The following is a 115,343-nucleotide window of genomic DNA, read 5'->3' as shown; positions in this document are numbered from 1 at the left end:
ATTTGTCTGAAGAAGGAATAACTTGGAATGCTTCTTCTGTTCCGATAGAAAGAGCGATAGAATCTTCTTTTCCGTGGAATAGATAAACCGGGAAGTTGATCCGTGCTGCTTTTTCCAAAGCTTTTTCTTTGGAGTTCAAAAGGAAGTCTCCTAAGTAAGCTCCAACTGAACCATGAACTAAAGGATCTTTTTTGTAGGCCTCTACAACTGACTTGTCTCTAGAGAGAGCGTTTACATCCAATCCGGTTGGAACTGTAAGAGTGGGAAATGCTCCAGCGAGTAAACTTCCTGCGCCTTTTTTAATATTCATAACTAAGTCAGTCTTTACTGCAATTGGTAATCCACTCAGTACGAGTCTGTCTAAACTTGCTTGGTGAGAAGGTTCTCCTGCGTAGAATAATGAGATCAACGCCCCCATGGAATGTCCCATCAAAGTGACTTGTTTCACTCCTTCTTTCTGCTTTGCAATGCTGATTAGCCTATCCAAATCCGCTAAAAATTGGTTAAAATGAGTGACTACACCTCTGCTTCCTCCGGATTTTCCGTGGCCGCGGGCATCTATTAGATAAACATTATATCCTTTTCCGGAAAGTGCTTCGAGTAAGTTGTCGTATCTTTTTCCGTGTTCTCCAATCCCATGGTGGACCACTAAGGTTCTTGGATTGTTTGCGTCTTTTGCGCGGTAGGCTCTATAATAGATGGATACGTCGCCGGCTCCTACAAAGGTTCCGTCTTCCAGATGGTAGTTTTGTTCCCAATTCATTCGGTAAATATCCGATCTGTCTGAAAAATGGGGAAGGAAATTTCTATCTAATCCGCTTCTTTCTTTCTACTATTTCGAACAAACGTAATGGCTGTGGCTTATGTTACAGTCATTACTCCGGAAAAAGCCCTGGTAGGAATTCCTCTTGTTTTTTCTTTTTCAGAAGATAGCGAGAAGGAACAGCAAATAAGTCCTTTCTCAATTCTCTTCTTTTTGTGAGTACGAACCTTCTGATGCAGATAGAAAATCTTTTTTGGAGAAGTTCCGCATAATTCCCTTCTCCTTTCATTCTTTCTCTCCAATTGGCTTTGTATAATTTGCCTCCTCTTGCTTCCGAAATAACTTTTAAAACCTTTTCTTTTTTGAGCGGGAAATGTCTGGTGAGCCAGTCTTCGAATAAAGGTGCCACTTCAAAGGGAAGTCTTACGAATACCATTCCAGCTGCTTCTGCACCTGATAAAGATGCTTGTTCCAGTAGATGTTCCATTTCGAAATCATTGATAAATGGAATTACGGGAGCAAATAATACCCCTGTCGGAATTCCAGCATCCGTAAGTTTTCGAAGAGTTTCCATTCTTCTCGAAGGAGCAGGAGCTCTAGGTTCTAATTTGGACCAAAGTTCCTTGTCTAAAGTGGTGATTGAAAGAAACACTTTCAAAATTCCTAATTTTCCCATTTCGGAAAGAATATCTATATCTCTTTGTATGAGTGAAGACTTTGTGATAATTGCGATAGGTTGTTTGAACTCCAACATCACTTCTAATAATGACCTTGTGTTTTTATAAATCCTTTCTCCCGGTTGGTAAGGATCCGTGGCAGTACCTATCGTGATTGGCTCGAGTGCTTGTTTTTTCTTTCTTAATTCTTCCGCTAAAAGTTTGGCAGGTTCTTTTTTAACAAATATCTTTGTTTCGAAATCCAGTCCCGGTGAAAGATCCACATAAGAATGATTCGGTCTTGCAAAACAATAAATACATCCATGCTCACAACCCCTATAAGGATTGATACTTGCATCGAATGGAATATCCGGAGATTTGTTTCGAGTTAGGACTGATTTGGAATTTTCCCAAAAGAATTGGGTAGAAGGAGAGGGTTCCTCTCCTAAATCTATCCTATCTTCTAACCAAACTTCCCTTTGGGTCTTATCAAATCGACTGGGAGGAAGTTCTTCTGTGCCTCTTTTCTTGGAATTCATAAGTTTGAATTTTAAGAAATACTAAACAAAAAACAAGCAAAAATATGTTTGTATCTCGTTGGAAGTCCTACAAAAATGATCCTGCTTAGTTAATCTCTAATTTGGCTCCTTCTCCCCAAGATTTGTAAGAAGGTAAATTGGAGATAGTTTGCACATACTCAGTCGCTTTAGGTCCTAGTTTTACTCCATATGTTATGAATCTGGAAACTACTGGGGCATAGAATGCATCTGCTATGGAGAAGTTTTGGCCGAACAAGAATGCCCCACCATAGGAATTCAAACATTCTTCCCAAAGAGTTTGTATCCTATCTATGTCCTTCTTCGCATCTTCCGGAACGGAGAAGTCGGACTTTCTACCATGAAAATTCATACTTAGATTAGATCTTAGGCCTGTGAATCCAGAATGCATTTCTGCGGTTATGGATCGTGCTTTGGCTCTTGCGATCTGATCTTTTGGCCAGAGTCCCTTCTCCGCATATTTTTCTGCCAAATATTCCGCTATGCTAAGGCTGTCCCAAACTCTTAGGTCCCCGTCGTTTAGGACAGGGACTTTTTTAGAAGGGGAATACTTATCGATTATGGCTGCGTATTCAGGTGTGAATAGTTTTAAGGAAATCTCTTCAAAAGGAATTCCAAATTGAGTGAGTAGGATCCATGGACGGAAAGACCAGGAGGAGATGTTTTTATTTCCTATTACAAGTTTGAGATCGCTCATAACTTTAAGATCTCCTAAGGCAGGATGATTCTGCAAGAAAGTAATCCTTTCGAGTTAGAAACTTTGGAGAGGTTGTTTTTGTAGAGATTGATACAGACGCCTTCAACTAGTTTGCCTTTCTTTTGCAACAATTGGCTTCGGGAATTTAGATGATCAAGTGCACATAATCTTACTAAGATTTAGGGCTCTTCATTTAACAGCGAGGCGACTTCTTAGTATTCTAGGAATGCTTTGTAGGATTTTTTTAAAAATCCATGTCTTAAGTTATTAATAAGAGAGAAATCTTTTCGAAAAGAATCGAGAGGTTTCTTAGGTACAAAACAAATCGGATGGATCTAAGCTTGGAAAACGTTAAAGAAATTATTCAAACACAAGAAAGTATGCCCGATATTTTGTTAATTTGCGATTCGAGTGGAAGGATCCTTCATATTAACGAGAATGGAAGGAAGATGCTTAGTATCGCTTCTATTGAATCGGCTAAGACTATGAGTATTACCGATCTTCTTTCAGAGACGGATCAAAAATATTTCGAATCAGTTATACTACCGAATGTAAGCAAATCTGGAGAGTATGAGGGAAGAGGACTTCATCTAATGAAGAAAGATGGAAGTTTCCTTCAAACAAAACAACATGCCTATCTAATGCCGGAGAAATCTTACCTATTCGTATTCACGGAAGATAAAGAATCAGAAGCGGGGAAGAAGGATGCTTTATACAAAGCATTTCTACAATCCCAGAACGGAATGTTCTTAACCGATAAGGAAGGAGTGATCCTTGCGGTGAATAAACAGTTCGAAAAAATTTCCGGCTTAAAAGAGAATGAACTCATTGGAAAAACTCCTAAAGCGTTCCAATCCGGAGCGGGAGCATCCAAAACTTTTTACGACGAGTTTTGGGAATCTGTTCTGCAAGGTTCTGTTTCTATCTCTAACTCGAATGTTAAAACAGGTTTCGTAAAGGATTGGAAACAAAATGTTCTTCCTATCAAAGATCGTAATGGAGAAGTTTCCAGCTTCTTAAGTACTATACTTGCGAATCCTGAAATTTCAGAATCCGGAGAAGCAAAAAATAACTCGGATTTTGCAAAATCTCCATCTGATACTTTCAGAAAATATGAAGGTATGGATAGAGAAGCTCTGATCGGAATTTTAAGAGATAAAACTAAACTTACTAAAAAGGAAACGGAGATTTGTGCGGGAATCGCTTCCGGTAAGGATAAGAGCCGAATCAGCGAAGACTTAGGTATCCATCCTGGGACTATGAAGAACCATCTCAAATCGATTTATAGAAAGACTATTGATCTAGAAAAAGAGATCCCAGGTCCTGAGAGAGATAAATTGCAAAGACTTACAATTTATCTCTTCCGTTTACTTGGCGAGTAAAACGCAGAGCCGTTGAGGTTTGTTCTTAATCCGATTTGGTTCCCCAAACTTCTTTCACATAATCCTCTCTTCCGGAACCCTTTCTGTATTGTTTATAATGCGTAGGGTTCTTTTTATAATAATCCTGATGATATTCTTCTGCAGGATAAAATTCTGATGCAGGCAATATTTCTACTGCGATAGGAGAGGAGAATTTTTTAGAAGCACCTATCTTATCCTTAAACTCTTGGGCCAACTTTCTTTCAGCCTCATTCTTATAATATATAGCTGCTCTGTATTGATTTCCTCTGTCTGCAAATTGTCCTCCTGAATCAGTCGGATCTATTTGTCTCCAATACGTATCCAGAAGTTTTGTATAATCGATTTTTTTAGGATCGTAAGTGATAAGGACCGATTCTCTATGCCCTGTTCTTCCGTAACCTACATCTTCGTAAGTTGGATTTTTCTCTTTTCCGCCTGTATATCCTGATACTACGGATATAACACCGGGGAGTTTTTCAAAAGGTCCTTCCATACACCAAAAACATCCACCTGCAAAAATGGCGGTCTCCGTTTTTGGGTTCTCCTTCGAATGAAGTATATTCGAAAAACTAAATATTATGAATATTATAAGTATGGATTCTAATCTTATAAGTTTGAACAAATTCGTTCTCATATGGTTCCTCATGGGTTCATTTTTTTATGAATTTTTAATCTAACTATTCTTACCGATCAGTTGTTCGTATTTTGATTTTTTTCAAAAAATCCTGGTAAGCACAAGCTGGATCAATTTCAGTAGTTATGGATACTTTCGACTGACGTCGGAAAAAGTTACGGACTTATCAACCGTTTCCAATTCTGGGTTTTGTTCTTTATATAGAATACAGCCCGCCCGTGCGAGTATCGATGAATTTAAAAACAAAACAATTTTTTTCCAACCTTCCTTACGATCTTTCCTCAAGTATCGCAGTTTTTCTCGTAGCTATTCCTCTTTGTTTGGGGATTGCTCATGCGTCCGGTGCTCCCTTGTTTTCAGGGATTATCTCCGGTTTTGTAGGTGGGATTGTAGTCGGAACTTTTAGTAAATCCGCCTTAAGTGTCTCAGGGCCCACGGCAAGTTTGACTGCGATTGTTCTCTCAGGCATCAAAGATCTGGGGAATTTCGAGGCATTTCTTCTCGCACTTCTTATTGCGGGAATGATACAAACTCTGCTGGGGATTTTAAGAACAGGCGCTTTATCAGCTTATCTTCCTTCTGCAACAGTAGTCGGAATGTCCGTCGCGATCGGTTTACTTCTAGTTATCAAACAATTGCCTCACTTGATCGGTTACGACGTAGAGGAATTCGGGGTAGAAGAATTCGATATCACTCAAGAAGACGTGAACGAATCCTATCACGATCCCCATGAAGTAAAAGAAACAAACTCTCTCATGTTGCTCGTACATGCTTTCCGAAATTTGCAAAGTAATGTATTAATGATCGGGGTTATTTCCCTTTTATCCTTTTGGATTTGGGACAAATATTTTGCTAAAAAATTCAAATATGTCCCTGCTTCTTTAGTAGCGATCATTATCGGAACCGGCTCAAATTTACTTTTAGGTCATCTTCTTCCTGGAGGAGCTTTAAGCCAGGATCACTTAGTTACTCTTCCGATTTTTAAAAATCCTTCTGAACTATTTGCTCATTTAGATTTTCCAAATTTTTCCTATTGGGATCAGGGTCCAGTATGGACTTTAGCATTGACGATTGCGTTTGCTTCTTCTTTAGAATCTTTACTCTCTGTTGAAGTGGTAGATAAGCTGGATGAAGAGAATCGTAAAACTCCTATGTCTCAGGAATTGATCGCACAAGGTTTAGGGAATATGGCCTGCGGACTTGCAGGCGGGATCCCGATCACAAGTGTGGTCGTCAGAGGTACGGTAAATGCCTCTTCCGGCGCAAAAACCAAGTTTTCTGCCATTTTTCATGGGGCATGGATAGGGATCAGTGTATTACTTTTCCCTAAATTTATGAATACCATCCCTCTTGCGTCCTTAGCTGCGATCTTAACTTTTACGGGTCTTAAACTCGCGAAACCTGCGATGTTTAAGCTGATGTTCCAAAAAGGATATTCTCAGTTCCTTCCTTTTTTAGTAACCGTAGTAGTCACATTCTTCACTAATGTTCTGATCGGAACGTTCTGCGGTATCTTGGTGGCTTTAGTTTTCGTTCTATATGAAGACCACAGGACAGCGATCTACAGAGAAGAGCGTCATGGTAAGTTTAGAAGGATCGTTTTAGGAGAAAACTTAGGGTTCTTCCATAAGGCAAAGATCAAAGCGATCTTAGAAAATCAACCTTCCGGGATCACTTTAGAAATAGACGGAACTAGAACACTTCATATGGATCAGGATATTAAAGAACTAATCCACGAATTTAGAAAAAATTCCCACCGTAAAGGGATTACGGTGATCCTGGGAGGGATACCGAATATGGAAAATGATATCGAATCCTTGAAAAAAGAAATGAGCGAGTCTTACCAAAAATTATTAAAAAATAACCAAGAATGGGTAGAAGAGAGGACTGCGGAAGATCCTGAATTTTTTGCCAGAAATGCGGAGGGTCAATCACCTCAAACGCTATTCATTGGATGTAGCGATTCCAGGGTTCCGGTAAATGTGATCACTAAAACAAATCCCGGGGAAATTTTCGTAACTAGGAATATTGCTAATGTGGTTTCTGTGGATGATATGTCCCTATTTAGTGTGGTTCAGTATGCCATAGACGCATTGAACGTAAAACATATCATTGTTTGCGGTCATATCGGCTGCGGAGGGGTTAGGGCTGCTCTACATGGAAAGGCTACGGGTCTCATCGACAACTGGATCACCCATATTAAGGATGTGTATCTAAAACATAGAGATGAATTGGATGCTCTTCCTGAAGATAAAAGAGAGGAAAGACTTATCCACCTGAATGTCGCGGAACAAGTGGTGAACTTATACAAGACGGGAATGATACAGAATGCTTTGGCTAAGTATGGATTTCCGGAGATACATGGTTGGGTTTACGATATCCGAAACGGTCAGATCAGCGAGGTGGATTATAAGGACATTCTCTCCAAGGAGCTTGGAGGATTGTACGGTTATCCTAAATAGCAGCCGGTTGGTAGAGTAGTTCTTGGACTCTAAGGTATTTATCCATTCCGTTGATCTCCCAACGAACTACTTCTCCCACTCTGGCGCCTAATACCGCGGAGCCATGAGCGGAAAATAAGGATAATTTGCCGTTAGCAGGGGCATTTTCAGTATAATCGTCAGGATATACTAAGGTGAATTGGAATGCTTCTGCGTTACCCAGATCTTTGAGCACGAATTTAGAATTCATAGTGATCAGATCTTGGGGAACTTGGTTCTGATCTATTTTTTTGGCTTTAGATAACGTCTTACGTATAATTTCTAAGATACTTGGTTGAACTGCTGCTGCCTGGGCGGAAACCTCAAGGGTGGAAAGAATCCTTTGATGATCGTTCTTAGAAAGAAATCTTTTACCACTCATAACGCAGTAACCTCCCCGATAAATCAAATCCGAAACTTACATATCCGCATAATGTACTCAAGCGTTTTTCCTTTTCTTGAATTTTACGAAAATTGCATTCGTTTATGCGACATAGAAATTCTTCTTTCTAATAAATTATACTAAACGAAAGATAAGTTTGGTTCGACATAAGAAGAAGACATGTTCCTGACTTTGTTCCAGCCGACTAGAAATAAATCCTTCGCATTAGTTAAGTACCTGTTTCGTTTGGTCCGCAAAGACGTTCGACCTATACTCATCCTGCCTAAAGGAAGTTTGGGTCTTGAAGATGGACTCAGTTTTGGAAGAATGATCTCCAGAATTTCCAACCATCACTCATCTGCGGTATTGGGCTTCGCGGAAAATTTTTCCCAAGCCGTTCACTTCTGTAAAGAGATCCAATCCGGTACTCTTGGTCATGCCGGGAGAGAGCTTCCTATCTTCGTGGATGTTACTCGACTTACTTTCGGTTCAAGCTCGGAAGATTTAGAAGAGGCAGTCCTAGCTTTGGGGGAAAATTGGAGCAGGATTTTTCCTCTGACTTGTTTTCTAGAAATAGGAAGGGACAGTTCCAGACTGGAAGAGGCAAGCGGCCGTACATCTTTATTCAAGATTTCTTCTTTAGTCATGGAAAGAAAGGGAAAGGACTGGAGGTCTCTCAAGAGTGAGAAGAAAGATGAGGATCCGTACGGGGACTGGACCTACGAACTGATCTCGGATCTTCTTCCTGATCGAGGCGTTTGAAATTTTTTTCCAATTATGAATAAGACCCGTCAGGATCGGTCTTTCTTTTTTAGGGGCCGAGCTAGGGGGTATTTCATATTTTTAATTGAAGTTTTTTCGATCTCGGTCTTGACTGATAAAAATTTTGCCCCTAATGGGGAAGAGCAGGTTGATCTTGCATGATCGAAAGACGCACGAACAAGTTCGGGGAAAACGGAATCTTCGCCTCTCAACCAATCGCTAAGGGAACTTTACTGTTCAGCTATAGCGAGTGGATCGAAGATGAGGAATTCGGATGGAAAGTACTCTCCGTCTCGGAAGCCGATGAACTTCCGGAAGAGGAAAAGGAAATCTTCATGAAATACGGCTATGATGTAGACTTCGGCCTAGTCACTGGCCCATCCGGACCTGAATTTGTTATCAATCACTCCAACTTTATGAACCATTCCTGCGATCCGAACATGTGGTACGATCAAATGGATAATATTATCGCCAAAAGGGATATAGAAGTTGGAGAAGAGCTGAACATCGACTACGGTAACTTCGTAGTGAACTTTGACCAGACTTTTGAATGCGCTTGCGGGTCTTCTAACTGCCGCAAATTCATCCGCAAGGATGATTGGAAAGTTTTACTACCTCAGTACAATCTTAACTTTCCGACGTTCATGCATAAGGAAATTAAGAAGATCCTAGTAAAAGTCCCCGCATAAGGGACTTTTTTGTTTCTAAATCCAGGATCATTTCCTGATCCTGGATTGCCTTCTCCATAGGATGCGGGCAAAACTCTCTCCTTCCTGTCCGGAAGTCTTCCAAAGTTCCGGGTCACTTGTCTTACGAGCATTCTCAATCGTATAAAAGGCACCGGGCGCAGTGTTCTTTAGTATTCCAAGCACAATGGATATATCCTTCCTTCTCAATAAGGATAGAATAACTTTAACTGGTCCTCTGGCTCCTTGCGCTTCCAGTGTGGTGGTGCGATAGCCTGCTTGGGCCAGGTTTTGGACGATCTCTTCTCCCTTTTCCGGAACTATAATACGGATGAGTGAGTGTCCTAGGGCGAGTTTTTCTTCTACCACCATTCCTAAGAAAGTACCAGTAGCAAATCCGCCTGCATAAGCGATATAGCAGAATACATTGCTTAGATTTCTCATGATCTGAGTGATTACGATTAACCAGAGAAGCACTTCTACAAAGCCAAGCATAGCTGCGAGGATCTTTCTTTCTCTGGAGATTAGGATAATACGGACTGTGCCTATGCTTACGTCCGTCATTCTGGCTAAATAAATTCCAAGGGGTAAAAGGATATAATCGAAGGCCCAGTTAGGCATTCGATTATTCTGGAGGATACTAGGCGCTTGGCCAGCAATTTACGGTTTGCAGTAAACTTCTACGGTTTTGGTAGTATAGAAGGGGCCGATCAGCGTATGAATGACTAGGTCGACAAAGCCGGTTTTCATGATCACTTCAGGATGGTTCCTATCACAGCTTGCTTCCATAGGTGCGCTTGTAGGATATATCCCGAAAACCGTACTTCCTTGTTTTACTTTTTTATCAGGGCCTGGAGTTTCCTTTGCCAATGCATAAGGAGTTTCTACACCTTTATGGACCACAGTGGTAGTATGGCAGTCCGCGAAAAATCCGAGGATTAGAATTAAGATTAGAATTTTGACTATTTGTAACATTCTATCTCCACTGTTTGAGGGGAATAGATCGCAAGAGTTATCTGCTCCCAAAATCCATTCCAAAAACTTGTGTATTGATGAACTGATTTCGGTCCATCTGCACAATACTTAGAAGTGTCCAATACAAGATTTCCAGGATAAAGTCCGAAGAAGTAGTAAGTATGTTGGACCTTATGAACTTCTCCGCCTTGTTCCGCCTGAGCGGATCTTAAGTCCAAAGCACGTTTACATTCTCTGGAAGTAGGATAGATCCTGCATGCTTCCGGAGGACTTTGCGGATAACGCACCATTGCATGTCTGCAAGATTCTCCGAATCCCAAACTTAAGAATGTGATGGCGAGTATGGGTAGAATTTTATCTGCGCGCAACTTCTTCCTCCCAAATTACCGAGGCATATCCCGGGCCATGCACTGCGGCGAATATTCTGTAAGAAAGAACTTCCGATGGATCGGAAGATTGATGGTTTAATACCAAGGAATAATCTCCTTTTTCAGGATTGTTTATTTCAAGTTTGCAAGGAGAAAGTTGGCTGATCTTTTCTCCGCATTTGATCTTAGAATCGAATAAGATCCCTTTTCTAGATAAGGATACTCCCAGATCGGGTTTATCTGTTAAAACTTCGATGATTAGGGATACTCTATCAGCCTGTTTAATCCTAAATCTATATTCCCAAGAACCTTCTAGGATTGTCCCATCCACTTGTGCTTGGAAAGCGGAGGCTTCTGCTTTGGTGATTTTTTCAAAGCGTAATGGCTCGTATCTCTGATCTTCCCTACAATTAAAAAGAAAGATCAGAGAAAATATACTGAATACAAAACAGAGGCTTATATTCTTTTTCATAAGTTCTGCTGTCTATATACTCTCACAGGAGTATTGTTTTTTCCAACACTCACATAGAGATAATAGACTCCGCCGGTGCTTACGGATACGGCCGAGAAGATCTGTTGCACATTACTTGAATCTGTGAGTCCATTACCTGCAATTTGAGTCCATACGTTAGAAGCGGATCCAGGGTTTGCCGTATTCGTACGATAGATCCTGATCCCGTTCGGGTTATCGAATCCTACATAGAGGTACGATCCGTTCTTAGCTACCATGGTAATTGTTTTGTTTGTAGAATCTCCGAAATTGGTGATACCGTTTCCATCGTCTCCCACTACACTCCAATCTCCCGCATCACATTCAGTGCTGCCTCCTGTTGCTGTAGGATCACATTTCCATAATTGAGCTCTACGGTTCGTCTCAGTTCCATCAGTACAACCTGCTACAGTTCCTGCAGTCTGTCGAACCGCACTTGCTTGAGTGCCTTGGATACAAATTGTACGAGTGACGTATAACTTATCGTTAAATTCCGCGAATTGGGCGAATGCTCTATCCGCAGGGATCAAATCGTAGAACTTGGCAAGTTCCAGCGAGAACCAATTGTTTGTGGTGCTATTATGCCATTTCGAATTAGTTCTTGGTCCAACCTCTGTCCAATCAGCACAAGTATTCACTCCGCTACATGCAGTAGTCGGATTTGAGGAGTTCGAGCGAATGATCGAACCATTATGGCCAACCGCATGTAAACCTCCATTCGCTGCGTAGATTCTGTTTTTGAATACGATGGAAGAATCAACTCCGATATAATATCCCCAGTTCGGACTGCTATTTGAAGAACCACCACTAGAAAGTCCGCCGAAATATGGCATATAATCGATACGGATCCTTCTGCCGTTTGTTCCATCCGTTGCGTCACAATTGGAACCTGCAGTACAGAATCCTGTAGTTCCGGATCCGGTATCACTTGTATTGAAAGAAATGTATCCGAAGTCAGGTGCGTTCAAGCCGGAGCCGCTTGTATTACTTGGTTTTGCAAACCCAGGGAAAACTCTATTATTCATAACGGTAATAGAAGAAGTTCCCGCAGTTACTGTTCCGGTAATCGTCCCCATATCAATGTATTTGTAGTTCAGGTTTGTGGAAGTATCGTTCGAATAGTAGATATAATCGAATAGATAGTTCCCGCTTCCATCCGGAGTAGTCCTTGCAGCAGCGATAAAGATATACGGGTTACTTACCAAACTTCCGGTGGTGAAAATTCCCCGTCCACTTTCGTTATCTGGCCCGCAACCATTTGCAAGTGTTGCATCATTCAATGTACACCCTGAGTGTCCCAAGGTTACGTAAGGAGGGACTACAATGCCATTCTCTCTCGTAGTAGCTGTGCTTGAACTTGTGTAGGTCGAATCTTGTCCGCTAAGCTGAGTGGTATCCTTAGTAAAAGAGAACTGAACAGATTCAGGATTCGCTCCATCGTAAGCGAAACGTAAGGCTCCATTACCCGCGTTATTCGGTCCTGTGTAGATCTTACTATTGAAATCTGCCAGATAACCGAATGTAGAACCATTCGGATCGATAGAGATCGGACCGTCTCCAAAGTTTACAGGAGAAGTCCCACAACCTAAGAAGGAAGCTCTATCTCTCGGAGAAGATTGGATATTTTCGGAATCTCCTGAATCACGGATGGATCCCCAAGAAGTATTATCGAATCCGTCTCCGTTCACATTATTCGCAGCCATGATCGTATATTGCGCACCGGTTTGTAGTAAGCTGTGAGTCACACAAACTTTTGCAGAATCTGCAGTTGCTCCACCGCAGACCACACCATCCAATATTTTAGCAGAGCTGATCGTGCCTAGATCGGTTGTTCCAACAAACGCGTAACGACTTGCACATTCGGATGTACTGCTACATTCCGCCGAACCGCTCACATTGTTTCCGGATTTAATAGGTTTGGAGAAGTTGATGATTACAGTTCCAGTGCTTGCGCATGAAGCGGAGCTAACTTTCAACTGTTCTTGTCCTACGAAGTCTCCGTAGTTTGCACAACCTAAATTGTTCGGAACTCCGGAAAGATCTTGGACACCGCTCTTATTCACGATCACTGTGTAGTTGTTTCCGGAAGTTTGAGAAGACCCTAAAGTCAGAGTATAGATCGCACCACTACCACTTACAGAAGAAATGGAAATGTTAGAAGCAGAGGAGAAATTACTATTATCCGAACAAGAGCCGCTTACCGCAGATGTCAGGGCCAATTTATAATTCGACGCAGTCGTTGCCTGAGTTGTATTCACAGATTCTGAGAATGTTACCCTTACTGTAGTCGGGCTCAAAGAAACCACGTTAGATATAGTCGGAGGGGTAGTATCCAGAAATACTACAGTCAGCTGAGTGTTTCCACTCACAGACCCGCTGGTTGCAGAAATAGTGATTGTTCCTGCTGCAACACCGGTAGCTTTACCTTCTGTTCCGACAGCATTACTAATTGTAGCCTTACTTGTATCAGAAGAAGCCCAGGTAACGGACGTGGTCAAGTTCTGAGTTGTTGAGTCGGAGTAAGTTCCGGTTGCAGTGAAGTCCTTGGTTTGGGTTGTATACACGTTACTGTTTGTAGGAGATACCGCGATAGAAACCAAAACTGCAGCTGTAACAGTAAAGTTAGTGGAAGCGGATACAGAGCCTAAGGTAGCGGAAATCGTGCTTGTTCCTACTGCAACTGCAGTTGCCACACCTTGGTTTCCATTTGCATTACTGATGGTAGAAGAAGATGTATTGGAAGAAGCCCAGGTTACTTGAGCTGTAATGTCCAACGTAGTAGCATCTGAATACACACCGTTTGCAGTAAATGGAGTAGTATAACCTTTTGCCAAACTTGAGTTAGTTGGAGTAATCGAGATACTATCCAGCACCGCAGCCGTAACAGTAACCACAGTATCTGTACTGGTTATCGAGTTATAACTTGCTGAAATCTGAGTGCTTCCTTCTTGAAGAGCAGTCAATTTACCATTTGTTCCGGAAGTATTGCTAATACTTGCCTTAGTTTGATCGAATGAACTCCAAGTTGCCTGGGTAGTTAGATCCGAAGTGGAACTGTCAGTATAATGTCCTGTTGCAGTGAAGTTCTGAGTGCGTCCCTTCGCAATACTTAAAGTAGGAGAAGGAGCGATCGTAATACTTGTAAGCGCTGCAGCGGTCACAGTCAATACACTTGCAGGAGAAGTCACCGATCCCAAAGTTGCAGTAATATTCGTAGTTCCGGTCGCAAGAGTAGTTGCAAGTCCCTTGCTTCCTGCGGCATTGCTGATCGTAGCTTTGCTTGTATTGGAGCTTGCCCAAGTGACTGAAGTAGTCAGATCCTGAGTGCTTGCATCCGTATAAGTTCCAGTCGCAGTAAAATTCTGATTAAGTCCTTTAGCAACGCTTGGATTTGTAGGATCTACTTGGATAGAGACCAACGTAGCTGCGGTCACAGACAGGTCGGCGTTTCCGCTGATACTTCCCAAAGTAGCGGAAATATTAGATGTTCCTAAAGAACCACTATTAGGAGAAGTTAATGTCTTTTTAGGTGCAGCAGTCAACGCTCCCAATTGGATGATAGAAGTTTGAGAACTTCCCCAAACCACTTGGTCAGTAATATCCGCAGTGGTTCCATCGGAATAAGTTCCTGTAGCTTCTGCAAGGGTAGAAGTTCCCTTGGCGATAGAGGAAGCCGAAATATGGACCTCGATCGAATCCAACACAGCAGAAGTTACTGTAAATGTGATGGAGTTGGACACAGAGCCAAGGGTTGCAGTGATTGTTGCAGTTCCAACAGAGACACCTGTTGCTTTTCCTTTGGTTCCATTTGCATTACTTACACCTACAGTGGAGTTACTGGAGCTTGACCAAGTAACTGAAGTTGTAAGATCTTGAGTGGAATTATCAGAGTAAGTTCCCGTTGCACTTAAATTTTCAGATCTTCCCTTGGCTACACTTGGACTTGCAGGAGTGATCGTAATCGATTGTAAAACCGCAGCGGTCACAGTCAATGTGGTAGAAGGAGAAGTGATTGTTCCTAATGTCGCTGTGATATTTGTAGTTCCAATCGCTGCAGCAGTAGCTTTACCTTCAGTCCCTGCGGCATTGCTGATTGTAGCCTTACTTGTATCCGAAGAAGCCCAAGTAACGGATGTTGTCAAGTTCTGAGTAGAACTATCTGTATAAGTTCCTGTCGCGGTAAAATCTTTGGTTAATCCTTTCGCTACGCTTGGATTAGTAGGAGTTACTGCTATAGAAACCAATTTTGCAGCGGTAACTGCAATATCCACAGTTCCGCTGATACTTCCTGAAGTAGCAGTGATGGTTGCAGTTCCAAGTGATCCGTTATTCGGAGAATTCACCTGTTTTTTAGGAGTAGCAGTTAAAGTTCCCAATTGAAGAATGGAAGTCGAAGAGCTGGTCCAAGAAACGGAACCGGTGATATTTTGAGAGGTTCCGTCAGAATAAACTCCTGTCGCTAATATGGCAGTGCTTGTTCCTTTTGCGATAGAGGAATCGTCCGCAGTTAACTGAATGGACTCTAATACTGCAGCAGTTACTGAGAAGGATACTGTTTCTTCTATCCCACCTATTTCAGCAGTGATGTCTACTGTTCCGACTGCGATCCCTGAGGCTCTACCTTCAAATCCTGAACCGTTATCCACAGTTGCGATAGAAGTGTCTTCACTGGACCAAGTAACTTGGTCTGTGATGTTTTCATTATGACCATCGGAGAAAATACCTGTAGCGACTAAATTTAAGGTTCTTCCTTTAGGAGTGCTCGGGTTAGAAGGAGTGATAGAGATACTTTCTAAGGCCGCAGCCGTAACAGTAACATTAGTGTTTCCTCCGATTGAATTCAGAGTAGCTGTAATGGTAGAAGTTCCCATATCTTCTGTGGATAAAAATCCTTTGGATCCTGCAGTATTGCTGATAGTGGCAACCGCGGTATCGGAAGAATTCCAAGTTACAGAGTTTGTAATGTCTTGGTTAGAATTGTCAGTGTAAGTTCCTGTAGCAATGTACTGCTGGTTTTTTCCCAATGCCAAAGACTTATTAGTAGGGGTAACTGCAATAGAAACTAAAGCAGCGGAACTAACGGTTAAAGATAAATTACTAGCATTTAATGAATTATAAGAAGCTCGGATGGAAGTGGTTCCTGCATCTACTGCAGTCACAAGTCCTGCAGAATCAATTGTAGCAATTGCAGAACTTCCTATGCTCCATGTAGTGTTCGGATCATTTGTTAGGTTTTGATTGGAGCCGTCTGCAAAATTACCTGTTAAAGTACACTGTCTTGTGATTCCTTTAGGTAAACTGTCCGTTTGATTTACGCAAGAAATAGAAATAGTGCTTAAAGGAGCGGAAGTAACTGAAAGAGAAATTTGTGCAGTTTTGTTTTCATAAGTGATGCTGATATCTGCGGCTCCAACTCCTGTTCCTGTAGCTTGCCCACCCGCAGCCATAGAAATAATATTGGAATCGCTGGTGCTCCATACAGCGTCCGCAGTAATATCTTTATGAGTTCCGTTAGAATACGCAGCGGTCGCCACCAAAGACATGCTTGTAGTTTTTGCGAAACTAGAATTAGGAGAAGAGATCTCTACTCTACTTAATGTAGGAGTTCCTCCGCCAGGAAGGAAGAATAATCCACCACCTCCTTTTTTTCCTGCCGCGAGCCCGACAGCTCCCGTTAATAAAGGCCAAGCAACGCATCCTTGGAAAAGAAGGAAGGAACACGCCAGTGCAGCGTAGAATTTTTTGGTGGGGTTGATTCCGGAGCTCATATATATCTCTTTCGGTTCGACAGTCGCTATTAATCTACTATCGACCTAATTCTATCGGACGATACATACCTAACGACTATTTCAAGAAAAAATAAATATTACGGATTAGTTTTGTAAGTAAATGCTTACTTCGTCCCGAAGAGCGGGCGGAGGAGTTCGGCCAATTGCAGAATCTGTTTTAATTTATAAAAACATCACTTGAGTGGTGAGATTTCTATCAGGAGCGAGATACTGCTATTTGCTTCTAAGAATATTTACTCTTAAAAGTCGGAAAATACGACGAACCTGAAAAATTATAATCTGAAAATAAGCATGTAATCGAATGATTACAATACGAGTTTCATAATTCGAACGAATTACGTTTTTTTAAAGTATTATTTTGTCCATAAATTGACACATATGAATCTGAAATGTTTTTCCAGAATTTGAGGAATAAAAAAGATCCCGTTCTATTAATAGGAGACTAACGTGTTTTTTTTGAAATTGTTTAGTTATGTCCCTATTGACCGAAATTATTTCCGTCAAGGACGCGCAAAGGCCTGCAATACACGATCACAGTCTTAGTGTTGTAAAATGGGCCGATAAAAAAATGCATTAGAGAATCTCCGGTAGTGGTTACTAACTTCACTTCTGCCGGAATATTATTTTTACAAATAGCTTCTTCTTTGGAAGAAAGAAAGTAAGTCCCGAATAACGTACTACTTTGTTTCAGGTTTTTTTCGGGAAGGGGTGGTTTTTCCTGTTGGGTAAGTGGTAATACGTCTGATTTATGCACTAAAACGGTGGAATGGCAATAGATCCCGACTAGGATCAGGTAACAAAAGAAACATATTTTTCTTATATAGGATAACATTCTATCTCCAGAGTCCTAGGTGAATAGATTAAAAGTGTGATTTGTTCCCAAAAAGCATCTGAAAACGATTGGAATTGGTGGGCCGATTTAGGGCCGTGTGGGCAGTATTTTTCCAAATTTACCACTATTTCGGAAGGGTAGAGTCCGAATAAATAATAGGTTTGATTGAGCGAATGGACCGGTCCTGTTTGGGTCGGATAATTCGATCTTTCTTCCAGGGCTAATTTACATTCTTTAGAGCCTTGGTACAATCTACATGCTTCCGGCACCCTTTGAGGATAATTTACCCAGGCATGCCTACATCCTAGGATGAAACAAAAAAATAATAAAATCTTTATGTATGTCTTAACGGCGTACAATTTCTTCCTCCCATGAGACAGAAGCGAATCCCAAACCATAAACAGCCGCAAAAATCCTGTAAGCTACGGGACCGGAGTTTTCTTTTCCGGTTATATCCAAGACCAGGGTATATTCTCCTTCTTCCGGATTAGAGATCTCTAATTTACAAAATTTTTCTTTTTCAGAAGAACGGGGACAATGATAGATTTTAGGGAATAAAAAACGATTTCGTACTAGTTTAATCGAGAGTCCTTCTTTGGCGGAATAAATATCCAATACCAAATTGACCCTCTCTGCTTGTTTCAGCCTAAACTTGTATTCCCAACTTCCTGAGACCAAAGAACTGTCCACCTGAGCTTGAAAAACGGAAGATCCATCCTTTTGGATCCTTTCAAATCTTAAGGGTTCGGATCTCCCCGTATTGCTGCAAGCTGCTTGCCCGAGGACGAGTAAGTATATAAGAAAAATCAGATACTTCTTCATTAGTTTTGCTGCCTATACACTCTTACTGGAACGTTATTTTTACCCACACTCACATAGAGATAGTTGATACTTCCGGCTGGAACCGAGATCGCTGAGAATATCTGTTGCACGTTGGTTGAGTCGGTCAGTCCAGCTCCACCTACTTGTGTCCAAACATTAGATGCTGATGCAGGATCCACAGTGTTGGTTCTATAGATACGGACTCCACTTGGATGATCGAAACCTACATATAGATAAGGTCCATTTTTAATGATCATGGACATGGTCCTGTTGGTACTATCGCCGAAGTTTGTGATACCGGAGTTATCATCTCCAACCACGCTCCAATCACCGGAATCACAATCACCCGAGCCTCCGGTCAGACTAGGATCACATTTCCAAAGTTGAGCCCTTCTATTCGTATCACTTCCATTCGTACAACCTGTGACTGTTCCAGCAGCAGTTCGTATCGAAGTAGCTTGGGTGCTTTGGATACAAATGGTCCGAGTTACATAAAGTTTTCCGTTAAACTCCGCAAATTGAGAGAATGCCCTATCGCCAGGAGTTAAATCGTAAAGTTTTGATAACTCCAAGGAGAAGTAGTTGTTCGTAGGACTATTATGCCATTTTTGATTGCTTCTTGGTCCTACTTCTACCCAGTCAGCACAAGTGTTAGGAGAGCTGCATGCAGTTGTCGGGTTCAGTGTGTTGGTCCTAATAATAGAACCGTTATGGTCTACAGCATGTAATCCACCGTTCGCGGCGTAGATCCTGTTATTGAATATGAACAAAGAGTCGACGCCGATATAATAACCCCAGTTCGGAGAAGAGTTATTATTTACTAATCCGCCTGCTCCCGGTCCACCGAAGTAAGGCATATGGTTGATCAAGAACCTTCTTCCATTACTTCCGTCATACGCGTCACAATTAGAGCCGGCTGTACAGTTGCCTGTAGTGCCTGAATCGGAACTATTGAATGTGATAAATCCTAGATCCGGAGCGTTCAGGCCGCCTAACAGTCCACCTACGACAGGGCCTCCTTGGTTACTCGCTTTCGCAAATCCAGGATAGATCCTATTATTTTGTACCACCATTGCGGAAGCAGCCGCAGTTACTGTTCCTGTGATCGTGGACATATCTATATATTTATAGTTCAAGTTCGTAGATGTATCCGCAGAATAATATAGATAATCGAATAGGTAGTTTCCGGAACCATCTGGGGTTGTCCTAGCCCCGCCGATAAATACATATGGGGTTGTGCCCAGAATACCTGTAGTGAATATACCTCTACTATTCTCATTATCCGGACCGCAACCGCTTGCAAGAGTTGCATTATTCGTAGTGCAAGAAGTGTGTCCTAAAGTAACGTAAGGAGGAACTGCAATAGAATTTTCTCTTGTGGTTGCGGTGTTGGAACTAACGTTAGTAGCGTCGCTGTTCTGAGCATTAGTGTCCTTAGTGAAACTGAACTGCACGTTTTCAGGAGTATTTCCGTCGTAGCCGAAACGTAAAGCCCCACTTCCCGCATTATTCGGACCATTATAGATCTTGCTATTAAAGTCTATCAGATAGCCGAAAGAAGAACCGTTCGGATCAATAGAGATCGGACCGTCCGAGAAATTAACCGGAGAAGTTCCGCAACCTATGAATGAGGCCCTGTCCCTAGGAGAAGACTGAACATTCTCCGTAGAACTTGAGTCTCTGATCGATCCCCAAGAAGTATTGTCGAACCCGTCTCCGTCTGCGTTATTCGCTGTTATAACCGTGTATTGTGCTCCAGTTTGTATCAGGTTATGGGTCACACAAACCTTGGAAGAATTCGCAGGAGCTCCATTACAAACTATACCGTCCAGGATCTTGGCTGAGTTCACTGTTCCTAAGCTGTTTGTTCCAATGAAAGAATAACGTTTTCCACATTCGGTGGTCGTACTACATTCTGCGGATCCTGTCGTATTATTTCCGGATTTAATCGGTTTGGAGAAACTTACAATTACGGAAGTCACGTTGGAACAGGATGCTGCAGTTACCTTGAGTTGTTCTTGTCCCAAGAAGTCCGCATAATTCGGGCAAGCTAACGCATTTGGAATAGGAGATAGATCAACGATAGCTGACTTATTCGCAACTAATGTGTATCCTACTCCACTTGTTTGAGAAGATCCTAAGGTTAGAATATACACCGCTCCATTTCCGGATACGGAAGAAACCGTAAGAGCAGAACTACTGGAAGTGAAGTTAGAATTATCAGAACAGGTTCCGGCCAATGCGGATGTGGAGACTATCTTATAATTTGCCGCTGTTGTTGCGGGGCCACTTGCCACAGATTCTGAATAAGTGACTTGAATCGTAGTAGGAGTAAGGGACACAACGTTTGTGACTATAGGAGGAGTTAAATCCACGGCCTCTACAGTAAGAGTAGTATTTCCATTCAATACACCACTTGTCGCAATGATCGTGCTTGTCCCTGCATTTACGCCCGTTGCCTTACCTTCCGTACCCGAAGAATTGCTAATTGTAGCTTTGCTTGTATCAGAAGAACTCCATACCACTGATGTAGTGATGTTTTGAGTGCTCGCATCCGTATAAGTTCCGGTCGCGGTAAAGTTTTGTGTCTGGGTCTGATAGATAGTAGGAGTCGTAGGCGACACTGAGATCGAAACAAGCTGGGCTGCTGTCACTGTAAGATTAGAAGAACCAGTAACGGAACCCAAGGTCGCAGAGATACTAGTCGTTCCATTATTCACCGCAGTCAATAAACCGTTATTGCCGGAAGCATTACTGATTACCGCTCTGCTTGTGTTAGATGATGCCCAAGTAACCTGAGATGTTAAATCCAATGTGGTTCCATCTGAGTAGGTTCCATTCGCCGTATAATTTACTGTATTTCCTTTCGGAAGACTGTAATTCACAGGAGCGATCTGGATAGAATTCAGAACGGCGGATGTGACAGTTACATCCGTAGGAGTACTTTGGATAGAGTTGTACGTTGCGACTATTTGAGCACTTCCTGTATTGATCCCAGTAATGAGTCCGCTGGTTCCTCCTGAATTTCCTACAGTGACCTTACTTGTATCTGTGCTCGTCCAAGTGGCTTGGATTGTTAAGTCTTGAGTAGTTCCATCAGTATAAATTCCGGTAGCAGTAAAGTTTTGTGTTCTACCTTTTGCAATACTAAGACTCGGAGCCGGCGCAATCGTGATCGAAGACAGGATAGGAGAAGTGATAGTCAATATGCTTGCCGGAGACGTTACACCACTATAAGAAGCGGTAATATTTGTACTTCCGGTATTAACCGTAGTGGCCTTTCCTTGGGAACCATTCGCATTACTAATCGTAGCCTTGTTTGTATCGGAAGAAGTCCAGGTAACTAAATTAGTAAGACTTAATGTAGATCCGTCGGTATAAGTTCCTGTTGCCGTGAAGTTTTGAGGAAGACCCAAAGCTACGCTCGGATTTGTAGGATCGATCTGAATGGATACCAAGGTCGCCGCAGTTACGGTCAAAGTTGAAGATCCTGTTTGAGAACCAAGAGTAGCAGAGATTATGGAAGATCCTTGGCTTCCTCCGGACGGAGAATTCATGAGCTTAGAAGGACCTGCGACTAGGTTACCAACTTGAACGACTGTTGCTTGAGAACTATTCCAAGAGACTTGATCAGTAATATTTAATGTAGTATCGTCGGAATAAGTTCCTATCGCTTGTGCTTGGGTAGAAGTTCCTAACGCAATTGTGGATTGGTTCAAGAAAACCTCGATCGAAGTCAAGACTGCATTCGTAACTTTGAATGTTGCTATACCTGAAATTCCACCCAAGGTAGCAGTGACATTCGTTTGTCCCACATTTACACCTGTGGCTTTTCCTTGTTTACCTATTGCATTATCCACAGTTACTACGGATGTATTATTGCTTGCCCAGGTGACCTGAGTAGTCAGATCCATCCAGCTTCCGTCGGAATAAGTTCCGGTAGCGACTAGATCCAAACTTCTTCCTCTCGGAACAGAAGGAAGAGAAGGAGTGATTGTAATTGTTTCCAGAATTGCTGCAGTCACAGTCAGAGTAGTGGATGCGCTAGGACCTCCACTAAACGTTGCGGTAATATTAGCAGTTCCCGTCGAGAATGTGGACGCAAGACCTCTGGTTCCTGCAGAGTTACTGATCGTTGCAACACTCGTATTTGCTGAACTCCAAACTACTTGGTCGGTCAGGTCTTGTGTAGTTCCATCCGTATAAGTTCCGGTTGCCATAAAACTTTGAGTAAGTCCCGAAGCTACGCTAGGATTTGTAGGAGTGACTTGGATAGAGACTAACGCAGCAGCAATAACAGTAATATCAGAAGAACCAGTAACCGCTCCCAAAGTCGCACTTACTGCCGAAGTGCCGAGGTTTCCTCCTGTGGCCATGATATTCTTCTTAGGTACTGAATTGATAGTTCCTAATTGGATCACAGAAGAATCGGAAGTATTCCAAGTCACTTGATCACTTATATTTAAGGTGCTTCCATCGGAATATACGCCGGTAGCCAGCACAAAAGTAGAGGTTCCTTGGTGCAGAGGATTTTCGTCGGAAGTCACTTGAATTGAGGAAAGAATTGCAGAAGTTACTCTGAAAGGAGAAGTTCCAGTGACACTTCCTAATGTTGCAGATACAGTAGTGTTTCCAGTATTTACACCGGTTGCTCTACCTTCTGTTCCAAGCCAATTATCAATACTTACAATAGAGTTAGAATCGCTTGCCCAAGTAACCTGAGTAGTGATGTCTTGAGAAGAACCGTCAGTAAAGATACCTGTGGCAACAAGATTAATACTTCTACCCTTAGGAGTGCTTGGATTACCTGGCGTGATCGTGATAGATTGTAGAGTCGCGTTTGTAACAGTCAATACGCTTGCCGGAGAAGAGGTTACTCCTAATGTTGCAGTTATATTCGCACTTCCTAATGATAGACTGGTCGCGTTGCCTCTTGCTCCGGAGCTATTACTTATTGTCGCTACACTTGTATTGGAAGAATCCCAAGTAACCTGATCTGTGAGATCCTTAGTAGTATCATCGGTATATGTTCCTACGGCAGTGAAATTTTGTCCTACACCTAATGCTACACTTGGATTAGTAGGATTGACTTGGATCGACAAGAGAGTCGCGTTAGTCACTTCTATATTCGAAGTTCCGCTAGTACCGTTTACTGAAGCAGTGATTGTTGAAGTTCCGATATTCCCGCTGTTCTGAGAGAACACTTTCATTTTAGGATCCGAATTTAAGGTTCCAATCTGTACGATGTTAGTATCAGAACTAGTCCAGATCACTTGGTCGCTGATATTTTGAGAAGTTCCGTCCGAGTATACACCCTTTGCTTCCACGTAGGTAAATGTTCCTTTCGGAATGGATACATTTTCAGGAATCACTTGGATGGAAGTAAGAGTGGCAGAAGTAACTCTGAAAGAAACAGTTGCCGTTTTTCCGGAAAGAAGTGCGGACACATTCGTGGTTCCGGTATTTACACCTGTTGCTTTGCCTTCTTGTCCTACAGTATTGTCCACGGTTACAATTGAAGGAGTCGAGCTACTCCAAGTGACCTGGGTGGTGATATTTGAACTTGTTCCGTCCGTATAAATTCCAGTTGCAGTTAAACCCAAAGATGTACCTTTCGGAACACTTGGATTACCCGGAGTGATCGTGATCGAATCCAAAGTGGCATTCGTAACAGTTAATGTACTATCGGGAGAAACAATGCTACTTAAGGTAGCGCTAATATTCGTACTACCTGTAGTTACGGTAGTCGCTTGCCCATTCGTTCCTGTAGCATTGCTGATCGTAGCTATATTCGTATCGGAAGAATTCCAGACGACCGAGTGAGTGATATCTTGGGTAGAATTATCCGAGTATGTACCGATTGCAGTAAATGCCTGCATTAATCCGTTCGCAACCGTAGGATTTGTAGGGGTTACTTGGATAGTTTGCAAGCTAGCTGCAGTCACAGTGATATCTGTAGTTCCGTTAATTGCTCCCGAAGTTGCGGTCACAGTCACGGTCCCTAATGATCCCGAATCAGGAGATTGCACTTTCTGTTTTGGAATAGAATTCAAATTGCCTAGTAACAATACGTTAGTACCAGAGATAGACCAGGAGACCTGATCACTTATGTTTCTAGAAGAACCATCTGAATAAATGCCGGTCGCTAATACGAATGTGATTGTTCCTTTATGAATGGAAGACTCGTCCGCGATCACTTGGATGGAACTTAATGTTGCAGCAGTGACTTCGAAAGAGATAGTTTGGCTGACTCCTCCGATAGCGGCAGTGATATTCGTAGTACCTACACTATTACCGGTAACTCTACCTTGTAAACCTGCTCCATTAGATACCTTCGCTATATTCGTGTCTTGGCTAGACCAAGTTGTTTGTGCGGAGATATCGGAAGAAGAACCGTCGGAAAAAATTCCCGTAGCAGTCATGCTTAAATAATTCCCGTTAGCTACCTTCGGATTTGCTGGAGTGATGATGATCTTTGTAAGAACAGCGGAAGTTACCGTTGCTTGTGTGTTTGCACTAACCGCTCCTAAGCTCGCAGTGATTGTTGTAGTTCCGATTGCCTCGGTATCTAAAAGACCCTTATTCGTACTATTATCTATGATTGCAACTGAAGTATCGGAAGAAGACCAAGCAACTTGGGTAGTAATGTTTTGAGTTGTATTATCGCTATAAGTTCCGACTGCAGAATATTGTTGAGTGCTTCCTAAAGGATAAGAACTATTACTAGGAGTAACTGAAATAGAAACTAAAGTCGCGTTACTTACTGTAATCGTAATGTTTGCGGATAAGGATTCGAAATCCGCAGTGATTTGTACGGGCCCACCTACCGAAGCACCATATACTAAACCTTGGCTATCAACTGTTGCGATCGAACTATCATCAGAATCCCATAACACATCCGGATCATTCGTAAGATCCTGATGTGTTCCATCTGCAAAATCTCCCATCAATTTACATTGCCTAGTTGTTCCTTGAGGAAGATCCGTATGAGAATTATCGCATACGATAGAAATACCGGTTAACGGAGAAGAAGTCACGGTTAAAGCAATTGCATCGGTTTTACCAAGGTAATCAATGGAGACATCAGTGGTCCCGTTATTTACTCCTTTCGCTTGGCCTGTGATCAAAGCGGTCATTTGAATAACGGATGAATCTACAGTGGACCAACTCGCATCGTTAGTGATATCCACGTTCGTGTTATTCGAATAGATGGCAGTGGCTTTTAATTGGATACTAGTAGCTTTTGCAAAACTATTCGTAGGAGAAGAAATTTCGATCCGATCTAAAACAGGCGGTCCACTTGGAGTGGAAAGGTTAGGGAAGAATAAAAGACCCCCGCTTTTTTTACGTGCAGCTAGACCTGCAGCGCCAATGAGTACCGGCCAAGCAGAACAAGCTCCAAAAGAAAGCAAAAGCACTGAGGATATGATTGCCCGGAGAATATATCTTTTAATCGAAATTCCCATGTAATCGCGCGACCTAAATTAAGAATATCTAATCCTTTTAGATTTTATCTGCACCGATCCAGATAAGCAGAAATGTATATGTAAGCAAGCGTGTATAACGCGTTTGTGTTATTTCTGCAACAATAAAAGTGCTTTTCGGCGTCATTTGGCGGAAAAAATTTATTTATAACACGTTTGATGTTAAGCAGACGTTCGTTTGAAAAAGAGAATCGCTGAAATGAGACATTATAGGATAGATCCGGCCGGCATTATGTCTCATTAGGAGAGGCATAAAATTCCTAGATCAAGGAATTAGAATATTCTAATAATAGATTTATTTAAAGTCGGGAAGGATCCAATCTTTATGTAAAAAGTCGTCCTTCACCTTCATTAGATCACGATTCGGATCAATGAATGGGAGACTTTTTTTACCGTTTAGGGAAACTCTTACTTCCGCATACACTGCGATATCGTCTCCGGTTCTTTTCTTTTCCTTATCTCCCAAAAAATGAGCGAATTGAAGGATTAGATCCGGTTGAGTACTCATCATTGTTTTTTGAACTTCGTTTAGATAAGATTCAGGCAAAACGTATTGGATCTCACCAGTCCGTAAGTTTACTACTTGGAAACTTGCGATCCCATTTTTTTGGATGAGCATGATATGCCAGGCAAATCTAAAACCTTGCTCCGTCCATAAATGGTTCCCTGGATATAAAAAATGCCTAAGAGGGAAGAACACCTGGATCAAAATATAGATGGATACTGCCCAAATTCCGAATCTGGAAACAAAACGAGAGGTAAACTCTCCTAGTTTGCTTTCAAAACTTCTGCCCCATATATTTGGTTTTTCTAAAGCACGTAAAAAAATAAGCAGAAATTTTGCAGAAAGAAAACGGAAGGTGACTGGAAGTTTACTCCAAACAGTTTTGAATAAGTTTCTCAATTCACCATATGGGAAAATCCCTCTTCTTTTAAAAAAGCCTCTAACTTTAATCGGCCAAGTCGGAGGAAAAAATAATAAAGTGGAGAAGATCATGATCCAAGGAAACATTCCGATTGGAAAAAGTCTCCAAGTGAGAATATGAAAAATTAGAACAAAGCTGTAAGCCCAGGGTCTTAAATTTTTTTTCAAAAGACAGAATGGAACAAATAGATCGAAAAATAATCCGGCATAGCTGAAAACATAACCTGCAATTGGATAAGAGAAAAATCCACCGATCACTGGAAAATCAGTATTTCGAACTAACCAAATTCTGAGCGGTTGAGCAGAGAACAACCAATCCGGAACTAACTTTGCTAAACCCCCGAAAAAATAAACACAACCGATTTGGAATTTTAATATCCATAAAGACCAATTCGGGATTTTAGGAATGCTCCACCTTCCGTTTCGATAAGCTTCCAGAAAATGAGATAAAGAAAAACAACGATCTGCAGGGATCCAGAATAGAAGAAAGAGTAATAAAAAAATTAAATAATAGTGATTCAGGTAAGTGGAAACATCTAAAAGATTAAAATAAGAAAACCCCAACCAATAAATAAGAATTGATGTTCTGTAAAGGACTCCAAGAGAAATGAGGACTGCGGTAATACATAATATTATAAAAATAGAATATAAAATTATCCCAGGAGCTACTCCCATCCAGGAGAAACCGAAATGTTTAAAATGAAAACCGGGCTCTAAGAAATATTTTTGCACCCAACCGTAATAAATATAACGTGCTGAGGTAAAAAATAAAAGAATACCGAATCCGAATCTGAAAAATCCTAAGGACCAAGCCGGAGATTGTTCGAATAGTTCGGATTTATACCGATTCCAAAGAGACAAATTTGATTCCTTTTTATATTTATTGAATGGATCGAATGAAACCGTTTCCTAGATCGATCCAATTACCATTCAATTTGTTTTTTCCCAATTGAGCAAGCATTCCGGGAACTTCTTCGAAGTTGGATGGAAGAATTTCTTCCACATGAAAAATTCTCTCTCCATACTTTTGACAATTATCAAACGAAGCAGGATTAGCTCCTTCGGATAGTAATTTTTTCCCGCCTTGATTTTGTGTCTGTAACGGATGATCAAAAACAAAAACGTCTCTATCTTGAGAGATTGCATTAGATGCGGAGGACAATGCTCCACTTTTAGAAGGAGCTTCCATTACTAAAAGAGAAGGTGAGATCCCTGTGATAATTCTGTTTCTTTTTGGGAATGCATATTTTCTGACTTCGAAACCTGGCGGACATTCGGTGATCACTAAACCATTAACAGAAGATTTCATTCTTTTATATAAATTTCTGTTTTCGTGAGGATATTCTTTTTCCGGCCCGGTGCCCATTACTCCTATCACAGGAATTTCTTTGTCTAAGGCTTGTAACATTGCTGCTTTGTCCACCCCTAGAGCCAAGCCTGAAATAATACCATCTAGTCCAAGAGAGTTTACAAAATCCGGAATTAGTTTAGAATAATTTAATGTAATTGGAGAAACTTTTCTTGTCCCGACCACCGCCAAATAAGAAAGTTTTAAAAGAGAAACGTTTCCGAAGCAGAATAAATTAGGTGGAGGATCGTAAATTTCTTTGAGGAGAGAAGGATATTCCGGATCAAAATAAGAAACAATCTTTGCTCCTAGCTTATTCAAAGAAGAAGAGTAATATTTAGAATCGAAATCTACCTTCTCTATTAGATCCTTTGGAAGTATTTCTTTTAATTTTTCCAGAACCTCTGATTCAGAGAGGCTCTGGGATAAAAATCTGGATCTGCTAAGGATTTTATATAAGCTTGGAGAAGAAAGAGCAAGAAAATCCATATAGGATCTAGTTATTAATTCTCGGAAGATTCCATTTTATTTAGATTATTAATTACGTTTTTATAAGATTCGTTCTCGTTCAGATCTTCTTTTATAAATCCGTCTTTTTTGAGGCCTTCTATCGTATTTTTTAGATGTAGATAGATATCTTTTGCTTCTTGGGCTTTGCCGAATCTATATAAAAAATTTCCTTTTGCGAATAAAACGGGAACATTTCGAGGTTCTTTTTTTAAGATAGAATCCAGAAGAGTGAACGCCTTCTCTTGGTCTTGAAAACCTGCATTGATCCCTTCCCAAGAAGAATCTGCCATAGATGAATCAAAATAGATCAGAGCTAATTGATATGGAAATCTAGAATCTCTTGTATCCTGTCTGGAAAGTGATTGGAAGATCTCGATAGCAATCTGCCTTCTTTTGGGTTCCCAACCTCTGTCTTTTGAAGCGTTTGCATAAGACAATGCAGTTTCAAAAAGAAGCTGTTGGTCCACAGGCATTAAAAGTTGCGCTTTGTCGAAATAGGGTAGAGAAGACTCGAAAAAATGAACGTCTGCACCGATCACTTCCGTTTTTCCGGAACCTTGTTCTTGGATTGCTTTATTATAATATTTGGATGCTAGATCATAATCACCGATCTTCATATATCCTTGAGCGATCTTCCAGCTAAGAGCTCCTGCGGATCTGGTTTTAGCGGCCATTTCTCGGATCTTCTTCTCTAATTCGATGATCTCGGATTCGTCCATATTCAAACGGCGCTTCCAAGCTTCCAGATCCTCTACTGTAGGAGGTTTTGTATTCTTTCCTGAAAATTTACTTAGGTTCTTACAATCGGAAATTAGAAATACAAAAAGAAGAAGGAGTATAATCCTCATTTGATTCCACCTCGGGAAGAAATCGTATTTGAAATACCATGTCCGAGAATTGTACGGATGGTCCACGGAAAATCCTGAAAACTGAATTTTTTTGAAAGGAAAAAAGGAAGATTGAAGAGGTAGGGAGAAGGTATAGATCCTTCTCCCTTTGTAAATTAAGCGTTGTCTCTGGAAATTCCAGCGATTACTAAAGCTCCACCTAAAAGACCCAGATCTTTCAAGGTATTAATAGTGGAAGACATATCTCCTTTGATTGCTCCCGGCAAGTGTAGAAGGACAATATAAATTCCTAAAAGTACAGCCAATAGGATCATCGCTAGTTTGGTTTTTTTATTTATAAAAATGCTGACCGAAGCTGCAACCATAGCTGCTCCCGTTACATAGATCCAAATAACTCCGCCTGGTACAGGAACCATTCCAGCCATTTGGCTTCCGGCTACAAAGTGGTTCAGTCCAAAAAGTAGGAACGGGACAGCATACACATATTTCCCGATTGTTTGCATAAAAATTTTCTCCTCGAGTTTGATCGAAAATTGCTTTCGCAAAGCGACCGCTAATTAGTATGGAAGATCCCGCCTCACGCAAGGAGAAAATGGATTGGATCTGGGAAAAAAAATGATCTACCCCAAGGTTGGAGAATGGTCCGACCGGAAGATTTACAAATTCTGATCCAAATGGAAAAAACAGTTTTTGGAAATTCGTCCTGGTCCAATTATTCCATCCAAAGTCATATTGAAAATCATCCGGCTTGGATCAAAGAAAATACTGGTTTTGTATTTTACATGGATCTTGTTGATTTTTCGGAATTATTACGAATAGGAATCCTTCCAGAAAAACGTAAAAAAGGAGAAGCGGGTTCCATTTTAAAAACGCTTTGTGATCTATTCCCTAAGACTATTTTAGAAGTTTCTAATTTGAATTCTTCTGCTATTTCTCTATATGTTAAATTAGGCTTTATGGAATCGGGAAGAAGGAAATCTTATTATGGTCCGGGAAAAGATGCGATCTTAATGGAGAAGGTTCGCTAAAATGGAAAAGACTTTTTGATCACTCGGATTTGTACTAATTGTTGGTTCGAAAATAGAAAGTATAATCTGACTCTCAATGGAAAAGGTTTTTTCCAAAATCTGAATTCATTCAAATTTACATACATTCCTAAATTAACTTCAGTATAGCTACTTTCAGTTTGAATCCAATGAAATGCATTTGATTGGACTGTTCCTTTTTTGGTGAATACCATAATGTCAGAAACATATTCAGGATCATCAGGAAATTGTCCCTGATGAAAACCTACCAGATCCATATTTTTTCTTTTGATATAATCCATTACCTTTCGTTTAGAGCTGCCAAGCGGCAAATCTTCCATTACTTCTCTCCTTAATAAATAAGAAGAAGTTTCTAAATACGGATCTTTCAGAATATATAAAAATATCGTAATGGATACGAATAAAATTGCGGTCCATTTGATCGCGATTTTATGAGAAGGTTTTAGTTTTTCCGCAAAAGTACCACGCAACTTGCGCCCAATCCTTCGGTTCTGCCCAAGGCTCCCATTTTTTCGGTAGTAGTCGCTTTCACTGAAACACAATCTTCCGGAATTCCTAATAGATTGGATAGAGAAGATTGTATCTTGATTCTATGAGGAGAAATTTTAGGTCTTTCTCCGATTAAAGTACAGTCAATATTGACCAGGCTGAAATTTTTCTCTTTAGCAAGGTCTAAAGTTTTTTGTAAGATCAATTTTGAATCCATATTTTTGAGAGAAGGATCAGTATCCGGAAAATATTGCCCAATGTCTCCCAATCCCATTGCCCCTAAAATTGCGTCGGCTAACGCGTGTATTACTATATCCGCGTCCGAATGACCGATAAGCGCATATTCAGAATCTATGATTGCTCCGCCCAAAATTAATGGGCGAGAGTCATTTGTTTCCAACCTATGAAAGTCTAATCCTTGTCCTACTCTGTACATTAAGTTACTTATAACTCACTTCCAGCATTCTTTGGACTGCCATTCTTCCTTTTTCTACAATTTCCGGATCTAGTTTGATCTCGAATTGTTCGTATAGGAGCGCATCTTTAATTTTTTCTAATGTAATTCGTTTCATATGAGGGCAGGTCCTACAAGAAGAAACAAATTGTCTATCGGGGAACTCTGATCTTAGATTATCCCCCATAGAGCATTCTGTAACTAAGAACACATCCTTAGCGCCTGAATCACGGATATATTTGGACATTTGAGAAGTAGATCCCGCGAAATCGGAAACTTCTACAACATCTGTATTACATTCTGGGTGGGAGATTACTGTGACCCCAGGCCATTGTCTCCTAACAGAAAGAATGTCCTCTGCAGTGTACATTTCATGTACCATACAACGTCCAGGGAAAGAGATGATCTTTTTATTGGTTTGTTTTTGCACATTCCCCGCAAGGTATTCGTCTGGAAGAAAGATCACCGTATCGCTATCCAAAGAATTTACGATTTGAACTGCGTTTGCAGAAGTGCAACAAATATCAGTTTCAGCTTTTACTTCTGCAGTGCAATTGACATATGTCACTACTGGAACTCCAGGATACTGGCTTTTCAGTTTTTTAACATCTTCTCTAGTGATACTTTCTGCGAGAGAACAACCGGCTTTTAGATCAGCGATGAGTACCTTCTTCTCCGGAGACATAAGCTTTGCAGTCTCCGCCATAAAATGGACTCCATTAAAAAGAATAATATCAGCATCCGTTTCGGCGGCCGCCTTACTCAGATAAAGTGAATCCCCGAGTATGTCTGAAACTCCGTGAAAAACATCCGGGGTCATATAATTATGCCCTAAAAGAACTGCGTTTTTTTCTTTTTTGAGACGGTTGATCTCCTGGATGAGAGGAAGTTTTTCCTCTATCTCATGTTCCATGTAAGTGGATTCCAGGGATTTTCGAATATCCTCTATGGTTTTCATGGGCTCCCCCGGCCAGTTTTAGGCGGTTCTATCTCTTTTCTAATTTCGACTCCTAAATTTTGGAGTCCGGCAACCTAAATGTAAAATTGCCGAGGGAACTAGGTTTTGCAAGTGTTTATAATCCGTTTAAGGGCCAAAACCTGTCAGTAGTTCTTTGGACCCCAGGTTTTTTGCCTCTGACCGACCGTATCTTAAAATAAATTGACAGAAAAAGAAATACCGAGACAAATACGAAGTTACTCCTAAAAATCATCCATAAAGGATTGGTATTAACCCAATGAAAAAAATTTCTGCTCTGCTCCTTGCAGGAGCTATTGCATTTTCGGTTTCCAACTGCGGCGAAAGAGTTGAAGTCGAATACCCTGTTTTTCCTAAATCAAAAGAGGGACGCCAGCTTCAAAAATTCCTAGGCTCTATCCGCAACGTTGGATTAGCAGTCGAAAAACCCCAAAAAAGTCTTTGGGAAACCGTTTTCGGAGCAGGTTCCAGCTTTATCGATCAAATGCCTTCTAAAGTTTTCGAAGCTTTCGACAAGGAAACTTATTACAAACTGATCGACCTTAGCAAAAGAGCTGACTCTATCAATGAGGCTTATTTAACTCTTACCGGAATTACTAAAAGCCGTGTTAAACTCGGAAACCAATTAGGTGCTGAGGCAATTCTTCATATCGGTTATCAAAAACCTTACACTGAGTGCGGAAGCGAGATGATGGTAGATTATGGCGCTGCTGCATTAAAAGTTGGTGGAGCAATCGCTTCTATGGCAACTGGAAAACAAGTTGATACTGGAAGTGGACCTGTTAGTAAACAAACCGGTATCCGTTATATGCTCATTCCTCTAGATGCTACTTTAATCAAAGTAGAAACTGGAGAAGTTAAAAAGGCTGTAGTTTCTAACCCTGCAAAAGTTGATGCGGGAGTTGGTAACTTAGATTGCCCTTCCGTTCTTGACTCTTTCGGAAAAGCTTTAGACGAAGCTGCTCTTTACATCAAAGACAGACTTTCTCCAAAAGTTAAAACTGAAAAAATCAAAGTATTCAAAGACGACGAAGATCCTGAAGTTGCAGGATACCTTGAGGACGGATACCAAGAGATTACCGGTGAAACTCCTAGCTTCAAAAAAGCAAAAGAGAACTGGGAAAAAGCAGATAAAAAAGCTGGTGGAAAGTCTTGGGGAGCAAAAGCAAACCTAGGAACTTATTACTTCCAAGCTGGTGACTTTGAAAAAGCAATCAAACTTTACGAAGAAGCAATGAAACTTACTGGAGCTGACAAGAACTACGTAAGAGAACTTCGTAAACGTGTAGAAGCGGCTGCTGCCGTTGATGACACTGAAAAATAAGAAAGTAAAACTTTCTTTCGGTTTCGAGAAAAGCGGGCGGATAACGTCCGCTTTTCTTTTATGTAGTGCATTCTTCTTGTCGGATTGCAGCAGAACGAAACCAAATCTGGAAGAATGTTCAGATGCCCAGATCCATATCTCCAAACTGATCGCGAACGATGAAACTATGGAGAAGAGTGTTCAAGCTTTGATGCTTAGGTCCATTCTGAAACCGGAAACCAGCGAAGCGATTATCAGAAGTTGTGTGGAGAATAAAAGTTTACTCCAAGTTCAATGTGAACTTTCCAAGGAAAAGTTTTCAGATCTTCAGGAATGTAAAAAGCACGCTCCTAAAAGAGCAGAGACCGAAGGTTAAGATCTAACTTTTCGCTTCTATTTCCGGATTGTAGAAACCGGAGAAGTCTAAAGTTTTGTAAGTAAGACTTCTTATGGCAAAGTTAAAACTAGTACAATTGCCTGTTCCCCCTCCGACTGCCTTTGCTGCTACTGGAAATGTCCCCTTGGCTGCGGGTTGCTTAGCTGTTTCTGCTCGGGAGAACGGCCTAGAAAAAAAAGGATTAGAACTAGAAGTTCTCGACCCTGATATCACCGATAAAGAAGGGGATAGCCAACTTGCAGATAGGATCGCAAAAGATGAGCCTGAATTTTTGGGCTTCTCACTTTATCTTTGGAATACGGAAAGAAGTCTCCATCTCGCAAAAGAAGTAAAACGTAGATCTCCGTCCACTAAGATACTCATCGGTGGACCTGAAGTAAATCCTGATAATCCGTTCGTTCTCTCCGAAACAGGTTATGATATAGCGGTATCGGGAGAAGCAGAGCATACATTCTTTGCTCTTATGGACACTCTTCTTAAAAAAGAAGATCCTAGGAAATTACCGAATATCGCAGTCAGAGAACTAGATGGAAAGATGGGAATGTTTTCTAAAGAAGAGAATGCTTCCTTTCCACTGACTAGTTATCCTTCTCCATATTTGCAAGGGTTTGTGCCAGTAGATCCTGCCAGATCTACTTATTTGGAAACCGTAAGAGGATGCAGATCCCAATGTACTTATTGTTTTTATCCTAAGAGTAGTAATGTATTAAGAACTTTAGATATACCTGAAACGATCAAACTTCTGTCTAGTTTGAAAGATAAAGGCGCCAAAGAGTTAGTATTCTTAGATCCGACATTCAATCATAGGCCAGGTTTCGAAGAATTTTTAGATGCAATCATCGATGTGAACTCGGACAGATCCATGACTATGTTCGGAGAATTAAGATCCGAAGGAATTACGGAAAAAATCGCAGACAAACTTGCTTTGGCAGGTTTTAATAGAATAGAACTTGGAATGCAATCCATTAATAAGGAAACCTTAAAGCGTGTAAAACGTTTTGGAAGTCCTGAAAAAGTAGCCGAAGCCGCGAGGATGTTGGCTGATAGAGGGATCGAACTCTTATTAGATCTGATCATAGGACTCCCGGGAGATACTCCTGAAGATGTGATGGAAGGGATCGAATTCTTTTACGGACATGGATTGGGAGAATGGGTCCAGGTATTTCCATTATCCATTCTGCCTGGAACTGCCATGAGAAAAGATGCAGAGTCAGAAGGTTTGGTATATCTTCCCAAACCTCCTTATAGAGTGATCCGAACTCCTAATTTTAGTGCAGAAGCACTTAGCTCCACATTATTCCGATCCGAAGATAGATTGGATAGACGGTTGGATGAAACTCCTCGAAGTCTATTATCCGATCCTGATCCTTCAGTTTCAGATATATTCTCCTTTTCTCCTGGGTTATCCGAGAAGTTTGCGTTAGAGGATTTTTCAATTTCAGGCGCAAGGCATGTTTCTATCTGGTGGAGGGGTGATAATTTAGAAAAATCTAAAAAAGAATTTTTTGATAGATTGAATTATAGGTTCATCAAAGATCCTTTTGCAGTCACAGACATTGTTTTATATCCTAGATCCTCTTTTGATCCTGAATTGATCACGGAGATTATGGAAGAATTTTCCAAGGTTCCAGCTTCTTATCTTTCCCGTACTCTCGCCCATAGAGGAGAGAATATGCTGCATAGGATCGTTCTTGTTCTTCCTCATGGAATTTCTTTTCCATTAGAATGGGTCTCCGAGATCAGAGAGTATATTCCTGTTTTCCAAGAAATGGAATGGGAAGAAGCAGCCCAAAAATCGGAAGAACTTGGAGGAGAATTCCCGGGTGCGAGGATCATTTCTAAAAATGAGAATACTTCTGCATGGAAAGTTCTAAAAGAAAATGCTGATCCTGAATCCGTAACATTTGCAGATAGAGTTTTAGAAAAACGCTGGTGTTGGGAAGTTTTAGGTTATTCGGAAAAATGATCGACTGAGTATTTCGAGCCTTCGCAAATTTTTTCGAAAGATCGATTTCTGACGATTTTATACAATTTTTCTCCCAAGTTTACGGTTAGGATCTCTCCATTACTGGAGAATGAAATGTTGAACAACCGTAAGAAAGTATATGATTTCCCGCACAAAGCGATCCGTTATGGAATTTCAAAATTAGTACAGGAGGCGGGAAGGACTGATTACTCCGATCCAAAAGATGTACTCCAACTTTTAGAATTAGCAAAAGAAGTTTTTCGAATGTTAAAGATACATGCAAGAGACGAAGAAGGGGTCAGTCTTAAACATTTAGAAAAAAAAGATCCTCAAACTTCTCTAAGAGATAAGGAAGAGCATAAATATCTGGAAGAAAAAATAGAAGAACTGGAATCTCTTTTAGATCGCATTAAAGAAGAAGGTGAACAGGCTCCGGCTATTTCCGAAGAATTTTATGTAAAACTAATTCGTTTCCAAACAGATTACTTCTCCCATATGACAAGAGAAGAAGAGGAAACTCAAATTAGATTATATTTGTATTTTTCAGATACTGAATTAGAGGAACACCAAAAAGAGATCATGGGTTCTCTGGGTGGAGATGAACTCAAAATTTGGGCGAAATATCTAATCCCAAATGTTCCAACCCCGATCAAAAATAGATTCGAAGAAATGTTAAAAACCTTCTACTGAACTACGGTATTGGCCTATAATAAACCAAGTAACTCACTTGATTTTTGGGCCGACTTACTATAAATTCTTTCTATGAAGTCGGATAAATCCGAGGTATTAAAGGAATTTCGCACTCTTCCCGGAGTGGGCAAGGTAATCGCAGAAGATCTCTGGAATTTGGGAGTTCGTAGTAAATCAGAACTCGCAAAATTAGATCCTGAAAAATTATACGACGAAATTTGCGAATACCAAGGCACTAAAGTAGATCCATGTATGCTGTACGTATTTCGTTGTGCGGTATACGTTTCAGCGACTCCCGATCCTGAACCGGAAAAAATGAAATGGTGGTTCTGGAAGGACAAACAGCTTGTCTGATTTGATCCGAATTTCCTGGAGTCATAAAGAATCTCCTGAAATTTATTCGGTTCTTCCGGGAGAAGAATGTGTAATTGGAGTCCAAACCAAAGGTAGAATTTCCTTAGGCTCGGGCAAACAATCTCAAACTCTCGCAAAGGCGGGAATCACCGGAATATTAAGAGGACCAAGAACATTCATCTCTGAAAAAAATACCAAATCACTTTTAGTTTATATTTCTCCCTTGGTTCTTTCCAGAATGATCTCTGTTCCGATGAACCAGATCAGTGATTCAAGTTTGTCTCTAGAGGATCTGTTTTCCAAAGAGGCAGTCTCTGACTTGATTGCGGGCTGTGAAGAAGCAGATTGGAAAGGGCAAGAGGCATCTCTAACCTTGGAAAAGTTTCGGAATCTTCTTCCTATAAAAGAAGAAAAAGAAAAATTCTTACAAGAAGCGGTTTTAAGGATCAAATCCTCGTTCGGAGAAATTGGGATCAAAGGTTTGGCAGAAGATCTAGGCGTAAGTCAAAGCAGTTTGGAAAGAGGCTTCAGGTCCCGAGTGGGTCTAAGCCCAAAAGAATACGCGGGGCTTGTGCGATTCCGAAATATATTCAGATTTTATAATTCTTCTTCCAGTCTGACTGAATTGGCTTTAGAAGCCGGTTATTATGATCAGGCACATTTTATTCGCGAATTTAAGAAGAAGACAGGGTTTAGTCCGAAACAATGGTTTCGCCAAAATGCGAACCTAATATTAGATCTTACTTTTTAGAGAAGAATTCTCTTTTGACAGCGGGATGTTTTCGTATTAGATCCAAGGATTTTGCGATCAGTATCTTAGCTTCCGGAGAATGATTCCAAACATTTAATCCGGATGGATGTGGTAAAGGGATCCAATCCAGTTCCACTCCGTAATAGTTTTTTTTAAACTTCTTACCAATAACATCGTCTAGTTTGTATTTTTGATTCTCCACCAATTGATCTATCGCCAATTTGCCTATCGGAATGATAAGTTCAGGTTGATTGAATTCCACTTCGAAACGAATGTATCTGGAACAATTTTTTACTTCGGAAGGATTCGGTTTTCTATCTCCGCTTTTTGCTTTGCCAGGAAAACATCTACAAACTGCAGCCATATTCACTTTGGATCTGTAGATCTCTTCTTCTATTCCGATAGATAAAAACCATTTGAATAAAGTTTTACCTGCGGTGTATGCGAATGGTCTTCCGAATTTTTCTTCATGGATACCTGGAGCCTGGCCTATGCTCATAATTTTTGCGCCAGGAATACCACCTTGTACAGGATTGCCCACCATATCCGGACAAAGTCTGCAATGAAGTAATGTCTCTATATGTTTTTTAAATTTTTGAGAATCGTTCATCGCGAACGGGTCAAGGCGCTAAAAGTTTCCATGCTTCTTTGGAAGTGCTTCCTACTCGGATCAGACTTTTTAATTTGGTAAGTTCTAAAATTTTATTCACTTGAGAAGAAGGAGAGAATACCGCGATGCCTCCCTTGCCGCTCTTAACCAATCTGGAATGTGTCGCCATAAAAACTCCCAGCCCGGATGAATCTATATACTTCACATTTTCCATATTCACTAGAAGATAAATGAATCCTCGATCGAGTAAATGAAAGAATCTTTCTTTCATGATCTGGGCTGAGTATAAATTGATCTCGCCAGAAATTTTTACGACCACTGCTTCCTTTGGAAGACCTTCCGGAATATTATCCTGATCTAGAAATACGCCCAGCTCGGGTGCGTCATGATCAAAATCTTTGCTGTCCAGGTTCCAAGGAGTATCTGCCATAGTATTGGTCGCTTATTTTTACCGAATGCGAAGACTATCGAATTACTAGCCGTTTCTGCAAGGATTTTATCCGCTTTTTAAACGATCTAAAAGTCTTCTCTTACGCCTTCCGAGATAGAGAATTTATAGATCTTTGCATTTAGTCCGAATTTTTGGAGATATTCCTTTTCGAATTTAGAGAATAAATCAGAAGATCTGCCTTCTTTGTCCAGGACTAGAACACAACCTCCGAATCCTCCTCCTATCATTCTGGCACCTAATACATTTTCAGAACGGAACCATTCTACTATATAATCTGTTTCTTCACAGGAGACTTGGAAGTTTTTCGAGAGTGATTCATGGCAAGAGAATAGTTCCTCCCCAACCTTCTCCGCATTTTTATCCTTTAAGGAGCGGATAACGTTTTCGGCTCTAGATTTTTCTCCTAAAATATGAGTGGCTCTTTTGAATTCAGAAGGAGTCAGCCCTGCTTTTTCGATTAGGGAGAAGTTCGCCTGGCTTAAAGTCCGGACCTCAGTCGAAAGTTTATTACATTTTGAAGTCGCAGATTCTACTTCCTTCCTTCTGTCGTTGTATTCACTTTCCTTAAGGCTATGTTTTACATTAGAATCGATCAGATAAAATTCATAACCCGGAAGTTCCAGACTATGGTAAGAATATTCCAAACTTTCCGTATTTAGAGAAATACAGGAAGAAGGTTTTGCCACTGCGATCACGAACTGATCCATGATCCCACAATTGACTCCCACGAAATGATTCTCTGCGGCTTGAGAGAGTAGAGCGATCTTCTCCTTTGTAATGTCCCAGTCGAAAATTTTAGAAAGTGCGAATGTTACTCCAACTTCCACGGCGGCTGAAGATGAAAGTCCGGCTCCTTGAGGAATGTTTCCCGTAAAAGCGAGATCGAAACCTTCTACCCTTAAACCTAATTTAAGAGCTTCTGATATGACTCCTAGGATATAATTTACCCAAGGTTTTTCTTCGGAGTAGTTGAGTTCTTTTGTTACAAATTCGGATTGGAAATCCAAGGAATAAAATCTGAAAGTCCCAAGTCCATTTGTTCGGATTGCAAAATGTGTTCTGAAATCGATTGCAGCAGGAAATACAAGTCCTCCTGCATAATCCACATGTTCTCCTATGATATTTACCCTGCCTGGGGCGGAGAAAAAACGAATTGGACCGAGGCTCGGTCCGTCTGGAAAAATATCGGATAGAGAAGAAGAAAGATTCTCTCGGATAGAAAGAGTCATTCTGGAAAATAAAATCTAATACTTAAATACTTACAAGGGATTTTGGAAAATTGGAACATTGAATTATTTCGTTTTTTCTTGCTATTCCAATTAACATAAGTAATTTGTCTCGGATGTCCGATTTTGAGGAATACCGATGGCTTTTTCTTTAGAAATAAACGATAGATTTGCCTCGGAGTTTGCAGATCCCAAAACCTATGAACTCTTATTAAATGAGTCAGGCCAAACATTACAAAATCTTCTCTCAGGAAAATCCCCAGGTTCCGAATTTCTGGGTTGGGTCCGACTTCCTCAAGAGATCCAAAAATCAGAATTAGAAAAAATTCATTCTGAAGCCGAAAGACTTAGAAAACAATCAGAGACTATAGTTGTGATCGGGATTGGAGGTTCCTATTTAGGAGCCAAGGCTGTTATTGAGGCTTCTAAACCTTATTTCAAAACTCCAAGTTTAGGATCACCTGAGATCGTTTATGCGGGACATCATTTAGATGCACGTTATCATTCAGAACTTTTAGAATATCTAGAGAATAAAGAATTTTCAATCAATGTGGTTTCCAAATCCGGAACTACTACCGAACCTGCTTTGGCATTTCGTTTACTTTGGGATCTTACCAAAAAAAAATACGGAGCCAAAGCAAAAGATAGGGTAGTTGCAACGACCGACAGCTCCAAAGGCGCCCTGCGTAAAATGTCGGATGAATTAGGATTTGTGACCTTCTCTATTCCGGATAACGTAGGCGGGAGATATTCAGTTTTAACACCTGTCGGACTATTTCCGATTGCCGCCGCAGGAATAGACATATTCTCTTTTTGGGAAGGGTTCACTGAGGCTGCCGACTTTTTGATTTCGGAAACTTCTCCGCATAAAAATGCGGCGTGTATTTATTCGGCTTACAGAAATCTATTTTATAGGTCCGGAAAGAAGATAGAAGTGATCGCAAATTATAATCCTTCTATCCGAACTTTAACCGAATGGTGGAAACAGTTATTTGGAGAAAGTGAAGGCAAACAAGGTAAGGGAATTTTTCCCGCTTCTGTGGAACTGACTACCGATCTGCATTCTCTTGGGCAATATTTGCAAGAAGGGGAACGTAATATTTTCGAGACGGTTCTTTATTCCAAAAATATAGGAGCAAAAGTTTTGGTTCCCAAGGACTCAGATGATCTGGACGGACTGAATTTCTTAGCTTCTAAAAATTTAGAAGAAGTAAACTTACAAGCATTCCTTGGCACTTTAGTAGCACATTCGGAAGGCGGGATACCATGTTTGGAGATTTTGTTTCCGGATACAGGACCTAGGAGCCTAGGCCAAATTATGTATTTTTTTGAATTAGCTTGCGGAGTTTCGGGGAACGTATTGGGCGTAAACCCATTCGATCAGCCTGGAGTAGAGGCTTATAAGAAAAATATGTTCGCATTACTGGGAAAACCAGGTTTTGAAAATTTAAGAGAGTTTCTTCGCAAAAAAGGAGTCTAAGCAAACAGATTTCTTTTTCGTTTATCATTTCGAAAAGGTTTTTCTAAAAGCTTGACAGAGATTCGTTCAGGTTTCGGATTAGATTCAGTATGGTCCTAAGAGGAAAAAAACTAAGGTTCGTTTCGGCTTCCTTAGCCTTAATTACTCTATTATTCTTTATCCATTCCGGACCATCCAACAGCCCTTATCCCGGGAAGAAGTCCGACCAATCACAAATAATCATCGGACAAGAGACCGATATAGAAGAATTAAGCGATCTTGCTGAAACCTCCGATCCTTCGGAGACGGTTTGGGGAGATTTTTTAACTTCTGAGATAAACACTCCAGGTCTCTCTAACTCAAACCCTTCCCGCCAGGATAGGTTTCAATTTCTACACAATAAATTATTATCTCAGCATCTGCTGAATATTCCTCCACCATCTATCTCCTAATCTAAGCTTCGAAAGCCAGTCATGGCCTAACTAGCCGTACTCCGCTTTCTTTAGCTAAGCGTTATCTAGTTTTGCGCTCAAAATAGAATTTTCGGAGATCACATCGTAATATTTTCCCATCCAATATAGCACCAATTTAGCCGGTCCCAGGTTTTGGGCTTAGGCCCTTCTCCGGGGACCGGTTTCTTTTTCAATCTCAGATCTATAAAAAAAGGCAGACAGAGACCTCAATCTCCCGATACTTTTGCGGGGAGCCAGAACTCCGTAAGCGGATGGAAATAGAATTAGCCAAAAAGGAACGTTTGGTCCGAGGAATGGAACTCGGAAAAAAGATCGTCCTTCACGGAGTGGTACTTTCTCAATATTATAAATCCAATGTGGAGAATTATCTAAGGTTCTGTTTGGAATATTACCAAAAGACGGATATTCTTCCTCCTTCTCTTTCCCTCATATATTCCCTATTAGAAATGGCCTTCAAAGAGAATTGTAGGAATTCCTACTTTATGGAGAAGGGTTGGGATCCTCTCAGTTCAGAATCATTAACCGAAAGAGAAGCCGAATTTGAGACTAGTTGGGACTTCTCAGATCCATTAAAATTAAGGAATAGATTAAAAGAAGAAGGTTCTATACTCAGAACCACTATCCACCATTCGGGTTCAGGGGTTTCTTTAGAGATCGCAAATTTAGCCCCAATTACTTCCGAAGCAGAGGAAGCACTAACAGAATATCTTTCCAGAGCAAAATCCTACCAAGATCTTTCAGAATATTACGAAGATTACCCATTCGACGAGGAAGGGAGAGAGATAGGGATCGCATTAGCAATATTACAATTTAAAGAAATAGGATTGGATCCAAACCTTCTTAGATTTGATACCATGGAAGGAGAACATGTCTTTAGATTAGAAATTAGTTTTGGTGAGGAATATCTTTCTCTTAGAACAAGATTGGAAAATGACGAAGATGTTCGACCTTTTCGCTTTCATTCCCAAGCTGAGAAGGAGGGAGAAACCATCTCCCCATGGAAGATCTCGGTCTGTAAGATCTGCGGAAGAACTGTGGATGATAGGATCTTCTTCCATACTGTTCCTCCGGATGTGGTGGCAAAAGCAAAAGATCTTCCATTTACGGAAGAAGTTTGTGCTTGGTGTTTGTCAGGCTATTTGAAGTTATAAATCTAGCCCGGAACCTTCTTATATTATAAACATGATTTCTTCTACTTATTATCCTCCTAAACCTATACGTCTTTCCGGCGACCATGTGGAATTAGTCCCTCTCGGTTTGGAACATTCTGATGCATTGACCGAAGCAGTGCAAGATGGAGAACTCTGGAAACTTTGGTACACCAATATTCCGGAACCGGAAGGAATGAAGGTTTGGATCCAAAAAGCATTACAAGAACAAGAAGTAGGACTTTCTCTTCCTTTTGCAGTGATCAGAAAGGAAGATTCTAAACTTTTAGGAACAACAAGATATTTGAATATAGAAAAGGATGCTCGTAGGTTGGAGATCGGAGCTACATGGTATCCTAAATCGGTCCAAAAAACTTTTGTGAATACGGAATGTAAACTTTTACTATTAGAACATGCCTTCGAGACTTTAGGATGTATAGCGGTAGAATTCAGGACCCATATTATGAATTTACAGTCCAGGAAAGCGATCGAAAGGTTAGGAGCAAAACTGGACGGTATCTTAAGAAATCATCGTATCAGTAAAAACGGCACTCTAAGAGATACCGTAGTTTACAGTATTATAAAAGAAGAATGGCCCACTGTCAGAGGGAATCTTCTATTTAAATTAGGAAAACCGCAAGCTTAAGAAAACTTGTTATTTCCAGTTATCTAAAACTCCATCGATCACACCGTAAATTTGTGCTTCGGAAGGAGTAAGCCAAAGATCTCTATCAGTGTCCCTTTCTACAACTTCCAAGGGTTGACCTGTTCTTTCGGAAACGATACGATTGATCTCCTTCTTATCTCTTTCGATCATGGAAGCAAAAATTCCTATATCAGTTGCTTTTGCTTGGTAAGTTCCTGGAACATGAGGTTGGTGTAACATGATCCTACTATGAGGGAATGCGAATCTTTTACCTTTTGTTCCTGAAAGAAGAAGTAATGCACCAAAACTTGCGGCCAATCCCATACAAACTGTGCTCACATCATTCGGGATCAGATCCATAGTATCTAAAATGGACATACCGGAAGTATTTGCACCTCCTGGGCTATTGATCACAAGAGTGATATCCTTTTCCGGATCTTGATTAGAAAGATATAATAGACGCTCCACCACATATTTTGCAGAAGAATCATCCACCTGCCCCCAAAGAAAAATTTTTCTTTCTTTGAGTTGGTTGTCTTCCATACGGAGTCCCGGAAATTGGATTGGTTCTACTAAAGTATCAGTCATTCTATTCTCCAATCAGGAAGCGATTGCCATAGGCCCATGTAGGACTTCCAACCAATCTTTTCTATCCGATTTATTCAAAAGTTGTCTGCGTAATAATTCTCTACTTCTTCTCAAACGGTTTTTCAAATTACCGATTGGGATCCCTGTTTTTTCGGTGATCTCTTCGTAGCTCATCTCGCCGAAATATCTCAGATTCAAAAGTTGTTTCTCTTCGTTAGGAAGTTCTTCTAACGCTTCTAAAACTTCTGTCCTCCAAGTATCTCCAGAGCGAGGAGCGGCCTTAGTGATCTCAGGATTTAACTCGGTGCCAAGCAGGTCTTTTTTTCTTAAGATACGATCCGAATGTTTTAGCACCAACCTTCTGAGTAAAAATGGAAATGCTTCCGGTTGCCGGAGAGATGGAAGAACTTTCCATGCTTCTAAAAATACTTCTTGGCTTAGATCCTCTGCCTTGGATTGATCTCGGATCCTTTTGATAGCCTGACTACTGACGTATTTTTCGAAACGGGTCATCAACTCCGTCCAAGCCGGTTCTTCTCCTTTGGAAGCTTCTGTGACTAGTACTTTAAAATCGCGCATATCTGTTAGAGGGTCCCAGTTTCCATTTTGGGGTGTACGGATCTAAACTATTTTTGCATTTTCGAGGCTACTGACCCTGGTCTAGGTTTCGGTTATTCTTCCGTGAACCGCGATGTTGGAGCTCCTACAATCGTAAAAATGGGGGCGACTCCTGACTTTGTCAGGATCGGGTTCTTTGCTTCAATCAGCGAAGCACCATAACGAATTCTTTAATTTAAAACTTTGCTACTTATAATGGTGCATCGCCGGATTTCCGCTGCGATCCCTGTCGCTATAGTAATTTTATGTTTCCCATTTGTTCTTAAGTTCCTTCTTCTTTGTAGGCAAATGGTACCGGAAGGCGAGGGAGATTTAGGGATGGATGTAGGAATTCCTACAAGAATTTTGAAAGGAGGATTTCGTTGACGGAGGGAGGATTTTGTGTTATGGGGAATGAGCTCTCCCACAAGCCACTCCCCCCAATCCCAATGCAGGGTGGGGGCTAACTTTATTTCACGTAGGAGTTCCTACAATCGGTTTCTAAATTCTATCCAATCTTTTCCAAGTCGATCAGAGAAATCAGTATCTTTATGTTTCTCGTAAAACTGTTTTTCTCCCAAATCCAAGAATGTTCCCGGGAAAATTTTTCCACCCAGACGATTTTGAGCGGAAAGTTTACGAAATGTATCCGCAAGATCGTAAGGTTTGTTCGGTTCCAAATCAGAAAGGCATTTGGCTTTCATCCAGGAAAGTCCCAAATAAAAATACCCCCCCGCAGTAAATTGGACCTGATCGCCATTTAGGCTAAGCCCAGTATAGTTTGTATTTTCAGGAATTTTAGATAAATATAATATACAATCGAATTTCCCTTGATCTTCTTTGTTAGGCCAAGGATTGAAGTTTGGTTCTGGAAAAAGAATAAAATCAGGATTTAAAACTAAGAAGTTGTCCTGCAAATTCCAAAATTTTTCGATTCCAGTACGAATTCCTCCTCCGGTCCCTAAAATTTCGGGAGTTTCAACAGAAAAGTGAAGTTGAAGCTCCTTAAAATCTTTTAGCTCTTCTTGTATTTTTTCTCCGAAATAATGCAAGTTTAGGATTCCATCATTTATCCCCCAGCATTTCGCGTGAAATAAGGAGTAATAGATGAGAGGAATATCATTTATTTTTAAAAGAGGTTTAGGAAGAGATTTGGTCCATTCTCCCATCCTGGTCCCGAAACCCGCGCATGGAAAGAATGCCTTCATTCTAAAGTTTTCCTAAGAATAAAGTATTATCAGATAATTCCTTTTTTAGAAGATGAAAAAATAAGAATAATTGGTCCGGGAAAAGCCCTACTTGTACGATCTCTAATAGATTATCCAAACAGCTTAATACACTTTGTCTGTATTTGTCCTGTTTCTTCTCGGCAACCAACATAAAATAAGACCCAAGTGCTTTATAAGATCTTTGTAAACATTGTAGATAATAACATTCTTTTGGTTTTTTAAATCTATTATCGTTTAGTTTTAAGAAGAGCAGGAAAAGCCCCTGTCTCATCGCAAACGGGATCGGTCTATACGCATCGTATAATAGGCTAGCGATATCATAAAACGGAGTTCCCATTCTTGCATCTTGGAAATCAATCAGAGTCAATTCGCCGGAAGAAGAAAGCATGATGTTTCGAGCATGAAAGTCCCGGTGGCAGAATACTTTTTCTTTATATTCCGCTAAAAATCCGGAAGCTTCTTCCAGGAAAAAAACAACCTCTGGTCTGAGTTTGGTCTTAAGTTTGAACATCTCGGAAAAATTTGTATATGAAGAAAAAGTAAAATTATTCTCGAAATTCAACTTCTCATAATCGAATTCACGGTTGGAAACGGGAGGTTCTGGTCTGGTTTTTTGGAGAGATACTAATAATTCTAAAGATTTTACTAAGAAGGTTCTGTATTCCGCATCATCTTTAATGGAGCTTAGATCGGAATCTCCTTCGTCGGAAAGGAGCATAAGTTTATTGAACACATCTGTTTTATATATTTTAGGGACCTTGAAACCGTGGTGTTCTAAAAAATGCCCAACTTCTTGAAAGTCATGTTGAAAGACTTGGTCTTTACACAGGATCTTTGTAGCACCGTCAGGATATATTGCACGATAATATCTACGTGCAGAAGCTTCCGGGTTGAGTGAGTCTATCTTTTCAGGAAACTTTCCGTCTATCGCAAGGAAGCGAAAATCTATCTCACTTAAAACTTCGTTCATAGCCACGTATGGCTAGTTCTACAATTTGTCCGGAAAGACCAAGCGGAATTCGGTGCCTTTTTCCGGCTCGGAATCGATTTCTATTCGTATCCCGAATACGTCAGCGATCTCTTTTGCAACGAACATCCCAAGTCCCGTACCTTGGCCGGTTTTTTTAGTAGTGAAGTAGGGTTGAAAGATCTTATTCAAAATATCTTTGCTCATCCCGACCCCGTTATCCTTGATCTTGACCATAGGATGATGGTTTTTTTCGCCTACGGAGATCTCTATTCTTCCTTTATTCTCAGTTGCATCCGCTGAATTTAAAAAGATATTAGAGAATAAAAGGCTCAATTGATCTGCGTTAGAATGTACTGATGTTTTTTCAGGATTTCTATCGAATACAATCTCACAATATTTCAAACGAGTGGTCTTTCTGAAAACTTCTATGACAGATTCAACTACTTCATTTAAATCCAAATCTTCTTTGTCTCTTCCTGAATCCCCCGGTTTTCCTAATTGTAATAAGTTGAAAGTAAGGTTCTTTAATTTTGTGATCTGGTTCCAGGTAACTGAAATTGCTTTATCTTTTATGGGTTCATCTGCATCCGGAAGTCTTGCTACTTCTATAAAACCTTGGATGGCAGTGAGGGCATTATTAATCTCATGACCGATACTAGAAGCGATTGTGGTTAAGAATGCTCTTCTTTCTGCATCGATCAATTTTTCCGAGATGATATTTTTTTGTGTGATATCTCTCGCTATACCGGTGTAATAAGTTTTTCCGTTCAGTTCATATCTACATACGGAAATATCAAAATTGAATTTTTCTCCATTTCTGCTGACCAGTTCTGCATTATGTAATCTGGCGATATTATGATCCGATTTACGGCTCATCAAATGAGCGATTCTTTCCAGATACGCGCCGGTATTCTCATCAGAAATTAGAAGTGTGATCTTTTGTCCTACGATTTCGTTCTCATCGTACCCGAAATTTCGGATAGTAGCTTCGTTTGCGGCTCGAATAAGAAGATCCTCATCCAGAGTGATCACGCAGTCCCCTGTAGTTTCTAAAATTAAACTATTACGATAATTTAGATCTTTGGATTGTTGTGCGAAATGGGTTTTTTCTCGAACTGCTTTTATGATCTTTTTAGATTTTCTATCTCTATCTTCTTTTTCTTTACGGGCATTCTCCAGTGCAGCTAGAATATTCTGCCGACTAACAGGTTTGGAAATATAATCGAATACTCTATTTCTAAGAGCTTCTTCCGCAGTATGAAGTTGAGGATTTCCTGTTATGAGTATGACTGGAATATTAGAATTGTATTTTTTGATCTCTCTAGCGACTTCTATACCGTCTTTGCCGCCCATTAGTATATCGGAAATTACGATATCTACCGCATGATCTCTAACGATTGTCATTGCAGATTCAAAATCTTCCGCAAGAAAAACATGATATCCTTCTCGGGAAATTACACGTTCTAAAGCGGTCCTAATTTCCGCTTCGTCATCAATGATCAATACATTGGGATTTCTTTCCCTTGTCATAAAGTTTTAAAGAATAAGTTCATCATACCTTTCCTACAGGCACTCGGACAGTGACCTTGGTACCTTGTCCCGGATTTGATTCTAAATGAATAGTCCCGCCGTGATCAGTGATGATACGCTGAGAGATAGTCAATCCAAGTCCAGTCCCTTGTTTGGTTCTCCTAGTCGTATATAAAGGTAGAAATGCCTTCTCTGCGACTTCGGCGTTCATTCCTGGACCGTTATCTTGAATGGTAAAACTCACCATCTCTCCGTTCAAATATAATTCTTTTCGTGCGGAAACTTGTATCAACGGAATAGCCGGTTTATGTTCCATTTCGGAAATCGCGTTAACTGCATTCACTAGACAGTTGATCAATACTTGTTCGATTTCCTGCCAAGCAACATGGATCTGAGGAAGTTCAGGATTGGTAACCCGTTTCAATTCGATTCCGTTCTTTTTGCAACTTACTTCGATAAGTTCGCAGGCTCTCAAAAGAATAAAATAAGGAGAAACCAATTCTTTCTTTCTCGGAGCTCTTCTTCCCAAATCTAAAAGACCTTTGATCAGATCTCTGATCCGTAAGGCTGCACCTTCTATTCTTTTATAAACTTTTTTTCTTTCGATCGGATCAGGATCTTCGTGTTCTAAGAGATCTTCTAAATATAATAAGCTGGATTGGAGTGGATTATTTACTTCGTGAGCGATACCCGCCGCGATCTCTCCGATAGATGCAAATTTTGCAGTTTCGTATAATTGTCTGTCCAAAATCTTGGTTTGGGTCACGTCTGAGAAAATTAACATAGCCGCGACAGGGAAATCTTGGTATTTTTTAAGCGGAAGGAACTTTATGGAAAAGTAATTTTCCTCTTCTCCCAATAATACCATGGAAAAGTCTAAATAAGCCGCTCTTTGTGTTCGGATACATTCTTCCAATTTGACCAAGATCCCTTTTTGAGCTTCTTCCGGGAAAAGAGCGGGGAACTCATCGTCCACATCCACATTTAAAAATTGGAATAAGTAAAATTTCAGAATAGGTGCTACTTCCAAAACTTTTCCTTGAGGATCCAATATTACGATCCCATTATTCATGGAGGCGAATAAGTTCCGGAGTTTCATTTCGGAAGCCCGAATTAACTCTTCATTCTTCTTTTGTTCCGAAATATCTAAAAGAAGCAAGATTGTTCCGATCCTATTCCCATAATCATCTTTTAAGGAAGAAGAAGCTAATAAAAACGGGACCTCGTGTCTGCCTCGAATCGTGATCCTTGTCTCCGCCCTTGAACCCAAAAGGATCATGTCCATTGCTTCCGGTTCTAATTTTAGAAGTTCCCTGACTTGGACACCTACGATTTCTTCTTTAGAAATTCCTAATAGAGAACTGATATTATTATTCACATAAGTGATAAATCCTTCGTCGTCAGTAGACAAAAGAGGGACTTCTAGGGAATTTAAGAGTGCACCTTGGAATTGTAGGATTTTTGCAGTTTCTCTTCTTTGTTTTTCTATCCTTAAATATTGGAGAGAAGAAAGAAGATCCTCTACTATCTCGAAATACAGATAATTTTCTCCGGAGTCGAATGCCATATTCTCTCTGGAAATAATCTGTATCCCGCCGATAATTTTTCCTTCTTCTCGAATGATCAAACTTAAGGATCTTCTAAAATCTTTTGCGACTAATGCTTCTTCCCATTCAGGATAAACATTAGAACCGAATTCATAGATATGAAATTGTTCTTTTCCTTCCAATAGAGTTTCAAAAGGAGATTTGGACTTTTTTTCTTCCCAAGCGGTTTCTAGATTTTTTCTCCATTTAGAATCCAAGTCCGATTGGATCAGTATCTGATCTATACCGTCTTCTCTTCTATAAAAACCCCAGACTAAACTATAATGTGGATTTTCTTTGAGAGTATCGCAGATCTTTTGGAAAAGAGTACTTTCAGAACTTAAACGAAGAGATCTTAAATTTAATTTTAAAAGTCGAAGAGTCCTTAAGATACTTTGTAAATAATATAATCTGAGTTCTATCTCTCTGATCTCTGATCTTTGGTAGATATGAAAAATTAAAGGTGAATTAGGGGTTTCCGAGAATGCGTTGATCGTAAAGTCAGCGAGAAGAAGTGATCCATTTTTTTTTCTCAAATTCCAAAGAAGAGAGATACCTAATTCTTCTGCCCCGGTCCCGTAATTTCCTATACTGTCCGGGCGAGCGAGCAAACTGCTTAGGCTAAGGGTCTTCAGTTCATCCGGATCATAACCTAAGATAGAACACGCCTTAGGATTCGAACCGAGTATACTATAACTTCCAGGCTCTAAGATCAGAATTCCTTCCTGGGCGGGAAAGAAGGCCTTTTCTAAGAGTAGAACTAATTCCCGATTCTTCATGAATTGTATATAATATCGGAATTCCGCATCGTAAAATTGATTTGGATTCCTTGCTAGATTCGACTAGAGAGGGAATCATTGACCCAATCTATGGATTTTGTATACGAACTTTTTCTTCGAAATTATACCAGGCAAAAAATTCGATTTATGGAGAAGGAGCTGGGATTTCAGCGCCTGCAACTTGATCTCGGTGGGCACAAAATTTTCTTCTTAAAGAGACCTTCTGCCCAAGGATCGAACAAAACTCTTTTTTTCATACATGGACTTCTGGATTCTGCCACAGGTTTCAGAAGACTGGCTCCTTTTTTACGAAATGACTTCAATCTTTTAGTCCCGGATATTCCCGGTTTCGGTTTAAGTTCTCTTCCTAAAGTGAAATATTTGTATCAGGTAGACGTATTTGCGGATCTTCTTTACAATTCGATCCGCAAACTCGCGTTAAACGATGTTGTTTTGGCCGGGCACTCCATGGGATCCTTGATCGCGATGATGATCGCAATGCGCGATTCTGAAAAGGAGAAGAGGATTCAGAGACTTGTACTACTGGCTCCAGGTGGAATTCCACACCCGCAAAGAGACGAAATGAGGAAGTTACTTTTTCCTTCCAAAACGGAAGAGATCGAAAGACTTCTTACCGCATTGTACCAGGAGAATGTTCCGGAATTGGGCGGTATCGCCAAAAAAGCCCTGCTCAGTCAGTGGAATAATTTAGCTCACCAATTTTTAACGGAGAATACATTGGATAGGGAGAAAGAAATTTTTCTGGGTAAAAAACTTTCTGCAGTTTCCCAAAAGTCTCTGATCATCTCGGGGACAGAAGATCCAATCACAGATCCACCTATGGTGAAAAAATTACATTCTTATTTAAAGAAAAGTAAACTGGTCTGGATCCCTAATGCGAAACATGCACTTCACATGGAAAGACCGAAAGAAGTCGCAGAAAAGATCAATTCCTGGCTTTGAGGATCAATATTACGGTTACGTTTATACTCCTCGAATAGAGGAGGTGGACCGCTTGTTAGACGAATGTATTTCGGTTTGGAAATAAATTATTTATTAATAAAACATAATGCTCTTTTTATCTATTTCTCTCTTTGGAAATTTTATCTCGGAATTATAAAAGACAGACACACGAATTGGGAAAAAATCGTCAAAAATTTCGCATAACCTTGTTCCGGAGAATATATATTGCCTCTTTGCCTGAATCATATTTTATAAAAATAAAAAAAATCTTCCTACCATCGTCCGAGTTTTTTGAAAAACGAATATAGAAATTAGAATCGAAAAACCGCAATAAAAGGGGCCGGTCGGCGGATGAAAATGGAAAAAGTAAAAATCGCTATAGTCGAAGACAATTCCGAGTTTGCTCAGAACTGTGCAAATACTCTCTCTGTGATGGAAGAAGTGGACCAAGTGGAAGTATTTTCTTCTACCGAAGACTTGTCACAAAACCGTCGAGATAAATTTGATCTTGTATTTTTGGATATCGTCCTTCCTGGTAAATCCGGGATCGATTATATAAAGGAAAGATCTGATTTCGATAGCGATCCTAAGTATATTATGCTTTCCACGTTAGACACTGATGACGCTTTGATACAGGCGATGAAGGCCGGTGCGGTCGGGTTTGTTCTTAAAAAAGATCTGAAAGACATAAAAGAAGTAGCAAGAATGGTAATGAAAGAAGGAGGGATACTTTCTCCTGGTGCCGCAGCTAAGGTGATTTCCTTTTTCAGAAAACCTCCACCTCCAACCAAGGAGATACATTCTTTAACTCCTAGAGAAAAAGAAATTTTGAACCATATTATCAACGGTTATAGAACTAAGGAGATAGCGCGTAACTTTGGAACGAAAGAAGGTACGGTTCGAATTCAGATCAAAAGTATTTTTAAAAAATTACAAGTGAACTCTAGAGTAGATCTGGTTCGTAAATATTCTCGCTTCTAAAAAAACTACTAATCCAAACGGTCTAATTTTACTGCGACAGTAAACATTAGTTTTCGTGACACGGAAAGATTAGTTTTACAGGAACGTAAAATAAAAACTTAGCTAATTTGAAATAATAGGGAAACTTGCTTTCATCGGATTGTTACTAGTGTATGGTATACGACATGATGGAGATCCGAGAAACGGAATGGTCCGAAGCTTTGGCTCGTCTCGCCGTTGTAGTATCAACTTATAAACATGTTGGAAGTACTACGGATCAAGTCTTTCTGGCTTGCGAGTCATTATGGGCGGATTGGGACGGCTTCGAGCCTACAGGGCCTGATTGGTTACAAGGCTTCGAAGAGTCCATGGACGAAGGAGAAATGCAATACGCAGCAAACTCCTTCTCTCAAGTAAGATCCTTATTGAGAGAAAAATTAGAAGAAGTCAATCATACATTCGAGAGTGGAGATGATTCTGCAATTGGCGGTTTGATCTTAGAATTGTCTGACGGAATATATTCATTATTAAACGGGCCGGAAGAACCGGACAAAACTGTGGAATCTATACTTATAGAAGCAGAAAAACTTTTGGAAATTCTTTTAGAATCCAATGATCTCAAATTTCCTGAGGATGAAAATTTGTCTAGTATCGATTTGGAACTGATTTCTGATCCAGGGGAAAGGGAAATTTTGAGAGAATTGATCTCTGCTTTTGAATCTGCAGTAGAATCCAAACAAAACGGAAAGGCATTGTATCTTTTAATGTCCAGGATCTTTATCGTTCACTGGAGTTTTTACAGATTGAGAGTGGCTTGATTATAAAATCATAATTTTACTTACGTTTTCCTTTTTGTTTCCGCTCCCTGTCTAACTTCTTTCCTTAAATTTTCTGCTTCTTGTTGAGAAATCCCTACTTGATCCAGCATGAATGTTTCGAATTTTTTTCTCCAAACTTCGAGTTCATTATTTCCCTTTAGTTTTGGGACGTAAAATGGTTCTGAAATAAAGAATTCTGCTTTAGAGAATAGTTTCGGAACTGGAGTTCTGTCCCAACTTTGTACAATCTTATAATGATCATATTTAGCATAATAGGATAGTATAGGAAATCCGGTCATAGAAGCCAACTGAATGATCCCTGGTTTGAGAGTGTAGACCGGACCAGTAGGACCATCAGGAGTAATCAAACTGATACTTCCTTTTTTTGCGTCTTGGACCAAGGCTTTTAAGGCCGAGGCTCCTCCTCTTTTACTGGAGCCTCTTTTCGGTCTCATTCCAAAATGAGAGATCACTCTTGTTGCTAACTCTCCATCCTTGGATTGGGATGCCATTGGGATCACTTCTAAGCCGTAACGTTTTACATAAAATTTATATGTGAAATCTATAACGAATGGGATTTGATTATGCCAAAGTGATAGAACGAATCCTTGTTTTTGGAGAAGTAACTCTTCCGACTTTTTCGGAATATTGATTCGAGTCCAACGGACAGTTATATAAATAATTTTTAATATTGTTGTGGCTATAAAAGAGAAGATTGCGATCTTCATAGCCGATTTTTCCCTTGGAAAAAAGGTAATAAAAAGAGCCAGATGGATGATACTGCAAGCCCTATACTGTCTTTGAAAACCTCCGAGTCCAGATCCGGCTTGGGATTATCTAGAAAATTATAAAATCCCCAGACAAAATATCCTATCCCGATCGATTTTCCTAAGCCGGCGATTAAGATCCTTCTACCCGGATCATGAAAGAAAGAATACCATTCTGTCGAATATAGAAGACTAACAGTTAGGTAAGTCGGGATCCAGACTTGCGGTTCCGATTTTATATAACTTAGGCCTGCAAATACGATCCAGGTAATTACGGTTAGAAACCTAAAAAAACCGGATAGTTTCTTTTTCATGGCTTAAGGAAGGATTTTCCCCGGATTCAAAAGATTTTTGGGGTCCAGAGCTTTTTTGATCATTCTCATAACTTCTATCTCAGCAGAAGAACGAGAAAAATGTAAAAAGTCTTTTTTCAAGAGACCAATCCCGTGTTCCGCACTAATCGATCCATGATGTTTTTGTAATAGTTCAAACATGGAAGGATCTACTTTCTTACATTGTGAGAAAAACTCAGTATCAGAAAGGTCCTTAGGTTTTACTATATTTAAGTGAAGGTTCCCATCACCTATATGGCCAAAAAGTGCAATCTCGAAGCCGGGATATCTAGAAGAAAGTAAAGCCTGCATATCTTCCAAGAAAGGATTCATATTTCGAAGTGGGAGCGATATATCGTTTTTATGAACCGTATAATCTATGGAAATAGATTCGCTGATTCCTTCCCTATATTTCCAGAAGGTTTCCGCTTGCCTGGAATTCTGCGCTAGGCTTCCGTCGGAAACATAACCTTTTTCCATAATGGTTTCTAAAAAGGAGAATAATTTTTCATCATCGGATTCTTCAGTGATCTCGAATTCCATCAAAACATAGTATGGACTCACTTCTGAAAACGGATCAGGAACATGTAAGTGATCCATCACCTTGTCTAAACAATATTTAGTCAGAAATTCGAATGCCAGAATAGGCAAAGACATATTATGAGTTTCTTTAAATAATTCTAATATAGAAGGGAAATCTGGGACTGCAGTGAAAAGTATACGATTGTCTGCAGGCTTTTTGGTGAGTTTAAGAGTACATTCAGTGATGATCCCCAATGTTCCTTCGGAACCTATGAATAGATGTTTAAGATCGTATCCAGTATTGTTTTTCAGGATCTCCCCGTTAAATTCCAGGATCTCTCCTGTGCCTGTAACTACTTTCAGGCCCAAAACCCATTGACGGATCAGTCCATAGTGAACTACTCTGACCCCGCCTGCGTTAGTCGCTATATTTCCACCTATATGAGAAGAACCTGTGGCTGCAAAATCTACAGGGAAATAAAAACCTCTTTCTTCAGCTTCTTTATGTAGATTTTTAGTGATCATCCCGGCTTGCACAGTTAAGGAACCAAAGAATGGATCGAAATCCAAAACTTGATCCATTTTAGTAAGAGAGATAACTATTTCACCGGACTTAGCTACTGCTCCACCAGCGTAACCTGTCCTTCCGCCGGATGGGACGATCTTAATATCATTCTCAAATGCGAATTTTACAATTTCTGAAACTTCTTGGGTGTTTTTAGGGAATGTTAGGATTTCATAATCCGGGACATATACTTTTGTTCTGTCCGTTCCGAAAGAAAGGAATGTCGCCTGATCCATTTGGGTTTCATCTTTGAAAAAAACCCTGTCTTCTCCCAATAGGGATTTGAGTTTATTTTTATTTTCTTGGCTTATACTCATATTTATTCCGCGAAGTTCATTCTTTCGATCTGACTATCCACAGGCTTTTCGCCTTCTGCTCTTTCTCTTTTGCGATAGATCCCGTCGGAAGAAAGTAATCTAGCTTTAACATTGTCCCTGATCTGAACATCTAAGATCTTTTTGATTCTATCTTTGTTTTTTGCATCCAAGATAGGAAATAGGACTTCGATCCTTCTTTCAAAGTTTCTAGGCATACAATCTGCGGAAGCGAGGAAGATACTTTCTTCTCCGCCTGAAAGGAAATAATAGATACGTGTATGCTCTAAGAATCTACCTACGATGGAGATCACTGTGATGTTTTCCGAAATCCCAGGAAGTCCAGGTTTCAAACAACAGATCCCGCGAATGATCAGCTCTATGATCACTCCGGCTCGACTTGCATTATACATTGCTAATATAATATGCGGATCAACTAAGCTGTTCATTTTGAAAATGATACGCGCAGGTTTCCCAGCTTTTGCGTTTTCGGTTTCTTTTTCGATCAGAGCTAAAAATACAGTCTTTAGGTTATGTGGAGAAGCTGCTAACTTGTGCAAAAAAGGCATCTTTGCATAACTAGTGATCGTATTGAAGATAGTGGACACATCTTCCGTGATCTCTTTGTTAACAGTAAAGAAACTTAGGTCGGTATAATATTTACTAGTTGTAGAATTGTAATTTCCTGTTCCAAGGTGCACATAACGTACTAAGTGTTCCTCTTCTCTTCTTACGATCAAAAGCATCTTGCTGTGGATCTTAAGTCCTACTACTCCGTATACTACGTGGACTCCTCTTTCTTCCAGTTTTTGGGCCCATTTGATATTTCGTTCTTCGTCGAATCTCGCCTTTAACTCTACAAGTACTGTGACTTGTTTTCCGTTTTCAGCGGCCTGTCCTAAATATTGGATAATAGGAGAGTCCCCACTTGTACGATACAGGGTCATCTTGATCCCTAAAACTTTCGGGTCTTCGCTAGAAATCCTAAGTAGATCTTCGATCGCTCCGAAAGATTGGTAAGGGTGATGCAATAATCTGTCTTTCTTTTTGATTGCATCGAAAATTTTCTCAGGGGATTCGAACTTTAAAGTGGTCTTTTGTTGGAAGAATGTATATTTGAACTTGGAAGTATGCTCCAGTCCGTAAAAATACATCATATCACTAATATTTAATATAGAAGATACATCAAAGATTTCATGGTCCTGTAGTTCCATGAGTTCTTTTAAAGTGTTTCTTACGAAAGCGGAAGTTCCTTCGTAAATGTCCATCCTCACCGCGTCTCCCCAGATACGGTTTCGGATCTCTTTTTTCATAGTGATGAGCAAGTCCTTTACGGAAGCTTCTTCGTCTATGGATATGTCTGCATCTCTTAGTATTCTGAAGGGATAAACTTCTTTTACTGTCATTCCGTAGAACAAGTCATCCACATGAAGTTTGATGATTTCTTCCAAAGGGAAAAATCTTCTTGTCTTACCTTCTCCCTTGAGTTGCAAGAATCTTGGTAATACGGATGGTACTTGAACCACTGCAAACAGGTCTTTTTTTAGTCCTGTTTTTTCGTCGTCTGCCGTAAGAACGATCGCTAAGTTTAAGGATTTATTAAGTATATGAGGGAATGGGTGAGACGGATCTATAGAAAGTGGAGTTAAGATCGGAGAAACATCTTCTTTATAATAATGTTTAATGTCTTCTATTTCATTTTTATTTAATTCATCTGGGTTTAAAATGAGATGGATCCCATTCTCTTTCATTTGTTCCAGAGTATAGGTCAGGGTTTCGTATTGAACATTTACGAAACTTCTAACCTTATTGGACAAATCGGTTAAGATCTCGGAGGCTCTTTGGCCATTCAGACTTTTTTCGTCGTTACCTTCTGCCAATATGTTTCTCAGACCTGCGACGCGAACCATATAGAACTCGTCCAAGTTTGATTCCGTAATACATAAAAATTTCAGACGTTCCAGAAGCGGATTTTCAGGATCGTTTGCTTCTTCTAAAACCCGCTTGTTAAAATCTACCCAGGAAAGTTCGCGATCAAAAAAGATATCGGAGTTACCGATATGGATCGGTCCCTTATTTCCGTTTCCGCCACTTCCTAAGGTTTGGGTTTCGGGAGATTTTATCTTTTGGGCCACTAATTTAGTCCTACTTTCTTCTGGTTTAAAATGGACGGGCCGAGAGTCAAGTCTGCTTTTCGAAATGCAAATTCTGATGATTTATTCACTTAGAATAAGTTTTCCGGGGTCGAGAATTGACAGAGGTCGACTAGTCTGTTAGACTGGTTGAATGGCAGCGGCTGAATCAAAAGAATCGTCTATCAATGCGTTTGAAGCAAAAACAAAGTTCTCTTCTTTATTAAGAGGAGTGCAAGCCGGCGAATCATATCTAATTACATTAAGGGGAGAACCTGTGGCTCGATTATTACCTGTTTTAAAACATACAAGTTACATAGAATTTTTAGAGACCTTAAGTAGGGCAAAGGAACTCAGAAATAAGATCAAGGGCCCTGTTCCCATTTTAGAATACAAGGAAGAAGGCAGGGAAGTTTGACAGGTCTCGTACTAGACGCGAGCGCAGTTGCGGCAATTTTACTTCCCGATGAGGATTCGGACAAGATAGCGAACTCAATGGCGGAGTTTCAAAAGGAAAACCCGAGTTCCCTTTTTTTAGTTCCTTCTCTTTGGTGGTCCGAAATTACGAATATACTTCTTGTTTCTTTTAGAAGAGGAAGGATCAAAGAGGACGAGTTTCAAACTTGTTTATTTTTGATCTCCCGTTTGCCTATCGAAACTGATTTTGCAAAAGGTGTAGGATACCAAAACATTTTAATCGGTATCGGCAAAAAAGAAGGTCTTTCCGCATATGATTCCGCCTATATAGAGTTAGCTGAGAGAAAGAAAGCGGGACTTCTTACCATAGATAAAAATTTAGATAAGATCAGAAAGAAGCGGAAGATCCCTAGATAGACCGCCTCTTTGTTAGTTCGTTAGCTTATCAGTTTTCCCGTTTCCCTTTCGTCGATCAGATAAGGATTTCGGACTTCATTTGTTTTAGAGATCCAAACCTTTCCGGTTTTAGGACAAAGAAAAGAATAGAATTGGAATTTAGGCGCTATTTCTTTAAGAGAAGAACATAACTCTGAGTATAAAAATTCTTGTTCTTCTCTCGAACCTGCCTTTTCCAATAATTCTGCAAAGGTTAATGACTTAGCGTATTTTATCCTTTCTTCTCCTGAACTTTCTTTGGCCTTACGGATCATTCCGGAGAGTCCTTTCGGGTTTGTTCTTTTGTCATCGCCTGAGAGTAATTGTTCATGAAACACGACAAGTCTTTGGAATAATCTTAACTCTGAGGATTCCGCAGCGACCGGAGCGGAAACTGAAACCACGGATGCCGCGGCTATGTATGCGAATACGTTGCGCATAAAATTCTCCTATATTATAAAAATTAAATATATGGAGAAGCTTACTAAATGATAAGTCGGATCGTATACAGGTTGGAGTCGAAGGCGGAAATATGTAAGGGTGCTTCCGAATCCAAAAAGGAAAGTATAGATTCCGAATGAGAAAGCAGACCTAAACTTTTCCAGTAGGTAGAAGCCGCTTCGGTTTCTATTCGTTCGGATTCTTTTTCTAAAACTATTAAGTTAGAAAGAGCGGACTGAGAGAGTTCTAAATGAAAACTTTGTTTGGAATGTTTTGTCTCGGCAAAAGATGTAACTGTTCCGTTAGCAGATATTGCGAACGAAAAACAGAATACGAGTAATCCTACGTAAGCCCGAGCAAACATTTAAAATTGGACCAAGAATCAAATCGATAGGTTTCCTTTTTATTTTGATAGGGTAGGGATTGTCTTCAAATTTTAATATGTATTGACCTATTTGTATTATTGCTCAAAATTTCAGCATGATAGATCCGGAATACTGTGTCGCTTTGGCAGAATACAATCGTTGGCAAAATGAATCCTTATTAAATGTTTCTGAAAAATTAAAACCAGGTGAATTGGAAGAAGATAAAAAATTATTTTTCGGTTCGATGGCAAAGACCTGGAATCATATCATCATGATGGATCTTTCTTGGTTAGATAGGTTTCATTCTAGACCGATCCAAAAATTGGATTTCCAGGAAATGCAATTTTCTAATCTGACAGAACTCAAAAAGCTTAGGGCCGAATTAGATTCGACGATTTCCGAATGGGTAAAAACCATAACCTCAGAGTGGCTTACACAAGATCTGAAGTTTTACAGTTACATGTACAAAAAGGAAATCACATTGCCGATCTGGCTTTTGATCGCTCATTTTTTCAATCATCAGACCCATCATCGCAGCCAGATCTCTACGGCATTATTACAGAGCGGATTGGATTACGGAGTCACGGATATTCCTTGGAATCCTTTTTATCCAAAATCAAGATAATATATTCAGGCAAACAAATGAAACAGACCCTCGTATTCTTTTTGACTTTCATCTCTATTTTAGTTTGGAATTGTGCCTCAGTAGAAAAGGTAGAACCTCGTAAGATAGAAAAAATCATGAAGGTTCATGCCGGAGGAGGTCTTCGTTTGAGGATCTCGCCTAATATAGAAGCTAAAAAAATAGATCTGGTCCCTGACGGTGATGTCGTCGAAACTTTCGGCGAGACGGGAGAACTAGAGATTCAAGATGGTAAACAAGGCCGTTGGGTCAAAGTGAAGTGGAAGAAAAAAGACGGATATGTATTCGGCGGATTTTTAGAATTTATCAACGTCAAATAATTTATACTTTTTGAATATTCTCCTGTTAAGGAATTCCATTGAGAAGATTAAGAAACCAATTTATAGATATTATTTCATTCCAGAATGCGGCTGGGTATTTTGCTGCAATTACGTTTTTTGTGAGTTTGTTCTCCTTGTTGATCGATCCTAAGATCGGCGTATTGACTCCTGATATGTTAGAGGGAGGAAGATGGTGGAATGCGGGACTGTTTGTTTTTCATCTACTATCCCCTGCCGAGATACAGGCTGGAACTTATATGCCTTGGATTTTCTTGGTCTTCTACACATACCTGGTTTTTTCTGTCGGTAAAATTTTGGAAGAGGATATGGGTTCTCTTCGATTTAATCTATTTTTGTTTTCCTTAATGTTCTTCATTACGATAGGTGGAGTTCTTTCCCTATATTATCCTTTGTTTGTGGAAACTAAGATGATCTATGATTGTCTTTTATTGGCTTTGGCGATCCGTATGCCTAATTTGGAATTTTTCATCATTCCTATTCGAATGAAATGGATCGGGATTGCGTTATTCGTGTATCTGTTCTGGGAACGAGGAGACGAGATGAGGATGTTTAATTCGGTCCTACCATGGGCCGGATTATTTTTCGGATTCTCCAGCTTATTATTGTTTTTCGGAAGAGATATCTTAGGTACTAAGATTCGGGAACGCAAAACTTCTACTTGGAAAGCCAAACAATCCGAAGTATTCACGATTCATAAATGTTATATCTGCGGAGCTACCGAAGCCACGGATCCTCAATTGGAATTCCGTTATTGTGTGGCCTGCGAAGATAAGGAATATTGCGAAAATCATCTTCATAATCATGCACATTCTTAAGAGACCTATATCCCTTAAGAGCGGATTTTTTTGTATTCTTCTAAGCTTGTAATTTATTCGATTTTTTTTAAACCGGATTGACTTTCTTTAGGTTAGGTGTGAAATCTTCCGGCACTCCAAAATTCTTTCGGGCCCAAAGGGAATTTTGTAGGATAACCTTCCGTGAATTCGATCGTCTACTGGTTTGAAGAATTATTTGCCTCCCTTCCTTTGTCCTTTATAGACATTTGGGGCAGATTCGGCTATATTGTCGGGATCTTTTTAATGATCTGCGCCTACGGAGGATTTACTTTTAATCCCGGAGGCAAATTCGGTTTTGGCCGCCGAAAACAAAGCTGGGATACTCAGGCGTTCCTAAGTATTCCATTCACTTTTGTTTTTATTTTTATAACTGGCTATATCGGTTCTTTTATTGTTTTGGTTCCGGGTGCTCAGACCTTTGAATCCTTAAAAGATCTAACAGTTTTTCTTTGTATTCTTTTATTCGGTTATCCTGCACTTCTTGCGGTTCCTTTTGCCTATGGACTTTCGGATCTGATAGAAGGTGTTCCTCCTGATTTTTTATTCGATTGGCTTTTAGGTTATTTTATCAACCCAGCTTGCTTCTGGGTGGCATACCAATTGATCGGAAGAGATCCTGATTTTAAAAAACTGAAAACCTGGGTTTTATATTCGATTTTTGTAATTATCTTCATGAGTGTAGAACCTCAACTTTGGGGATATATCTGTTCCGAACAATTTACTAGAGAGATCTCTTACCGCAATATCACTCCTGCGCTGTTTTTTACTACTGGGGTAACTTGGGTGGTTGCTCCTTTCGCGATGTTGATCGCATTACCTTTAGCTAAAAAATACGGATTATTTTGGGCAGAAATTCCGGGCCACACAAGGGAGCTGATCTTAAGTTACAAAGAATGGTACTGGCAGGAAGAAAAGTTTGGCAAAGACGGAATGCCTTTGGGGCAAGGGCTTCCGATCCGGATGTTCTTAGTCACTCCATTCATTCTTTTGGTTTTGATTATGGTGGCAGCCACTGCTTATTTAACTTTAAGAAGTTCAGAGGCAGCATCCGGAAAACTTGCGGCAAGATTACACCAAGAGATTTCGGAGAATATTAATCTCAGATTGGATGATTATCTGGCTCGTTCTATCCAGAAAAAACCGGAAGAGATCTCTCTTTTATTAAAAAATACGAATATAGCCAGACATGGTAGGGCCTTTATTATAGATAGGGAAACTAGAATTATTGCTTCTTCAGACTTACGTTTTAGTAATATCGGCTCTGCCTCAGAGAGTGGGGATCCAGTAGTACGGAATTCTGTCCTTTCCGTTCTGAAAGATTATGGAGATCTGTATTCTGTTAGGGCTGCATTTCAGTTTAGATTTGATGTAGTAAATGCCAAACCGGTTTCCAGAGAAACTTGGCTGACTCAGGTAACTCCGTATAGGGATAATGCAGGACAATATGATTGGATAGTGATTACTGCGATGCCGGCTTCTTATTATTTAGAAGGTGTACAGATCGGTAATAGTGAGTCTGCAAAAGTATTTGCAGTTGCATTGACTCTTTCTCTTTTGATTGCAGCATTTCTCGCAGGAATTGTCACATCACCAATACGTAATATTTCTCAGGCTACTAGAGCCATGGCGGAAGGTGACTTCTCCCAAAGGGTTCCTTCCAGTAAATTGGAAGAGATTGGGACACTTGCATTTTCATTCAATCATATGGCGGAGCAGTTACAGGAAGCGTTCCGTAGGACAAAGGCAAGCGAGGAGCAATACAAAGATCTCGTAGATACTACTCCTGGTGTCGTTTGGGAAGCGGATGCAATCACTTTTAATTTCACATTTGTGAGTAAACAAGCTGAGGATCTATTAGGATATTCGGTAGAAGAATGGAAAACTCCTGGATTTTGGGCGGATCATATTCACCCGGAAGATAAGGATTATGCGGTAAATTATTGTGTGGCTTGTACGGGGAGATTAGAAGCCCACGAATTCGAATATAGGTTCTTGAAAAAAGACGGAACTGTCGTTTGGCTTAGGGATATGGTGAAAGTGATCACCGAGGACAATAAGGAAAAATGGCTTCGAGGAGTGATGGTAGATATCACCGAACGCAAAAATATAGAAGAGAAATTTTTAGAAAGAAACAGATTTGTAGAATCCATTTTAGACATCAGTCCTGATATATTATATATATATGATATAAAAGATAAAAAGAACATATATAGCAATATCGGTGTGGAGAGATTATTAGGGTATTCCGTGGAAGAGATTCAGGAAATGGGAGATTCCCTTTTGAAATCACTTATGCACCCCGATGATTTTCAGGCGTATTTAACCAATATTATTCCAAAGTATTTAAACGCTCTGGATAGGGATGTAATAGAGCATCAATATAGGATGCACCATAAAGATAGGAAATGGCGCTGGTTCGTCTCTAGGGAATTGATTTATAAAAGGGATCAGGAAGGAATTCCGACACAAATTTTCGGTATATCAAATGATATTACTAAGAGTAAAGAAGCAGAAGAAACGATTCTGGATCTAAATGCGAATCTAGAACGTAAAATTGATCAAAGAACGGATGAATTAAAAAGAACAAATAAGGATCTGACAGAAGCTTTGGAGTATCAGAAGAAGATCTCCAAAGAGTTGAATGAAACTCAAAGCCAACTTCTTCTTTCCGAAAAATTAGCAGCGTTAGGTCAACTTGCTGCCGGAATGACTCATGAATTGAACACTCCTTTGGGGGCGATCGTTTCTTCAAATCGTGCGATTTTGGATATCTTATACGAAGAGATCAAGGAGATACCTGACCTTCTTCTTAGCTTAAATAAAAAGGAAGTTGAATATTTTAAATTTTTGTTGGATGAAAGTTTAAAGGAAATTTCCCAAGCAGAAATTTTGCCGAATCGTTCTTTGAGAAGGGAACTTGTTCGTGTATTTAAAGAAGCTTCCATCCAGGATCCGGAAAATGCTGTAAATATGGTCTTAGAGTTGGGGATCCATAGATTGGGAGAAAAACTTCCTGAACTTTTGAAGACTGAAAATTCTCTGAAAATTTTAGAGGCTGTTTCTTCTATCGCTTCTGTCGTAAGATTCAGCAATGTAATCTCAATCGCTACCGGAAAAGCCTCTTATGTTGTGGATGCGCTTAAGAATTATCTAAATCCAGGAACGCATAACGGAGATGAGGAGCTTGTTCCGGTAGATGTAGAGGTGGAACTGGAAACAATCATTGCACTATATCATAATAAGATCAAATACGGGGTAGAAGTAGCTAAACATTATCGGACTAACGAGCTTTGTTTAGGAGATCCGGATAAGTTGAATCAAGTATGGATCAATCTATTAAATAATGGATTGCAGGCCATGAACTATAAAGGTAAAATCGAAATTTCGATCGAGAAAAGAGAATCCTGGATTATTGTTTCTTTCGCAGATTCCGGTTCCGGAATTCCAAAAGAGATCCAAGATAAAATTTTCGATCCGTTCTTCACTACTAAAAATCCGGGAGAAGGTATCGGTCTTGGTCTGGATATATGCAAAAAGATAATAGAGAAGATGGGTGGAAAAATAGAGTTTGAAAGTGAGCCTGGACACACTAAGTTCGAAGTTTGGTTGAAACCTGCGAACCGCAAAAAAGAGGAATCTATTGGGAACTGAAACATCACAGAATGCGATCCTATGCGTGGATGATGAGGCGATTATCTTAATTACCTTACAAAAGGAATTAAAGAAGCAGCTTGGAAATCTATTCCAATACGAGACTGCATTAAACGCAGAAGAAGCTATGGAAGTTATAGATGATCTAGTAAGTGCCGGTGTAAACGTGATCCTGATACTTTCCGATTGGTTGATGCCAGGGATTAAAGGAGATGAGTTCTTAATTTTGGTCCACCAAAAGTATCCTAAAATCCGATCCATTTTGATTACCGGTCATGTGGATGCAGCGGCAGTAGACAGGGTTAAAAAAGAAGCAGGGACTTATACAGTGATCCCAAAACCTTGGGACGTGAATAAACTAATGGAAGCGGTTCGAGTTTGTTGTAATTTAAATTAGAGCGAACGTTACGAAAATCACCTGAGAAAACACTTTATCTAACTTAATATTTTGCCCTTCAAACTAACACCAGTTCATTCGGATCTTTCGATTTTGAAAACGAATTGACCTTTCCTATTCTAAGAAGATACTTTATTATCTCCTAAAGGAATCTTCTCATCATGCTACAAAACAACTACTTCAACGATGTATCCGACCTGAGGTTACATTTCGATCATATCATCAATTGGAGGGAAATTGTAGATTCCTATGAGGGCGGATTTGCTGACGCTGCAAAATACAAGGCGGGAGATGAAAGATTTTCTACCGCTCCTTCTTCTCATGAAGAAGCATTAGAATATTATAAAACTTTATTGGACTCTGTAGGAGAATTTGCAGGTAAAGAGATAGCTCCTTATGTTGCTGAATTGGATAAGGTAGGCGTAAAATTCGAGAATGGAAAGGTAATATTTCCGGAAAAACTATTAGAGATCGTCCGAAAAGCAAGAGATGCAGGATTACAACCCACAGGTTTTTCCAGAAAATACGGCGGTTTAGGGGTTCCTTGGACAGTTCGAGCATTCTTTAGCGAAATCTTATATAGAGTGGATGCATCCGTTTGTATCTCTATAGGTTGCGTGAATTTAGCTGAGATTATAGAAAAGAACGGAAGTGAAGAATTAAAAGACGAATGGTTACCTCGTTTGGCCGCGGGAGAATTTGCCTGCGCCATGGGACTAACGGAACCCGATCATGGTTCCGATCTACCAGGACTTCGCACAAAAGCCACCCATAAAGAAGGAAACACTTATCTATTAAACGGAACCAAAAGATTTATCACCCAAGGTTGTGGTACTGGAGAAATTCCTGCGATCCTTCTATTATTAGCCAGAACGGGAAACCCTGGAAGTGGTGCAAGAGGACTTTCATTTTTCTTAGTTCAATCCAAAGACGTTCAAGTTGCTGGAATAGAAAAGAAAATGGGCCTACATTGTTCTCCTACTTGTGAGATAGTTTTAGAAAATACTCCCGGTATCTTAATCGGAGAAGAAGGACACGGACTTATCAAACATACGATGGGAATGTTGAACGGTGCGCGTATGGGAATTTCCCAACAAGGAGTAGGGATCGCACAAGCAGCGTTAGCCGAAACTAAAAAATATACTTCTGAAAGAATTCAATTCGGAAAACCGATCGGAACTATTCCTGCAGTCCGCAAGATCCTTCATAGAATGGAAAGAGAGACGATGGCAATGCGCTGCCTGATGTTAGAAGGCGCCCGCGCAATGGATCTATATTATTTCAGAGGAGATCATCTGAAGGAAAAAGGTGCCACAGAAAGGGATCTAAAATCAGACGTGGTCTTGAAGTATTGGGAAAAGTTAGCTGGAATACTCACACCAATTTCAAAGTTTTATTGTTCAGAGTCTTGCGTTAAGATTGCGGGTGACGCGGTGCAACTTCATGGAGGCGCAGGTTTTACCGAAGATTATGACGTTTCCAGAATTTACAGAGATTCTCGGATCACAACCATCTATGACGGAACTTCTCAAATCCAAGTCAATGCTAGTATTGGTGGGATTGTCACAGGAATGAGCGGGCATGGCTTCTTAAGAGAATATATAGATAACGAATGGTCTCATTTTCCAACCGAAGAAACCAAGGTTCTTTCCGATGTTTGGGACGGTTTCCAAGAGGCCGTTGCGATGTATAAGGATCTTGCTAGTTCTGAGGAGAGAGAAGAGACAGCAGACGAGATCGTATGGGCAAGTGCCAGACTTCTTTCGGGCTTATTATTTTATCGTTCTACACTTCGTATTCCGGAAGAGCTTAGGACAGAAAGACTCTCTTATGTGGACGAGTATAATCTGGACAGCCTTGGCTATATGGAAGGTTTAAAGGCAAAGTTGAAAGTGAAGATCTCTACAAGACAGGCGGTTTAAGGGCTTCTAGGAGGTCGAAAAAAAGCGTTTTTTGCCCTTATACTTTTAGGAAATCGGTCGATGGAATTAGAAGGAGGGGACTATGCCCGCATTCTCTATTCCGGGACTGAGTTCCGGCCAGGATACGAACCAAATCGTAAAAAAACTGGTAGAGCTGGAAGCGAAGCCGATTCGCCGTTTGGAAAAACAAAACGGTTTCAATCAGGCTCAGGTCAAGGCATGGTCCGATCTTAAAACCCTCACTACAGACCTCCAAAACAAAACTAGAGAAATTATTTCTTTCACTGCGCCCTTTGCAACTAAGTCAATTGTTTCCGATCCGGAAGGTGTGATCACCGGAGATGCTGCGCGTTCTGCAAGCAGTGGAAAACGTAAGATAGAAGTGAAAGAACTCGCTACATTTCATCAGATCTCAGGTGATCCTATCGATTCCGAGAGAAAGATCCCTGCCGGTACATTTAAAGTACTTTCAGGGGAGATAGAGAAGGAGATTGAGTTCCAAGGTGGAACTATAAGGGATTTGTATCTTACAATTCGTACTGCTGCTGCAGGGATTGTGCAACCTACTATCGTAAAAGTAGACCAAGATAAAACTGTTTTAACATTGGCCGCTTCTCAGTCTGGTAAAGACAATCAATTAAAGTTTGATGATCCGAACGGAGTTCTCAAGGCGGCTTCTCTTGTAGGAGGAATGCTTCCTCAAGATCCACCTCAGTCTTTTTATCTTCCTTGGGAAGCAAGCCAAACGAATCCATTTCAACCGGATAAATATGGTATGACTGCGAATGCTAAACCTATATTTATCGCAGCAGATCCGGAAAAGAAGGAACCTTCTAAGATCAAATTAAGCTCTAAACAAGCATTTCAATTTCATATGGATGCAAAAGAAGGGAAGAAGGGAGCAAGAATCGAAGCCACTCTTTCCGAACCTCTGGAAGAAGGTGAAACGATTTCCTTAGGTGTGATGTATGATCAGGACGAGCAGGATAAAGTATTTTTGGAACAGGCCTATCATAAAGAAGGAAAGATCCGTGTTACTTTCAAATCCAATATGGATGGAAAAAAGATCCATAAGGTAATCGTAATCAATCAAACCGGAAAGGAGAAGGAATTCTCAAATTTCAGATTTGTTCTTCCTGCCGAGTTTAATGGTGCCAAACCTGCAAAGACTATTGTAGAAGCTAAGGATGCGGTATTTTTGGTAGATGGAATCGAGATCACTCGACCTAAAAACGAAGGTTTAACCGACGTATTGGACGGGGTGCTTCTTAACCTGAACAAAAAGAGCGAAGGTGGTCCTGCTACAGTAGATATCAAAGTGGATTCCGCAAAAGGGATCCGAATGATCAAGGAATTTATAGAAGCATATAATAATGTTCTAAAATACTCTAAGGATGCCACCGCAGTTAATAGAGAAGGTGGGATTAGCGATTCCAAACTGGAAGATCCGGATATTACGAGATCCTTCTGGGAGGGGAAAACTAAAACGGGTATTTTAGCCGGTGAGAACTCAGTTATTCGTCTGGTCGCAGGTATGAAAACAGTGACCACTTCTTCTTTTCCTGCATATCCAAGTTCCGAGATCAGAACACTTTCGGATGTTGGAATTTCAACAGGAGATGTGGGAAGTAAGTGGGCGGATATCCAAGAAGGTTTTCTGGCTCTAGATGAGGCAAAACTCGCAGCTAAACTTGCAGAGAACCCTGACGCAGTTCGTCATTTATTCGCCCAGGATACAAATTCTGACGCTAGAATGGACACCGGAGTAGGCGTAAATCTAGTAGAACATTTGAAACCTTATACTCAGTTCGCAGGCGGACTGGTAACAAGTAAGATCAAGTTATTGGAAGAACAAGTCTCTGATAATAACAAAAAGATCAAAAACTTCGAATCACACCTAATGAGTTATGAGAAAAAACTCAAAGAAAAGTTCCTCTATATGGAGCAGGGTGTGGGTAGAAACAAGGCCGTTGGTTCCTATCTGAATAATAATCTCAGTAGGGGACAGGGCGATGATGGTAAATAAAGGAATTATAATATAAACGGAGGAATCACCGTGGAAATATTCGTAAACGAGCAAAAATTGGAAAGCGTCATTGAAAATGAAAAGAACCTTGGAGAGGTTTTCGACGCGGTACGTCGTTGGGTGGAAACTAACGGCAAATTTTTATTATCCTGCGTTGTGGACGGCGAAGAATTTACCCAGAACACAATGCGTGATTCTTCCATTTCAAACGCGTCCAAGATGGAATTTTTTGTGGGAGAGGAGCTGGACATTTTGATTAGCTCTCTCCATGAGTTGGATTCTTATGTGGATAAGGTCGGAACTACTTTACTCGGTAGAGATTCTTTGACCGAAAAAGAATCTAAAGAATTAACAGACGGGATAGAATGGATCCGCAGTCTTCTGGAATCTGCAGGTAAACTTTTGAAACTGAAATACGATCAGATCAAACCTATGGGGACCGGCTCTACAGTCAGTGATATCCTGGATGCGCTGAGCAGCAATTCTTCCAAACTAGATGGGACCACTGCAATCGAAGAATTTTTGGAATATCTAAGAGATCTGAAATTATTCGTCATGGATCTGGTGGCAAGAGCTTCCGTTCTGGATCTGGAACTTCCTACTTTAAGAGAAATTTTAGATACTTTCATCAAGGCTGTACCTGCTTTAAAAGAAAGTTTTGTAAAAGTAAATGAAAGTTATCAGGCGGGAAAAGATGAGGTGGCAACACATCTTCTTACTCAATCTGTTTCTCAGATCAATGTTCTTTTGACTTCATTTATCACTTTGAGACAAAAACTTCCTGGTATGGATTTTTCTAAGATCCAAATCGCAGAAAGAACTTTTGAAGAAAAGACGAACGACTTAAACGATACACTTGCTTCCGTTGCTTTAGCTCTGGAAGAGAAAGATATTATTCGTGCAGGTGACATTATCGAGTATGAGATCCCTGCAGTTCTGGATGAATTTCTTCCTTTCTTGGAAAAAGTAAAAGAACAAGCAGACTCGCTCGCAGTATAACTAAATCTGCATGGCGGGCTGATTAAGCTGTAATTTCTAGACAGAATAAGGTGAGATCGTCCGTCATGATCCCGTCTCCGAAGGATTCCGAATAGGATACTAAGGAGCGGATCAGACTGTCTGAATCCTGGTAAGAAAGTTTCTTTACCGCTTCCACGAGTGTGGTATTGCCCATAGGAATTCCCTTAGATCCCCTGACTTCGAATAAGCCGTCCGAATACAATAACACCCTGTCTCCAGGCTTTAGTTGTATCTGAAAATCCTCCAAGATAGGAGTTCCGACCGCGAGTAAGACTCCTCCTTTTCCCTGCAAATCCAAGGTTTGTCCATCTCTGAGAAGAAGTCCGGCATGGTGACCTGCATAACTATATTCTAATATTCTTGTGTTAGGATTATATTTAAGGAAAACCGCAGAGATAAAATGTTGGGTCACCACGGAAGAAAGTAGATCGTTCGTGAATAATAAACCTTCCTTAGGTTTATTTCCCTTTCTGGAAAATACATTGAAGGAGATGGATGCCATTGCAGCTACCATTGCAGAGGAAATCCCATGTCCTGAAACATCTGCAAATAAGATTTCAAGGCTTCCGTCTGCACTTTCAGAACAATTCAGAACATCTCCTCCCACTCGATCATATGGGCGAAAATAGGAGAATATTTTAAATTTCTCTGAAGAAGGGAAGTCTCTGGTAGTAATCGTATTTTGTACTTCTCTGGCTATATCTAGATCTCGGATCACTCTAGAGTAGAGCATATTAATCCTTTCGGAAGCTTCTTTTTTTTCCGTGATGTCTCGGAGTACATATACTCTGCCTAAGTCTCTTCCCGAGATTGGGATTTCGGATTTGGAAACTTCTAAATAAACCGAATCGGAGGAGGGGAGCATATCCTCGTCTGAAGATACCTTTTTTGTTTCTGAAAATTTTCTTTTGAAGTCCATTCTGGAGAATGGTCTTCTTGTAAATCCTTCTAAAAATTTTCCTAGATCCAACTTTTCCGGAGTGGCTGTCATTTTAGGAAAACCTAACATTTCTTTTGCACTTTCGTTCCAATAGAGCAGATCGTCGGATGCGGATAATAAGATTACTCCCTCTCTGAGTTTTGCATATAATTGGAGAGCGATCTTTTCCAATCGGATCTCTAAAAATCCGTATTTTGCAATCGCTATAAATACACATGCGGATTGGATTACTGTCACACTTCCACTCAAGGGCGGATAATGTAGATCTCCTTTGGATAAGATCCTAGGAAGAACTGTGGTTAAAAATCCAAGCACGGAAGAAAGGAATGTTCCGAATGCCAAAAGATAGCATTGTTTTCTGAATCCTATTTCTTCTTTCCTAGATTCAAAAATTAAAAGAAAGATCGCGTAAACGGGAGGGGAAACCGTGAGCAAATTGATCCCATATACGTAAAGAGGACCTTGGATGAGCATATCGCCCCAGTATTTTCTTTCTACACCTGCTATGATCCAATCAGTCGTCAATGTGATAGGAAATATCGCGAGTGCTAATCCTCTCAAAAGATACAAAACGATATTCGGGTTTTTTGATAAGAAAGCGAATACGAATTCTAAAAATAAAGGACCAACTAATAACCAGGAAATAGAACTGATCTTAAAGATCCAAGTCATCCAATGGAATGGTAAGAAGGACCAGTATAGAATAATGGAAATGATCCAAAGACTTAATGCTGCGGAGTAGAAAAGATATAAATGAACTACTCTATGTTTTCCTTTTAGTGCCAAAACATAGGTGAATAACCATAGATTGATAAATAATGCGAATAATGGAAGGATTAGGTACGGGTTCATGATCCAATCTCCAATGCCAGCATCGCCAAATCATCATTATGTTTTCCGTTCCCGAATTCTAACGCCTTTCTATGAGCCGCCTCTAATAAGGAACGAGTATCCCTGTCCGCCATTCCTTGGATCCAATCCAAAAATTCTTCGTAACCGAAAATTTCTCCCAGATCATTCTTTACTTCGTATAAACCGTCAGAATAGAACAATAATCTATCAGAAGTTTGTAGGTCGAAATGATAATCGTTTAGATGCAATTCCTTAACTGCGAGTAAGATCCTACCTTCTCCTTCCAGTGGGTAAATTTTACCTTCTCTGAAAACAAGCATAGGATGGTGTCCGGCATAAGAGAATCGGACTCTATTTTCTTTCGGATAAAAACTCGCATATACAGCGGAAATATGATGGTGTAATACTACTTTAGAGAGCATTTCATGGATCTCGGATAAACTTTCTTTAGGAGAAAGTTTTTTATCCGAAACAATCTGGAATGCGATTGAAAGCATTCCGCCCACCATAGCTGAAGCGATCCCATGACCGGAAACATCCGCAAATAGTATATCTACCCTTTCCGGATGTTCGATCACTCTTAACATATCTCCGCCCACTTTATCTATTGGCTGGAAAAAAGAGTGTATCCTATAAGAACCCTTATCCGGAAATTTTTGTGTAATGATAGAGGCCTGAGTGACCCTCGCGATCTCCAAGTCGTTTACAATTTGTGAATATAGTTGGTGGATTTTTTCTTGGGCTGCTTTCTTTTCGGTGATATCTCTCAAAAGATAAAGAGTTCCCGATTCATTCTCTGTAATCCTGATCTCTGAAACAGTGAGTTCTATGAACTGCAAGACCGAATTACCTATTAATTGGTAGTCTCTCGGAATATGATCCTGTTCTTCCCTATAATTTGCAAAATGCCATTCCGGTTTGAACAGACCTTCTCTAGATGGAGAACCGTCTAAGATCGCGATTGCAGCCTGGTTTGCAAAAAAGAACTCATGGTTTTCTTTTGTAAGAACGATCCCATCGTGAATGTCTCTGAATAATTCTACGGCGATCCTTTCTAAACTGATATTTAAAAACCCATAACGTGTGATCGCCACAAAAATGAAAAATGCCTGTATGCTGATTGCTGCAGGGCTTAGAGGAACGAATAAAAATCTGCCTTGTTCATCCAGATTGAATAATTCAGTATAAGCGCTGATTCCGAGAGCAATCGTGGTGCCCCAGATCCAAAAATTCAATTGTTGTCTGATCTTTTTTTGTTTTGTCTTGAATCTTTCTTTCAAAAGAAGATATAGTCCCCAGATCGCAGGACCACTGACTGCGACCGTGCTGAATGGAACGAACAAAATCCCTGGTTCTAATTCGTAACCCCAATCATATAAAATAGAACCTTTGATGATCCAATCCGTAGAAGCGGTAAGGAATATAGTGAGCACCACGGAAAAACGGAAGAATGGGAGCAGGATTGTCGAACGAATGTTTAAAAATCTATATACTGTTTCTAAGAATAAGAGACCGACAGGGATCCAGGTGAAACAAGAAAGTTTAAAAATTGGAGTCATCCATTCCGGAGGAAGCATGCTCCAATATAGAATATAAGAAACCTGCCAAAGGTTTAAGAATAAAACGAATCTTAAAAAGTCCCGAATGACTGCGCTTCGGAACCTTCTCGCAAAAACATATGAAATAAGAAGAGTATTTATGATTAGAGCGCTTATTGGCAGAAAAAGGTAATAATTCATAGGCCTGACGCTTCGAGGCATCCTAACCGGGTCCTAATTCGGAATCAATCCCGAATGACTTGTCGACGGACCTTTTTTGGGCCGGAAAAGCCACAGTTTTCGGGGAGATTAAAATACGGGAAAATTAGGATTTGTTTATTAAGAAAATAGATTGCGTTAGACGACATTGTATATAGGATTGACGCGACTAACGCTCTGTCGCGGCCTAAGAGGAAAATCGAATGAGTGGACTGGATTCGGTAGGAACGATGGAACCTAGCTCCGATTATTTGATCCAAGAATCAATATCCTATCCTTCTAAAGAGGCTCCTATACTTTCCTTTAAAGGAGTAACTCTTACTCCAGTGTGTATTTGCCCAGAGTGTGGAATATCCAGTAAAACTCCTTGGCATAAATCCAGAGGTAGACTTAGAGATTGGGCTGCATTCTTGGAAGAGGTCAGATATATCATCTGTTCAAACGAATCCTGTCAGACAAAATACCCCCAAAAATACATTTTAGATTTTCCGAAAGGGGTCAGTATTTTAAATAAATCGAATTTACTTAATTCTTTAAAGTCTTGGTTCGAGGAATTTTCAGGAAGAGAGATCATTTTGGTAGAAGGAGAGGATTCAGGCGGCTTATCTTGGGACCCATTCTTCCAATCTGTGCCGAATTGGGCGGATCATATCCCTACTCATCTATTTGCTAATATTCTACGATACACTCCTCCTAAGGATTTGGAAGGGATTCTTCTTGGAAGAAAAGGAATTCCTATCTTCGGCGGATTTAAGTTTTAAAAAAACTAATAATCAAGCTTAGCAGGTTTCAAGAACAAAGCGGCTATAGTCCGCCGCGTGGGTTGTGGGCTTCAGGAGCGAAGCGACTATCGTTCTTGCAAAATCTTTCTAGAAAGAGTCTCGTCCTTCTTCAATTGAGAAATGAGAGCGTCCACTCCTGGAAATTTGATCTCTTCTCTGATCTTTTTGGTAAAAATTACGTTTACCTTCTTTCCATAGATATCATCAGAAAAATCGAATATATGACTTTCTAAAGTGACTGCTTGGTCACCGAATGTAGGGTTATTTCCGATATTGATCATAGAAGGGTAGGTCTTACCTTCTATTTCAGTTCTTCCTGCATAAACTCCTACACCAGGAAGAATAAGTTCCGGCAGAGGTTGTACATTTGCAGTAGGGAACCCGATCGTTCTTCCTCTTTGGTGGCCTTGTACAACTGTTCCTGTGACGGAGAATTCCCTTCCGAGGCATTCTTCTGCTTCTTGTACCTTACCTTCTCTCAATAAAGACCGAATATAGGAGCTGGAAAGTTTTGTGGGGCCCAGGAAGACTGGATCTAGTTTTTCCAAATCGTATCCGTATTCGGAGGAATATTGTTTAAGAAGTTCGTAATCCCCTCTTCTTCCTTTTCCGAAACAATGATTGAATCCGATCAGAATTGATTTTGCTCCGAGTTGATTGATTAAGATTTCTTTTAGGAAGGTTTCCGCCTCTATTTGGGCGAATTCTAGAGTAAATGGAACAACGACTAGCCAGTCTATTCCATAAGATTCTATTAAATTTTCTTTATCTGCCTGTGTGGTAATCCCTCCCAAGTCTTTGTCTTTTCCTAAAACAAGAGCTGGGTTGGGATGGTATGTGACTACGCAGGAAGGGAGACCTTTTTCCAAGGAAATTTCCTTGGTTCTTTCTAAAAGAGCCTGGTGGCCCAGATGGATCCCGTCAAAATTCCCCAAAGTTACGACTGTGGAAGTCTTTAGGTTGCTTTTTAAGTTCTCCAGACTTCTAAGAATTTTCAAGTTTCTCTCCAAAGGACGGTCGATATTCTAAAAAGATGGACTGGCGCCGAATTGCAATACTCTTATTCTTAATTCTTGCCGCTGCCGGACAGGGTCCGATCAGTCAGGAAAATCGGAAAACGAAAAATTTTGAGAATTTCTCCAAACCGATGGGGGGAGAAAACTATATTTCCGAGGATTATAAAACCTTCCCCGAACTTTCCATTTGGGCCTATCATAATGGTCTGAAATTAGCTCCGGATAGAAAAGATCCTGCTCCTGGTGCCGGGACAGGTAGATTATTCGACAACCAATGTAGAATGGTACCTGAAACGGGGTTGGATATCCTTCTCATCGCGGACTCGAATAAAAAAGACATTATCTATGTCTATTTTGATCTCACACTATTCTCTAAGACGGAAAATGCGGCGATTTTGCCGGAGAGGGAGCTAAGAATTTCCGCGAACGGGATCTTGAAAAGAACGATCCGCTTTCCTGACGCAAACTTATACTCAAGGTCTATCTATTCCGCAACTCCTCCAGTGTATATTACAGTGGATCCCTCAGAGTTGAGAGAAGGTAGATTAAATTTGAATCTGACTCCGCTTGCAGGAGAAAAGGGAAGGTTTTGGGGAGTTTGGGACGTGTTTTTGTCCTACACTGCCCCGGAATATCCTTGAAGATCAGGGAAACTGGCTTGTGAACTCTGACTCTGAAAGAGTTTGGAAATAAGAAGTCAGTCCTGCCACTTTGAAAACTTTTTCGATCGCCGGTTTCATGTTCGCGATGAAAAATTTTCCACTCAATTCTTGGACATAATTCAGTTGTTTAATTAGCATCCCGATCCCAGAGGAATCGATATAGTTTAACTTTTCCAGGTTGATCACAACGTTATTGTTATTTCGATCAATGTTCTGTTCAAAAAAGTTTTTGAGATCAATGGACGTATAGATGTCCAGGCTCCCGGAGAGGCTGATTATATTTGTTTCGCTGGATTTTCTAATGCTGATTTCCATATCCGTCCCTTCCCTTTTCGTAGAATCCGGCCGGAATTCAACGAATTTTTAGGAAAAATCCGGGCTTTTTGCCGGAATGGACGACACTAAATGTAGGAATCGTCCGGACTCATACGAATGAAGAAACCGTCTATCTTACTTCTTTTGATCTGCTTATTCAGTTGGGAATTATTTTCTCAGGACTTTGAGAAGGACGGCCAGATCAAAATTCTTCCTTACGAACCGATGCAGGTTCGCGATATAGAAGGACTTACCAAAGATATTAAGGACTTTCATAAAAGAATCGAGGAGATGCTCCCTTTTCTCAATAGAAGGAAGAAAATTATTGATAACGAGTATTTCCAGTTTGTTCCTGCGATGGAAAATTTTAATTTCCCAGTTCGCGACAGATTTTTGGTAGATAAAAAGTTTTATCTAAAAGTTTCAGGGGGAGAAGGTTCCCTAAAACTGGATGGAGTTCGCTTCATTACTAGAAAATCACTGGTTACTAAGCTCAGACCTGTAAACGATGAGATCGGAGAACTAAAGAACGAGAAGGTTCTAGCTTCCGATATTTCTAGTATTGTTTTAGTTGTTAAAAGAAAAACGGATGCCGGAACTAAAGAAGAAGTGTATAGTCTCGGAAATATCAGGAGTCCGTACCAAAGAGTCAAGTTCGTCCGTTCTTACCGTGATAATCTTGCAGAAGTGGTCCAAGCAATAGACAAGTATGTGGAAGGAACAATTCGTGCAGACAGGAAGGATGTGGATACTATGCTTGACGGTCTGGAAAGTGGTGGCTCCTTCCAAGAATATAATTCGAATCGTTAAACCATTTATAGAGTCTAAAATTTTACCATGAGTTCGGCCTGGACAGATCATTATCGAGTTCTAGGCCTGAACTTCGGTGCCAGCCCCGATTCTATTAAACATAGATATAGAGAACTCGCAAAAATTTTCCATCCTGATAATAGGCTCACAGGTTCCAAGCCTGTGTTCTTAAAAGTTTTGGAATCTTATCAGATACTTTCTAAACCGGAAGAACGTTCTCGTTTCGACCAGGAATTTAAGATACGTAAAAGACAAGAACATGCAAAAAATGGAATTCATCTGATTCCACCTTCCAGGATCTTATTTGCTACCCAAGCGGTTGAATTTGCAAGAAGGGGCCTTCTTCGCGCAGGAATGAGAAGTAGGGATCGTAAAAAATACACAGGTATCTATCATGATATACGGATCTGTCTCAAACCCGAGGAGTTATTGGGTAGAATATTCGCTGCCATTCCTTTGGTAGTCAGATCCATTTGCCCGGAATGCAGAGGTTCGGATCTGAACTGTGCCTCTTGCGGAGGAAAAGGATCTTATAAAAGTTATAGATACCTAAAATGGAGCCCCGAACCGGGTACATTGGTACCGGGAAGGATTTATACCTTGGACTTATCCGGATTTAGACCCGATGTATTTACTCATTTCAAGAAGCGGATCTTAAAAGTTAAAATTGAACTCTTTCAGGGTCAAAAAAAATAGGCATATATGCAGAAGGTTTTAAAATTCGAGCCCATCTATAAGGAAAAAGTCTGGGGTGGTAGAAAATTAGAAACCATATTGGGACGTTCTATCCCTTCGGGAGATATTGGCGAGTCCTGGGAGATTTCGGATTACGGTTCGGATCTTTCCAAAATTACGAACGGAGAATGTTCCGGAAAAACGTTTAGAGAAGTATATACTTCCGATTCCGACTCAGTACTCGGAAAACCTTTTAAAGGACAGAGTTTTCCTTTATTGATCAAATTGATTGATGCTAAAGAAAAATTATCCGTACAAGTTCATCCGGATGACGCATACGCAGAGAAGTTTGATCCTGAAAGTGCAGGCAAAAAAGAAGCTTGGACAGTTTTACAAGCGGACAAAGGTTCTAAACTAGTTTGCGGGTTTTCCAAACAAACAAATAAAGAAGAATTTTCGGAATACGTAAAAACGAATAGAGTAGAGGAAATTTTAAACGAGGTAGAAGTAAAAGAACTAGATTCTTTTCTTTTGAACCCTGGAAGAATTCATGCAATCGGCGGTGGAATTCTTTTGATGGAAGTCCAACAATCTTCTGATTCCACTTATAGAGTGTACGATTACGGACGACCAAGAGAATTACATCTCAAGAAAGCCTTGGACGTTTTGGATTTTTCTTCCGCAGATCCTAAAGATAAATTGAGTCCTAAACAAATTGATTCCTTTGAATTGAATCGTTCCGTCCTAACTGCTAATGATAAGTTCAGAATGGAAATTTTAGAGATCGATTCTACTAAAAAATTCTCTCTTCCTTCTTTTTCATCCGAGCCCGTGTTCCATGTTTTGATGGTTCTAAGTGGAGAATGTAAATTAGAAGATCTGGATCTAAAAACGGGGGATACCGTTTTAGTAACTGCTTCCGGGATCAAAGAAGGAGTTAGTTGTGAATCTAAATCTTCTTTCTTACGTTTGGCTTGGTCTGGCCCAGGTTCCGACTGGATCCAATATTCTTAGCCATGAACGGTCCTGGAGAATATTCGGAAGAACCTTTACTTTGGGTAAGTGAATCCGAGATCAAAAAACAAAGACAGATCGCAAAAGAATTACGCAAAACTCCTTGGTGGAGAAAGAAAAAAGCGGACGGCATCTGTCATTACTGCGGTAAAAAATTTCCTCCTGATGAACTCACCATGGATCACTTAATCCCTTTGGCAAAAGGAGGAAAGTCTATCAAAGCGAATTTGGTACCTGCTTGCAAAGACTGTAATAATTCCAAAAAAAACAAACTTCCTTTCGAGGAATTCTGATCTTCTTACCAACAATGTGTGTGGTATACTGCTTCTAGAAGGTATAGATCACATACTGTCTTATTACTCTGATCCGCCAAACAGGCAGTCTGCAATAATTCTGCAGTTTTTTTATCACTTGGGGTGGCCCGGCCACAGTCCTGCTTTCCCCCGGAATTACAATCGGAAGATACGAACAACACGAATAAGATAAAGACTAAGAAGGATATATTACGCATTTTGAATGAATTAGTCCGAGGGTTTTGGCCTACTTTGCACATATCTTTCTAAAAATAGGATCCAATCCCTTTTGAGAGAAGGTTTCTTAAGATAAGAATCGAATCCAGAACTTTCGAAAAATTCTTCCGAGCCAGGTAGAGCGTGAGCAGTCCAAGCCACAAGATAAGGTGGATGAGCGAAAGTTTCCTTAATTTTTTTCGAAACTTCTAAGCCGCTAATATCAGGAAGATCAATGTCTAAAAGTATGACTTCGTAGGTTTCTCTGTCTAATTGAGCGATCGCGTCTTTGCCCATTCCTAACGAATGCACTTTCATTCCGAGTTTAGTTAAAATATCGAATGCAACTCTTCTGGAAAATTCTTGGTCTTCTACGAGTAGAATTTTGAGCGGAGGTAGAACGATAGGTGGAGCTGCCTCTTCTTCCAGTTCTTGTTTTTCCGGTTCTTCTTGAGGAAAGGGAAGTAAGAATGAAAATTTGGATCCTTTTCCTGGAGAACTTGTGATCCGGATACTTCCTCCCATAAGCTCTACCAATTTTTTGGAGATGGTTAAGCCTAATCCGCTTCCGCCGAATTTCCTAGCAACGGAAGAGTCCGCTTGGACGAATGGTTCGAATAATACGGATGCTTGTTCTTCAGCGATACCTACTCCGTCATCTTCTACCCAGAATTCTAAAACTCGTGAGAAAAGATCTTCTCCATAAAAACGAACTCCAAGACAGACCTTTCCTCCGGAACTTGTAAATTTGATCGCGTTGCTCAGAAGATTTAAGAGTACTTGTTGGATCCTTCCTTCGTCCCCTAAAAAAATCCCGGGATGGTGTTCCGGATAGGATATATCTACTAAGACTCTTTTTTCTTCAGCTCTCGCTTTTACCACTCTTGCTGCTTTTTGTAAAACAGCGAATGGATCGAAAGGTAGGATCTCCAACACAAAACGATGGTTTTCTATTTTAGAAAGATCTAATAATTGGTTCACTAAGTGGAGAAGGTTCTCCCCGGATGCTTGAATAATTTCCGCGTATTCTTTTTGTTCTTGGGTTAAGGAAGTCTCGTAAAGAAGGTTGGAAGTCCCCAAAAGTCCGTTTAAAGGAGTGCGAATCTCGTGGCTCATGATTGCAAGGAAGTCGTATCTATATTTTGCTTCCCATTCTGCTTTTTCTTTTGCAGCGGTTAATTGAACGGTTCTGGATTCTACCTTGTTTTCCAATTCTGTTTTTAGTTCGTTCAGGTTTTGGTTTGCGATTTGTAGTCCCTTCTCCGCTTCCATAGAAGTTCTCAAAACTCTTGAGAAGGAGAATGAAAAACCTAAACTATGGAAAAATATAAACAAAAAAATCGCCGGAGCTAGTATGTAATGATTATTTAATATATAATTAGAGGACAGAATATCGTTTATGCCGGCGATGATTATGAAAGAGATCCCTACTAGGAAAAATCTGGAGCCAGGTCTTGCGTGAATGACCGCTCTCGCACAACCTAATAGAGTATAAGCTCCACCTATAAGAATCGTAAATTGAAAAGGGAATAGTAATCTTGCGTAATATTCGGCAGGTAATACTATAGTGGGAATTGCGAAAAACGACATTACGATCAGCGAGATCCATTCTGTTTTTGGATGGAAATCCTGTTTAAACGCAGTGGAAGAATAGGCCAAAAATCCTGAACATAGAATATATGTGCTTAAGTATTCTAATCTATAACTGATCTCCCAAGGAACTTCAGGAAATACATAATTGAACAATCTATTTCCGGTGAGAAAAAATCTAAATACGGAAGCTAAAGAAAATAACGCAAAGTATAATTGACTTTTTTCTTCTCTTGTTCTGATGAAAGCCATGATCTGATAGATTGCAAGTACCAAAACCGCAGCAGAACTTGCAATATCCACCGCCTGGCTAGAATGCAATTTTTTTAATATAAGAGAAGGTGTCCCGATCTCCGGAGTAAACCAAAGACCTCCGTTAATATGTGCGAAATTGGATATCTCGAAATCCAATCTTTTTAGATTTTGTGGAAGAAGGACTATGGAAGTTTGCAGGAATGGAGTCGAAGTCTCCGGAGTTTTTCCTACCTTGCCTACTGTTTCTAAAAGTTTTCCATTCGCGTAAATTGAGTAAGATGTTCCTAAATCTGGGACTTTTAACATCAGCTCAGGGCAATTTTCTGGAAGTTGTATCTGGAGAGAGTATGTACCGAAACCCTTTCCATTCGGAAATAAAAGCTTATTATCTTTTACAAATTCATTCCAGATTTGAGGAACGGGTGCGTAAATCCGTTCTTGGGTTTGCCCAGGTTCAGGTTCCGAAGCTAAAAATTTCCCTGGAACCAATTCCCATTCGCCCCTGAGAGAAAGAATAGTTTTACTCGGATCCCAAGTTTTTGAGTCTAGTTTACCTTCTCGAATTTCTCCCAAATCATAATCTGTCCCTCCGCAATTCCAAAAGAGCAGAATGTTTAGAATAAAAATTGTGAAAATTACGCGATTCGAATACATAAATGACGGAATTTCATCCTATAAACGACGTATTTTCAGGTTTGTCCACCTTTTACGGCAAAGCCGAATCCTTTTTTGGGCCGATCTTTAAAGTAAGGAAAGACGCAGGTGTTGGAATCTTACGATAAGGAAACCGAATCCACAGAGCATGAGGAGCTGGGCGACGAGCTTCTACACTTATTAGATGAGGATGGAAATCCATATTCTTTTATCGTGGGAGAAGTAGTTGAGTTAGACGAGTACCAATATTTTTTACTCATTCCATCCTCTGAAGATGAAACAGATTTCATCAATCTGGATGTAGGATTTTTGAAGGGAGAAGAAAGTTTCGGATACTTTGCCGTGAAGATAGAGGCGGATGAATTCGGTGAAGATAGATTGGTAGAAGTTACGGACTCCAGAGAGTTGGAAGATTTATTGTACGAACTGAACTCTGACGTAGTCTAATGGGTCCAATGTTTTTGATTTTTGTTTTGAAAATAGTTTTTTTCAGATAAAAAAAGAAATCGCATAATTTTCAAAGGATTAGAATCTATCGTAGTGGAATTGAACGCTCTTAACTTCGAGTTTCAAATTTTAGCTCTTTCAAGCCTTATCATTCTTAGCATAGGCCTCTTGCGTGTTTCCACAAAATTTGGAGTTCCTTCTCTCCTTATATTCTTAACGATCGGAATGTTAGCAGGTTCCGACGGCATTCTAAAGATCTGGTTTAACGACGCGGATCTGACCCGTAAGGTCGGTTCTATCGCATTAGCATTTATCTTGTTCTCCGGAGGTTTAGAGACCGACTGGGTCAAGGTAAAACCTATACTTTGGAAAGGAATTTCTCTCGGGACCGTAGGAGTATTTCTTACCTGCGTCTTCGTAGCCTTATTTGCAATTTTTGTAATGGGTTTCGATCCTATTATCGGATTTCTTCTGGGTGCGATCGTATCATCCACCGACGCTGCAGCGGTATTTAACGTTCTCAGAACCAGCAATATAGGTATGAGAAAAGGACTCACATCTCTTTTAGAATTAGAGTCGGGGAGTAACGATCCACTCGCAGTATTATTGACCACTTCTGTTTTAGGGTTTGTAGGATCTTCTTCTCCTTCTTGGGACACTTTAGCTTGGACTATTTTCCAACAATTCAGTTTGGGAATTATCTTAGGTCTGCTTTTAGGTTATTGGATCTACCGAGGTATGAACCGGATCAAACTGGATTACGAAGGTTTATATCCGGTATTACTTTCTGCTTCCGTTCTATTCGTATACGCTGCGACTGATCTGATCGGTGGAAACCCGTTCTTGGCGGTGTATATAGCTGGAATTATCATAGGAAATAGATCTTTCGTTCACAAACGAAGTAATGTTCGCTTTATGGACGGGATTGCGTGGTTGATGCAAATCGTAATGTTCCTTACCTTAGGACTTCTTGTATTTCCTTCTAAAATTCCTTCAGTCGCCGTGTTAGGAATAGCGTTTTCGGTCTTCCTAATAATGATTGCGAGACCGGCCGCGGTGTTTTTAGCTTTAACAGGATTTAATGTGGACTGGAGAGAAAAACTCTTGGTCTCTTGGGTGGGGTTAAGAGGTGCTGCTCCGATCATTCTGGCTACATTCCCTTTTGCTAAACAACTCCCAGAGTCGGAGATGATCTTTCATATTGTCTTCTTTACCGTATTAACTTCTTTGTTATTGCAAGGATCTACAATCCCATTTGCAGTTCGAATTTTAGGGCTCGAGGCAGCTTTGGAACAAAGAGCTTCTTATCCATTCGAATTCGAGAACAAGGACAAGAGCGATACCCAACTTCTGGAGTATATCGTTCCGTATGGTTCCGCATCAGTAGGTAAGTTCGTATACGAATTGGATTTCCCAGAAAATTCTTTGATTACCTTGATTTACCGGGGAGATTCACACTTGGTTCCAACAGGTAAAACCAAGATGGAAGATGGGGATGTTCTTTTAGTTTTAACTCCTGAAGGTGCGGAAGATAAGATCCGTGAAATTCTTTCAAGAATGGGAGAAAGAAAGGAAGCATAGCTTCTTATTATAATGGATCGTTTTGATTGGAAGAAGATCATTCGGTCTAATTATTTCGAACTGGCATTAGTCCTAATTATATTCACTTATATCTCTTACCAAAACGCTTGGTTAAGTGATGATTCATTTATTAGCTTTAGGGTATTAGATCATTTTGTAAATGGTTTCGGGTTGCGATGGAATATCGCAGAGCGTGTGCAGGCATTTACAAATCCGCTCTTGATCTTAGTGCTTTCTCCTTTTTATTTTGTGTATCAGAATATAGTGTTCTGGTCCTTTTTTAGCTCATTTGTTTGGGGACTTTCCACGTTTTATTTTTTAAGAAAGATCTCTATTTCTAAAGTTTCATTTTGGCTGGGCTTGTGTTTTCTTTTCTCTTCTAGATCTTTCGTAGACTATACATATTCAGGTTTGGAAAATTCTCTGAATTATTTAATAGAGGCGATCTTCTTCTATTTATATTTTAGAAAAGAAGAAGGGGCCGATTCCAAATTGCCTGGCCTGGTCCTTCTTGCCGGTTTTGCTTTAGTTTCCAGGATTGATTTTATTCTAATCTTTATAATTCCACTTCTGATCGTTTTTTTCCAAGATTGGAAGAAAGGAAGAATTACCTTTTTTTTAAGTTCTAAAATCGTTCTTTGTGGCCTGCCTGCTATTCTTTGGTTTCTATTTTCCGCTTTGTATTATGGTTCTCTTTTGCCGAATACATACTATTCCAAAACGAATGTAGAGGATTCTCTTGTTCAAATACTTTCGCAAGGATTGCAGTATTATATTTTTGAACTAAAGTGGGACTTTATTGCATTCATATTTCTTCCGATCGTGGCAATCATTCGTGCGGTTTTGAAAAAGAATTCAAATCCTATTCTAATGTCTTTAGTCTTTTCTTTGCCATATTTAGTATATATCCTCTTTGTCGGAGGAGATTTTATGGCTGGAAGATTTTTTACTTATGTAATCTTTCTTTTTGGGATTGCATTGGTTCGTCTCGAAAATATAGGGAAAAAAGATACGTATGTTTTAGGATCTGCTTTAATTCTTTATAATATTCTTTTATTCTCCACTCCTATTCACTCTATTAAGCAGCAAGTGAGCAAAAATCCCTGGATTTTGGACAAAGTGGGGATTACAGACGAGAAGTTTTGGTATTACCTTGGTACTGGCCTTTCTTGGTATGATAGGGAAGGCTCTATTCTTTCTAACATAGCAAACAAAAAACCTTTTTTCCCTCCGACCGATCAGAAAGTATTCATTAAATATAATACAGGTGTAGTTGGATTTTTTCTTCAAGATCAATATATTATCGATATAATTGCGTTGGGAGATCCTCTTCTTTCCAGGATCCAAGGTAAGGGTAGAGTAGGACATAAGGTCAGGCACTTGCCTCTCGGATATTTTGAGTCTGTCGAATCCGGGAAAAATAAAATCCAAGATCCTAAGCTTAAGGAATATTACGATTCTCTGAACTTGTTGACAAGAGGAGAGATTTCTGATCCCAGAAGATTTGATTTGTTCTGGAAGTTTCAATTCGGGTCCCTTCGAAGATATAATGAGCCTTATCTGATCGATGAGGCTCGGGAAGAAAAAATATGGTCAGAAGGGAATCGCGAAAAGAATGCAGTAGATTAATTTGATCTAAAAATGTAGGAACTCCTACAAAAACGGCGCCATTCTCTCTACAAGGATCCGTCTGTTGTCTCCTGTTTGAAGAGAAATAATTCCTCGGATGATTGCCTGTCTTCTTCTGTCTCTGGAAAACGCCCAAGTTCTAAGTCTATTTGCCAATGGAAAATAGGCTAAGTTTGCAAATGCAATTCCGTAGAAGGTTGCGATAAATGCAGTGGCGATTCCTTCGCCCAGAGCTCTTGTCCCTGCTCCCAAATTTTCCAATACGCTTACAAGTCCCATCACTGTTCCGATGATCCCGATAGTAGGAGAAAATCCTCCGGCGGTTTCTAAAATTTTTGCGGAGCGAGTTTCTTTATTCTCCAGACCTTCTGCTGCTTCGAATAAAATTTCTTCTACAGCTCTTGGATCCGTTCCATCTACGATTAGTTGTATCCCTTTTCTCAAGAATGCGTCAGGCACTCCTGCAAGTTGGTCTTCCAATGATAGTAATCCGTTTTTTCTGGCCTTCTCTGCGAAGTCCAAGAATACATCAGAAAGAGAAAATTCTCTCTTAGGAAAAAGGGATTCTCTTAAGTGAATGATCAGATTTGCAAATTCTTCCGGAGTATAACTAGCGAATGTTGCCCCCGCAGTTCCTCCCAGGATCAATACAAGTGCGGATAGTTTGAGAAAGGAAAGAAAATGCGCTTCTTCCAATAAGATTGCTAACAGTACGGAAGCAAATGCGGCAATTAAACCTAAGATAGCCGAACGCATGGGAGCAAATTAGGTAGATTATGTCATGGAGACAAGCGTTTTCAAAAAAATAGAGGACGGTTCGTCCCATCCCCTCTACAAGAAAGTGAAAATTCGCAGTGGATTGGCTTTAACCAGGGAGGTTAAAGGTCCATCCGATTTAGAATATCGGATTTCAAAGTTCGGACCTTAGGGTTTTACGCCCATTTTTTCCGGGGGGAAGGTGATTTAATTTCGGAGCGAAAAATCTGGCTTCGAATGTTGCGCTGCAAAATCCATTGACTTTTTAGGTATTTCCAAAATTTTTGTCCCAAATGCTCACTGTAGTCACTGTTCTGTTTTTGGGAATTTACGCCCTAGATATCCTAGGATTATTTTTCTTTGGAATTCACACGTATATCATGGTGTTTCTTTACAAAAAGTACAACGCCAATTGTGATACAGACCCGAGCAGAAACCTTTCTTTGGACGATCCGAGCCTTCCGGTAGTCACTGTCCAACTTCCTATTTTTAACGAGTTTTACGTAGTAGATCGTTTGATCGACTCCACAATTGCATTAAAATATCCTAAAGATAAATTAGAGATCCAAGTTCTGGATGATTCTACTGATGAGACCATCCAAAAAGCCGCTTCCTTAGTGGCAAAATACAAGGCTCAAGGATTCGATATCCATCACCTTCACAGAACCAATCGTGTTGGCCATAAGGCAGGTGCTCTGGACGAAGGAATGAGAGTTTGTAAAGGAGACTACATCGCTATTTTCGATGCGGACTTCATGCCGGATCCTGACTTCCTTCTTAAAACCATGGCTTACTTTGACGATCCTCAGATCGGAATGGTACAAGCACGTTGGGGACATATCAACGCAGATTATAATATTCTAACCAAAGCGCAAAGTTTCGGAATCGACGGTCACTTCATGATCGAGCAGGTAGCAAGAAACGGTTCCAAACTTTGGATGAACTTCAACGGTACTGCAGGTACTTGGAGAAAGAAAACTATCGAGGATGCTGGCGGTTGGGAGCATGATACTCTTACCGAAGACTTCGACCTTTCATATCGCGCAGAATTAAGAGGTTGGAAGTTCCGTTATTTTAAAGATGTGGTTTGCCCTGCAGAAATCCCTGCAATGATGTCTGCATACAAGTCTCAGCAGTTCCGTTGGTGTAAAGGCTCTATCCAAACTGCCGTGAAACTTCTTCCTCGTATTTGGAAAGCGGACCTACCTTGGAAAACCAAGGCTGAGGCTGTAACTCATTTGATCAATTATTCCGTTCACCCTCTTATGATCGTGAATATTCTATTTAGTGCGCCATTATTATTAATGGAATACTGGTCAGGTTTTAGCTTCTACGATCTTCCATTAGAAGTATTGTCCGGAACTGCAGCGATCCTTTCTATTGGCTCGGTAGGACCGTTATTCTTCTACGCATATTCACAAAAGACATTATACAAAGATTGGAAAAAGAGATTAGTGTATCTTCCAATCCTGATCATGATCGGAACTGGGATCGCGATCGTAAACACCAGAGCCTGGCTCGAGGCTGTTTTAGGGATCCAGTCTTCCTTCAAAAGAACTCCTAAATTGAGAATCGAAAACAACTCTGATTCCCTAAAAGAAAGGCTGAAATATACCGTTCCTTTGGACTTCCATGTAGTTCTTGAGTTCTTACTTGGTTGTTATTGTGTGTTTTCCGTTGTGCTATCTTTCTTAGTGGGACGTCCTTATATCGTGGGCTTCCTATTGATCTACGGGATCGGTTTCTTCTTCGTAGCTTTTAAATCTTTCCAAGAATTTACCTGGAAATACAAAGAAGCAAGAAACGCGGCCCAGGAAGAGATCCCTCAGGAAGCCTGACACAGCTTCCGCCATACAAAAGGCGAGGAAACGGGTTGACTCCCTGTGCCCTCGTCTAAATCTGTCAAATACCCCAGGAAACAGGATAACCGATGAGTGAGAAAGTCTATTGCGCCAACTGCCTGCATTGTGTAACCGTCAGACAGTATGAATCCGAGGCGGACAAATACATCCTCCGGGTCAAATGTACCAAGAAAAAATGGTCCAAACGTTCCGGTGAAGAAAAGTTATACAAATACTTCACAGTGGCTCGCCGTATGCAGACTGATTGCGAATTCTACGAGCCGATGGGAGAAATCCTTCCTTATATCAAAAATTTAAAGAAAGAACTTCCCATTAAAGACGAAATCTACATGGTGAAGTCGCTTAGCTAAAAAGGGCTTTGTTCTCAAAACCGTTCCTCCTCCAACCCAGGACCGTAAAAGAAACGGGAAATCGCAAAACGGTCCTGGATGAACCCTACACCCTCTTCCCGGATAAAGACGCCTTATTACTTAAGGATTTTCCAGTCCGGGTAAGTGTAGGAGATCCTCTCTACAAACAATCTTCAGGTTCAGTTCTCTCCCCTGTAAACGGTATCGCTTCATTAGAACATAGTGAAGAAGGATCCAAAATTCGTATCGTTCAAGACGGAAATTTCATTGGTTCCAAACCTTGGATACCTAAAGTTCTCAAAAAAGAAGAAGTACTCGAGCCAATGGATAGGCTTGGTTTGGTCAGTCTGGATTTTCCGGAACATTCTCTTTTATCTTATTTTAAATCCAGACAGAAAACATCTCTAATCATCTTAGCTCCGTTTACAAGAACCCAAGATGTGGATTATCTTCCTGAGTTAAGAAAGAATTCCGAATGCCATACTCGTTTTTTAGAAGTTTTAAAATTCCTTTTTCCGGAGGCTCAGATCAGGGATTATATTTCCGATCTGAAATCTCCCGTTAAAAATTATACTTATCCTTGGGGAATTCCTGAATATTTCATTTCTCAGACTGAAAAATTACCTTTTTCTAAAATTAAAGAAATATTATATTTAGGCCCTGAAACATTATATAATCTTTATAGAGCATTATTTGCCGATTTTCCTTTTATAGAAAGAGAGATAGCTCTTTATTTTTTAGGTAAGAACGGTGGGCTTAGGAAGGCGGATTCTACTGTTCGTATCCGAAATGGACAGAGTTTAAAGTTTTTATTCGAAGAATACGGCCCTAAATATTCTAACTTCACCCTAAATTCCTTTTACGAAAAAAATCCGGTGAGAGATATCAAAAAGGGATTTTATTGGGATATCAGACAGAATTATTCCTTAGTCTTTTTGACTAAACATGATTCGGGGAGAAGGGAATTTCCATGCGTAGAATGTGGGGAATGCTCTTATAATTGTCCTACCCAAGCAAATCCTATGGCCTTAGTTTCCAGCTTCGGAAATTTTAATTCTTCTCTTTGTATGGAATGTGGGATCTGTACATTTCTTTGTCCTTCTACCATTTCCTTAAGAAATAAGATAAGGACTTGGAAGGAGGCGAATCATGGCTTTTAGTTATGTTCTCTCCACCCAAAACGGTTTTTTCAGAAGAAAGGACCTTCTTTTACCTGATATTCTTTTTACGATTTTGGCAATTGGCCTTTTGGTTTTAGGCTCCGGTGGATCTTATTATCCGATTATTCCTGCAGGTTTCGGGCTTTTATTCGGAGCTGCCGCTTACTTTCTTCTTACCGGTGGGAAGTCCTACCCGCTATACTGGGTGAATCATGCTTTAAGTTTTGCACTTCTTCTTCCCAGAGATCCAAGATACGCTTTGCATGCAGTTTTTGCTTTAGGGATCGGGCTTGGCCTTTGGTGGGTTTTAGAGCAGAGATTTAAGATCCGATTCCCTTTGGCCCTATTACAATTTTTGCTTTTTCTAATATTCTACTTTTTACCGGGAATAGATAGCTGGGCTTCTGAGCCCTCTTCTGTGTTTAGGGGAACTTCTTATCCCGATATATATACTCCTGGTTTTTTTACGGAAAGCACTTTGCCTGGATTTAGATACTCCGCTTTGGAAGCATGCGGTGGGTTCGGGATACTTCTGGCTGTTCCATTATTGTTAAGAAGAAGTTTGGCTCTTCTTTTACCTTTAGTATTCTCTATCCTTCTTTCTGTTTGGATCCATATCGCCAAAATTCCAGGTTGGGAAACAGTTTCAGGTCCGGTTTGGCTTGGGACTTTCTCCTTCATTTTACTTCTAAATTTACCGGGAAGAAATACAGGCTCACTTTTGCCTCTTTCTTTTTTGAGTTTGGCACCTCTTGGGTTGGCAATTTTTTTCCTTCCCCCGGTATTTGTTCCTACATTCCTGTGGGTCTCATCGTTTTTTTTCATTGAATCCATCCTGATTCGTATTTTCCTAGGAGATAGGACAGAGGCATGAACCAGCTCCTCGCTTTACTTAAGCCAGAGACTGTAATTTTTGAAATAGAAGGTTCTTCTAAGGAAGAAGTGATTAATCAACTTCTCCAAAAGGCCGTCGACTCTACGCTAATCGATAGAGACGATAGGGATCTCGTGTACGAATCTCTCATGGCGAGAGAAAAATCCATGTCTACCGGTATCGGCAGTGGGGTAGCAATCCCGCATTGTTCGGTCAATTTGGTGGATGAACTCAAATGTGTGATGGGTCTTTCTCGAAAGGGGATCGATTTTGATGCAATCGACCATCTTCCTGTTCATATTTTTATTCTTCTTATCGTTCCTAAATCCAAATTCCAAGAACATATCAAAACTCTGGCGCAGATCGCAAAAACCCTCAACGTAAAAGAGGATCGTGAAAAATTGATCCTTTCCAAAAATTTCGAAGAGATCCGGAAAGCTTTCTCCGCGTGAGAGGGTGAGAGTTTGTTAGAAGAAGCGAAACGCTTTTTGATCTTTGCGGTTTTTCTTTCCGCGATTTCGATATTTTTCTCCCAGCTTAGATCTCTGAATAAGGAATTTTTAGAGGCAGATTCCGGGATCCACGTCCAAGATTCCTTAGACAAATCAACTAACACTAGTTTTGTGAAGGAATATCTACGGTTCTGGAAAGGGCTTGTGAGTTTTGATCTCGGAGAAACCGAATCCGGAGATCCCGTGCTTTCTCATATTCTTTCTAGATTTTGGCCCACATTACATTTGGCAGGCTTTGCGGTTTTAACCGGAACACTCTTCTCCGTTTTTTTGGCATTAGTATCTCTTCTTCCCAATTGGGGATTTCTGGGACAAGTTTTCGGATTTATCAGCCAACTCATCTTATCTACTCCAGTATTCGTAGTTTCCGTTTTTTTATTGGTGTTTTTTTTTCTGATACTGGGCTGGTTTCCTCCTGGAGGTTACGAACCAGGAAATACAGCTTACGTGATTTTACCGGGAATTGCGTTGGGATCTCGAGTATTTGCCAGGCTTTTTATTTTTGCCCACCAACTGGCCGGGACCGAAAAACAATCCGCTTATACAAACGTGTTGAAGGCAAGAGGATATTCGGAAAATAGAATATTGTTTAGGCATATTCTACTCAAAGTTTCGCCTGTGCTTCTGATCTTGATCTTATTGGATCTGAGTTCTTTACTTTCTGGTGCAATCGTAGTAGAAGAGATCTTTTTCTTTCCTGGGATCGGGAAATCTATGTATCATGCGATCCGGACCATGGATTCTGCATTACTCTCAGCACTTTTGTTTTATAGCGGAACCATATTTTATATTCTTACCAGAGTTTCTGAAAGGGTAAGGGATAATCTTTTAGGTTGGGAGGCAGGCGCCGCTTGAAAACTCTAAACCTGCTTCGTTATGGGACAATTTCCCTATATCTAGTTTTAGTTATATTCGGGATATTATTTAAGTCCGCTCCTACTGAGTTAAATTTAAAGGAATCCTTTCTTCCTCCTTCTTTTGATTTTCCATTCGGTAAGGATAGATTGGGAAGAGATGTATTCTCTATGTTTGCCTATGGAAGTTTAGCAACTTTCCTATTTGCATTTCCGGCAAGAGTTCTTACATTAGTAGTGGCTTCTTTGATCGGTTTAGTTTCTTATACTAGCCCGTTTTTTAAGAAGAATCTATTCTCTCCTTTGTCTTCCGTTTTTATTTCCCTACCTTCTTTACTTTTAGCATTACTTGTGGTCCAAGTATTCGGAGCAGGGCCGATTCCTTTGTTTTTAGCGATCATACTTGGAGATTGGGCTCAGGCTTATGAAACAGTTAGAGCTAAGATCGACGAGGTAAGTACAAGCGGATACGCATTGGCTGCTTCATGTTTTGGAGCTAGTAGGTCATATGTTTTTAGGGCACATCTTCTTCCTCAGGCATTTCAAATAGTCAGAGTACTTTTATTCACAGGACTTCCTGCTGTGGTAATGACTCTTGCCATATTCGGATTTTTAGGAATCTCTGCAGGAGGAGAAGTATTCGGTCCAGGTCTTGGAGAACAAATTGCATTTTCTAAAGATTATGCGCAGAATGCTCCTTGGTCCTTGGTATTTCCTACGTTGGGAATTTTAGGTTTAGTAATGACAGTAGGAGGAAAACGTTCTTGAAACCGTTATTCTTCCGAAAATTATCCGCTTTTGTTTTATTGATTTGTTTGTCTCCACTGTTTGTTGGTACTTCAACATATGCGATAGATGAGTATTATCGTTTTCCTGAATATTCTTCTCCTGAGAAAATAAAATTCGAGAAGGAGAGGAAACTTTGTATATTTCCACTTAGGAATTTATCCGGAGATACGTCTTTGGATTTTTATTCTTCTGGTTATGCTTCCGTTTTATATTCTGGTTTAAAATCTTTAGTTCAGATCTATGACGAATCTTTGATCCCTAAATCTATCCAACATCCTTTTGGCCCGAATCCTTCTGGTATTACTCCTAATTTAAAGGATGGAGAATGGGATTATGCAGGGCTCGAGAAATTAAAAAAGGGAGAACTTTCTTTAAATGTATCCAAAGATCCTAGATATTTAGTTTTAAAAGTCCAACCTTACGAATCTGAAACAGCACCTGATGAGGGCTTTTTAATTCCGATCTCTCGACAATACGATTGTTTTTATTCTACGTACGGAGAATTCGAGAAGAAAGGAGAAGAAATCCGAATTAGCATCCGGATGAGATCTTCTAAAGATGGATCTAAAAAGGAATTTTCTCATAAAACAAGCATTAGGCGATCCTACCAAGAATTGGGCCCGGTTATAGAAGAGATCCGCAAAACACTTCTAGGAAAACATACTAAAGCACTTTCTGTCAAAACCGGAAACCAATATGATTCACTCGTTTTTTTGGACGGGAATTATATTGGTAAAACCCCCTTAAAAAGAAATGATGTTCTTTCCGGTATTCATGATATTCGTATCACTAAAAACGGATATTCTGATTGGATAGGCCAGGTGGATCTGAGAGAATCTGCTAAGGAACTGGATATCGTATTAGAAAAAGATAAAAAAGAAGGTTTCCTCTCCGCTGATTCCGACCCTCAAGGCGCTAAAGTGTATTTAGGTTCAGAATATTTAGGAATTACTCCGCTCGTAAAGGTTCCGGTCAAAATAGGTTGGAACAGATTAAGATTCGTTTTGGCCGATCATGTGGATCAATTTAAAGGAGTGGAAATCAAAAAGGGAGAAGTTTCCGAAGTCAAGGCAAAGCTGAAAGAAGGTGAGTCCGTTTCTTATTATAGAAATAAAAAGTATTTATTCTTGGATCATACCTACGACGATTTCGCGATCTATTCACTTTACGGAAGTTTGTTCTTTTATGCGGGATATTATTATTTCAATTTAAGGGCCGACCAGGCATTGGAAAATGCCAGGCCAATGGTGCAGATCACAAATATAGTGACTCTTCAGGAATTGCAGCAGTCTTCTCCGAATATCCAAACATTTGCACTTTCCTATTTTTATCAGGAAAGTATCTATAACGACGCTAAAAATAAGTCCGACTATTTCAGATCTATCTCCGGTAGATTCGGAAAACACCAGGGGATCCAAGGTGGACTCATGTTGTATGGGATTGGGACAATGCTTCTCTTATCTGCGACGTTCTATGCGCTTGGATTAGATTCCGAAACTTTAGAAGTAGGAGTGGCTCCTGTCAAAACCATGCCTACATTCGTAAAAGGTATAGAAGGTCAGTATGAAACGGAGTCTTACGCAAAGTTTAATATGAGATTTTGATTTACCGATAAAAAGAATATAGAAATAAATATAAAAAAGAAATCGGAGACTCCGATTCGAGAACTTGGGAACTTAGACTTCCTGCAAAGGGATAAGCAGGTAATGTATGGATCAAACTTCTTTAAAGACGGTTGAAATTAAGGTATTTCTTCCCGCAAAAAATTTCGAAATTTCTAAAAGTTTCTACGAGGAGATCGGATTCACTAAAAGATCCGAAGGTGGCGGAGTTGCTTATTTCTGCGTCGATCATTGCAGTTTTCTTCTCCAAGATTTTTATAACCAAGAGATGGCTGAAAATTTAATGATGCATCTTTTGGTAGAAGACGTATATGCTTGGCATAAAATTTTAAAAAACAAAAACGTAGCAGAAAAGTTTCAGGTAAAGTTAACAGATCCAGAAGAACAGCCTTGGAGGATGATCGATTTTATTTTGAGCGATCCTTCCGGAGTTCTTTGGCGTATTGGCCAAAACATCTAAGTTTTTATATAAGAGTATAATCTAAAACTTCCAAGTACTAAGATACCTTCTTCTTGTTTAGAAGGTTTTAGGATCTCTGAAAGTTTTTCTAGTGGAATAGAGTAAGATCCGTATCCTTCCGGAAGTTTAAACTCATTAGAATGTAAAAAATACAAATTCGACTTTTGGTTTTTTGTATAATCCAAAAGTTTTTCAGCCATCGATTCTCCTTCTTTGTCAGGTAAAAATCCAGCTAAGATGGAGAATCTTTTTCCCGGAAATGTAGAGGATAAAGAGGCAATCGTGACCCTGATCGCATCTGGATTATGAGCCGGATCAAATACGATCATTGGAGAATTGGATATAATTTCTAATCTACCAGGTGGACGAGGAAGAGGTTCGGTAACTATACTTTCTGTTTTTTCGATTCCGACTTCGTTTTTGGAAATAATCTCTTCTAATTTATGTACGATAAACTTTACGTATTCTTGGTTATGATCCAAATAGGATCTTCCTTCAGGCAAGGAAGGATAAAGATATAACTCTAAATTTTTTTCCGAACAAAACTCTTTAAGTATCTTTAATAGAGAAGTTTCCGGTTCTAACGCAAATACAATTTTAGTTCTTTCGGTTATTATTCCAAGTTTCTCTCTCAGGATCGCTTCTTTTGTATTTCCCAAAACCGCCTTATGATCTTCTCCGATAGCACAAACTACTAGGATATCCGGATCCGCCAATTTTGTGGCGTCTAACCTTCCTCCTAAGCCTGCTTCGTATACTTGGACTGCAATATCCTTTTTTTCGAATAAAACGAAAGAGGCGAGAGTGAACCATTCGAACCAAGATAAAAATGAAAGTTCTTCCGCAGTACTTTGTGTAAATAGTGTATTAGAGATCTCTTTTAGATCTTCTTCATTTACTGGATCGAAATTTGGACTCAAGCGAATCCTTTCTTTTGGATCGAATAGATGAGGAGAAGTATAAAGACCCGTTTTATATCCTAGATTAGAAAAACTTCCCGCTAAAAAATGGGAAACGGAACCTTTTCCATTCGTCCCGACTACTGAAATCCTAAGTCTTTCTTTTTTCCTAGTTCTCCAACCATATGAGTCCACAAGCTTGCGGAATGGATCCAGAGAATAATCCCCAAATACGTTAAAATTCCTAGTCTTCTCTAAATTGGTTAATTTGGATCCGAATTCTAAAAAATCTGGGTTAGACATTTAAAGTTTTCTAATATTTTTATCAGGCATATCCAAGTGCTTTAAGCAGTCTGGATCTTCCTTTTTCTATTAGGTTGGGGTTTAAACTTACGCCTGTGAATAATCTGAATTGTTCCACTGCTTGGTAAAGAAGCATTTCTGTACCTGGCACAACCTTTGCTCCCTTCTTCTTTGCTCCTAAAACCAAAGGAGTTTCCAAAGGGTTATAAACTATATCGAAAACGACTTGTCCTTCTTTAAAACAAGACTCCGGGATGGCAAGCCCAGGGTCTTTTCCTTTCATTCCAAGAGGAGTTGTATGAATGATGAGTGAATATTCTGAAAAATTCTTTTGTACTTCGTTTAAATCTGACGATTTGATCTTTGCAGATGAAATTTTAGAAAGTAATCCGATCAATTCTTCGGAAGTTTTCGAATTTCTTGCTGCAATAGTAAGATCATTTACTCCTGCTTCTTTCAATAACGTGAAAGAAATTCCGCGAGCACTTCCTCCACTTCCGATCAACAGTACTTTTCCTTTTAAACTTTCCGGAAAAGATTCTTGGATAGATCGGACTGCGCCTATTCCGTCCGTATTATACGCGCTAACCGATCCATTTTCAAAAACTAAAGTATTACTTGCTTTAACTGTTTGGGAAGCCTCATCCGTTTTGTCTGCGAGTTGAAATGCAGTTTCCTTATGAGGAATTGTGACTGACAAACCTCTAACTCCGAATTTGGACAAAGAAAGAAGTTCCTTTTTTTCCAAAGTTTCCACAGGAAAAACCAAATATCCGCAGTCCAGACTCAGGTCTTCATACCATGAGCTATGTAGTAAGGGTGATAAGGTATGTGATAGGGGGTGACCTACGATCCCGAAGTATTTTGAGCTGTCTCGAAAGATTTTCAATGGGTTCCGCTTCTTTTTTACTAAAATTCTCGACTTTATCCGAAAACCCGGAAAACCTGTAATGCAGATGGGAATCCTGGCCTCGCTCAACGATTTTCTCCCTTTACTCGGCACTCAACCCTTTTTAGTTTTAGCTTCTTCTTCGGGTTGGTGGACGACATTCACGGATATACTGTTTGTTCTGTCTATTAGTGGCGGTCTAGCCTGGTATTTTTATTATTATAAAAGAAAGGATCTTTTAGGTGGTTACTGGGTAGCGTTTTTAGTCGCTATTCTGGGATCTTTGATCATTCTTTCTATCTTTCAAGACCTGATCCGAGAAGTGGTGTATTGGTTAATCTCACCAAAGATCGGAATCTACCAGGTTGCAAATGTGAATTTGATCGCGGTAATTTTGGGCGGATACTCAATGCTCTATATCATGAACCGCATCAATCATAATAAAGAACGCAGAGATTAATTTACGGGCGACTCACTCGCTTTGCTCGTGAACGCGCTCTGCGCTTCAATCCGCTACGCGGGATTTCCGCTGCGATCGCTGTCGCGTTTGTATACGGAAACATTTCTTTAGAGAGTGTCAGGCTTTAGATATTACTTTTTCTTTTGTTTTTCCGCCAAAGTCATTTCGAATACTTTGGCATATTTTAGAAAATTATAATAGAAGCCCATAACTGCGAGGATCAGTCCTCTTCTTCCGTCCAAAAATCCTAGTCTTACAAAATACATCCAAAAGGATTTATATCCTGCTTCTAATAGAGCTAAGATTAAGCCGCTACGTTTTCCTTTTCCGAATTTTTCGGTGGCAGCAAGTTCTGAATACCTATTGATAAAGCTAACATGATCGAATAGGTTTTCGTAAGAATAATGGAATACCGGATGTTTTAACTTCTTTCTTTTTCCGGACAATTCCACTGCTTCATGGACCTTTCCGCCTACAAATTTGCCTTTGGATTTTTGGAAAAGTCTGGCCCTATAATTCGGATACCAGCCACCATGTCGGATCCATTTTCCCATATACATTGTAAGTCTTGGGATTATAAATCCGTCTTCTTCCGGTTCTCCAGTCTTGAATAAGTTTTTGATCTCTTCTTTTAGTCCTGGAGAAAGTTCTTCATCCGCATCCAGAGTAAGTATCCACGGATTTACGGCTAAAGAGATTACGTGATTCTTTTGGGAAACATAATCATCGAATTTCCGGAGAACTACTTTTGCTCCCTTCTTCTTTGCGATACTTTCCGTTTTATCCTTGGAACCGGAATCGAGTACAATGATCTCGTTTACGAAATCTAGAGAAGATAGACATCTTTCGATATTATCTTCTTCGTTTAATGTTATGATACAGGCTGAGATTGGTAACATCAAGCGCGGGAAAAATCCTGATCTCTTACGGATTTAAAATTAGACGATAGAGGAACTTCCAATCTGGCGATGGTTACGTCTTTGCGGATGATGATCCTGAAAAAAGAAGGATCGATTCCTTCTCCTTTTAGCATGATTAATATAAGTGCGAGTCCCAATCCCGCTCCTTCCGTATTGTCAGCGTTATCTAAATAGAATTGGGCAATGTCTCCGTACTGCATTCCTTTTTCTAATTTTTCGCGAAGGGATTTTTCTTCTTCTATAGTGACTGGAGTATTATTAGTGACTTCGACCCGAATTCCGTCCATAGAATAGTCGAATGTGATCAGACAGAAATATCCCTTCTTTTTGGATTTGTTTCCGTATTCTTCCGCCATACTTTCGGAGAATAATTGCTTATATTCGGAGACTCCTTTTTTGTACTGGATCGGATTTTCTATATCGTATCCTTTTTCCTCGAAGAAGATCCTTTTTTGATTTGCCTTGCAGGCGTTGATCGATAATTCTTTTACGATAGTGTAAATCGTTGGAACAAGGGTGGGATAAGTGACCTTATCCAAGATAAGCTCGATCGCTTGTTGGATATGTTCCTCGACCGATCTGGTGATTCGATGGGTCTTTAGAGAGAGGATTCTTCCGTCCTCCACCGTAAGCCGGATATTGTCTGATATATCCCGGATTTCCTGACCCATTAACCTTGAACTTTTCGGAACTCGATTTGTTTGTCAAGAGACTCATTCTAATAGCTTTAAAAAAGGTCCGTTCTAATTCGGTCCGAATTTTGCCGAAATTCTTCCCCTATGTTTTAGGGTACCTTCTATTTTCCGGGAACATCTATGCAGATTCCTGGTCTTGGAACGGGGCATATCTCATCCAACCCGAAACCTTGGAATATTCCGGGCCTTTCCAGATCCAAGTGAAAGACGGTTTGGTGGAGAAAATATCTTCTTCCCCCGCGTCTAAGGAACCTCTGTTCATTTTACCTGGATTCTGTGATTCTCATGTAACCTTGGGAGCAAATTCTCTAGGAGGTTGGAAAGAACGTTCAGAATTAGAATCCGATCTGAAACAATTTCTGCTACATGGGTTCACTCATATCCAAAGTATCGCAGATCCTCCCTGGGCTTCTGAACTTTCTGAGATCAGAAAAAAGAATTCTCAGTATCCTAAAATTTCTGTTCTTCCACCTGTTCTGCTCGCAGAGTCCAAAGAAATTTCTGACTCCAAAGTTTCAGGTTATAAAATCCTGAAATCACCTGAAGAAGCGATGTCTTCTCTTTCCGGTAAAAAAGGAAAGATCCATTTATTCTTAAGGCATAATGAAGGAGAAACTTTCGAAGTAGATGGAAAACTTCTCTATCGTATGAGAAGTGAAGCGGAGAAGAATGGATTAGAATTATCTGTCTCCACTTTCGGGGAAGAATTTGCAAATTGGGAAGCATTGTCTTCCGAAACGAAGGTGCTGTATCATCCTATTCCGGAAACTTCTTCTATTCGTCCCGTTGCTCATAATTTGGTGAAACAGATCTGGGCCCCTCTTTTCGGGATCTATTTTACTAGAAAAGGAATAGGAACTTCTTCCTTTGCAGAAGAATGGGAAAAATGGACCCAATGGAGTCCGACTTTTAAAGAAAGAGCGCTGTCTAAAGAAGTACTCTCAACCATGCCTGGACTTTCCGAATCGGAAAGAGAAGAAGCGGAGAAAGAATACGAATCCTATCTTGCTTTCTTGAGGGCTCGCAAGAATCTGACCCTAAGGATCTTACTCGGTTCGGGCGCGGGTCATCAATTACAGTTCCCTGGAATTTCCGGCTGGAAGGAACTGAGAATTTTATCCGAACTTCTGGGACCCAAAGAAGCATTGAGAGCGGCGACCGAAACCACCTGCCAATATTTGGGGGCGGCTCATGAGGGCAAGATCCGAGTGGGAAAACCGGCTCATCTTTTGATTTTTAGAGAAGACCCTCTCCAAAATTGGGATAAACTAAAAACATTAAGAACGGTCGTGACGGAGAGAGTGAAAACCGAGATCTCTTCTCCTGAAAAAAAGAAAACAGAGAGGCGGAGACGATGAAAGAAGATCAAAAAGAATTGTTTCAAAAATTACTGGACGAAAGTTTCAGAAAAAAAGCGGCCTTAGAGCCTGGAGCAAAAGTTTCTGCGTTAGTCACTAGTTCTAAATCTGATTACGTTTTTATAAAGGTTCAAGGAGCAGGCCTCTCTGGGATTATCGCTTCAGACGAATTTACAGAAGCTCTCCCTAAACAGGGAGAAACGATCGAAGCATATTTTTTACAGGAATCTTCCGGGGATCAATACTTTACCACTTGTTTGAACGGAGATACGATCTCCAAAGATATGGTATCAATAGCTCATACTGCTGAGATCCCGGTTTTAGGTCATATCATAAGCGAGAATGATGCCGGCGTTGAAGTCAAGTTAGGCGAACTGACGGGCTTCTGTCCGTTTTCCCAATTAGATCCTGAACTGAAAAAACAGAATAACGGAGTAGGCAAAAGGGTTCGTTTCCTCATTTCAGAAGTAGGGAATAAGGGAAAGATTATCGTTTCCCAAAAGAAAATCGCAGATAAGGAAAGAGAGGCAAAAATTTCAGTTCTAAAAGGGGAATTGAAACCTGGAATGTTCGTCACCTGCAAGGTTAAATCCGTCCATACTTTCGGATTAATTGTAGAAGCAGATGGACTTACAGCACTTGTTCCTGCATCCGAGGCAACTTTCAAAAAAGGAGCGGATCTTGCTAAAGATTTCCATCCTGGCCAAGTTCTGAGAGCAAAGGTTTTAAAATTAGATTGGGAAGAAGGAAAACATAGTTTTACTGTTAAGGATTTTCTAAAAGATCCTTGGGCCCAAAATGTTCCATTCAAAGAAGGTGATTTAGTTACCGGAACAGTAGAAAGTGTAAAACCTTTCGGAGTATTCGTAAAATTGAATGAACAATTCTCCGGACTGGTTCCTAATAGAGAAACCGGATTACAAAATCGTATACCGGCTGCCCAACATTTTAAGATGGGAGATTCCGTTTCTGCTTTTATAACAGAAGTGAATATAGGCAAAAGACAGATCTCTCTTTCCTTGGTGAAAGCAAAAGAAGTTCAGGAAAGATTGGATTATAGCGGCTATCTTTCTGAAGAAACTTCTTCTACTGGATCTTTCGGTGCGATTCTTGCAAAATCCTTAAACAAAGGGCAGAAAAAGGGATAAATGGCTCTCCGGATCGCATTGTATCGACCGGAGATACCTCCCAATACGGGAAATATCGCCCGACTATGCGTCGCCTTAGGAGCGGAGTTGCATATCGTAGGAGAACCTGCCTTCGAGTTGTCTGAAAAAGCAGCAAGAAGAGCAGGTTTAGATTATTGGGATAAACTAAAATTGATCCTTCACCCAAATTGGGAGGATTTCTCTAAATCTCTAGACACTGATTCCAACTTATATTTAATATCTACTAAAGGCGAAGTTTCTTATACTTCTCCTCAATACGGAGAGAATGACGTATTTTTATTCGGAAATGAAACATCAGGATTACCTCAGGAAATTTTTCAATCCGAGATCCCTAACGGAATCCTAAGAATTCCGATGGAAGAAGATTGTAGATGTTTAAATTTGAGTAACGCAGTCGCGGTAATCGCATACGAGGCATTACGCCAAATCCGTCGTTGGTGAATCGGAAACTGTCTTCCGAAAAAAATCGGATTTACACCCCTCGAAAAAACCAGTCCTATGGAAAAATATGGGAATGTCCTTTTCCCTAGGAGAGATAGAAGCCCGCATTAGGGAACTCCTAGCAAACGGTTTAACAGGTAATTCCCAGGATTTCCATGCGTGGATCCGGATGGACACTCTCCGAAAATTCAGAGAAGAGCCTTCCTTTTCGCCTGACTGGGTTCCAAAAATTCTAGATGAGCTTGTTACCTCCGGAGAAGCGGCAAAAAGTAAATTAGATCCCAGAGAATATACACTCTCTGCAGAATCTTCTCTCCGTAAAAAAACTTCTAAGAATGAAGAATACCTTCTTCTTGGCCGCACCGAATTTCAACCAATGCAATATGTTCGAAGCCGAATGGAATCTTTCCTGAGAGCTAACGGAATAGACGAGGACATGATCGTAGACCTTACTATCGGTTCCATCGAAGCTGTGGAGAATGCTGTCAAATACGGTGACGGCGGAAATGTAGAAGTCGCATATACAATCGAAAAAAGTGGAATTTTTAAGATCCGACTGGTGAACAACCTGAGAGAATTGAATATCGAAGAAGATATAGAAAGAGGAAAATTTTCTTCCACAGCCACTCTAATGAGGGGGATGATGGTAATGCAAAAATTATTCGATAAAATGGATCTGGAAATCTTAGAGGATAAGAGACAGGCCTTATTTATGGCCGAAAAAATCCTTCCGAAGTAAATTCCGCTGTTTTTTAAGTTTTACACTTCTTCGATTTTCGGGTCTTTCTTTCTAAGAGTATGTCTTCGATATTTAAAATTCATTCCAACTACAAAGCAGCCGGGGACCAAGTCCAGGCCATAGAAAAAATAGGCCAAGCATTCAATAAGGGAGAAGATAAGGTCACCTTAGTGGGTGTGACCGGCTCCGGAAAAACATTCACCATGGCCCAGGTCATTGCGAATATGGGACTTCCTACCTTGGTTCTGTCGCATAACAAAACTTTGGCGGCTCAGTTATTCCGAGAGTTTAAGGAATTTTTCCCCGAGAATGCAGTGGAGTATTTCGTTTCCTATTACGATTACTACCAACCAGAGGCATACGTACCTTCTTCGGATACTTTTATCGAAAAAGATATGTCAATGAACGAGGAGATAGATAAGCTCAGGCTTCGAGCTACTTCTTCTTTGTTAGAAAGAGACGATGTAGTGATCGTAAGTTCCGTCTCTTGCATTTACGGTTTAGGATCTCCGGAAGAATATGTGAACTCAGTCGTCGCATTACAAAAAGGGGATATTATAGATAGAGATCAGGTTATTCGCAAACTTCTGCATATACAATATAATCGTAATGATACCGATTTCTCTCGTGGGAATTTCAGAGTTAGAGGGGACTCTATCGAAGTTTATCCGGCGTACCATACGGATGGTTTCCGGATCGAATTTTTCGGAGACGAAGTGGATTCTATTTCCAGGATTCATCCGGTTACTGCCCAGGTAATCGCTAAACAGGAAAAATGTTTTATCTATCCTGCAAAACACTTCATCATGGCCGCCCCTATGATAAAGGATGCTGTCAAAAGAATCAAAGATGAGATGGCGGAACAAGAGATCAAGTTCACCAAAGAAAGTAAATTTTTAGAAGCACAACGTATTGTATCCAGAACGAATTACGATATGGAAATGCTGCAAGAAATGGGATATTGCAACGGGATCGAAAATTATTCCCGTCATCTAACGGGAAGGAAAGAAGGAGAAAGACCTGCTTGTTTGATCGATTATTTCCGTGGAGATTTTTTACTAATAGTGGATGAGTCTCATGTTACAATCCCTCAGGTGGGAGGAATGTTTGCGGGGGATAAAGCTCGTAAACAAACTCTGGTGGATTTTGGGTTCAGATTACCTTCTGCCCTAGATAACAGACCTTTAAACTTTACTGAATTTGAATCCTTAACTCCCAAAACCCTTTATGTATCTGCAACACCAGCGGATTATGAATTAGAAAAAAGTAAAACAAGAGTTGAACAGATCATCCGTCCTACTGGACTTTTAGATCCAAATGTAGAAGTTCGACCTACCAAAAATCAGGTGGAAGATCTTTTGGTTGAGATTCGAAAAAGGATAGACCTGGGAGAAAGAGTTATTGTTACCACATTAACCAAGAAGATGTCTGAAGATCTTTCAGATTATTATAAAGAATTAGGACTCAAAGTTTCTTATCTGCATTCAGAGGTAGAGACTTTAGAGAGAATAGAGATTATCCGAGATCTCAGAAAAGGGATCTATGATGTTTTAATAGGAATCAACCTTCTTCGAGAAGGTTTGGATATTCCAGAGGTTTCTCTTGTTGCCATTTTGGACGCGGACAAAGAAGGTTTTTTAAGAAATTATAAATCTTTAATACAGACAATCGGTAGGGCAGCGAGAAATATCAACGGAACTGCGATATTATACGCAGATAAAATGACTGATTCTATGACCAAAGCCATAGAAGAGACCAAAAGAAGAAGAACTATTCAGGAAGAACATAACCAGAAATATAGGATCTCTCCTCAAACGATCAAAAAGGAAATTGCCGATATGATCGAAAGAACGGAAAAAGAACTAGCTCCCGAAGAATATGCTGCAGAAGAGATAAACAAAAAGTTCAGAGAGAAAAACTTCTCTTCTAAAGAAGAAATGAAAGAGAAGATCAGGGAAGAAATGTTAAAAGCGGCCAAAGAATTGGATTTCGAAAGAGCGGCACTTCTCCGAGACAAAATGCTTTCTATCAAAGCGACTCCTACAGAGGAAAAATGAGATTAGACATTACACTTATCACTATTATAGTCACAGGAGCTATAACCCTTTATACATTGTATGTGGATCAGAATCTTTTAGATAAATTGATCCTGAGACCTTTCAGGGATTCTAAAGAAGGAAACTATTATACATTAGCTACTAGCGGATTTGTTCACGCGGATTTTACCCATTTATTATTTAATATGCTGACCCTTTATTTTTTCGGAAGGCATGTGGATATGGTGCTCGGGCCTTTAGGATTTATGGGATTGTACTTAGCGAGTATCCTAATCGCAAATCTGGTATCTTTTCAGAAAAATAAAACGGATGAGAATTATGCAAGTTTAGGTGCTTCGGGTGGGACTTCCGGGATCGTATTTGCTTCTATCTTATTCTATCCTTATTCTAAAATTTTCTTTTTCTTTATTCCGATCCCTATACCTGGGCCTTTATATGCGATATTATATTTGGCGTATTCTTATTATGCTTCTAAGAACAGGCAGGATGGGATCAATCACGATGCTCACTTTTACGGTGCGCTCACCGGGCTTGCGGTTGCAATCTTAGTACAACCGCTTTCATTGATTGCGTTTGTCCAATACGTGCTGGGTGCGTTTATATAACTTTTCTAAAATGCGAAAGTGTTTAGCCTCCTTTCGCGATTTTGTCCTTTATAAAAGCCTTAAACTTATCTGAACCGAAACTAACATCCATTTTGATGATCTCAGGAGCGAGATAAGGATGTTTTTTCATAATATATTCTTCGATCGCTGCATATTTATCCGCTTTTGCTTTTAGGAGAATTTTGTTTTCAGAATCGATTGTGAGTTTTCCTTCCCATTGATATAAAAGAGCCACTTCAGGGAAAATGGTTCCGCTCACGATGATTCCAAGCTGGAGCATTTCTGCGATATACTCTTCTGCTAAGTCGCGATCCGCCAGAGTAGTGAAGACTAAAATTTCTTGAGATGAAGACATGGTTCCTCCGAGAAAAAGGAGGATAAGAAGTATTCATTCTTTGTCCAGTCTTTCTTTGGAAAGATCGGATTAGTATCTGGGAGCGTTCGGATCCGAATAATTTCCTTTGCCTGAATTTGGCATGGAACCTCTGGAGCTAGAAGGAGTGTAATCGTCACAAAGATTGCCGCATCTTGCTATACAATCTTCTCTCTTACGATCCACGGTGACTGCAGTAAAAACAGTCTCTACCTTAGGGATTGGGTATTGGGTCCAACATTGGCTCTTGCAGTTTCCATATTTGGCGGCACAATTCCGAGCAGTGTTCTGATCGGAACCTGCGGAGATCATCATATCGAAAAGTTCCTGCTCTTCTCTGGTTTTGAATTCGCCCTTTTTGCCTCTTTTGGACAACTCCTGTTTACTCAGGTTGGCATTTTCGGCTTCCGGAAAATCATCCACGGAAGCTTTTCCTTTAACCTTTCCAGATTCGTTGGAACTCCAATCTACTGCGAAAAAGCAGTTTAGAATAAAGAAGGAGAGCAATATTCCGAATTTAATTTTCATCAGATTTCTAAAAACTAAACCTTTGGGATTAGAATTAACCAAATATTTTCGTCGTTTAACAAATAAATACATAATTTTTGCGCTCTTTTACATTGAAATCGGTTGGAAAAAAATTTCCAAACAAGGTCTCAATAGTATTGAATGTAGGATAACCTACATTAGAGTATGTCTAAGTAGTACTTAAGACCTAAGAAATCGATTGGAGGGTCTTTTTAGTGAGTAGTTTTTTTACAAGTACATCAGTAAAACGTTTCTTTCTTCTCTCCTTACTTATTCTTTTTATTTCTAATTGTAGCGCCCTGGACTGGGGTTGGGTAAGACTTCCTTCCGGGCTTGCTTGGGACCAAAACGAAACTTTAGATAGGAACCCTGTAGAAGGTTTCCGAGTGGAATTTCCGGAAGAATTGGGCCTGGATTCCAGACCCTTGTTGGAATTTTCTAGAAAGCTCAGAAAAGAAAAAACAGAGGTCCGCTCTCTTCTTATCTTAAAAGAAGGTAACTTGGTATTCGAAAGATATGCCGGTGGGATCTCGCGAAATCATAACCATAATATGTATTCTGTGACCAAATCAGTGGTCTCAATGTTATTAGGGATTTGTTATACGAATGATTGTGGAGTGGATTTGGAAGACAGTCTTTCTACTGCTGAGTCCAGTTTACCCGGTCTTCTTCCTTCCGAATTAAAAGGAAAAGAATCGATCAGACTTAAAGACGCATTACGTATGAGTTCCGGAATGGGCTGGGATTCATTTTCCAAAAAAGAAGATATTAGGACAGACGCAGACCCACTTGCAATAGCCTGGACCCCAGCAGTATCTTCCGCGCCTGGAACTAAATTCGAATATTCTAATGGAGATACTCAATTAGTTGCGGGCTATTTGGAAGCTAAGACAGGCAAGACATTATACGAATACTCTAAGGATACCGCATTCTCCTGGTTAGGTTTTAAGGGAGAAGAATGGAATACATCCAAATCAGGTAGACAGACCGCAGGTTTCGGACTTCGCCTAAGACCTATTGATATGGCAAAGTTAGGACAACTTTATCTAGATGGAGGAAAATGGTATGGCCGCCAGGTATTAAAACCTGAATGGATCGCCATGACCTTAGAACCTGGAATAGAAAAAAGATACGGACTTCAATTCTGGATCCATGAATTCGAAGGAAAACCTAGCTTCATGGCGAATGGAAAAGGTGGTCAGTTCATCTATGTAATCCCTCATCGTAAGATCGTTTTAGTGATGACCAGTGCGATCTGGGACAAGGCACCTGACTTAGTCTTAACTTCTGCTTTGGATGCGATCAAGGCATCTTTGGTATCTACTGATAAAATCCCTTCTCCAGATAGGGAAGAAGCGCTTATAAAAGAGTTAAAAATATCTGCTAGAACTTCTTTGGACCCTAAGCTTAAAGAAGGGGCAGATGAAACAAGGATTGCAGCGGAACCAGGGATGAAACAAAATCATCCTTAAATGAAGACTGTTCTAATCCCAATCCCTCAAATCGATTTCGATCCTACAGAAGTATCCGTTCCTTGGAAGGTTTTAAAAGAGAACGGATACAAGATCATATTTGCAACTCCAAGCGGAACCTCTGGAGAAGCTGATTTCAGAATGGTAACTGGAAAAGGTTTGGGAATTCTTTCTCCAGTTCTAAGAGCGAAGAATGATGATGTTCTTCTTTACAGAGAATTAGAAAAATCGAATGAGTTTTTAAATCCTAAAAAGTACGAGTCTGTCAAATTAGACTCTTTTGATGTTCTACTTCTTCCAGGAGGACATGCAAAAGGAATGAGAGTCTATTTGGAATCGGATTCTTTGCAGATATTAGTGGGCAATACATTCGCAGAAGGAAAACCTGTGGCCGCAATTTGTCATGGGGTGCTTCTCGCAGCAAGATCCAAAAATCCAAAAACAAAAAAGTCCAGCTTATTTGGACTGAAGACTACAGGACTTTTGAAATCCCAGGAACTTCTGGCCTGGAATTTAACTCGGGCCTGGCTCGGAGATTATTATAGAACTTATCCTACACCTTTGCAGGACGAGGTGATTTCCTTTCTGGAATCCAGCACGGATTTCCAAGAAGGGCCTATGCCTGTTGCAAGAGATAGTTTCGCTAATATTAAACCAGGGTTCAGTGTTTTAGATAAGTCTTATCTTTCCGCAAGATGGCCTGGAGATGCACATAAGTTTGCACGTGAGCTCCCCGAATTCTTCGGATAGTTCAGGTTTTTGATTTTCCTTTAGCATAGTCTATGCATATTGACTATAGAGAGTTCTGATCATAGACTCTTTGCTGATAACTAAATGAGCCCCAAAGAACATTACATTTTTCTGGATGTGGGAGATACTCTCCTTACAATGAAAAAGCCTGCAGGGGAAGTGTATTTTGAAGTTCTGAAAGAATTTGGACTGGATGGTTCCAATCATCCAAACGGTTACATGGAAAGGGCCTTTCGGAAGGCATATGCCCACATGACGCGCCATCCACTTCCTGACTTCAGAGACAAGTTCCATGCTCATACGGATGGAAGTGAAGGCTGGTGGCGAGAATTGCTCGGCTTCTTCTTAAAAGAAATAGGATCGGACCTGGAACCAGATCCTATTTTCCAATCTATATTCAAACGTTTTGATGAACCTTCCGTCTGGGAAATAGATCCAGGCTTTTATGAGTTAGTAGAATTTGCGAAACAAAGAGGTTCCGGTTTAGGGATCATTTCTAATTGGGATCATAGACTTAAACAATTATTGGCGAGTGTAGGAGTTCTTGATTATTTTTATCCAGTCATTGTTTCTGCAGAATTCGGATACGAAAAACCTTCCCCCTTGATCTTCCAAGAAGCGGAGAAGTTAGCGGGACTTTCTCCAGATAAACTGATCTATTGCGGTGATAAAGTGGAGTTGGATATTGTGCCTACGAGGTCCAGAGGATGGACTGCATTTCACAAACATGTAGAAGGAGATATCAGAGATTTGGGAGAGCTGACCGCCATACTAAAAAAAGTGTAGTTGATTCCCTTTCGAATTCTTTTCTTCTTCCAAACAAGTCTAACCGAATACACAATGAAAGTACTCGCCGTTTCCGGAAGTTTAAGAAAAGGTTCTTCCAACACAGCCCTATTACTCGCAGCCCAAAGGATCTCAAATGATTCTTTGCAAATCACTCTCGCAGATCCGATAGATCGGATCCCTCACTTTAATCCTGACTTAGATACGGATTCTCCTCCTAAGGAAGTTATAGAATGGAGAAGAGAACTCAAAGAAGCGGATGCCATTCTTTTTTCTAGCCCTGAATATGCGTTTGCGATCCCTGGTGTTTTGAAGAATGCACTGGATTGGATCGTGTCAAGTGCGGAACTTTATGGAAAACCGGTTGGGTTAATCAATGCATCTCCAGGTTACGGAGGAGCTTCCAAGGCACAGGAAGCTTTTTTACATTTATTGAATGTACTCACAGTGAAAATAAACGATGATTGTGTCCTAAGTATTCCTTCAGTGAATAAGAAAGTGGACCCGGAAGGAAATATCATGGATAAGCAAACGGAGAAGGAACTCAAAAGTTGCTTAGAAAGTCTGGAACGTCTGATCCGAGATTCTAAACTTTCCTGATGCATCAAGAATTGGTCAGGTGTAAATCCCCCTAAAAGGATATAAAATCGTTAGAAAATGAGAGAAAATCTCATAAAAATCTGTTTTATTGTTATAAATCTTATATTTTAAATAAATATTCTGCTATAGTGAATAAAATTCTTGCAATATCCAGTTCAATCGGGCATAACTGAAATCAGGAGTATCGACTATGGCACTTAGATTAGGCGATGTGGCCCCGGATTTCCAGGCAGAAACTTCCGATGGACCGATAGAATTTCATAAATATTTGGGAGAAGGTTGGGGAATCTTATTCTCTCACCCGAAAGATTACACTCCCGTTTGCACCACAGAACTTGGTTACGTTGCGAAAATTAAACCTGAATTTGAAAAGAGAAATGTTAAGGTGCTCGCGTTATCCGTGGATCCGGTAGACTCACATAAAGGTTGGATCGGAGATATCAACGAGACACAGAACACCACTGTAAACTATCCTATCATTGCGGATGCGGACAAAAAAGTTTCTGGTCTTTATGATATGATCCATCCGAATGCGAGCGAGACTACAACAGTTCGTTCCGTATTCGTGATCGGTCCTGATAAAAAGGTGAAACTAACTTTGACTTATCCAGCATCTACTGGAAGGAACTTCGATGAACTTTTGAGAGTGATTGATTCTCTCCAATTGACTGCGAATTACAGTGTTGCTACACCTGCAAACTGGAAACATGGAGAGGATGTGATCATTGTTCCTTCTGTTTCTGATGAGGATGCTGAGAAAAAATTTCCGAAAGGTTTTAAGAAGATTAAACCTTATCTGAGATATACTCCTCAGCCGAATAAGTAAGTAAGAAACATATTCAAGTTTCAGAAAGGAGTCTTCGGGCTCCTTTTTTATTATATTCTATTTTTATAAAGGTTCTTTGGAATATTGATTCCGGGATAAATCTTTCTGATAAAAAGTACGAGCGGAAATCATTATTCCGGACCCGAGCCTCAATAACGGGGAAATTCGATTTACACGCTTCTCCGTAAGGAGCATAATTATGGCAATGCCTATGTTTCGCAGAATACCGCGAAAATTGGAAGAAGTATTGGGTGACCAAGGCGCGAACGAATTTCTGGATTTTATCAATGATTCTTTCGCAGCCAATAAGGAGAATATAGTGGAACTCGTTTCGGATAGATTTGAGAAAAGACTTTCGGAAGAAATAAACGTGTTTCGTTCTGAAATCAAAGCAGAGATGGCTGACCTACGGGCGGAAGTCAAAGAGGATATTGCAAATCTGAGAGCAGAATTAAAGGAGGATTTAGCTGAGATCCGAATAGAAATGAAAACAGAATTTGCAGAGATTTATAAACTCATAGCCGCTCAGACGAGATGGATGTTGGGTGCGATCGTAGCTTTGACCGGAATTTTTTCGATTATAGTCAAAATGTAAATTCAGTTAAGAGTTTTAAGATTTGGAAAGCCTTGCAATAGACCTAACCGCGATTTCTTTTCTAAGATCTTGACCCTTTTTCTTAGAGGTCATAGTTTCTGAAACCAGATCTGGTTTCGCTGTTTTAGGATGACCGCTTAAAAAAGGAGGTTCTGGATTGTATTCGATCATAAGTTGGATTTCTTCTGCCGCTTTTCGCCCTTGGATCTCCGCTACAACTTGGAGTGCAAAATCGATCCCAGCGGTGACTCCTCCTCCGGTAATTCGATCTCTATCAATGATTACTCTATCTTCTTTCACATCGATTCCCGGAAAAAGTTTTAGAACATCTAAGGAGAGCCAATGTGTGGTCGCTTTGTATCCGTTCAATAAACCGGCAGCTGCCAAAACTAAAGAACCAGTGCATACAGAACTAATGTATTTGGAGGTTTTCGATTTTTCTTTCAACCAGCCGAGGATTTTTTCGTTTTCCATAAGCCGATTTACACCAAGTCCACCTGGAACTAAAACCAAATCCAAATCTAGATTTTCATCCAGAGTTCTATCAGGAAGAATGAATAGTCCTCTTTCGGAAGGAATTGGTTCTTTGGTTTCTGCAATTACATAAACTTTGGAATTTTTCATTCTGGAAAATACTTCGTAAGGACCTACAAAATCCAGTGGAGTTAGATCCGGAAAAATAAGTAATCCGATATTGAACGGTTCTTGCATAGATATATGGGATATGACTCGGAGAAGTCTTCAAGCCGAATTCGAAGGAAAATTTTAGACGAGTTGCAATGAGTTATTTTTTAGAAAATTCAAATCATGGAGAAAATATGGTGTTGATAAAAATCAATTAGACCACCCCGTTTGAATATCCTAATTTGGTATATTCCGAATTGGGAAGTAGAATTAGCTTTGCTTGGCTAAAACAATCTACACCGAAGAATATAAAATTTTCCAAAAGTTGCTCAAGAAAGCACGGGAAGACGCAGGCCTAACTCAAGTGGATGTTGCCGAAGCGCTTAAAACACCTCAATCTTTCATTTCTAAAATCGAAGCGGGAGACAGAAGGATAGACGTCATTGAGTTCTGGAACCTGGCAAAATTATACAAAAAGCCAGTGGACTTCTTCTTCAAGTTTGATGATAAAGCAGAACTTAAATCCAAGAAGAAGTCTCTCAAAGCCGCTAGTTCTACCAAAAGAAAGTCCAAATAATATTTCCTTCCGACCCGTTTGACTTCCAAGCAAATATCTTTCTTGGAAAAGAATAGCCAAGAAGCATAGTCCTTCTAAAAAATACCGTGCCTTTAGGCAAAAAGCTAAATGAAACCGAATCGAATTGAACGTTCTTGGATTTACTGGATTGTGCTGATCTTAACTGCATTTCTTTCCTTTTGGGTGGGGAGACTTGGTTTAGAAAATGTGGAAATACCTTTTTCGGATATTGGTCCTAAAACTGAAGGTATAGCCGATTCTCATTATTTTGCCAGGCCAAGATTAATTCTTAAAAACGTTCGGTTTTATTGGCAGAAGGATATTTTCGTGGAGGCGAATCGTCTTTCTTTGGAAGCAATTCCTAAAAACGGAGAAATTCTTCCTTTTGACCGGCCTGAACTTTTTACTCTCAAAATCCTAAACGGTAATATTAAGATCTCTTCTGAGAGTTTGGAAAAACTGTTGAATGGAAAATTATTTTCTTTTCCCGAATCCACTCTTCGCAAAATGAAACTTCGTCCAATTTTTCATAATGGCACTTGGAAACTTAAAATTTCGGGAGAGGTCAAATTTGTAGTTTGGGTTTCCTTTGAAGGAATTGCAACTGTCAAGATCGATCCCGAATCCGGCAGGATCCTGGTAGAGAATGAGACCGTTCGAGCATTATTAAATCCTTATACAAAAGAACTTTTAAATACTGTTGGCGTATCTATCGAGGACCTAGTCCGTTTTCCCAAAGGGAAGGGTTTAATCTTTTCTGGAAACAAAGTGTTTTTCGAACCTTTTTCCGTTTTCCCCGATCCCGAAGTGGAAGGTAGGATTAAAGAGCTCAAATTGGATGAGAATGGCCTAAGCATCGAATTCATTTCGGAACAAGAGGTTCCATCTCCCAAAACAAATTCCAAAAATTATATTTATGTTACTGGTGGAAAATTACTCTTTGGAGGGATTCAAGTTCACCAGGGCAGGGTCTTACTACAAGACAGGGAAGAATCCTCCCTGTTCGAGTTCTGTTTTTCAGAATATAAAAAGGCATTGTCTCTCTCCAATGTAAAAATGGAGGAAGACGGACGTATCCTTATATCTATGCCTGATTCTCCTCCTCTTAATTAACTCTTTTATAAATAAAATATTTCCAATTTCGTAAAAATTTAAAAATCTCGGAACGTTCTTCTTCGAACTCGGTCCTCTTGTTGAAGAGGACACTTATGAATCTTTTCACTTCCAAATTCACCTTTCTTCCTTTTTACGTTAGGAATGCTTTGCTTCTTCTGGCGATTTTTCTAACGAATTGTATTTCTCCTCAATATATAGGTGGAGGAGGAAGCCCCTATCCTTCTGACTTTGTTTATAAAGGGGATCTGTTCGGTTTACAAAATTGTCTGAGATCCGGTTATTCCGTGGATACAAGAGATCCATTCACTAGGAATTTTACTCCTTTGATGATAGCGGCCAGAGAAGGAGAAGTAGAGATTGCAGAATTTTTAGTCAGAAGTGGTGCAGACATTAACGCCAAAACCAGAGATGGGCACACTGCTCTCATGATGGCCGTTTATAATCGGAATTTGGATATTGTAAAACTTCTTCTGAAGAGCGGTGCGAATGTACATACCAAAAGTAAACAAGGGCATACCGCATTTTCAGAAGCTAGTTTAGAAGAATCCATACAAATCAAGGAAATACTTCTTCCTTATGAGATTGGTCCAAAAAGATGAAATCGGCGTTTCAGATCGTTCTGGTTCTTCTCTTTTTGGAATCTTGTATGAACGATGATCGCTGTACGAGGGATTGTGATAAAAACTTTTCCATCTGCCTATTAGTTGCAACGGAAGAGAATTCTTTAGGGATCGGAGTTGTTTGTAAAATGCTCTGCGATAATTGCAAATCGGGCTGCCACACCGTAACTTCTTCTTCTGGAGGAAGAAGCTCTAGTACTTCCAGAGGAGGTTCTGGC

111 protein-coding genes and 1 pseudogene (1 of these 112 running past the window's edge) are annotated in these 115,343 nt (G+C 40.1%); 62 read left to right on the top strand and 50 right to left on the bottom strand.

Going from position 1 to position 115,343, the window contains the following annotated elements:
- From CH377_RS00560 to CH377_RS00550, 3 genes are all read right to left on the bottom strand, one after another.
- Positions 1–763: the 5' portion of an alpha/beta hydrolase gene (locus CH377_RS00560; RefSeq protein ID WP_100721916.1), read on the bottom strand. Its footprint begins 104 nt before the window's first position; the window shows 763 of its 867 coding nt (coding positions 1–763); it begins with the start codon at positions 761–763; its stop codon lies beyond the left edge, outside the window.
- 112 nt (positions 764–875) lie between these two features.
- Positions 876–1,958, bottom strand: coding sequence for a PA0069 family radical SAM protein (locus tag CH377_RS00555; protein WP_100721915.1), 1,083 nt, complete (start codon positions 1,956–1,958; stop codon positions 876–878).
- Positions 1,959–2,043: 85 nt separating this feature from the next.
- Positions 2,044–2,673 carry a glutathione S-transferase family protein gene (locus CH377_RS00550; RefSeq protein ID WP_207797567.1) on the bottom strand — a complete coding sequence of 210 codons (630 nt, stop codon included), beginning with the start codon at positions 2,671–2,673 and terminating at the stop codon, positions 2,044–2,046.
- Positions 2,674–3,002: 329 nt separating this feature from the next.
- Between CH377_RS00550 and CH377_RS00545 the strand changes: the two genes are divergently transcribed.
- Entirely contained in the window at positions 3,003–4,055 is a 1,053-nt protein-coding gene (locus tag CH377_RS00545) for a PAS domain-containing protein (RefSeq protein WP_100721913.1), read from the top strand.
- A 25-nt stretch (positions 4,056–4,080) separates the two neighbouring features.
- On the opposite strand, the gene msrA is transcribed toward CH377_RS00545, so the two are convergent.
- Positions 4,081–4,710 (bottom strand): peptide-methionine (S)-S-oxide reductase MsrA, encoded by a 630-nt coding sequence (gene msrA, locus CH377_RS00540; protein WP_100721912.1) that lies wholly within the window; start codon positions 4,708–4,710, stop codon positions 4,081–4,083.
- A gap of 230 nt (positions 4,711–4,940) precedes the next feature.
- On the opposite strand from msrA, the gene CH377_RS00535 reads away from it, so the two are divergent.
- On the top strand, positions 4,941–7,172 hold the full coding sequence (locus CH377_RS00535; RefSeq protein ID WP_100721911.1) for a SulP family inorganic anion transporter: 2,232 nt from the start codon (positions 4,941–4,943) through the stop codon (positions 7,170–7,172).
- On the opposite strand, the gene CH377_RS00530 is transcribed toward CH377_RS00535, so the two are convergent.
- The gene (locus tag CH377_RS00530) at positions 7,165–7,572 is read right to left on the bottom strand and encodes a GreA/GreB family elongation factor (protein ID WP_100721910.1); all 408 of its coding nucleotides are present in this window, start codon (positions 7,570–7,572) and stop codon (positions 7,165–7,167) included. The genes CH377_RS00535 and CH377_RS00530 overlap by 8 nt on opposite strands.
- Positions 7,573–7,752: 180 nt before the next feature.
- On the opposite strand from CH377_RS00530, the gene CH377_RS00525 reads away from it, so the two are divergent.
- Both CH377_RS00525 and CH377_RS00520 read left to right on the top strand, forming a co-directional pair.
- Positions 7,753–8,334: a hypothetical protein gene (locus CH377_RS00525; RefSeq protein ID WP_100721909.1), complete on the top strand. Its 582-nt coding sequence runs from the start codon at positions 7,753–7,755 to the stop codon at positions 8,332–8,334.
- A gap of 158 nt (positions 8,335–8,492) precedes the next feature.
- Positions 8,493–9,023 carry an SET domain-containing protein gene (locus CH377_RS00520; RefSeq protein ID WP_100721908.1) on the top strand — a complete coding sequence of 177 codons (531 nt, stop codon included), beginning with the start codon at positions 8,493–8,495 and terminating at the stop codon, positions 9,021–9,023.
- Between the two features lie 27 nt (positions 9,024–9,050).
- Here the strand turns inward: CH377_RS00520 and CH377_RS00515 are convergent, their stop codons facing one another.
- From CH377_RS00515 to CH377_RS00455, 13 genes are all read right to left on the bottom strand, one after another.
- A complete protein-coding gene (locus CH377_RS00515) occupies positions 9,051–9,641 on the bottom strand; it encodes a DUF2179 domain-containing protein (protein WP_100721907.1) in 591 nt (196 codons plus the stop codon).
- Between the two features lie 39 nt (positions 9,642–9,680).
- A complete protein-coding gene (locus CH377_RS00510; protein ID WP_100721906.1) occupies positions 9,681–9,995 on the bottom strand; it encodes an LIC_10461 domain-containing protein in 315 nt (104 codons plus the stop codon).
- Positions 9,983–10,363, bottom strand: a complete 381-nt coding sequence (locus tag CH377_RS00505) for a Bor/Iss family lipoprotein (protein WP_100721905.1) — start codon at positions 10,361–10,363, stop codon at positions 9,983–9,985. The genes CH377_RS00510 and CH377_RS00505 overlap by 13 nt, the downstream gene beginning before the upstream one ends.
- Positions 10,350–10,835: an LIC_10463 family lipoprotein gene (locus tag CH377_RS00500; protein ID WP_100721904.1), complete on the bottom strand. Its 486-nt coding sequence runs from the start codon at positions 10,833–10,835 to the stop codon at positions 10,350–10,352. Before CH377_RS00500 ends, CH377_RS00505 begins: the two co-directional genes overlap by 14 nt.
- Entirely contained in the window at positions 10,832–16,621 is a 5,790-nt protein-coding gene (locus CH377_RS00495; RefSeq protein ID WP_100721903.1) for a beta strand repeat-containing protein, read from the bottom strand. Before CH377_RS00495 ends, CH377_RS00500 begins: the two co-directional genes overlap by 4 nt.
- A 499-nt stretch (positions 16,622–17,120) precedes the next feature.
- Positions 17,121–17,474 (bottom strand): LIC_10461 domain-containing protein, encoded by a 354-nt coding sequence (locus CH377_RS00490; protein WP_100721902.1) that lies wholly within the window; start codon positions 17,472–17,474, stop codon positions 17,121–17,123.
- Positions 17,459–17,872: a Bor/Iss family lipoprotein gene (locus CH377_RS00485; protein ID WP_100721901.1), complete on the bottom strand. Its 414-nt coding sequence runs from the start codon at positions 17,870–17,872 to the stop codon at positions 17,459–17,461. The genes CH377_RS00490 and CH377_RS00485 overlap by 16 nt, the downstream gene beginning before the upstream one ends.
- A complete protein-coding gene (locus tag CH377_RS00480; protein ID WP_100721900.1) occupies positions 17,820–18,296 on the bottom strand; it encodes an LIC_10463 family lipoprotein in 477 nt (158 codons plus the stop codon). Before CH377_RS00480 ends, CH377_RS00485 begins: the two co-directional genes overlap by 53 nt.
- On the bottom strand, positions 18,296–25,714 hold the full coding sequence (locus CH377_RS00475) for an Ig-like domain-containing protein (RefSeq protein WP_165782910.1): 7,419 nt from the start codon (positions 25,712–25,714) through the stop codon (positions 18,296–18,298). Before CH377_RS00475 ends, CH377_RS00480 begins: the two co-directional genes overlap by 1 nt.
- A 361-nt stretch (positions 25,715–26,075) precedes the next feature.
- Entirely contained in the window at positions 26,076–27,566 is a 1,491-nt protein-coding gene (locus CH377_RS00470; protein ID WP_100721898.1) for an HTTM domain-containing protein, read from the bottom strand.
- A gap of 19 nt (positions 27,567–27,585) precedes the next feature.
- Positions 27,586–28,542: a DNA-processing protein DprA gene (locus tag CH377_RS00465; protein ID WP_100721897.1), complete on the bottom strand. Its 957-nt coding sequence runs from the start codon at positions 28,540–28,542 to the stop codon at positions 27,586–27,588.
- 14 nt (positions 28,543–28,556) lie between these two features.
- A complete protein-coding gene (locus tag CH377_RS00460; protein WP_100721896.1) occupies positions 28,557–29,411 on the bottom strand; it encodes a tetratricopeptide repeat protein in 855 nt (284 codons plus the stop codon).
- Positions 29,412–29,566: 155 nt separating this feature from the next.
- A complete protein-coding gene (locus CH377_RS00455) occupies positions 29,567–29,914 on the bottom strand; it encodes a DoxX family protein (RefSeq protein WP_100721895.1) in 348 nt (115 codons plus the stop codon).
- Positions 29,915–30,049: 135 nt separating this feature from the next.
- Here CH377_RS00455 and CH377_RS00450 point away from each other — a divergent pair, with 135 nt between their 5' ends.
- On the top strand, positions 30,050–30,439 hold the full coding sequence (locus tag CH377_RS00450) for a GNAT family N-acetyltransferase (protein ID WP_244283702.1): 390 nt from the start codon (positions 30,050–30,052) through the stop codon (positions 30,437–30,439).
- On the opposite strand, the gene CH377_RS00445 is transcribed toward CH377_RS00450, so the two are convergent.
- The 3 genes from CH377_RS00445 to nadA are packed head-to-tail and all read right to left on the bottom strand — an operon-like array spanning position 30,436 to position 32,358.
- The gene (locus CH377_RS00445) at positions 30,436–30,927 is read right to left on the bottom strand and encodes a hypothetical protein (RefSeq protein WP_100721893.1); all 492 of its coding nucleotides are present in this window, start codon (positions 30,925–30,927) and stop codon (positions 30,436–30,438) included. The two genes, CH377_RS00450 and CH377_RS00445, sit on opposite strands and share 4 nt — an antisense overlap.
- Complete coding sequence (ispF, locus tag CH377_RS00440; RefSeq protein ID WP_100721892.1) at positions 30,900–31,382, bottom strand: 2-C-methyl-D-erythritol 2,4-cyclodiphosphate synthase; 483 nt, start codon at positions 31,380–31,382, stop codon at positions 30,900–30,902. Before ispF ends, CH377_RS00445 begins: the two co-directional genes overlap by 28 nt.
- 4 nt (positions 31,383–31,386) lie before the next feature.
- Entirely contained in the window at positions 31,387–32,358 is a 972-nt protein-coding gene (gene nadA, locus CH377_RS00435; RefSeq protein ID WP_086448087.1) for a quinolinate synthase NadA, read from the bottom strand.
- Between the two features lie 277 nt (positions 32,359–32,635).
- On the opposite strand from nadA, the gene CH377_RS00430 reads away from it, so the two are divergent.
- The 6 genes from CH377_RS00430 to CH377_RS00405 all read left to right on the top strand — a co-directional run bounded on the left by CH377_RS00430 (position 32,636) and on the right by CH377_RS00405 (position 37,837).
- Positions 32,636–33,700, top strand: coding sequence for a lipoprotein LipL41 (locus CH377_RS00430; RefSeq protein WP_100721891.1), 1,065 nt, complete (start codon positions 32,636–32,638; stop codon positions 33,698–33,700).
- Positions 33,684–34,055, top strand: coding sequence for a LipL41-expression chaperone Lep (lep, locus tag CH377_RS00425; protein ID WP_100721890.1), 372 nt, complete (start codon positions 33,684–33,686; stop codon positions 34,053–34,055). The genes CH377_RS00430 and lep overlap by 17 nt, the downstream gene beginning before the upstream one ends.
- A 73-nt stretch (positions 34,056–34,128) precedes the next feature.
- On the top strand, positions 34,129–36,042 hold the full coding sequence (locus tag CH377_RS00420) for a B12-binding domain-containing radical SAM protein (RefSeq protein WP_100721889.1): 1,914 nt from the start codon (positions 34,129–34,131) through the stop codon (positions 36,040–36,042).
- Between the two features lie 114 nt (positions 36,043–36,156).
- Positions 36,157–36,732: a hemerythrin domain-containing protein gene (locus CH377_RS00415; RefSeq protein ID WP_100721888.1), complete on the top strand. Its 576-nt coding sequence runs from the start codon at positions 36,157–36,159 to the stop codon at positions 36,730–36,732.
- Positions 36,733–36,804: 72 nt separating this feature from the next.
- Positions 36,805–37,086, top strand: a complete 282-nt coding sequence (locus tag CH377_RS00410) for a helix-hairpin-helix domain-containing protein (protein ID WP_100721887.1) — start codon at positions 36,805–36,807, stop codon at positions 37,084–37,086.
- Positions 37,079–37,837 carry a helix-turn-helix domain-containing protein gene (locus CH377_RS00405; RefSeq protein WP_100721886.1) on the top strand — a complete coding sequence of 253 codons (759 nt, stop codon included), beginning with the start codon at positions 37,079–37,081 and terminating at the stop codon, positions 37,835–37,837. Before CH377_RS00410 ends, CH377_RS00405 begins: the two co-directional genes overlap by 8 nt.
- Here the strand turns inward: CH377_RS00405 and CH377_RS00400 are convergent.
- From CH377_RS00400 to galK, 3 genes are all read right to left on the bottom strand, one after another.
- Complete coding sequence (locus tag CH377_RS00400; protein ID WP_100721885.1) at positions 37,827–38,447, bottom strand: uracil-DNA glycosylase family protein; 621 nt, start codon at positions 38,445–38,447, stop codon at positions 37,827–37,829. The two genes, CH377_RS00405 and CH377_RS00400, sit on opposite strands and share 11 nt — an antisense overlap.
- A gap of 10 nt (positions 38,448–38,457) precedes the next feature.
- The gene (locus tag CH377_RS00395) at positions 38,458–38,877 is read right to left on the bottom strand and encodes an STAS domain-containing protein (RefSeq protein ID WP_086448095.1); all 420 of its coding nucleotides are present in this window, start codon (positions 38,875–38,877) and stop codon (positions 38,458–38,460) included.
- Positions 38,878–38,963: 86 nt separating this feature from the next.
- The gene (gene galK / locus CH377_RS00390; protein ID WP_100721884.1) at positions 38,964–40,127 is read right to left on the bottom strand and encodes a galactokinase; all 1,164 of its coding nucleotides are present in this window, start codon (positions 40,125–40,127) and stop codon (positions 38,964–38,966) included.
- Positions 40,128–40,263: 136 nt separating this feature from the next.
- Between galK and CH377_RS00385 the strand changes: the two genes are divergently transcribed.
- From CH377_RS00385 to CH377_RS00370, 3 genes are all read left to right on the top strand, one after another.
- Positions 40,264–41,604 (top strand): glucose-6-phosphate isomerase, encoded by a 1,341-nt coding sequence (locus tag CH377_RS00385; RefSeq protein WP_100721883.1) that lies wholly within the window; start codon positions 40,264–40,266, stop codon positions 41,602–41,604.
- A 703-nt stretch (positions 41,605–42,307) separates the two neighbouring features.
- A complete protein-coding gene (locus tag CH377_RS00375; RefSeq protein WP_100721881.1) occupies positions 42,308–43,207 on the top strand; it encodes a hypothetical protein in 900 nt (299 codons plus the stop codon).
- Between the two features lie 31 nt (positions 43,208–43,238).
- A complete protein-coding gene (locus CH377_RS00370; protein ID WP_100721880.1) occupies positions 43,239–43,850 on the top strand; it encodes a GNAT family N-acetyltransferase in 612 nt (203 codons plus the stop codon).
- Between the two features lie 9 nt (positions 43,851–43,859).
- Here the strand turns inward: CH377_RS00370 and CH377_RS00365 are convergent, their stop codons facing one another.
- The 6 genes from CH377_RS00365 to CH377_RS00340 all read right to left on the bottom strand — a co-directional run bounded on the left by CH377_RS00365 (position 43,860) and on the right by CH377_RS00340 (position 51,129).
- The gene (locus CH377_RS00365; protein WP_100721879.1) at positions 43,860–44,438 is read right to left on the bottom strand and encodes an ATP-dependent Clp protease proteolytic subunit; all 579 of its coding nucleotides are present in this window, start codon (positions 44,436–44,438) and stop codon (positions 43,860–43,862) included.
- Positions 44,439–44,450: 12 nt separating this feature from the next.
- Complete coding sequence (locus CH377_RS00360; protein ID WP_100721878.1) at positions 44,451–45,017, bottom strand: RNA polymerase sigma factor; 567 nt, start codon at positions 45,015–45,017, stop codon at positions 44,451–44,453.
- A gap of 506 nt (positions 45,018–45,523) precedes the next feature.
- Positions 45,524–46,243, bottom strand: a complete 720-nt coding sequence (locus CH377_RS00355) for a sugar phosphate nucleotidyltransferase (protein ID WP_100721877.1) — start codon at positions 46,241–46,243, stop codon at positions 45,524–45,526.
- Between the two features lies 1 nt (position 46,244).
- Entirely contained in the window at positions 46,245–47,234 is a 990-nt protein-coding gene (locus CH377_RS00350; protein ID WP_100721876.1) for a phosphotransferase, read from the bottom strand.
- An 18-nt stretch (positions 47,235–47,252) separates the two neighbouring features.
- Positions 47,253–48,764 (bottom strand): hybrid sensor histidine kinase/response regulator, encoded by a 1,512-nt coding sequence (locus CH377_RS00345; protein WP_100721875.1) that lies wholly within the window; start codon positions 48,762–48,764, stop codon positions 47,253–47,255.
- A gap of 22 nt (positions 48,765–48,786) precedes the next feature.
- On the bottom strand, positions 48,787–51,129 hold the full coding sequence (locus tag CH377_RS00340; protein ID WP_100721874.1) for an ATP-binding protein: 2,343 nt from the start codon (positions 51,127–51,129) through the stop codon (positions 48,787–48,789).
- Between the two features lie 90 nt (positions 51,130–51,219).
- Between CH377_RS00340 and CH377_RS00335 the strand changes: the two genes are divergently transcribed.
- From CH377_RS00335 to CH377_RS00325, 3 genes are all read left to right on the top strand, one after another.
- The gene (locus CH377_RS00335; RefSeq protein ID WP_100721873.1) at positions 51,220–52,092 is read left to right on the top strand and encodes an alpha/beta fold hydrolase; all 873 of its coding nucleotides are present in this window, start codon (positions 51,220–51,222) and stop codon (positions 52,090–52,092) included.
- 357 nt (positions 52,093–52,449) lie between these two features.
- Positions 52,450–53,073, top strand: a complete 624-nt coding sequence (locus CH377_RS00330) for a response regulator (RefSeq protein WP_100722767.1) — start codon at positions 52,450–52,452, stop codon at positions 53,071–53,073.
- 164 nt (positions 53,074–53,237) lie between these two features.
- A complete protein-coding gene (locus CH377_RS00325) occupies positions 53,238–53,870 on the top strand; it encodes a hypothetical protein (protein ID WP_100722766.1) in 633 nt (210 codons plus the stop codon).
- A gap of 20 nt (positions 53,871–53,890) precedes the next feature.
- On the opposite strand, the gene CH377_RS00320 is transcribed toward CH377_RS00325, so the two are convergent.
- From CH377_RS00320 to ppk1, 4 genes are read right to left on the bottom strand one after another with little or no spacing between them, the layout of a single operon-like run.
- Positions 53,891–54,598, bottom strand: coding sequence for a lysophospholipid acyltransferase family protein (locus CH377_RS00320; protein ID WP_100721872.1), 708 nt, complete (start codon positions 54,596–54,598; stop codon positions 53,891–53,893).
- Positions 54,595–54,951: a hypothetical protein gene (locus CH377_RS00315; protein ID WP_100721871.1), complete on the bottom strand. Its 357-nt coding sequence runs from the start codon at positions 54,949–54,951 to the stop codon at positions 54,595–54,597. The genes CH377_RS00320 and CH377_RS00315 overlap by 4 nt, the downstream gene beginning before the upstream one ends.
- 3 nt (positions 54,952–54,954) lie before the next feature.
- Positions 54,955–56,373, bottom strand: coding sequence for an FAD-binding oxidoreductase (locus CH377_RS00310; RefSeq protein ID WP_100721870.1), 1,419 nt, complete (start codon positions 56,371–56,373; stop codon positions 54,955–54,957).
- Positions 56,374–56,375: 2 nt separating this feature from the next.
- Positions 56,376–58,493 (bottom strand): polyphosphate kinase 1, encoded by a 2,118-nt coding sequence (gene ppk1, locus CH377_RS00305; protein WP_243401959.1) that lies wholly within the window; start codon positions 58,491–58,493, stop codon positions 56,376–56,378.
- A 163-nt stretch (positions 58,494–58,656) separates the two neighbouring features.
- On the opposite strand from ppk1, the gene CH377_RS00300 reads away from it, so the two are divergent.
- Together CH377_RS00300 and CH377_RS00295 are read left to right on the top strand one after the other, a co-directional pair.
- Complete coding sequence (locus CH377_RS00300) at positions 58,657–58,920, top strand: type II toxin-antitoxin system Phd/YefM family antitoxin (protein WP_100721868.1); 264 nt, start codon at positions 58,657–58,659, stop codon at positions 58,918–58,920.
- Positions 58,917–59,336 (top strand): type II toxin-antitoxin system VapC family toxin, encoded by a 420-nt coding sequence (locus CH377_RS00295; RefSeq protein ID WP_100721867.1) that lies wholly within the window; start codon positions 58,917–58,919, stop codon positions 59,334–59,336. The genes CH377_RS00300 and CH377_RS00295 overlap by 4 nt, the downstream gene beginning before the upstream one ends.
- Before the next feature lie 20 nt (positions 59,337–59,356).
- On the opposite strand, the gene CH377_RS00290 is transcribed toward CH377_RS00295, so the two are convergent.
- A complete protein-coding gene (locus CH377_RS00290; RefSeq protein WP_100721866.1) occupies positions 59,357–59,794 on the bottom strand; it encodes an LIC13259/LIC11441 family protein in 438 nt (145 codons plus the stop codon).
- A gap of 44 nt (positions 59,795–59,838) precedes the next feature.
- Positions 59,839–60,159: a hypothetical protein gene (locus tag CH377_RS00285; protein ID WP_100721865.1), complete on the bottom strand. Its 321-nt coding sequence runs from the start codon at positions 60,157–60,159 to the stop codon at positions 59,839–59,841.
- Positions 60,160–60,275: 116 nt separating this feature from the next.
- Between CH377_RS00285 and CH377_RS00280 the strand changes: the two genes are divergently transcribed.
- From CH377_RS00280 to CH377_RS00245, 8 genes are all read left to right on the top strand, one after another.
- Entirely contained in the window at positions 60,276–60,785 is a 510-nt protein-coding gene (locus CH377_RS00280) for a DinB family protein (protein WP_100721864.1), read from the top strand.
- Between the two features lie 17 nt (positions 60,786–60,802).
- Complete coding sequence (locus CH377_RS00275; protein ID WP_100722765.1) at positions 60,803–61,123, top strand: SH3 domain-containing protein; 321 nt, start codon at positions 60,803–60,805, stop codon at positions 61,121–61,123.
- Between the two features lie 38 nt (positions 61,124–61,161).
- Positions 61,162–61,959, top strand: coding sequence for a hypothetical protein (locus CH377_RS00270; protein ID WP_100721863.1), 798 nt, complete (start codon positions 61,162–61,164; stop codon positions 61,957–61,959).
- Between the two features lie 162 nt (positions 61,960–62,121).
- Positions 62,122–65,631 carry a PAS domain-containing protein gene (locus CH377_RS00265; protein ID WP_100721862.1) on the top strand — a complete coding sequence of 1,170 codons (3,510 nt, stop codon included), beginning with the start codon at positions 62,122–62,124 and terminating at the stop codon, positions 65,629–65,631.
- On the top strand, positions 65,621–66,028 hold the full coding sequence (locus tag CH377_RS00260) for a response regulator (RefSeq protein WP_100721861.1): 408 nt from the start codon (positions 65,621–65,623) through the stop codon (positions 66,026–66,028). The genes CH377_RS00265 and CH377_RS00260 overlap by 11 nt, the downstream gene beginning before the upstream one ends.
- Positions 66,029–66,189: 161 nt before the next feature.
- Positions 66,190–67,950 carry an acyl-CoA dehydrogenase family protein gene (locus CH377_RS00255; protein ID WP_100721860.1) on the top strand — a complete coding sequence of 587 codons (1,761 nt, stop codon included), beginning with the start codon at positions 66,190–66,192 and terminating at the stop codon, positions 67,948–67,950.
- A gap of 82 nt (positions 67,951–68,032) precedes the next feature.
- Entirely contained in the window at positions 68,033–69,976 is a 1,944-nt protein-coding gene (gene fliD, locus CH377_RS00250) for a flagellar filament capping protein FliD (RefSeq protein WP_100721859.1), read from the top strand.
- A 30-nt stretch (positions 69,977–70,006) separates the two neighbouring features.
- Positions 70,007–70,975: a hypothetical protein gene (locus CH377_RS00245; RefSeq protein WP_100721858.1), complete on the top strand. Its 969-nt coding sequence runs from the start codon at positions 70,007–70,009 to the stop codon at positions 70,973–70,975.
- 22 nt (positions 70,976–70,997) lie between these two features.
- Here the strand turns inward: CH377_RS00245 and CH377_RS00240 are convergent, their stop codons facing one another.
- Together CH377_RS00240 and CH377_RS00235 are read right to left on the bottom strand one after the other, a co-directional pair.
- Positions 70,998–72,788, bottom strand: a complete 1,791-nt coding sequence (locus tag CH377_RS00240; RefSeq protein ID WP_100721857.1) for a SpoIIE family protein phosphatase — start codon at positions 72,786–72,788, stop codon at positions 70,998–71,000.
- Positions 72,785–74,527 (bottom strand): SpoIIE family protein phosphatase, encoded by a 1,743-nt coding sequence (locus CH377_RS00235; RefSeq protein ID WP_100721856.1) that lies wholly within the window; start codon positions 74,525–74,527, stop codon positions 72,785–72,787. The genes CH377_RS00240 and CH377_RS00235 overlap by 4 nt, the downstream gene beginning before the upstream one ends.
- Positions 74,528–74,748: 221 nt before the next feature.
- On the opposite strand from CH377_RS00235, the gene CH377_RS00230 reads away from it, so the two are divergent.
- Entirely contained in the window at positions 74,749–75,306 is a 558-nt protein-coding gene (locus CH377_RS00230; protein WP_100721855.1) for a hypothetical protein, read from the top strand.
- 86 nt (positions 75,307–75,392) lie between these two features.
- On the opposite strand, the gene CH377_RS00225 is transcribed toward CH377_RS00230, so the two are convergent.
- Positions 75,393–76,325 carry a bifunctional riboflavin kinase/FAD synthetase gene (locus tag CH377_RS00225; protein ID WP_100721854.1) on the bottom strand — a complete coding sequence of 311 codons (933 nt, stop codon included), beginning with the start codon at positions 76,323–76,325 and terminating at the stop codon, positions 75,393–75,395.
- Positions 76,326–76,360: 35 nt separating this feature from the next.
- On the opposite strand from CH377_RS00225, the gene CH377_RS00220 reads away from it, so the two are divergent.
- Entirely contained in the window at positions 76,361–76,984 is a 624-nt protein-coding gene (locus CH377_RS00220; RefSeq protein WP_100721853.1) for an LIC10729 family protein, read from the top strand.
- A gap of 3 nt (positions 76,985–76,987) precedes the next feature.
- On the opposite strand, the gene CH377_RS00215 is transcribed toward CH377_RS00220, so the two are convergent.
- The gene (locus CH377_RS00215) at positions 76,988–77,320 is read right to left on the bottom strand and encodes an STAS domain-containing protein (RefSeq protein WP_008595407.1); all 333 of its coding nucleotides are present in this window, start codon (positions 77,318–77,320) and stop codon (positions 76,988–76,990) included.
- 117 nt (positions 77,321–77,437) lie between these two features.
- On the opposite strand from CH377_RS00215, the gene CH377_RS00210 reads away from it, so the two are divergent.
- The 4 genes from CH377_RS00210 to CH377_RS00195 are packed head-to-tail and all read left to right on the top strand — an operon-like array spanning position 77,438 to position 80,112.
- The gene (locus CH377_RS00210) at positions 77,438–78,130 is read left to right on the top strand and encodes an LIC_12936 family protein (RefSeq protein ID WP_100721852.1); all 693 of its coding nucleotides are present in this window, start codon (positions 77,438–77,440) and stop codon (positions 78,128–78,130) included.
- Between the two features lie 27 nt (positions 78,131–78,157).
- Complete coding sequence (locus CH377_RS00205; RefSeq protein WP_100721851.1) at positions 78,158–78,826, top strand: J domain-containing protein; 669 nt, start codon at positions 78,158–78,160, stop codon at positions 78,824–78,826.
- A 6-nt stretch (positions 78,827–78,832) separates the two neighbouring features.
- A complete protein-coding gene (locus CH377_RS00200) occupies positions 78,833–79,819 on the top strand; it encodes a type I phosphomannose isomerase catalytic subunit (RefSeq protein ID WP_100721850.1) in 987 nt (328 codons plus the stop codon).
- Positions 79,820–79,821: 2 nt separating this feature from the next.
- Entirely contained in the window at positions 79,822–80,112 is a 291-nt protein-coding gene (locus tag CH377_RS00195) for an HNH endonuclease (RefSeq protein WP_100721849.1), read from the top strand.
- 5 nt (positions 80,113–80,117) lie between these two features.
- Here CH377_RS00195 and CH377_RS19570 read toward each other — a convergent pair whose 3' ends face one another.
- Together CH377_RS19570 and CH377_RS00190 are read right to left on the bottom strand one after the other, a co-directional pair.
- Positions 80,118–80,330: a hypothetical protein gene (locus tag CH377_RS19570; protein ID WP_125172132.1), complete on the bottom strand. Its 213-nt coding sequence runs from the start codon at positions 80,328–80,330 to the stop codon at positions 80,118–80,120.
- Between the two features lie 10 nt (positions 80,331–80,340).
- The gene (locus CH377_RS00190) at positions 80,341–82,827 is read right to left on the bottom strand and encodes an ATP-binding protein (RefSeq protein ID WP_100721848.1); all 2,487 of its coding nucleotides are present in this window, start codon (positions 82,825–82,827) and stop codon (positions 80,341–80,343) included.
- A 108-nt stretch (positions 82,828–82,935) separates the two neighbouring features.
- On the opposite strand from CH377_RS00190, the gene CH377_RS00185 reads away from it, so the two are divergent.
- From CH377_RS00185 to CH377_RS00175, 3 genes are all read left to right on the top strand, one after another.
- Positions 82,936–83,274, top strand: a complete 339-nt coding sequence (locus tag CH377_RS00185; RefSeq protein ID WP_100721847.1) for a DUF1292 domain-containing protein — start codon at positions 82,936–82,938, stop codon at positions 83,272–83,274.
- Between the two features lie 93 nt (positions 83,275–83,367).
- On the top strand, positions 83,368–84,855 hold the full coding sequence (locus tag CH377_RS00180; protein WP_243401917.1) for a potassium/proton antiporter: 1,488 nt from the start codon (positions 83,368–83,370) through the stop codon (positions 84,853–84,855).
- Positions 84,856–84,867: 12 nt separating this feature from the next.
- Positions 84,868–86,484, top strand: a complete 1,617-nt coding sequence (locus CH377_RS00175; RefSeq protein WP_100721845.1) for a hypothetical protein — start codon at positions 84,868–84,870, stop codon at positions 86,482–86,484.
- A 24-nt stretch (positions 86,485–86,508) separates the two neighbouring features.
- Here CH377_RS00175 and CH377_RS00170 read toward each other — a convergent pair whose 3' ends face one another.
- Entirely contained in the window at positions 86,509–87,240 is a 732-nt protein-coding gene (locus CH377_RS00170) for a motility protein A (protein ID WP_100721844.1), read from the bottom strand.
- Between the two features lie 293 nt (positions 87,241–87,533).
- Between CH377_RS00170 and CH377_RS00165 the strand changes: the two genes are divergently transcribed.
- The 9 genes from CH377_RS00165 (at position 87,534) to CH377_RS00125 (ending at position 95,723) form a co-directional block, all read left to right on the top strand.
- Positions 87,534–89,078: a cellulose synthase family protein gene (locus CH377_RS00165; protein ID WP_100721843.1), complete on the top strand. Its 1,545-nt coding sequence runs from the start codon at positions 87,534–87,536 to the stop codon at positions 89,076–89,078.
- Positions 89,079–89,170: 92 nt separating this feature from the next.
- The gene (locus CH377_RS00160; protein WP_100705623.1) at positions 89,171–89,452 is read left to right on the top strand and encodes a hypothetical protein; all 282 of its coding nucleotides are present in this window, start codon (positions 89,171–89,173) and stop codon (positions 89,450–89,452) included.
- Between the two features lie 8 nt (positions 89,453–89,460).
- Entirely contained in the window at positions 89,461–90,612 is a 1,152-nt protein-coding gene (locus CH377_RS00155; protein WP_100721842.1) for a 4Fe-4S dicluster domain-containing protein, read from the top strand.
- Entirely contained in the window at positions 90,602–91,486 is an 885-nt protein-coding gene (locus CH377_RS00150) for a hypothetical protein (RefSeq protein WP_100721841.1), read from the top strand. Before CH377_RS00155 ends, CH377_RS00150 begins: the two co-directional genes overlap by 11 nt.
- Positions 91,483–91,938 (top strand): PTS sugar transporter subunit IIA, encoded by a 456-nt coding sequence (locus CH377_RS00145; RefSeq protein WP_100709168.1) that lies wholly within the window; start codon positions 91,483–91,485, stop codon positions 91,936–91,938. Before CH377_RS00150 ends, CH377_RS00145 begins: the two co-directional genes overlap by 4 nt.
- Before the next feature lie 12 nt (positions 91,939–91,950).
- Complete coding sequence (locus tag CH377_RS00140) at positions 91,951–92,853, top strand: ABC transporter permease subunit (protein WP_100721840.1); 903 nt, start codon at positions 91,951–91,953, stop codon at positions 92,851–92,853.
- Positions 92,850–93,620: an ABC transporter permease gene (locus CH377_RS00135; RefSeq protein ID WP_100721839.1), complete on the top strand. Its 771-nt coding sequence runs from the start codon at positions 92,850–92,852 to the stop codon at positions 93,618–93,620. The genes CH377_RS00140 and CH377_RS00135 overlap by 4 nt, the downstream gene beginning before the upstream one ends.
- A complete protein-coding gene (locus tag CH377_RS00130; protein WP_100721838.1) occupies positions 93,617–95,245 on the top strand; it encodes a PEGA domain-containing protein in 1,629 nt (542 codons plus the stop codon). Before CH377_RS00135 ends, CH377_RS00130 begins: the two co-directional genes overlap by 4 nt.
- A gap of 106 nt (positions 95,246–95,351) precedes the next feature.
- Positions 95,352–95,723, top strand: a complete 372-nt coding sequence (locus tag CH377_RS00125; RefSeq protein ID WP_100721837.1) for a VOC family protein — start codon at positions 95,352–95,354, stop codon at positions 95,721–95,723.
- Here CH377_RS00125 and CH377_RS00120 read toward each other — a convergent pair.
- Both CH377_RS00120 and aroE read right to left on the bottom strand, forming a co-directional pair.
- Positions 95,720–96,925, bottom strand: coding sequence for a bifunctional folylpolyglutamate synthase/dihydrofolate synthase (locus CH377_RS00120; protein ID WP_100721836.1), 1,206 nt, complete (start codon positions 96,923–96,925; stop codon positions 95,720–95,722). The genes CH377_RS00125 and CH377_RS00120 overlap by 4 nt on opposite strands.
- A gap of 22 nt (positions 96,926–96,947) precedes the next feature.
- Positions 96,948–97,814, bottom strand: coding sequence for a shikimate dehydrogenase (aroE, locus tag CH377_RS00115; RefSeq protein ID WP_100721835.1), 867 nt, complete (start codon positions 97,812–97,814; stop codon positions 96,948–96,950).
- Positions 97,815–97,881: 67 nt separating this feature from the next.
- Between aroE and CH377_RS00110 the strand changes: the two genes are divergently transcribed.
- Entirely contained in the window at positions 97,882–98,274 is a 393-nt protein-coding gene (locus CH377_RS00110; RefSeq protein ID WP_024863917.1) for a hypothetical protein, read from the top strand.
- Between the two features lie 131 nt (positions 98,275–98,405).
- Here the strand turns inward: CH377_RS00110 and CH377_RS00105 are convergent, their stop codons facing one another.
- Together CH377_RS00105 and CH377_RS00100 are read right to left on the bottom strand one after the other, a co-directional pair.
- Positions 98,406–99,176, bottom strand: a complete 771-nt coding sequence (locus CH377_RS00105) for a glycosyltransferase family 2 protein (RefSeq protein WP_165780437.1) — start codon at positions 99,174–99,176, stop codon at positions 98,406–98,408.
- Positions 99,173–99,865 carry an ATP-binding protein gene (locus CH377_RS00100; protein ID WP_100721833.1) on the bottom strand — a complete coding sequence of 231 codons (693 nt, stop codon included), beginning with the start codon at positions 99,863–99,865 and terminating at the stop codon, positions 99,173–99,175. Before CH377_RS00100 ends, CH377_RS00105 begins: the two co-directional genes overlap by 4 nt.
- Before the next feature lie 26 nt (positions 99,866–99,891).
- On the opposite strand from CH377_RS00100, the gene CH377_RS00095 reads away from it, so the two are divergent.
- From CH377_RS00095 to CH377_RS00070, 6 genes are all read left to right on the top strand, one after another.
- Positions 99,892–101,247, top strand: a complete 1,356-nt coding sequence (locus CH377_RS00095; protein ID WP_100721832.1) for an amidohydrolase family protein — start codon at positions 99,892–99,894, stop codon at positions 101,245–101,247.
- A complete protein-coding gene (locus CH377_RS00090; RefSeq protein ID WP_100721831.1) occupies positions 101,244–102,395 on the top strand; it encodes a S1 RNA-binding domain-containing protein in 1,152 nt (383 codons plus the stop codon). Before CH377_RS00095 ends, CH377_RS00090 begins: the two co-directional genes overlap by 4 nt.
- Positions 102,396–102,857 carry a tRNA (cytidine(34)-2'-O)-methyltransferase gene (locus CH377_RS00085; RefSeq protein ID WP_100721830.1) on the top strand — a complete coding sequence of 154 codons (462 nt, stop codon included), beginning with the start codon at positions 102,396–102,398 and terminating at the stop codon, positions 102,855–102,857.
- Positions 102,858–102,930: 73 nt separating this feature from the next.
- Entirely contained in the window at positions 102,931–103,596 is a 666-nt protein-coding gene (locus CH377_RS00080; RefSeq protein WP_100721829.1) for an ATP-binding protein, read from the top strand.
- A 59-nt stretch (positions 103,597–103,655) separates the two neighbouring features.
- Positions 103,656–105,653 (top strand): excinuclease ABC subunit UvrB, encoded by a 1,998-nt coding sequence (uvrB, locus tag CH377_RS00075; RefSeq protein WP_100721828.1) that lies wholly within the window; start codon positions 103,656–103,658, stop codon positions 105,651–105,653.
- Positions 105,650–106,258, top strand: a complete 609-nt coding sequence (locus CH377_RS00070; protein ID WP_100721827.1) for a rhomboid family intramembrane serine protease — start codon at positions 105,650–105,652, stop codon at positions 106,256–106,258. Before uvrB ends, CH377_RS00070 begins: the two co-directional genes overlap by 4 nt.
- 22 nt (positions 106,259–106,280) lie before the next feature.
- On the opposite strand, the gene cutA is transcribed toward CH377_RS00070, so the two are convergent.
- Complete coding sequence (gene cutA / locus CH377_RS00065; RefSeq protein WP_008593982.1) at positions 106,281–106,613, bottom strand: divalent-cation tolerance protein CutA; 333 nt, start codon at positions 106,611–106,613, stop codon at positions 106,281–106,283.
- 69 nt (positions 106,614–106,682) lie between these two features.
- Positions 106,683–107,159 (bottom strand): LIC_10730 family protein, encoded by a 477-nt coding sequence (locus CH377_RS00060; protein WP_100722764.1) that lies wholly within the window; start codon positions 107,157–107,159, stop codon positions 106,683–106,685.
- A gap of 215 nt (positions 107,160–107,374) precedes the next feature.
- Between CH377_RS00060 and CH377_RS00055 the strand changes: the two genes are divergently transcribed.
- The 6 genes from CH377_RS00055 to CH377_RS00030 all read left to right on the top strand — a co-directional run bounded on the left by CH377_RS00055 (position 107,375) and on the right by CH377_RS00030 (position 112,188).
- Positions 107,375–108,631, top strand: a complete 1,257-nt coding sequence (locus tag CH377_RS00055) for a serine hydrolase domain-containing protein (RefSeq protein WP_100721826.1) — start codon at positions 107,375–107,377, stop codon at positions 108,629–108,631.
- Entirely contained in the window at positions 108,632–109,381 is a 750-nt protein-coding gene (locus CH377_RS00050) for a type 1 glutamine amidotransferase domain-containing protein (protein WP_100721825.1), read from the top strand.
- An 84-nt stretch (positions 109,382–109,465) separates the two neighbouring features.
- Positions 109,466–110,167 (top strand): HAD-IA family hydrolase, encoded by a 702-nt coding sequence (locus CH377_RS00045; protein WP_100721824.1) that lies wholly within the window; start codon positions 109,466–109,468, stop codon positions 110,165–110,167.
- 54 nt (positions 110,168–110,221) lie between these two features.
- Positions 110,222–110,767 carry an NADPH-dependent FMN reductase gene (locus CH377_RS00040; RefSeq protein WP_100721823.1) on the top strand — a complete coding sequence of 182 codons (546 nt, stop codon included), beginning with the start codon at positions 110,222–110,224 and terminating at the stop codon, positions 110,765–110,767.
- Positions 110,768–110,957: 190 nt separating this feature from the next.
- Positions 110,958–111,593 carry a peroxiredoxin gene (locus CH377_RS00035; protein ID WP_100709186.1) on the top strand — a complete coding sequence of 212 codons (636 nt, stop codon included), beginning with the start codon at positions 110,958–110,960 and terminating at the stop codon, positions 111,591–111,593.
- A gap of 211 nt (positions 111,594–111,804) precedes the next feature.
- A complete protein-coding gene (locus CH377_RS00030; protein ID WP_243401916.1) occupies positions 111,805–112,188 on the top strand; it encodes an apolipoprotein A1/A4/E family protein in 384 nt (127 codons plus the stop codon).
- Positions 112,189–112,203: 15 nt separating this feature from the next.
- Here the strand turns inward: CH377_RS00030 and CH377_RS00025 are convergent, their stop codons facing one another.
- Positions 112,204–112,899, bottom strand: coding sequence for a DJ-1/PfpI family protein (locus CH377_RS00025; RefSeq protein WP_100721821.1), 696 nt, complete (start codon positions 112,897–112,899; stop codon positions 112,204–112,206).
- A gap of 193 nt (positions 112,900–113,092) precedes the next feature.
- On the opposite strand from CH377_RS00025, the gene CH377_RS00020 reads away from it, so the two are divergent.
- The 4 genes and pseudogenes from CH377_RS00020 to CH377_RS19775 form a co-directional block, all read left to right on the top strand.
- The gene (locus CH377_RS00020; RefSeq protein ID WP_100721820.1) at positions 113,093–113,389 is read left to right on the top strand and encodes a helix-turn-helix domain-containing protein; all 297 of its coding nucleotides are present in this window, start codon (positions 113,093–113,095) and stop codon (positions 113,387–113,389) included.
- 108 nt (positions 113,390–113,497) lie between these two features.
- A complete protein-coding gene (locus CH377_RS00015; RefSeq protein WP_100721819.1) occupies positions 113,498–114,502 on the top strand; it encodes a hypothetical protein in 1,005 nt (334 codons plus the stop codon).
- Positions 114,503–114,597: 95 nt separating this feature from the next.
- Positions 114,598–115,104, top strand: a complete 507-nt coding sequence (locus CH377_RS00010) for an ankyrin repeat domain-containing protein (RefSeq protein WP_100721818.1) — start codon at positions 114,598–114,600, stop codon at positions 115,102–115,104.
- A gap of 47 nt (positions 115,105–115,151) precedes the next feature.
- Positions 115,152–115,343 (top strand): annotated as a pseudogene (locus CH377_RS19775) (hypothetical protein); the annotation flags it as partial.

It is taken from the genome of Leptospira haakeii, from assembly GCF_002812045.1.
Classification (GTDB): domain Bacteria; phylum Spirochaetota; class Leptospiria; order Leptospirales; family Leptospiraceae; genus Leptospira_B; species Leptospira_B haakeii.
Note: the sequence above shows the minus strand (reverse complement) of the source record. Positions and strands in the feature narration are given on the sequence as shown.

Excerpts from the sequence above, each read along its gene's own strand:
- CH377_RS00325 (WP_100722766.1), top strand. The coding sequence starts at position 53,238 with ATGATGGAGATCCGAGAAACGGAATGGTCCGAAGCTTTGGCTCGTCTC.
- CH377_RS00460 (WP_100721896.1), bottom strand. The coding sequence starts at position 29,411 with ATGAGGATTATACTCCTTCTTCTTTTTGTATTTCTAATTTCCGATTGT.
- CH377_RS00045 (WP_100721824.1), top strand. The coding sequence starts at position 109,466 with ATGAGCCCCAAAGAACATTACATTTTTCTGGATGTGGGAGATACTCTC.
- CH377_RS00190 (WP_100721848.1), bottom strand. The coding sequence starts at position 82,827 with ATGTATTCGAATCGCGTAATTTTCACAATTTTTATTCTAAACATTCTG.
- CH377_RS00120 (WP_100721836.1), bottom strand. The coding sequence starts at position 96,925 with ATGTCTAACCCAGATTTTTTAGAATTCGGATCCAAATTAACCAATTTA.
- CH377_RS00025 (WP_100721821.1), bottom strand. The coding sequence starts at position 112,899 with ATGCAAGAACCGTTCAATATCGGATTACTTATTTTTCCGGATCTAACT.
- CH377_RS00455 (WP_100721895.1), bottom strand. The coding sequence starts at position 29,914 with ATGCAAACAATCGGGAAATATGTGTATGCTGTCCCGTTCCTACTTTTT.
- CH377_RS00500 (WP_100721904.1), bottom strand. The coding sequence starts at position 10,835 with ATGAAAAAGAATATAAGCCTCTGTTTTGTATTCAGTATATTTTCTCTG.
- CH377_RS00555 (WP_100721915.1), bottom strand. The coding sequence starts at position 1,958 with ATGAATTCCAAGAAAAGAGGCACAGAAGAACTTCCTCCCAGTCGATTT.
- CH377_RS00160 (WP_100705623.1), top strand. The coding sequence starts at position 89,171 with ATGAGTGAGAAAGTCTATTGCGCCAACTGCCTGCATTGTGTAACCGTC.
- CH377_RS00515 (WP_100721907.1), bottom strand. The coding sequence starts at position 9,641 with ATGCCTAACTGGGCCTTCGATTATATCCTTTTACCCCTTGGAATTTAT.
- nadA (WP_086448087.1), bottom strand. The coding sequence starts at position 32,358 with ATGAAAACCATAGAGGATATTCGAAAATCCCTGGAATCCACTTACATG.
- uvrB (WP_100721828.1), top strand. The coding sequence starts at position 103,656 with ATGTCTTCGATATTTAAAATTCATTCCAACTACAAAGCAGCCGGGGAC.
- CH377_RS00015 (WP_100721819.1), top strand. The coding sequence starts at position 113,498 with ATGAAACCGAATCGAATTGAACGTTCTTGGATTTACTGGATTGTGCTG.
- CH377_RS00150 (WP_100721841.1), top strand. The coding sequence starts at position 90,602 with ATGGCTTTTAGTTATGTTCTCTCCACCCAAAACGGTTTTTTCAGAAGA.
- CH377_RS00080 (WP_100721829.1), top strand. The coding sequence starts at position 102,931 with ATGTCCTTTTCCCTAGGAGAGATAGAAGCCCGCATTAGGGAACTCCTA.
- CH377_RS00050 (WP_100721825.1), top strand. The coding sequence starts at position 108,632 with ATGAAGACTGTTCTAATCCCAATCCCTCAAATCGATTTCGATCCTACA.
- CH377_RS00145 (WP_100709168.1), top strand. The coding sequence starts at position 91,483 with ATGAACCAGCTCCTCGCTTTACTTAAGCCAGAGACTGTAATTTTTGAA.
- CH377_RS00490 (WP_100721902.1), bottom strand. The coding sequence starts at position 17,474 with ATGTTATCCTATATAAGAAAAATATGTTTCTTTTGTTACCTGATCCTA.
- CH377_RS00100 (WP_100721833.1), bottom strand. The coding sequence starts at position 99,865 with ATGGGTCAGGAAATCCGGGATATATCAGACAATATCCGGCTTACGGTG.
- CH377_RS00385 (WP_100721883.1), top strand. The coding sequence starts at position 40,264 with ATGGCTTTTTCTTTAGAAATAAACGATAGATTTGCCTCGGAGTTTGCA.
- CH377_RS00465 (WP_100721897.1), bottom strand. The coding sequence starts at position 28,542 with ATGGATTTTCTTGCTCTTTCTTCTCCAAGCTTATATAAAATCCTTAGC.
- CH377_RS00300 (WP_100721868.1), top strand. The coding sequence starts at position 58,657 with ATGGCAGCGGCTGAATCAAAAGAATCGTCTATCAATGCGTTTGAAGCA.
- CH377_RS00215 (WP_008595407.1), bottom strand. The coding sequence starts at position 77,320 with ATGGAAATCAGCATTAGAAAATCCAGCGAAACAAATATAATCAGCCTC.
- CH377_RS00090 (WP_100721831.1), top strand. The coding sequence starts at position 101,244 with ATGAAAGAAGATCAAAAAGAATTGTTTCAAAAATTACTGGACGAAAGT.
- CH377_RS00170 (WP_100721844.1), bottom strand. The coding sequence starts at position 87,240 with ATGCGTTCGGCTATCTTAGGTTTAATTGCCGCATTTGCTTCCGTACTG.
- CH377_RS00210 (WP_100721852.1), top strand. The coding sequence starts at position 77,438 with ATGAAGAAACCGTCTATCTTACTTCTTTTGATCTGCTTATTCAGTTGG.
- CH377_RS00030 (WP_243401916.1), top strand. The coding sequence starts at position 111,805 with ATGTTTCGCAGAATACCGCGAAAATTGGAAGAAGTATTGGGTGACCAA.
- CH377_RS00335 (WP_100721873.1), top strand. The coding sequence starts at position 51,220 with ATGGATTTTGTATACGAACTTTTTCTTCGAAATTATACCAGGCAAAAA.
- CH377_RS00545 (WP_100721913.1), top strand. The coding sequence starts at position 3,003 with ATGGATCTAAGCTTGGAAAACGTTAAAGAAATTATTCAAACACAAGAA.
- CH377_RS00220 (WP_100721853.1), top strand. The coding sequence starts at position 76,361 with ATGGACTGGCGCCGAATTGCAATACTCTTATTCTTAATTCTTGCCGCT.
- galK (WP_100721884.1), bottom strand. The coding sequence starts at position 40,127 with ATGACTCTTTCTATCCGAGAGAATCTTTCTTCTTCTCTATCCGATATT.
- CH377_RS00195 (WP_100721849.1), top strand. The coding sequence starts at position 79,822 with ATGAACGGTCCTGGAGAATATTCGGAAGAACCTTTACTTTGGGTAAGT.
- CH377_RS00255 (WP_100721860.1), top strand. The coding sequence starts at position 66,190 with ATGCTACAAAACAACTACTTCAACGATGTATCCGACCTGAGGTTACAT.
- CH377_RS00290 (WP_100721866.1), bottom strand. The coding sequence starts at position 59,794 with ATGCGCAACGTATTCGCATACATAGCCGCGGCATCCGTGGTTTCAGTT.
- CH377_RS00480 (WP_100721900.1), bottom strand. The coding sequence starts at position 18,296 with ATGAAGAAGTATCTGATTTTTCTTATATACTTACTCGTCCTCGGGCAA.
- CH377_RS00550 (WP_207797567.1), bottom strand. The coding sequence starts at position 2,673 with ATGAGCGATCTCAAACTTGTAATAGGAAATAAAAACATCTCCTCCTGG.
- CH377_RS19570 (WP_125172132.1), bottom strand. The coding sequence starts at position 80,330 with ATGCGTAATATATCCTTCTTAGTCTTTATCTTATTCGTGTTGTTCGTA.
- CH377_RS00320 (WP_100721872.1), bottom strand. The coding sequence starts at position 54,598 with ATGAAGATCGCAATCTTCTCTTTTATAGCCACAACAATATTAAAAATT.
- CH377_RS00395 (WP_086448095.1), bottom strand. The coding sequence starts at position 38,877 with ATGGCAGATACTCCTTGGAACCTGGACAGCAAAGATTTTGATCATGAC.
- CH377_RS00035 (WP_100709186.1), top strand. The coding sequence starts at position 110,958 with ATGGCACTTAGATTAGGCGATGTGGCCCCGGATTTCCAGGCAGAAACT.
- CH377_RS00275 (WP_100722765.1), top strand. The coding sequence starts at position 60,803 with ATGAAACAGACCCTCGTATTCTTTTTGACTTTCATCTCTATTTTAGTT.
- CH377_RS00375 (WP_100721881.1), top strand. The coding sequence starts at position 42,308 with ATGGAAATAGAATTAGCCAAAAAGGAACGTTTGGTCCGAGGAATGGAA.
- CH377_RS00235 (WP_100721856.1), bottom strand. The coding sequence starts at position 74,527 with ATGAATTATTACCTTTTTCTGCCAATAAGCGCTCTAATCATAAATACT.
- CH377_RS00330 (WP_100722767.1), top strand. The coding sequence starts at position 52,450 with ATGGAAAAAGTAAAAATCGCTATAGTCGAAGACAATTCCGAGTTTGCT.
- CH377_RS00010 (WP_100721818.1), top strand. The coding sequence starts at position 114,598 with ATGAATCTTTTCACTTCCAAATTCACCTTTCTTCCTTTTTACGTTAGG.
- CH377_RS00200 (WP_100721850.1), top strand. The coding sequence starts at position 78,833 with ATGCAGAAGGTTTTAAAATTCGAGCCCATCTATAAGGAAAAAGTCTGG.
- CH377_RS00345 (WP_100721875.1), bottom strand. The coding sequence starts at position 48,764 with ATGACAAGGGAAAGAAATCCCAATGTATTGATCATTGATGACGAAGCG.
- CH377_RS00165 (WP_100721843.1), top strand. The coding sequence starts at position 87,534 with ATGCTCACTGTAGTCACTGTTCTGTTTTTGGGAATTTACGCCCTAGAT.
- CH377_RS00510 (WP_100721906.1), bottom strand. The coding sequence starts at position 9,995 with ATGTTACAAATAGTCAAAATTCTAATCTTAATTCTAATCCTCGGATTT.
- CH377_RS00175 (WP_100721845.1), top strand. The coding sequence starts at position 84,868 with ATGGATCGTTTTGATTGGAAGAAGATCATTCGGTCTAATTATTTCGAA.
- CH377_RS00340 (WP_100721874.1), bottom strand. The coding sequence starts at position 51,129 with ATGAAGAATCGGGAATTAGTTCTACTCTTAGAAAAGGCCTTCTTTCCC.
- cutA (WP_008593982.1), bottom strand. The coding sequence starts at position 106,613 with ATGTCTTCATCTCAAGAAATTTTAGTCTTCACTACTCTGGCGGATCGC.
- CH377_RS00285 (WP_100721865.1), bottom strand. The coding sequence starts at position 60,159 with ATGTTTGCTCGGGCTTACGTAGGATTACTCGTATTCTGTTTTTCGTTC.
- CH377_RS00310 (WP_100721870.1), bottom strand. The coding sequence starts at position 56,373 with ATGAGTATAAGCCAAGAAAATAAAAATAAACTCAAATCCCTATTGGGA.
- CH377_RS00365 (WP_100721879.1), bottom strand. The coding sequence starts at position 44,438 with ATGACTGATACTTTAGTAGAACCAATCCAATTTCCGGGACTCCGTATG.
- CH377_RS00495 (WP_100721903.1), bottom strand. The coding sequence starts at position 16,621 with ATGAGCTCCGGAATCAACCCCACCAAAAAATTCTACGCTGCACTGGCG.
- CH377_RS00450 (WP_244283702.1), top strand. The coding sequence starts at position 30,050 with ATGGTCCGACCGGAAGATTTACAAATTCTGATCCAAATGGAAAAAACA.
- CH377_RS00360 (WP_100721878.1), bottom strand. The coding sequence starts at position 45,017 with ATGCGCGATTTTAAAGTACTAGTCACAGAAGCTTCCAAAGGAGAAGAA.
- CH377_RS00040 (WP_100721823.1), top strand. The coding sequence starts at position 110,222 with ATGAAAGTACTCGCCGTTTCCGGAAGTTTAAGAAAAGGTTCTTCCAAC.
- ispF (WP_100721892.1), bottom strand. The coding sequence starts at position 31,382 with ATGTACAGAGTAGGACAAGGATTAGACTTTCATAGGTTGGAAACAAAT.
- CH377_RS00060 (WP_100722764.1), bottom strand. The coding sequence starts at position 107,159 with ATGAAAATTAAATTCGGAATATTGCTCTCCTTCTTTATTCTAAACTGC.
- CH377_RS00110 (WP_024863917.1), top strand. The coding sequence starts at position 97,882 with ATGGGAATCCTGGCCTCGCTCAACGATTTTCTCCCTTTACTCGGCACT.
- CH377_RS00085 (WP_100721830.1), top strand. The coding sequence starts at position 102,396 with ATGGCTCTCCGGATCGCATTGTATCGACCGGAGATACCTCCCAATACG.
- CH377_RS00420 (WP_100721889.1), top strand. The coding sequence starts at position 34,129 with ATGGCAAAGTTAAAACTAGTACAATTGCCTGTTCCCCCTCCGACTGCC.
- lep (WP_100721890.1), top strand. The coding sequence starts at position 33,684 with ATGACACTGAAAAATAAGAAAGTAAAACTTTCTTTCGGTTTCGAGAAA.
- CH377_RS00530 (WP_100721910.1), bottom strand. The coding sequence starts at position 7,572 with ATGAGTGGTAAAAGATTTCTTTCTAAGAACGATCATCAAAGGATTCTT.
- CH377_RS00315 (WP_100721871.1), bottom strand. The coding sequence starts at position 54,951 with ATGAAAAAGAAACTATCCGGTTTTTTTAGGTTTCTAACCGTAATTACC.
- msrA (WP_100721912.1), bottom strand. The coding sequence starts at position 4,710 with ATGAGAACGAATTTGTTCAAACTTATAAGATTAGAATCCATACTTATA.
- CH377_RS00205 (WP_100721851.1), top strand. The coding sequence starts at position 78,158 with ATGAGTTCGGCCTGGACAGATCATTATCGAGTTCTAGGCCTGAACTTC.
- CH377_RS00535 (WP_100721911.1), top strand. The coding sequence starts at position 4,941 with ATGAATTTAAAAACAAAACAATTTTTTTCCAACCTTCCTTACGATCTT.
- CH377_RS00355 (WP_100721877.1), bottom strand. The coding sequence starts at position 46,243 with ATGAAGGCATTCTTTCCATGCGCGGGTTTCGGGACCAGGATGGGAGAA.
- CH377_RS00410 (WP_100721887.1), top strand. The coding sequence starts at position 36,805 with ATGAAGTCGGATAAATCCGAGGTATTAAAGGAATTTCGCACTCTTCCC.
- CH377_RS00520 (WP_100721908.1), top strand. The coding sequence starts at position 8,493 with ATGATCGAAAGACGCACGAACAAGTTCGGGGAAAACGGAATCTTCGCC.
- CH377_RS00070 (WP_100721827.1), top strand. The coding sequence starts at position 105,650 with ATGAGATTAGACATTACACTTATCACTATTATAGTCACAGGAGCTATA.
- CH377_RS00280 (WP_100721864.1), top strand. The coding sequence starts at position 60,276 with ATGATAGATCCGGAATACTGTGTCGCTTTGGCAGAATACAATCGTTGG.
- CH377_RS00400 (WP_100721885.1), bottom strand. The coding sequence starts at position 38,447 with ATGAACGATTCTCAAAAATTTAAAAAACATATAGAGACATTACTTCAT.
- CH377_RS00370 (WP_100721880.1), top strand. The coding sequence starts at position 43,239 with ATGATTTCTTCTACTTATTATCCTCCTAAACCTATACGTCTTTCCGGC.
- CH377_RS00125 (WP_100721837.1), top strand. The coding sequence starts at position 95,352 with ATGGATCAAACTTCTTTAAAGACGGTTGAAATTAAGGTATTTCTTCCC.
- CH377_RS00485 (WP_100721901.1), bottom strand. The coding sequence starts at position 17,872 with ATGGTTTGGGATTCGCTTCTGTCTCATGGGAGGAAGAAATTGTACGCC.
- CH377_RS00350 (WP_100721876.1), bottom strand. The coding sequence starts at position 47,234 with ATGAACGAAGTTTTAAGTGAGATAGATTTTCGCTTCCTTGCGATAGAC.
- CH377_RS00525 (WP_100721909.1), top strand. The coding sequence starts at position 7,753 with ATGTTCCTGACTTTGTTCCAGCCGACTAGAAATAAATCCTTCGCATTA.
- CH377_RS00430 (WP_100721891.1), top strand. The coding sequence starts at position 32,636 with ATGAAAAAAATTTCTGCTCTGCTCCTTGCAGGAGCTATTGCATTTTCG.
- fliD (WP_100721859.1), top strand. The coding sequence starts at position 68,033 with ATGCCCGCATTCTCTATTCCGGGACTGAGTTCCGGCCAGGATACGAAC.
- CH377_RS00240 (WP_100721857.1), bottom strand. The coding sequence starts at position 72,788 with ATGAACCCGTACCTAATCCTTCCATTATTCGCATTATTTATCAATCTA.
- CH377_RS00230 (WP_100721855.1), top strand. The coding sequence starts at position 74,749 with ATGAGTGGACTGGATTCGGTAGGAACGATGGAACCTAGCTCCGATTAT.
- CH377_RS00415 (WP_100721888.1), top strand. The coding sequence starts at position 36,157 with ATGTTGAACAACCGTAAGAAAGTATATGATTTCCCGCACAAAGCGATC.